We start from the raw sequence: 113,782 nt of genomic DNA, 5'->3' as shown, positions 1-113,782 counted from the left end.
TGGTGCATGAACAGCGGGGCGAAGTCGATCATTCCATGCGACAGTGGCCGTTCGAGTGAATGGATGTTTGATACCGCTTGCATGTCGTGGCTCCATCTGCCGTTGCGTGGCCTGGATTTGACCGAACGCTGATGACACCGGAATGCGAGAAGCGTAAGACTTGGTGCGATTGTGTAACAATCCGTAACAAGCGAAGAATGCTGGAATGACGAGCGGAATTGTCAGACGGACCCGCATACTTGTCGTGGACGACGATGTCCGGATCCAAAGAATGCTCGCGCAATATCTCGGCGAGGAGGGATTCGACGTCGACGTGGCAGGCAGCAGCTCGCAGATGCGCGCCAGAATGGCCGGGGCAAAATTCGACGCCGTTCTGCTTGACCTCGTCATGCCGGGAGACTGCGACGGGCTCCAGCTCGCAAGGGAAATCCGTTCAGGGTCGGACGTTCCCATTATCATGCTGTCCGGCCGCGACGATGTCATGGACCGCGTCGTCGGTCTGGAGGTCGGCGCGGACGACTACATTGGCAAGCCATTCCATCTCCGGGAGGTGCTCGCCCGCGTGAGGACGGTCCTGCGGAGACGCACAGTTTCCAACGAAGCCGCACCCCCGGAAGCAGGCGTGCTCTTTTTCGCTGGATGGCGGCTTGACGTGGAACGGAGAGCGGTGACGAACCCGGCCGGGGACGAAGTGGCGATGTCTACGGGGGAGTTCGACATGCTGCATGTATTCGCCACCCATGCAGGGCGTGTCATGACGCGTGACATGCTGATGGACTTGACGCACAAGCGCGGCCGCGACGGCTTCGACCGCACCATCGACGCACTGATCGTCAGGCTGCGGCGCAAGATAGAGACGGATGCGGCCAATCCTAGCCTGATCAAGTCTGTTCGTGGCGTCGGATATCTCTTCACAGCAAGGCCGGAGACGGCTTCCGGTCGATCCTGAACATCAGGCCATGATCCCACCGACGAAATCGGTCTTCGCTTTCCATCTCTGAGAAATCACCTGGAAACTGCGCCCAGAACCGCATGTAGTCGCATCCCGCCGATCGCCTTCGAAGCGAGGTGAACAGGAGGTCCGTGATGGTCATGTCGTCAATGACGCTCGCCACCGCGAAGATCGGAACGTCCATCAATCGTCCGGCGATCGGATGCGCGCCGATCCGGTAGGCGGCCAGCCCACGCACATAGCCTGCCGGATCCTTTAACGAGACGAGCGTCCACCGATCGGCGTTCGCCACCACTTGCGCCCAATCGTCGGCAGAAAAGCACGGAGCCGCCACCTGAATCAGGCTGTAGGCGATCAGCGCATCGTCCAAGTGGAGCAGGCGGACGCAATATCCCGATGTCATGGCGGCTTTCCTCCTCGATTGAGAGGAAATGTTCGCATGGTCCGACAGTTGGGGCCTTGTCCCAGGTCAATCCTCAGTCCGAGGAAACTCGAATGACAAAAGCCAGGGTGATTTGACGGTGATCAAAGACTGAGGATGCAATGGACTGTTCTATCTGCGCATCGCCGCCTGCGAACGACGGCATTCTTGAGAGAAGGAGAATGACAATGGCAGATTCTGCAACGAAACTTTCCGTAAAGACAGAAGCAAGGCCGGCGGCGCCAGTCGACCGCTGGTGGCCCCTCGACAGCCTGCGGTCCGAGATCGACCGCGTGTTCAGCGACTTCGGGAGCCCGTCGATCTTCGACCGGGCCTTCAGCAGGATGCCGGCTGCGTTCTCGCGCGGCATGCTCGCCGTCGATCTCGTTGAATCCGACAAAGCCTTCGAGCTGTCGGCCGAGCTTCCAGGCGTGGACGCCAAGGATCTTGACGTCACGCTCGCCGACGGGGTTCTCACCATCAAGGGCGAGAAGAACGAGGCCAAGGAGGAAAAGGAAAACGACTATTACCTTTCCGAACGGCGCTACGGATCATTCCACCGAAGCCTGGAATTGCCGCGCGGCGTGGACAGCGAGAAGATCGAGGCGAAGTTCTCCAACGGCGTTCTCAAGGTAACGCTGCCTAAGACGCCCGAGCGGCAGAAGAACGACAAGAAGATCACGGTCAAGGCGGCCTGACGGTCAACCCTCCGCTACGCCGAGGGGGTGGCGTACGGTGGGCGCGGAGAGAGGGAGGGGGCGGCGACCCCTCCCTCTTTTTCAGTTGATGCGGATGTGGTTCTCGACGGTGGCAACGCCTGGAACAGACCAGGCCGTCCGTTCGGCGACGCCGCGCTCGTGCCAGGCGCGCACGCCGCCTTCGAGAACGACCTTGTCGTCCTGAACCTTCACCGAAATGCCGCCGGCGTCGACTTCGGCACTCCGCTTCAGCGCGTCCTCGATCCGACGGCGGACGTCCGGCACCGATGGGCACGGCCGTATCGTCAGCAGATTGAGGACGCCGACCACGCCGCCGAGCTTCCTGACTGCACGTTCGGCGGCAGCCCTCTGGAACTGCCAGCGCACTTCGCCCGACAACGTCACCCAGCCCCTCTCGACCTTTACATGAACCGGTCCCTCCGGAAGCGCCGTGTTCCAGGCGATGATGTCGATCGCCCGCGATGCAATCTGGTCGTCCGCATGCTGCTTGTGACCTACGCACCGCACCTCGATCTCCACAGCCACCGCCCGGACGCCCTTCACCCGCGCTGCAACGTCTTCCGCTGTCAGCTTTTCGGTATAGGTCGACACGTGACCGGAGAGGATCGCAATGCCATCTTCCACCGAGACGCCGATATGCGCGGCGTCGATGCTGGGTTCGAACGCCAGCTCGTCGAGTATGTCCTGTTGGATTCCTAAGTCCGTCATTTCTACCTCCTGTTGGGGTCCGAAGCCCGTTGGCCTCGCGAGGTATGATGCGCCGTCCAAAATTTCTGGCGTTGCGCTTGGTCAATTGAACCTGGCGACGGCCTGCATTTCCCCAAAATTGCCCGTCAGGCGAGCCGCGAACACGTCTTTGACCTTCGTCAACGTGCGATCGTCCGGGGTGCCTTAAAGTGCCTGACAACACATAGGAGTTGTCATGGCCAATCCGATCCTTCACTTCCACGGCGCCGCGGGGTCGGTGACCGGATCGTGCTTCCTGCTGGAGACGGCCGGGGCGCGCATTCTCGTTGATTGCGGGATGTTTCAAGGATCCAAATCGGAAAAGGAGCTGAACTACAAGCTGCTCCCATTCGATCCAGCAAAAGTCGACGCAGTGCTGCTCACACATGCGCACATCGACCACTCGGGCCTGCTTCCGAAGCTCGCGAAGGCGGGATACGGTGGGCCAATCTTTGCATCGGCAGCAACGATCGACCTTTGCACGATCATGCTGCAGGATTCGGGTCACATCCAGGAGTCGGAGGTCCGGCAGCTTAATCGAAGGAACAGCAGAAGGGCGCGAGAGACGGTGGAGCCCATCTATACCGCCGACGACGCCCGCAGCATGCTGCCGCAGTTCATCGCGGTCGAGTACGGCGAGTGGCGGGAGACCGTTGGCGGCGTAAGGTTCCGTTACTGGAATGCAGGACATCTGATGGGTTCCGCATCGATCGAAGTCGAGACGCCCGGCGCAGACGGGGCGACGAGAATTTTGTTCTCCGGCGACGTCGGCGCGAGCAACAAACTGTTCGAAAATCTCCCTCGGGCGCCTTCCGGGGTCGATTACCTCATCTGCGAAAGCACATACGGAGACCGCGAAAGGGAAGAGTACGCTCTGAAGGATCGACGGGACCGGCTGCGCGAAGTGGTGGCGAGCTCGAACAGCCCCGGCGGGGTTCTTCTGATTCCTTCCTTCGCCGTCGAGAGAACGCAGGAAGTGCTGACCGATCTCGTCGCCCTCATGGACGAAGGACAGGTGCCCCGGTGCCCGATCATGATAGACTCGCCGCTCGCATCGCGTGCGACCGAGGCATTCAAGAAGCATGCGGCCGACCTCGGTCACGGCAAGGCGTTCCTTCGCGCGCTCAACGCGCCGAACGTCCGCTTCACCGAGACGGCCGAGCAGTCGAAGGCGCTCGATCTCGTCCGTGGCTTTCACGTCATCATCGCGGCAAGCGGAATGTGCGAGGCGGGACGGATCCGCCACCGCCTGAAGAACTGGCTCTGGCGGCCGGAGTGCACAGTGCTGTTCGTCGGGTTCCAGGCGGCGGGGACGCTTGGCCGTATCCTGCAGGAGGGCGCGACCGATATCCGCATCCAGGGCGAGGAGATTCACGTCTGCGCCAGGATGGCCACGCTCGACGCCTACAGCGGACACGCGGATGCAAGCGAACTGGATGCGTGGGTTGCCGAGCGGGAACCGATCCGGAACGCAGTCTTCCTTGTCCATGGAGAGGAGAGCGCTCGTGAAGCGATGTCCGCGCGTCTTTCGAAGCAAGTTTCCGCAAAGGTCGTCTGCCCGTCGCTGGACGACGCCTACGAGCTTTCACCGGCGGGTGCACGCCTCATCGAAGACACGACGCCCGCACGTATCAAGCCGGTCGTGCCCGGCAAGCCCGACTGGAACAACGACTATCAGCGGTTCGTTCTGGACCTGTCCGATCGTCTGAAATCCGTCGCCGACGAGAAGGGCCGTGCGGTCGTGCTGCGCAGGCTTCGACGCGCACTGGACCCGGACGATGTTTCGGCGGCCGAAGGGAGGAGAGACGGCAATGTTAATCATGGATCGTGACTGCAAGCGCGGCGGAGAACGCTTCGCGATACCGACCCAGGGTGAGGTGCAAGGCAAGCTTACCGTCCTGGAGGTCGTCGCTATAACCTGCCTGAGGGAGGTTCTCGCTTCGAAGAATGCCTTTGCGGTCGCTGCGTTAAAGAAGAAGGTCTTGCGGGCCATGAAGGAGCAGTGCGCGCCGTTCGGTCTGTCGTCGGAAGACGAGACGTCCGTCCTCGAGTACGCATGCGAGTTCTTCGAAGAGGCAAGCAAGGAGGCAGCCAGGCAGGCTGCAACGAAGGTGGCTGCGAAGTCTGCTGGGACGGCACGCTCCAGGGCTTCGGGCCATGGATAGGGTTGCCGTCACTTTCAACGCCGGGTCCTCCAGCCTCAAGGTCGGCGTCTTCAGGCTGAAGGACGGTCGGGCACTCCGGCTGGGAGGCGGTATTGCCACGCTCGGGGACCAGCCAAGGTTCACCTTCCGATTTTCTGACGGGGACGAGGCTGTCGATCTTCCATCCAGTACAGAGATCGACGCGCGGCTGGTATTGCAGGTCGTCGATTGCATTGTCCGCAGAGGATTCGACCCCGTGGTGGCCGGCCATCGCATCGTCCACGGCGGACAGGTCTTCGATGGCCCCGTTCTTCTGGAGCCAGACGTCGTCCTCAGAATGGAACACCTGACGCATCTCGCGCCGGTGCACCTCCCTCCGGCGCTTGCGATCGTTCGCGCCGTCCGGAGTGCATATCCGGACATACCGCAGACTGCGTCGTTCGATACCGCATTCCATTCGTCGCAGAGCAGTCTTGCCGCGCGGCTCGCCATTCCCAGAGAGCTGCACGACGCCGGGATCCGCAGATACGGCTTCCACGGACTTTCCTATAAGTACGTCTCCGGCGAGCTCAGGAAACACGATCCAGACCTGGCCGCCGGCCGTATCATCTGCGCGCATCTTGGAAGCGGCGCGAGCCTTTGCGGAATGGTCGACGGCGTGAGCATAGACACCAGCATGGGCTTCTCCCCGCTGGGCGGAGTTCCGATGTCGACCCGGCCGGGGTCGCTCGATCCCGGCGCTGTCGTCCACCTTCTGCGCAACATTTTCCACGACGCAGACAGCCTCGAGGATTTCCTCTACCACCGTTGCGGGCTACTCGGCGTCTCCGGGAAAAGCGGTGACGTCCGGGTCCTGCTGGAGGACTTCCATCCGGCGTCCAGGGAAGCCCTCGACCTCTTCTGCTTCAGGATCGCCGGCGAGATAGGAAGGCTTGCCGTCTCTCTACGCGGGGTGGACGCCGTCGTCTTCACCGCCGGCGTCGGCGAGCATCAACCGGAAATACGCAGTGGCGTCGCCCACCATCTGGGCTGGCTGGGTCTCTCGTTGAGCGAGCTCGCGAACAAGATGAACGCGACCGTGATCAGCGCGAGGGAAAGCGAAATCGTCGCCTTCGTCATTCCGGCCGACGAGGAACAGGTGATCGCCGAAGAAGCAATCGAAGTCATCAGCCGCCACAGGCTTTAAGGATCGAACATGTCTGAACATAGCAGCCCACCGCCGACCGAGCGCGAACTCGAACTCATCGACCGCTACTGGCGGGCCGCCAACTATCTGTCCATCGGCCAGATCTACCTCATGGACAATCCGCTTCTGCGTGAGCCGCTTCGGCCGGAACATATCAAGCCCCGCCTTCTCGGACATTGGGGAACGACGCCCGGCCTCAACTTCATCTACGCCCATCTCAACCGCATCATCAAGGCTCGTGGCGGACACGTCCTTTACGTGTGCGGGCCTGGCCACGGGGGGCCGGGAATGGTCGCGAACACCTATCTTGAGGGGACATACAGCGAGGTCTATCCCGACATCTCGCAGGATGCCGATGGCATGCGCAAGCTGTTCAGACAGTTTTCCTTTCCGGGAGGCATACCCAGCCACGTGGCCCCGGAGACCCCCGGTTCGATCCACGAAGGCGGCGAACTCGGATATGCGCTGGTCCACGCCTTCGGCGCCGCGTTCGACAATCCGGACCTCGTTGTAGCCTGCGTGGTCGGCGACGGTGAGGCTGAGACTGGCCCGCTTGCGGCGGCCTGGCATTCGACGAAGTTTCTCAATCCTGCTCGCGACGGCGCTGTGCTGCCGATCCTGCATCTCAACGGCTACAAGATCGCCAATCCGACGATCCTGTCGAGGACAAGCGACGAGGATCTCCGCAGCCTGTTCGTAGGATTTGGCTATGAGCCGATCTTCGTCGAGGGCCACGAGCCGGCGGACATGCATCGGCAGATGGCGGCCGCCTTCGACAGGGCCTTCGACATCATCGAATCCTTGCAGGCGTCGGCGAGGAACGGGTCGCCCGCGGCCGGCGTGCCGCGGTGGCCGATGATCGTGCTTCGCAGCCCCAAGGGGTGGACCGGGCCGAAGGAGGTTGACGGCAAGAAGGTGGAGGGATTCTGGCGCGCCCATCAGGTGCCTGTCGCCAATTGCCGCGGGGATGCCGGCCACCGAAAGATCCTCGAAGACTGGATGCGTAGCTATGATCCCGACGACCTGTTCGAAACGGACGGGCGGCTCAAGGACGAGTTGCGGGCCACGGCGCCGACCGGTGAGAAGCGCATGGGAGCGACGCCCTACGCAAACGGTGGACGGATGCGGCGGGAGCTGCAGTTACCGGACATTCGCGACCACGCGGTTGCGATTGACGTTCGTGGCGCTTCCCAGGTCCAGTCGACAGAGATTTTAGGACGGTATCTGCGGGACGTCATGCGGCTCAATGCCGAGGCCAAAAACTTCCGGATCTTCGGGCCGGACGAGACCGAGTCGAACCGGCTGGGTGCCGTCTTTGAGCAGACTGACCGCGTCTGGATGCAAGAAATTGAAGACTACGATGTCCATCTCGGCAGAGATGGACGGGTTATGGAGGTTCTCAGCGAGCATCTCTGCCAGGGCTGGCTGGAAGGATATCTTCTGACTGGCCGCCACGGGCTTTTCTCCTGCTACGAAGCCTTTATCCACATCATCGACTCGATGTTCAACCAGCACGCCAAGTGGCTCAAGGTGTCTCGGGGACTGGAATGGCGCGAGCCGGTGTCGTCGCTGAACTACCTCCTGACGTCGCATGTCTGGCGACAGGACCACAACGGTTTCTCGCATCAGGACCCCGGCTTCGTCGACCTAGTCGCCAACAAGAAGGCAGACGTAGTCCGCATCTATCTGCCGCCAGACGCCAATACGCTCCTGTGGGTCGGCGATCACTGCCTGAAGACTTACGACCGCGTTAACGTGATCGTTGCCGGCAAGCAGCCGGAGTCCCAGTACCTCACGATCGACGAGGCGGTGAAGCATTGCGAGGAGGGCATTGGCGTCTGGGACTGGGCTAGCTTCGAGTACGATACGATCGCGCCCGACGTCGTGATGGCATGTGCGGGCGACGTGCCGACCATGGAGACGCTCGCGGCCGTCATGCTGCTGCACGAGGCGATACCAGATCTCAAGATCAGGACGGTCAACGTCGTCGATCTGCTCGCGCTGCAGGATCCCAAGGAGCATCCCCATGGCCTCGACGATGCACGGTTCGATGGTATCTTTACGAAGGACAGGCCGGTCATCTTCGCCTACCACGGCTATCCCTATCTCATCCACCGGTTGACGTACCGGCGAACCAATCACGGCAACATCCACGTGCGCGGGTTCGTGGAGGAGGGAACGACGACGACGCCGTTCGATATGACCGTATTGAACGAGCTGGACAGGTATCATCTCGCTCTCGAGGCGATCGCGCGAGTGCCCGATCTCGCCGAAAAGGTGCCAGATGTGATGGCAGACCTGCATGCAAAGCTCGACGAACACCGGGCGTTCGTGCGGGAGCGGGGAGAAGACATGCCGGAAATCCAGAATTGGCGCTGGGCACGCTCCTCCTCGCGCGACTGATGACCGGAATTAGCTAGCAACTGCCACCAGCTATACTGCCACAGCCACGTCAGCACGTAGGAGAGAGGTTTCGAGTGCGAGGTGGCAACCTCGCCGTCGATGTGCCGCGCGAGGACGAAACCGAACCATAACGTCTTGATCCTGCAAAAGGTTGCAATGCCGGCGAGCCTGATGCCGCACTTCGTCGGCAGGCTCCGGAGACGACGACGCGCGAAGACGGCCTCCCGCGGCTTCGTGTCAGGCTTGATCCACGTCAATGCGCTCAACGTGTGTTGGCTCCGTAATTGTTTAATCAACAAGGAGACAGCGCGATGCTTGCTAGAGACATCATGACGACCCCCGTGACGACGCTCGACGAGGGACACAACGTCAGGGAAGCCGTCGAGATCGTCAACGCCAGCAAGATCGGCGCGGTGCCCGTCGTCGATGGCGAAGGGCGGCTCACGGGCATCGTTACCGAGGGGGACCTGCTGCGCCGGGTGGCGTCTTCTTGGGCGAGACGGGCGGTACCGCATACGCGCGACCGCGAAGATGCACTGGCGGACTATGTGAAGGCCCGAAGCTGGCGCGTCAAGGACGTGATGTCGACGCCTGTCGTCAGCGCCGCCCCGACCGCCACCGCGAGCCAGCTCGCAGAACTCCTGCAGGCCCACGACATCAAACACCTGCCCGTCGTCGAGAACGGCAGCCTCGCCGGAATAATCAGCCGTCGCGACTTGATGCGGGCGCTTCTCGATGTTCCACGGCAGTGCACCGCTTCCGGCGACGAGGCCCTAGGGACCGCCGTTCGTAGCCGCCTGGAAGCCGAGCTCGAAATTACGCCCCCCATGGTCAATGCCACCGTCTCCAACGGGGTAGTCACCCTGAGGGGGGAGGTCGAGACGGAGCTGGAACGCTCAGCGGCCAGGGTGGCGGCGGAAAGCGTCCGCGGCGTCGGCGGCGTGGTGAACAAGATCACCCTGGCTTCCGCATGGTGAGCCCCCTCAAACGATGAAATCGTCCCTGGAGTTTCCGTCATGATTGTCAGGGTCATCGCAGACGCCATCATGTCGAGGCTTCTCCTCGTCATCCTGATCCTCATGGTCGGGACGGTCGTGGGCGTCCTGCTGGTGAAACCATCCGACGACTCTCGAAGCGGGCGCGTCGAGCGCTCTCTTTCTGACCCGTGAGTGCGCAATGAACATTTGGCGCTCCAGGACTGAATTGCTTGGCCGCTTCTCGCAAAGGACCGGAAGTGCGACGGATTCGATGGCCTCCGACCTGTTCGGTTTCATCTGGCTGATGGGAAGGCGTCATCAGGCTTTGATCGCCGGGCTGTCCATGGTTCTGTTTGCTATAGGCGCGGCGCCTCTCGAACTCCAGCGTCGGATCATCAACGAGGCGACCCAGCAAGCTTCGTACGGGTCGCTTCTCTTTCTCGTTTCGCTCTATCTCGCGGTGGCAGTGGTGGAGGGCGCCATTAAATTCACCCTCAATCTCTACAGAAGCTGGGTGGGCGAGAGGGGCACGCTCTGGCTGCGGGCGCGTGTTCTGCATCAGGCCGAGACGCCGCCATCAGAATCCATGCTCGAGGGTGTCGAGCTGTCGATTGTTCTTGCGGAAGCCGAGCCGGTCGGCGGTTTCGTTGGAACCAGCATCTCCGAGCCGCTGCTGCAGGTCGGCATCCTTGTCACCGTCTGCAGCTACCTGATCTATCTCCAGCCGCTGATGATGCTGGCCGTCGCAGCGACCTTTGCCCCGCAGATTGCCTTCGTCCCGATGATGCAGGCCGCGATCAACCGCCGGGTCGAGGCGAAGGTCGCCATCATGCGCGACGTCAGCGAAGGCATGGTGCATGCGATCGAAGGTGGCCAGGGAGAGAATCCTCAAACTTCGCGCATCGGAGCGATCTTCTCCGCCAACATGGGGATCTACCGCTACAAGTACGCCATGAACTTTCTCATGAATCTCATGGCGCAATTGGGCTACGTTGGCATTTTCGTCCTGGGGGAATCTACGTTGTCACCGGCAAGACCGAGATGGGTACCGTGGTCGCATTTGTCTCGGGTCTGGCGAAGATCGTCGACCCTTGGGGGGCGATCGTGGACTGGTATCGTAACCTCGTTGCTTCCTCGAAGGAAGTGTTCCGGCTCCATCGACATCCGCGATGGCGAACACGAAATTCATCATGTGACTACGCGTCGCGTCGCCGCGCATTCCGCCCATCATGCCGGCTCGCCCCATCATCGCACCTGCCGTCATCTCCGATAAACCTCGACTGTAAATTCTGGTCCTCGGCCGGGGCCGTCTCCGCGAAGGCCATAATCATGGTGCCGGCTGAAAAAAAGTGTGGCAACAGTTGCCACGCGTGGCGTCTACAATGAGGCCCAGGGCGATATCAATCGCGTTGCATCCTTCGGTTTTCGAGCTCCGCAAAATTCAAAAAGCGCTGCAAATATGATATGAGATGGCTGCACCCTCGGACGTGTGTGCCTGTCGTCCGAGTGCCGGGAGGGATCTGTTTGGGGTGGCTTTTCAAAACGATCGCCAATCGATCGCATGCGAGCCGCTCGGCCCCGACGAGCGATTCTGTAGATAAGCTATTCCGGGAATCGGAGATTGAGGCGGAATATGCGATTGGATGGGTTCGAATCGCCGTGGGGCTCGCCCTCCTCGCGAGTGGTCTGGTCGTTTGGTCAGGGACAGCCGAACTCACCGATGAATACAGCCTGAGCCAGGTTCGTTTCACGGCTCAGTTCACGGTCGGGACCTTCCTGGCCCTCGGTATCGTATCGTTGCTCTTGGTTATCCGCCGCTGGTTCAGGCCATGGATGGCATTTGTCCTCGTCACCGGTGACGCGGCCATTCTCGGATACAGCCTGTTTCTCGGCCTAGAAGGTCTTGGCCTGGGCGGCAACTGGATCGCTGCAATACCGACCATCTGGCTCGTACCTCTCGGCCTCGCCGTTGGCGCCCTTCGGTATCGGCCACTCGTTCAAGTGTGGGCCACTATTGTTACAATGATCGCCTTGGTTGGCGTCGTCTGCGCGCTCGGTTTTCGCTCGTTCCTGAACGGCTTTGGAATCGCCGAAGTTCCTTCCGACCTAGAGGCAAACATCGGTCGCCTGTTCTCACTGCCGGCTTATCTCATGCGGGCCGTCATGCTGATGCTAATCGGCCTCACAACGGCACTCGCAATGCTGCGTTCTCGGCGCCTTCTCATGCGCGCTGTCAACGAGACAACCCGGCGGGCGAACCTTGCTCGATTCCTTCCAGCCGAGATCGCGCCATTGGCGGGGGAGAGTGATATCTCCACGTGGCGGCAAGGCCGACGCCAACAGGCCGCCATCCTGTTCGTCGATATACGAGGGTTTACTGCTTATGCAGAGGGCGTGGATCCGGCGCGGCTGTCCATCTTTATCTCTTCCTTTCGGCGACGGGTAACGCATGCCGCGGAGGCCTTCGGCGGCGTTGTCGACAAGTTCATTGGAGATGGCGCTCTGCTTGTATTTGGCGTCCCAGATCCCCAGAGTGATGACTGTACCCGCGCTATAGCATGTGCCCAAGAGCTTCTCGAACTCATGGATCAATGGAACGCTAAGCGCGGATTTGATCCACCGATCCGGGTGGGGATTGGCATTCACACGGGTGAAGTGTATTGCGGGCTTGTTGGCGACGACAAACGAATTGAATTCACAGTGCTTGGCGACGTCGTCAATGTGGCTGCTAAGATCGAACAGGCCACCAAGCGGTTTAATACAGCGCTCCTGGCTTCTGAGACCGTGGTGATGCGCTCGGGACAACTTCGCACATGGCGGGAGGTCGGTCGTGAGCCGCTAGCAGGGCGCGGCGAGCACCTTGCGATCTTCGCTTGCTCGGGGACAAAGTTGAGGGACTGAGTGTCCAGGCGATGATGTACATTCAGAAAATTGGTGCTTGGATCCTATATTTTTCTAGGCCCTACGCTCCTTTGAATGGAAGGACCAGAGTTGCCGCGAGCCCAGATCCCACATCCTGATGGCGGACGTGTTGAGTCTTCGATGCACGCCATTCGTTTCAACTCGCAAACCTGTCCTGATTGATTGCAACGATTATCAAGCAACCTTCTCTGCGTTCAGCCGTAGGCGATTTTCTAAGCATTTCATCGTCGGGAACGAGCCTAGCACCGTCATTTGCTACGACAGGGTTGGCTGATGAACTTTAAGCGGCTTCAGCTCAAACGCTCTCGGTCGAACCAGATACCAGGCGCTGCCCGTGGATGATGCGTAGAATATCCTGGCAGAGTGTTTCGGCGGGTTGCGTCGCATCGCCCGTCGAAGGCCGTAGTCAAGTCTTTGACCTCCTTTGCTGAAAAGACATGGCTTGTCGCAAAGGCAGCCGGCTGAACATCCTGCTAATCTTCCAACCAACACCGAGCCGAAAACGCCATCGATATCAGGCCGCTGGTCACCCTTGGACAGCCTTCGCTCGGAAGTCGACCGGATGTTTCAATCTCCATTTACCTCGATGGCTCTGACGGGAGGCGTGCTCCCACTCTTTTCATCTCATGTAATCGAGGTGCGCTTTCATCATAGGCTGTCGATAGGTGTGAACATTGATCGGCGTCAAATCGCGACCATCCGATCGGTGTATTCTAGCAAGCATCCTGGCACCATTTGCTTGCGCAAGACGGAAGCGGCCACGCTCGGTCAGAGCAAAAATCAGGATATCTTGAAAGGTAGATGCCCTATGAAGCCTCAATTTCACCTGCCGTTGACGACCTATCCGTTGAGCAGACTGCATTCGGAACATCACCTGGTCTCCCGCATCGGCTGGCTACGGGCTGCCGTCCTCGGCGCAAACGATGGAATCGTCTCGACGGCGAGCTTGATCATGGGCGTCGCTACCGCGTCCGCCGGACCCTCGCAGATCCTGGTAGCAGGCGTCGCTGGTCTGGTCGCGGGCGCGATGTCCATGGCGGCCGGCGAATACGTGTCGGTAAGCTCCCAAGCGGACACCGAGGAAGCCGATCTCGCGCGAGAACGGATCGAGTTGGAGACGCAACCCGAAGCTGAGCACGAGGAGCTGACGGAGATCTACGTCAAACGCGGTCTCACCGCCGAGCTGGCCAGGCAAGTCGCGATCCAACTGACCGCAAATGATGCTCTCGACGCGCACTCGCGCGACGAACTCGGTATCGTCGAACACATGGCGGCCCGGCCGGTTGAGGCAGCTTTGACGTCGGCCCTCACGTTTGCGGTGGGAGCCGCATTGCCCCTGCTCATGGTCGTACTTTCGCCCGCCTCGTTGCTGATCTATACCGTTGCAACCGCGTCCTTGGCCTTCCTCGCGCTGCTGGGCGCTATCGGCGCGAAAGCGGGCGGCGCCAACGTCTGGAGGGCCACCACTCGCGTCACTTTCTGGGGCGCTTTCGCTATGGCATTGACGGCGGGGATCGGTGCTTTGGTTGGCACCGCAGTTTGACGAGTAACTTTCTCCCCTTCCTGCACACCCTGCTTGAGGACGCGGTGAGTTCTAGGATGTTGCGGTTCCGGTCGCAACGAAAGAGGAGCGGACGCAATTTCGACTCCTCAAGGCTCGGGGGCCGGAACTCATAATCGTCAGATCTCGGCCACCACCTCGGCGAGCATCGATCGGACCTTGCTTGCTAGACTGTTCAGCACTTCGTTGTCGATCGCCTGCATGGAGGCAACCGGATCGATTGCGCTCACCATGACATCGCCGCCATCGACCCCGCGCAGGATGACATTGCACGGGAGCATGGCCCCCACCTTCGGTTCCAGTCTCATTGCCTCGAACGCCATGCGCGGATTGCAGGCTCCGAGGATGAGGTAGTCGTCGATGTCGGCGTCGATCTTCTTTTTCATGGTTGCCTTGACATCGATCTCCGTCAAAACTCCGAAACCGTGCTTGGAGAGAGCGGATTTCGTCCTGCCGACCGCATCGTCGAAACTGGTCGCCCAGAGGGTTCTATCCAGCGTATAGGTCATGAGATGTCTCCTTTGGGCTCCCATGCAACGGCCGGCAATGCCAGCGTCCAATCACATGTCTTGCATGAACGCCTGCATTTCTTCAGGTGTGACTTTGCCGTCATTGTTCGCGTCGACCGCGTTGAAGACGCGTTTGTGGATTGCGGTCAACTCTTCGAAAGAAATTGCACCGTCCCCATCGCTATCGGCGATGGCAAACATAATCTTCACCATATGACCGCGCATTGGCCCCATCATGCGCATTCCTGGGTACATGCCAGATGGCATCATGTTGCGGCCCATCATGCCTGGCATCATTTCCGATCCGTCGGCATCGGGTTTAGCCTCAGACTGGGCGGGGTCTGGACTTTTCGTCTGGGCGGAGGCGCTGCCCATGGCGCCGACGGCACCGAGCAAGGCCAGCATAGTGATCGTTGGCAGTCTGAAAATGGACATCCTGACTCTCCTCTTTGAGTATTGTCCTCCACGAGTTGGAGCGCCCTTTGAGGATACGATGCACACCGGTTTCAAACATTGCGCTGGATCAACCACTTGTATGGTTCGAGTCGTCGAGGACGGACCGATCGCGTTCGCGCCGTGCCATGACCGCGACGCCAGCCACCTGCCTCACCGAGGAACGATCGCGGCTGAAGCGACACGGAGGATCGAGCCGGCTAAGGCGAGAACAGGGTGATTTCAGAGTGCGATCGTGCCTGGCTTGATCGATATCAACGTCCACGCCGTTCGAACCGGGTATCCTGACGCCATCAGCCAGCGCCCGATCGTGGTCGGGCCTCGTGATGATGCCCCGCTCGCAGTCCGAAACCTTCAGGAGATCGAGGATGGCTCCCCAGAAGCAGATAGTACGAACCTGGTCGGAACCCGTTTTCGTCCAGGTGGGCATGAGCGTCCCTCAGGCTATCGGCGGAGCGAGCGAGGCGCTCGATTTTCTCGCCAACCGATGGAAAGGCTCGCGAAGAAAACACGCATTCGCGAGAGAGATCTGCGCCGCGGCCGTAAGCGGGCATGTCTCGCAGGAGACCGCGCGCCAGGCTTTCATTCAGGCCGCTGACGAAGCCAAGATGTCCACCTGCGCGCCCCGTGGTCGTTCGTAGACGCCAGGACGAGATCAGCTCGGTCAAGTGAGCAACAAGTCCTTAACCCAGGTGCCTTCCATGGCTTCAGGTCCTACCCGGCCGCGACGCCGATCCAGGTCAATCGGCTCGCTTCCTGCCGGTTACCATCGCTCGGACAAGGTTTTCCCTGTGCTCGATGCTTGCCAGGAGGACGCCTGCGACGTGAAGACCGACGAGGCCAAGCGTCACATCGACCAGCAGTTCATGCGTCCTTTCCACCCATTCCACTCCCCAGTAGGTGTCCGTCGTCATCATGTACCCGGTTGCGGCAATGCCCGAGATCGCGACGAGCAGCGCGAACACCATCGCGCCTCCGGCCGGATTGTGGCCGATGTAGCGCTTGGCGCGCATGGCCAGGCTGTCACGCACGAAGCCGAGGGTCGTGACCGGATCGTAGATGAAATTGGAAAAGCGCGCGTGGTGACTGCCGACGAAGCCCCAGATGATTCGCAAGAGCAGGAGGCCGACAATGGCGTAGCCCGACAGAATATGCGCCTGCTTCCACTCGTCACCGGTCAGATAGGAAAAGGCGAACAGACCCACCAGACCCCAGTGGAACATCCGCACCACCGGGTCCCAGACCCTGATCTTTGGCGGCGAGCAAGCGCCCGCCGCATCCATGTCCATCCTGCCCATGGTCATTCGCTTTCGTTGCCGACCGCTGCGCCGGTCTCCGGGTTGAACAGCGTTTCGACCTTTTTGCCCTTCGCATCGACGGCGTAGACCTCGTAGCAACTGCCCTCCATTTTGACCCGGCGCACGTCGAGGCCCGCGGCTTTGGCCTTTTCCTTGATGCCGTCCTCGCTCAGCCACTTGTCCTTGGGAGCCTGGGTGCAATTCTGACCCTCTTCGGCGCGGGCAACGCCGATCGACGCGGTGGCGAGCAGGAGGGTTGCGAACATGATCTTCTTCATTGGTTTTTCTCCATCATCCCAGGAGCGGTTTTGCTCGTCTGGTCGGCTTCGAACCTATGGGGCGCGACCTGACGGCGACCTGATCGCGATTGTCAGGTTATTGTCACCTTCGATAGGATATTCTCCGACGATGTACCCGCCCCGCACGCTCGCGTTCGTCTGCTTTGTCCTTCTGTGGTCGTCGCTTCCGGTATGGAGCGCACATGCCGACGATTTGCCTGCTCGTTCCCGCGAAGCGGATGACCTGCCGTCGCACGACGACCTGCCTAAACGGGTCCACGAAGGGAAGATTCTGCCTCTTGCCGTACTGAAGGCGAAAGTCCTCGCCAAGCTGCCCGGCGAATTGATCGATGTCAGTGTCGATCGGCATGACGATCGCATAATCTACGAGTTCCGGATTCTGAGGGGCGGCGGTCAGGTCACCGAGGTGGAAGTGGACGCCGCGTCAGGCAGGATCGCCGAAATCGAGAACGAATGATGCGCCTGTTGCTTGCCGAAGACGACCCGCTCATCGCCCGTGACGTGACCGCCCAGCTCACCAAGGCCGGTTTCAACGTCGTCCACGAATCCGATGGGGAAGCCACCCTGTTCGCTGGCGAGCATGACGACTTCGCCGCCGTCGTCCTTGATCTGGGGCTGCCGAAGATCGACGGCCTAACGATCCTCAAAAAGTGGCGGTCGAACGGTCGTGACATGCCGGTCATCATCTTGACGGCGCGCGGCAACTGGGAGGAGCGCGTCGAGGGCATCAATGCTGGCGCCGACGACTACCTTGGCAAGCCATTCCGCATTGCGGAGCTTCTCGCCAGACTGCACGCAGTCCTGCGCAGGTACTCCGGGCACGCCAGCGCGGTCCTATCGTCAGGTCCCGTTTCTATCGACCCTCGCCGACGCGCGGTCATGGTCGACGGGATGCCTGTCGACGTCACGCCAATGGAGTATAAATGCCTGTCGGTGCTGATGCAGAATCGAGGTCGCGCGATCTCCCAGCTCGAGCTTACCGAGCAGCTTTACACTCAGGACTTTGAACGGGAGAGCAATTCGGTGGAGGTCCTGATCGGACGGCTGAGAAAGAAGCTTGGAAGGGACGCGATCGTCACGCGTCGAGGCTTCGGATACCAGATAGCATCGGGCGAGGGGACATGAGGTCGCTTCACGGCCGTTTCATCATCACGTCGTTGATAGCTGTGTCGATATGCCTTGCTGCTGCATCCGTCGCTCTCGTCCAGATCTTTGCGGACAGCTACAGCAAGCGCGTGCAGAACGAGCTGACCGGACACATAAACCGTCTGGCGGCTGTGATCCGCTTCTTGCCCGGAGGCAGGCTGCAGGTGCCCGAGAACCCTCCGGACAATCGTTTCCTGATACCCTATGGGGGGCTCTACTGGCAGATCGACGATCCTGTGGGGAAGGCGGAGGTTCGATCTTCCTCGCTCTTCGACTATGTCCTGCCTCTGCCGGAGGAGTCGCATCCTGTCGGTATCATGCACCAATATCGTCTCTCCGGGCCGGAGGGGAAAGATGTCCTTGTTCAGGAACGCGTTCTGTCGTTGGCCGCGCCTGAGGGCAGGAGGCCCATTCGCATCGCGGTGGCGGTGAATGCCGACGAGGTCGACAGCGCCCGCCTTGGATTTGCTCTCGACATTCTGCCCTATGTCGCCGTTCTTGCCGCGCTACTCGTGTTGATGTCGATCGGGCAGCTTTGGATCGGATTGAGACCTCTCGACCGCATCGGTCGTGATCTTGAAGCCGTCCGCGACCGGAGGGCCAGCCGACTGGCTGGGGCCTACCCGCGCGAGGTCCAACCGCTCGTCAACCAACTGAACAAGCTGCTGCAAAGCCAGGCCGCGGCGATGGAGAAGGCCAGGAGTAGGGCCAGTGATCTCGCCCACGGGCTGAAGACGCCTTTGACCGTTCTCACAAACAACGCGTACTCACTCCGGGAGAAGGGCGAGGTTGAGATTGCCGATGAACTCGACCATCTTGCCGAGACTATGCTTTCGCACGTCGAGCACGAGCTCGCCCGAGCCCGTATCACCCCGAGCCCTGATCAGCGAAGTGGCGATGCCGACGTCGAGAAGATCATCAGCGAGACCGTTCGAATGCTCCGACACACTGAGGCAGGCGAACGCCTCGCATGGGAAACAGACGTGGCCGAGGACTTCAGCGTTCCCGTCGATCCGCACGACTTCCGCGAACTTGCGGGCAACTTGCTTGAGAACGCCTGCAAGTGGGCCAGGAGCAGGATCCATGTCACCGCGATTCGACAAAATGGGCAGAGCCGCCTCACGGTCGAGGACGACGGCCCAGGCGTCTTGCCAGAGAGATTGCCCGATCTTCCGCGTCGGGGTGTCCGTCTCGATCGTCTGAAAACCGGCTCTGGTCTAGGTCTTGCCATCGTGTCGGAGATTGCAGCGGTGTACGATCTGACGCTCACGTTGGAAAACCGTGTCGAAGGTGGCTTCCGTGCGGAAGTCGTCTTCCCTGACGTCATCGCCTCCCGAACGCTCCATCCCAGAGTAGCGACGACGACATAACATCTTCCGAGGGGATCGACGCCATATGTCCGCGTTTGACGACGCGCGGGTAGAAGGATGAGACCATCCTGTGATGCCGGGCCGTCGTGCATCTGCGATTCGAAGGCAGGTTCAGACCTAACGCGAAAAAAATGCAGGACCAAGGGCTGTGGGTGCAAACCTTCGCGGGCTTACCACTTACCAACAACCTGGTTCTGCCATAGCAGGCACAATCGAAGACGATGCATCCGACGAGACTTGAGCACTCGACCTCAACCTTCGGACGGCGGCCCGTTCCCGGATTCGCGCTGCCCGCAATTGCGGCGCCGTGTTCGTTAATCCGGCTCCTCCCTGCGAGCGATTGCTCACGTGGGACATCGATTCAGGTACTTTAAGGCCCTTTCCGGGGTGCAAAAGGACATTGTGGAGGAGCGGGGTCAATTACCAATAAAGGCGACTTGACGTCTTTCGCTCTTTGAGAAATGCTAAGATGTCAGACCAATTCCAAGGTCGGCTGACTGAGAAGAAAAATAGGGAACCATGAAGCCAAATAGCAGCGACAGGCCGGTGATCCGGCCGCTTCCGGCCATGGACCGCGCGCGTCAGGTGACTGATGCGCTGGCGGATTATGTCGAGGAAGCCAGGTTGAGGGCGGGTGACCGGCTGCCGGCCGAGCGCGAGCTGATGGCAGCCCTTGCCGTTGGCCGCTCGACCATTCGCGAAGCGATCCGCCACTTCCAGGCGCTCGGCGTCATCGAGACGCGCAAGGGCAGCGGCACCTATCTGCTGAAGCCGGTTTCCAGGGCGACGATCCACATGCCGCTGTCGTTCGACACGGTTCATCTGCGCGACGTGCTGCTGCAGACGCTGGAGGTTCGCCGCGGCATCGAATGCGAGGCGGGCATGGTTGCGGCGCGTCGGCGCACGAACACGGATCTCGTCGTTATCGAGGAAAAGTTGAACGAGATGGAGCGGGTGCATATCGAGAAAGGCACCTCCGGGCCGGAGGATCTGGCCTTTCATCTCGCTGTCTACGATGCCACCCACAATCCGCTGTTTCGCCAGCTTCTCGAGCAGATGCGCGAGACCTTCGAGCGCTTTTGGGAACATCCCTTCGACCGGCAGGATTTCGCGCGCCGGTCCTTCCCCTTTCACCGTACGCTTTTCGACGCGATCGCTGCCGGGGATCCCGAGGCGGCGCGCGCCGAAACATTGAAAATTCTCGATATCGTCGAGGAAGACATCAAGGAAATGTCCAAATGAGTAACGGCGCAGAACCGTTCGATCTTGCTTCCCTCATCACGGCTCACGACGAAGGCAACTTCGCAGACGCCGTCGTGCCGCCGATTTTCCAGACCTCGCTTTTCACCTTTTCCGATTACGACGACATGATTGCCTCTTATCGCGGCGAGAAGGTGAGGCCGATCTATACGCGCGGCCTGAACCCGACAGTGCGTGCCTTCGAAGAAATGCTCGCCAAGCTCGAAGGTGCCGAGGATGCGCTGGGTTTTGCGAGCGGCATGGCGGCGATCTCGTCGGCGGTGCTGAGCTTCGTCGAGCCGGGCGATCGCATCGTTGCCGTCAAACATGTCTATCCCGATGCCTTTCGCCTGTTCGGCACCATCCTGAAACGGATGAAGATCGAGGTGACCTATGTCGACGGGCGCGACGAGGAGGCGGTCGCCAAGGCGCTGCCCGGCGCCAAGGTCTTCTACATGGAGAGCCCGACGAGCTGGGTGATGGAAGCGCATGATGTCGGCGCGCTCACAGCACTCGCCAGACAACACGGCGTCGTCTCGATGATCGACAACAGCTGGGCAAGCCCGTTCTTCCAGCGGCCGCTGACGCTCGGCGTCGACCTCGTCATTCATTCGGCCTCGAAATATCTCGGTGGCCACAGCGATGTGGTGGCGGGCGTCATCGCCGGCTCGAAGGCGATGATTGCACGCGTCAAGGCCGAGGCCTATCCTTATCTCGGCGGCAAGCTTTCGCCGTTCGACGCCTGGCTCCTGATCCGCGGCCTGCGCACGCTGCCGCTGCGCATGCGGGCCCACGAGGCATCCGCTCTCGAAATCGCCAGGCGCCTGCAGAAGCTCGACGTGGTGGAGACGGTCTGCCATCCGGGGCTCGCCAACCGTCTGCCCGCCGGGCTCAACGGCACCTCGGGCCTGTTTTCGTTCATCTTCCGCGAGGGCGTCGATATCCGCGCCTTCGCCGATCACCTCAAGCTCTTCAAACTGGGCGTAAGCTGGGGTGGACATGAAAGCCTGATCGTACCGGGCGAGGTGGTGCTTCAGCAGAAGGCACAGCCAAATTCCGCACATGCCTTCGGCATCCATGCGCGATCCGTACGTCTCCATGTCGGCCTCGAAGGAACCGAGGCTCTGTGGAGAGACATCGAGGAGGCGCTCGCCGCCGCCTCACAATCCTGAAACCCGAGAGAAACCTAATAAGGGGGAACTGAGCCATGAAAAAACTAATAATCTCGACGCTCTTTGCTTCGATGATGGCGGGCACGGCCTTTGCCGATACCACGCTCAAACTTGTCGAAGTCATCACCAGCCCGGAGCGCACCGAAACGCTGAAATCGATCGTCGGCAAGTTCGAAGCCGCCAATCCCGGCACCAAGGTCGACATCATCTCGCTGCCCTGGAACGAAGCGTTCCAGAAGTTCGCGACAATGGTGTCCGCCGGCGACGTGCCCGATGTGATGGAAATGCCCGATACCTGGCTGTCGCTCTATGCCAATAACGGCATGCTCGAGAGCTTGGAGCCCTACCTTGAAAAGTGGGAACACACCAAGGAGCTGACGCCGCGCGCGCTCGAACTCGGCCGCGACGTCAAGAACACCGCCTATATGCTGCCCTACGGCTTCTATCTCAGGGCGATGTTCTACAACAAGAAGCTGCTTTCGGAAGCCGGCGTCGCCGCGCCGCCGAAGACGATGGAAGAGTTCACCGCCGCTTCGGAAAAGGTTTCCAAACTGTCCGGCAAATACGGCTACTGCATGCGCGGCGGACCGGGCGGCCTCAACGGCTGGATGATCTTTGCCGCCTCGATGGCCGGCTCGAACAAGTACTTCAACGACGACGGCACCTCGACGATGAACAGCCCCGGCTGGGCCAAGGGCATCGAATGGATGGTCGATCTCTACAAGAAGGGCTATGCGCCAAAGGATAGCGTCAACTGGGGCTTCAACGAAGTCGTCGCCGGCTTTTATTCCGGCACCTGCGCTTTCCTCGACCAGGATCCGGATGCGCTGATCGCCATCGCCGAACGCATGAACAAGGACGATTTCGGCGTTATGCCGCTGCCGAAGGGCCCCGACGGCAAGTCCTTCCCGACGATCGGCTATGGCGGCTGGTCGATGTTCACCACGAGCGGCAACAAGGATCTCTCCTGGAAGCTGATCGCTACCCTCGAAGGGCCGGAAGGCAATATCGAGTGGAACAAGCGTATCGGCGCCCTGCCGGCCTATACGGCGGCCGAGAAGGATCCCTTCTATGCCGGTGACCAGTTCAAGGGCTGGTTCGAGGAGCTGGCGGACCCGAACACGGTACCAACAGTCATGCCGACCTATCTCGAGGAATTCGCCTTCTTCAAGGATTCGCTGGCGATCAAGACCTCGCAGCAGGCATTGCTCGGCGATATCTCGGCAAAGGATCTGGCCGACCAGTGGGCGGAATATCTCACCAAGGCGCAGCAGAAGTTCCTCGCCAAGAAATAAGCAACGGACTGACGGCGGCGGCCTTTCGAGACGGGGCCGCCGTCGCTTCTTTGATGACACAGACGGCGCATGAACGCCGCGAATGGGAACTGCTGGCTGATGACCATTTCCGCCGATACGCTCGACATGCGCCGCGACCGCAGGCCATGGCTGCGTCGCGTTGCCGATGCTTCTGAGCCCTATCTCTACAGCGCACCGTCACTGATCCTGATCATCGCGGTGATGCTGGTGCCGCTGACGGTCGGCATTTCCTACGCCTTCCGCGATATCCAGCTGCTCAATCCGTTTTCCGGCGGCTTCATCGGGCTCGATCATTTCCGCGAGCTTGCCGGCGATGCCGCCTTCTACGGCGCGCTGCGGAACACGCTCTGGTGGACCGGCGCCTCCGTCGTCCTGCAGTTCGTCTTCGGGCTCATTCTGGCGCTGCTGCTCGACAAGCCGTTCAAGGGCAGGGCAATCGCGCAGGCGCTGGTTTTCCTGCCTTGGGCCGTGCCGTCCTTTCTCGCCGGCCTCAACTGGGCCTGGCTGTTCAACCCGGTCATCGGGCCGATCCCGCACTGGCTCTTCGCCCTCGGGCTGATGCATGAGCCGGGCAATATCCTTTCTGATCCCAATTATGCGATGTGGGGGCCGATCGTTGCCAATGTCTGGTGGGGCATTCCGTTCTTCGCCATTACGCTGCTTGCCGCCTTACAGGCGATCCCGCGCGATCTCTATGAGGCGGCATCGATCGACGGCGCCGGCTGGTTCCAGCGCTTCCGCTCGATCACGCTGCCGTTTCTGGCGCCAACGATCGCCATCACCGTGCTGCTGCGTACCGTGTGGATTTCCAATTTCGCCGATCTCATCGTCGTCATGACCAATGGCGGGCCGGCTGACCGGACGCAGATCGTCGCCAGCTACATCTTCACGACAGCCTTCAGGCGGCTCGACTTCGGCTATGCCTCGGCGATCGCGCTGGTGCTGCTCGTGCTGCTGCTTGCCTATTCGATGCTGATCATCCTGCTCCGGCAGACGCTGCTGAACAAGGATTGAGGCCATGAGACGATCCGTCATTCCTACCATCGCACACCGTGCGGCGATCCTCTGCTACATCGCCTTTGCACTCTTTCCGCTGTTCTGGCTGCTCAAGGTCTCGGTGACGCCGAACGACCTGCTCTATAGCGAAGGCGTGCGGATGTGGCCGTCACGCACGACATGGGATCACTATGCCTTCGTGCTGCGCCACAGCGCCTTTCCGACCTTCTTCAAGAACAGCCTGATCGTCTCGGCGTCGACGGCCGTCACTGTGACGATCTGCGCCTCGCTGTCCGGCTACGCGCTGTCGCGGTTCAATTTCCGGGCAAAATACGGGATCGTCGCTCTGATGCTGCTGACCCAGATGTTTCCGCTGGTCATGCTGGTCGCGCCGATCTTCAAGATCCTGTCGCCTCTGCATCTGACCAACAGCCTGACCGGGCTCGTCATCGTCTACACCGCCTTCAACGTGCCTTTCGCCACCTTCCTGATGCAGTCCTTCTTCGACGGCATCCCGAGGGATCTCGAAGAGGCGGCGAAGATCGACGGGGCGACGCAGTTCACGGCGTTTCGCCAGATCATCCTGCCGCTGACGCTGCCGGGGATCGCCGCCACCCTCGGCTTCGTTTTCACTGCCGCCTGGAGCGAGTTGCTCTTCGCGCTGATGCTGATCAACGGCAATGACGCGGCGACCTTCCCCGTCGGCCTTCTCACCTTCGTTTCGAAATTCTCGGTGGATTTCGGGCAGATGATGGCGGCGGGCGTCATGGCGCTCATTCCGGCCGGCCTCTTCTTCCTGCTCATCCAGCGCTATCTCGTCCAGGGCCTGACGGCCGGCGCGGTCAAGGGTTAAACACATGGCATCGATCGATATCCAGAATATCCGCAAAGCCTATGGCCATGTGCAGGTGCTGCACGGCGTCGACCTCGAAATCCATGACGGCGAATTCGTCGTGCTCGTTGGCCCGTCCGGCTGCGGCAAGTCCACACTGCTGCGCATGATCGCCGGGTTGGAGGAGGTCACATCAGGTGAGATCCGCATCGCCGGGGTCAGGGTCAATGAGCTGCATCCCAAGGACCGCGATATCGCCATGGTGTTCCAGTCCTATGCGCTTTACCCGCATATGAACGTCGCCGGCAACATGAGCTACAGCCTCAGGCTCCGGAAGGTGGCGAAGGAGAAGATTGCAAGCGCGGTCGCCGCGGCCGCCGCCAAGCTCGGCCTCGATCCACTGCTCGAACGAAGGCCGAAGGCGCTTTCCGGCGGCCAGCGCCAGCGCGTCGCCATGGGCCGCGCCATCGTGCGCCAGCCGAAGGCCTTCCTGTTCGACGAACCGCTGTCGAACCTCGATGCGCGCCTGCGCGAACAGATGCGCGCCGAAATCAAGAAACTGCATGGCGACCTGAAGGCGACCTCCATCTACGTGACCCACGACCAGATCGAGGCAATGACGCTGGCGGACCGGATCGTTGCCATGCATGGCGGCGTGGTCCAGCAGGTCGGCAGTCCCCTGGAACTCTACGACCGCCCCGCCAATCTCTTCGTTGCCGGCTTCATCGGCTCGCCCGGGATGAATTTCCTCGAGGCCAGCTATGATGCCGGCGGCGTGAGGCTGAAGGACGGCACGATCGTGCCGCTTGCAAAGCCTCTGCCGCTTGTCGACGGCGCAAAGGTGACGCTCGGCATCCGGCCGGAGCATGTGCTGATGAGCGACGGCGGGGCGGGGCTTGCCGCCGACGTGGAACTCGTCGAACCGACAGGCTTCGGCATCATCCTGCACCTTGCCCTGCATGGTCTGCCGTTCAAGATCTTCACGCTGACCCGCGACGCGCTGAAGGCAGGTCCGAAGGTCAATGTCGCCTTCCCGGCCCAATATCTGCATGTGTTCGACGCCGAGGGAAAACGCGTCGATTGAACAGCAGAGCCGGTGGCCCGTTGCTGTCGGTTTTGGCATACTCTCTTCGGCGGGGGCGGGGAGGCATAACATGCTCGTTGCGCAGATATCCGATATCCATGCCGGGCCGGACCTTTCGTCGCTCCAGACGCTGGAGCTGGCGATAGGCTGGCTGAAGACGTTCCGCCCGGATGCGCTTGTTCTCACGGGAGATCTGGTGGACGACGGATGGCGGCAAGGCTATCGCCTGGTCGCCGAAAGCCTGCGGTCGCTGGACTGCCCTGTCCACCTGTTGCCGGGCAACGGTGACGATGTGCAATTGATGCGCTCCGAACTTGCCGCCGTCGGCACATGGATCAATGCGACGGGACCGATGCATTTCCGGACAGCCGTCGATGGGCTGACCCTCCTCGGTGTCGATGTGACCGTCGCCGGTCAGAGCTACGGTGACGTCCTGCCGCATCTGCCGTGGCTGATGAGCGCGCTTGCCGACCTGACGACGCCCGCCCTTCTGTTCATGCATCAGCCGCCATTCAGGATCGGCATCGAGGCGCTGGACCAGGTCGGATGCCGGAACGACAGTGCGCTTCTCAGTACCCTGGAGACGATGCATAGGCTGCCGTTGGCGATTCTCTGCGGCCATGTCCACCGACCTGCATTTGGTCGGCTGGGAATGATCCCTGTCCAGACCTGCGGCTCCCTCTGCCCACCCAATCCGCTTCTGTTAGAAGGACGGGCCGATCTTCCGGTGATCGACGCTCCGTCCTTCCTCGTGCACCAAGTTAGCGACGGCGGCCTGGTTTCCCATGTCGTATCGATTCCGGCATCGGATGGCGGCGCATGAAATGGATTGAATGGGAAACCCTCCCGAACTGCGAGCGGAAAAATCTTTTGTCGCATCGCCCATGAGGGCTATATCCTCTGCGTGATCTTGCTGCTGGAATGGATGCTATGACCGACACTGTTCTCGACCGCTTTCTCCGTTATGTCGTTATCGATACGCAATCCGACCCCGCCTCGTCGACGCAACCGACCACCGGCAAGCAGAAGGATCTCGGACGGGTTCTGGTCGATGAACTGCGGAAAATCGGTCTTGCGGACGCGCGTCTCGATGAACACGGCTATGTCTACGCGACCATTCCGGCCAATAGCGACAAGACGGTGCCGGTCATCTGTTTCTGCTCGCACATGGATACGGCGCCCGATTTCAGCGGCACGAATGTGAAGCCGCAGATCGTCAGGAATTATGCCGGCGGGGATATCAATCTTCCCGGCGACACGGGCCGGGTGATCCGCGTCAGCGATCATCCTGAACTGCAGAACCAGATCGGCAACGACATCGTCACGACCGATGGAACGACATTGCTCGGCGCCGACGACAAGGCGGGACTGGCTGAGATCATGACCGCGGCCCAAATCCTCGTCGACAATCCTGATATCAGGCACGGGACGATCAAGATCCTGTTCACGCCCGATGAGGAAGTCGGGCGCGGCGTCAACAAGGTCGACCTGAAGAAACTCGGTGCCGACTTCGCCTATACGATGGACGGCGAGACGGCCGGCCATATCGAGGACGAGACTTTCTCGGCCGACGGCGTCGAGATCAGCATTTCAGGTGTGGCAATCCATCCTGGCTTCGCCAAGGACCGCATGGAAAACGCCATCAAGATCGCAGGCGCCATCATCGACCGGCTGCCGAGGGATATTGCCCCCGAGACCACGGAAGGCCAGCAGGGTTTCATCCATCCCACCGGCGTGACCGGCTCGATGGAGAAGGCGTCGCTGAGCTTCATCATCCGTGACTTCACCGAAAAGGGGCTCACGGAAAAGGAGATCATGCTCGAAGCCATCGTCAAGGACGTGATGGCTGCCTATCCTGGCTCGACCTATCATTTCCAGGTGAAGGAACAGTATCGCAACATGAAGGTGGTGCTCGATCGTCACCCGGAGATCGTCGAGAACGCTATCGAGGCGGTGCGCCGGGCCGGCATGACGCCGGTGCGCGGCAGCATCCGCGGCGGCACGGATGGCTCGCGCCTTTCCTTCATGGGACTGCCGTGTCCGAACATCTTCGCCGGCGGCCATGCCTTCCACTCGCCGCTCGAATGGGTGAGCCGCCAGGACATGGAAAAGGCGGTCAAAACGATCGTGGAACTGGCAAAGGTCTGGGAAGAGCGCGCCTAGGCGCGCTTCCACCTAACTCTTAAACCGAAAGTGCGGTTTAACCGCCGTTCGCCGGAAGGCTTTCACGCAGCATCACGCTGTCATAGGCGGGGCGGGGAATAGGGATCGCAATGGGCATTCCCGGCTCGGGCTCGACCGATGTTACCGGCAATGTTTCCGGCGCGGTCACCGGCGCAGTTATCCGCATCTGCCCCGTGCTCGCCGTCGCCATGGGGTCCGGCGCCGGCAGAGGAACGGGAACCGCCGAGGGGATCAGTGCCTCGAACTGCGGCGGCAGCATGCTTTCGCCGGGCACATAGTTCATCGCCACCTCGTAGGAGGGCAGCGGCGGCGGCGTTTCAAGCGTGCCGTTGGCGTCGCGCTTCTCGTAGAAGGCGTTGCCGCCGGCGACCGTCACATAGTGCATGTTGTCGTAAGGGAATTTCAGCCCATCGGTGTGGAAGAACATCGCGTCCTTCACCGCGGGATGGCGTGCGCCCTTAATAAGGATCGCATCGGCTGCGGTAGCAAGCTCAGTTTCCGCCTGCGGCTTGACTTCGCGCGTCATCACGCCGGGCGCGAACTGCCTTTTCTGGGCCACCACGCCGCAGATGGAAGGGGGATAGGCGCCGGAGGTGAGCCGGTTCATGACAACGGTCCCGACCGCCATGTAACCGTCCTCGTCCGAATGCTGCGATTCGAAATACATCGCGCGCTGCAGGCATTCACGATCCTTGGCGGTGTAGTTGAAGGTGACCTTCGCCGCTTGGCCCTGCTTCGTTTTGGTGTTCGCCGCCGTTGCCGCCGGTTTCGATGTCGTCGTGCAGCTTGCAGCTGCCAGTCCTACGAACAAAATCCCGATCAGGGATTTTCCAAAGGAAATCTCCGCCCTCAACGCCAGGTGCCTCCTATGGGATTAGTCCAGCCCTTAATGATTAAGCGAAAACGTTTTACTCGTCATATGACTGAAATACAAACAACCTTAGATAACAAAAACCTTAAGGGACTCTCGCCAAATACGATTCCGGCGATAAGCTATTGCGTAATTCCTGAGATCGGAACCGATTCCAGCATAAAATTATGAAGAAATTCAATGTGTTGCAGAGTCGCGCGTTTGAAAAGACGCACGACTCTGTGGGCGACAGGCCCCCAATCTCCATCAGCTGCGGAACAGTTTCCAGCGGGTCGGCTTGAAGGCTACCCGGTTGCGGTCAAGCCTGTCGGCCTCGCTCGGCGGCAATTCGATCTCGATATGCGGGCGATCATTGCCGATATCCAACTCGATATGGCGGGTGCCGGCCACGCGGCGGCTGGAGACCGGATGGCCGGCGATGCAGTTTTCGGCTGATTCGCAGAGCCTGACGTCGTGCGGGCGGAAATAGAGCTGCGCCGTGCCATCAGGCTCGCCCTCGGCATTGAGGCCGAGCGAGCGGCCTTCGAAGCGAATGTCGCCGTCAGTAATCTCGACCTGCAGGCAGTTCGACTGGCCGATGAAGCCGAAGACGAAGGGAGAATTCGGATTGTCGTAGACCTGGTCGGGCGTGCCGACCTGTTCGATCGCGCCCTGGCTCATGACCACGACGCGGTCGGCAAGCTCCAGCGCTTCATCCTGGTCGTGGGTGACGAAGACGGTGGTATGTCCTGTGCGATCGTGGATATCGCGCAGCCACTTGCGCAGGTCCTTGCGCACCTGGGCGTCGAGCGCGCCGAAGGGTTCGTCGAGCAGCAGCACGTTCGGCTCGACGGCCATCGCACGGGCGAGCGCCACACGCTGGCGCTGACCGCCCGAAAGCTGGGCCGGGTAGCGTTTTTCGAGACCGGAAAGCTGGACGAGTTCGAGCAGTTCGAGCGCCCGCCTGCGGATGTCGGCCTTGGGCGGCCGCCGCGCGCTGTTTCTGACCTTGAGGCCGAAGGAGACGTTTTCGAGCACCGTCATGTAGCGGAAGAGAGCATAGTGCTGGAAGACGAAGCCGATATTGCGCTGCTGCACTGATTTCTTCGAGGCATCCTCGTCGCCGAAGAAGATCAGCCCCTCCGTCGGGCTTTCGAGGCCGGCGATCAGGCGCAGCAATGTCGTCTTGCCGGAGCCCGAAGGGCCCAGCAGTGCGATCAGCTCGCCGGAGCGGATGTCGAGCGAGACATCGTGCAGTGCCGGAAAACGATCGAATTCCTTGCGAATGTTTTGAACGCGTACTTCCATTCCAAATCCTTCAGTGCCGCCGGCTGGCGGCGATTTCCGCGCTATAGCGCATTTCCAGCAGCGTCTTCAAAACAAGAGTCACGAGCGCGAGCAAGGCCAAAAGTGTAGCGACGGCAAAAGCGCCGGTGAAATTATACTCGTTATAGAGAATTTCTACCTGCAGCGGCATGGTGTTCGTCTGGCCGCGGATGTGGCCAGAGACCACCGAGACGGCGCCGAATTCACCCATGGCGCGAGCGTTGCAGAGCAGCACACCGTAGAGCAGACCCCATTTGATGTTCGGCAGCGTCACGTACCAGAAGGTCTGCCAGCCGCTGGCGCCGAGCGAAAGGGCTGCCTCCTCGTCGGCGGTTCCCTGTTCCTGCATCAGCGGGATCAGCTCGCGGGCGACGAAGGGGAAGGTGACGAACATGGTGGCGAGGATCAACCCCGGCACGGCGAACAGGATCTTGATCTCGTGAGCGCTGAACCACTGGCCGAGCCAGGTACTGGAGCCGAACAGCAGAACGAAGACCAGGCCCGATATGACGGGTGAGACCGAGAAGGGCAGGTCGATCAGTGTCGTCAGGAAGGCCTTGCCCTTGAACTCGAACTTGGCGATCGCCCAGGCGGCGGCGACCCCGAAGACGAGGTTGAGAGGCACGCTGACGCCGGCGACGATCAGCGTCAGGCGGATCGCCGACAAGGTCTCGGCGTCGGCGAGCGCCACGAAGAAGGGGGCGGGACCTTTGCGGAAAGCCTCGACGAAAACTGCTGCGAGCGGCAGAAGCAGGATCAGCAGCAGGAAGACGAGCGAAAGAATGATCAGCGTGAAGCGCGCGATCCTGTTTTCGGTGGTCACCGAACGCAGCTTCACCGGTTGAACGGTCGCATCAAGCGCCATAGCCGTACCTCCGCCTGCTCCAGCTCTGGATGAGATTGATAACGAGCAACATGGCGAACGAGATGACCAGCATGATCGCCGCAATACCGGTCGCTGCCGCGTAATTATACTCTTCGAGTTTGATGATGATCAGCAGCGGCGCGATCTCCGATTTGAACGGCAGGTTGCCGGCGATGAAGATGACCGAGCCGTATTCGCCGACGCCGCGGGCAAAGGCGAGCGCAAAGCCGGTGAGCACGGCGGGCGCCAGCCCTGGCAGCAGCACGCGGAAAATCGTCTGGAAGCGATTGGCGCCGAGCGTTGCCGCAGCCTCCTCCACTTCCTTGTCGATTTCCTCCATGACGGGCTGCACGGTGCGCACCACGAAGGGCAGGCCGACGAAGATCAGCGCCACGACGATACCGGCTGGCGTAAAGGCGATCTTGATGCCGAGCGGCGTCAGGAACTGGCCGATCCAGCCGTTCGGCGCGTAGAGCGTCGTCAGCGCGATGCCGGCAACGGCAGTCGGCAGCGCGAAAGGCAGGTCGACCATGGCATCGATGACACGCTTGCCGGGAAAGCGGTAACGCACCAGTACCCAGGCGAGGATGATGCCGAAGACAGCATTGACGATCGCAGCGATGAAGGCGCTGCCGAAGCTGATGCGCAGCGCGTTCAGCGTGCGCGGATCGAGTGCGATCGACCAGAATGTTTCCCAGCCGAGCGCGCTCGACCGGACGGCGAGGCCCGAGAGCGGGATGAGGATCAGAAGGGTGAGCCAGGTCAAGGTAAGGCCGAGCGCCATTCCGAAACCCGGAATGACGCTCGGCCGCTTGAACCGCCACCGCGTGGGGCTATGTGCTTTCATGAAGTCTATTATTGGGCCGGCTTGTAGATTTGGTCAAATACCCCGCCGTCGCCGAAGAATTTCGGCTGTGCGTCTTTCCAGCCGCCGAAATCGTCGATGGTCGCGAGCGTCAGCTTCGGGAAGCGGGCGATGTCAGCCGGATCGGCGGCTTCCGGCTTGATCGGGCGGTAGAAGTGCTTGGCGGCGATCTTCTGGCCTTCGTCCGAATAGAGGTAGTTGAGATAGGCTTCGGCGACCTTGCGCGTTCCCTTCTTGTCGACATTGCCGTCGACGATGGCGACTGGCGGGTCGGCACGGATGGAGAAGGCCGGCGTCACGATCTCGAACTGATCGGGACCGAGCTCTTCAAGTGAAAGATAGGCTTCGTTTTCCCAGGCAAGCAGCACGTCGCCGAGGCCGCGCTGGACGAAGGTGGTCGTGGCGCCGCGCGCGCCTGTATCGAGAACCGGAACGTGCTGCAGCAGTTTCGTCACGTAATCCTGCGCCTTGGCTTCGTCGCCGCCATTCGCCTGCTTGGCCCATGCCCAGGCGGCCAGGAAGTTCCAGCGGGCGCCGCCCGAGGTCTTCGGGTTTGGGGTGATGACCTGCACGTCGTCCTTGACCAGGTCGCCCCAATCCTTGATGCCCTTCGGGTTGCCCTTACGGACCAGGAAGACGATCGTCGACGTATAGGGTGTCGAATTGTTGGGGAACTTGGTCTTCCAGTCGGCCGGGATCTTGCCGGTCTTCTTGGCGATGGCGTCGATATCACCTTCGAGCGCCAGCGTGACGACGTCGGCGTCGAGACCGTCGATGACGGAGCGCGCCTGCGCACCGGAGCCGCCATGCGACGCCTGGATCGTTACGGTTTCACCGGTGTCCTTCTGCCACTTGGCGGCAAAAGCAGCATTGAAATCCTTATACAATTCGCGAGTCGGATCGTAGGAAACGTTAAGAAGCGTCTGATCCGCGAATGCAGGAGCGATGCTCCCGATCGCGAAGCTGCCTGCCATGACCGCGGCTGCGATGAGCCGGGTGAGCCGTTGTGTCTGCATTGGGGAACCCTCCGTGTTTGTGCCTAAACACTATCAAGTCAGTCGTATAATGAAACAAAGGTTCTTCCGGTTCCGGCGCTACCCTTAGAATGTCATTCCATTTAAGGGGTAATTTGGAAATCGAAGTTGGCCGCGGCCAATTGGTCGCCCGGCGCTGCCTGCCGCAGGGCCGTGTTTTTTCGGCCACAGTTCCTCCACGAAAACGACATGGTGATGCAGATTTTTGCCAAGATTTTGCCGCGATGGCGCTTGCGGATTCCTATATGGCCTCCGTTGCGGCCGTATTCGCCGACCGCAACGCGGGGGCTACCCTTGAAGTGCGCCTCGCATTCCAAACCTCTTTAGGGCCATTCAAAATGAATATCAGAACTGTCCTTTTTGCCTCCGTTGCCGCCCTTGCCGCGGCCTCCGGAGCCCGCGCAGCCGACGCCATCGTGGCGGCGGAACCCGAGCCCGTGGAATATGTTCGCGTTTGCGACGCCTACGGTACCGGCTATTTTTATATTCCGGGGACGGAAACATGCCTTTCGATCGGCGGTTACATCCGTACCGAAGTGCGTTTCGGTGACCATATTTCGGGCGACTCCGACGTAGACTTCTGGACTCGCGGTCAGGTCACCTTCCAGGCCAAGAATGACACCGAGTACGGCACGCTCACCGGCGTCATCACGCTGCGTTACAATGTCGACAACGCTTCTGACCAGGAAGCATTGCTCGATGAAGGCTACATCGACATTGCCGGTTTCCGCGTCGGTAAGCTGTATAGCTGGTGGGATGACGACATGAGCGGCGAGACCGATACCCTTGCCAGCAACGAGACGACCCACAACTCGATCCGTTATCAGTACGAGAATGGCGCTTTCGCGGCCGGCATTTCGGTCGACGAGCTGGAAGAAGACTACGCCACCAAGCCGGGCGACGGCCCGAACAACTTCGGTGTCGCAGGCCAGGTTTCCTACAAGGCCGGCGCCATCAGCGCTTACCTGCTTGCCGGTTATGACACCGACACCAGCGAAGTCGCGGTCCGCGGCATCGTCTATGCCGACATCGGCCCGGGCACGCTCGGCATTGCCGGCGTATGGGCAAGCGGCGCCAACTACTACTACGAAGAGTCCGAATGGACGATCGCAGCAGAGTATGCCTTGAAGATCAACGACAAGTGGTCGGTCACCCCCGGCTTCCAGTACTTCGAAAACATCGCTCTCGAGGCTGACGGTAACGGCTTCACCGGCGGCAGCGCCTACACGACCGGTGTCACCATCGACTACCGCATCGTCGAGGATCTGCGTACGAAGCTCAGCGTGCAATATCACGATGAGGACGAAGGCGACGACGAAGTGTTCGGCTTCCTGCGCTTCCAGCGCGATTTCTAAGATCGTCTCTTTGCAGACGAGTGGGCGCGACCTTCAGGCCGCGCCTTTTTTAATTTAGAACAATGTCATCACACCCGTGAATCGGCGATGAAATCGGAATAAAATTCGTCGACCGTTCTTGCCTTGCGCATCGCGGCGAGCGCGCCGTCCGTTTGCAGCCGCCTGGCAATGGCCGATAGCACGTTCAGATATTCGCCACGATTATTTTCTCCGAAGAGCAGCACGAAGGCGATGTCAGTCGGGATATCGTCGATCGCCTCGAAATCCAATGGTTGGGCGAAGCGGAGGAGAAGGCCGCGCGGGCTGGTCATGCCGTCGATCGCCGCATGCGGGATGGCGATACCATTGCCGATGCCGGTGGAGCCGAGCTTCTCACGCGCTTCGAGCGCCTTCAGGATGGTCTGGCCATCGACGGAGAAAGCCTTGGCGGCCTTGTCGGCTATGGTCTGCAGCGCGCGCCATTTGGTCGGCGCCGACACGCCGATGAAGGTGTGTTCCGGCCGGATGATGTTGGGAAGGTTCATGTCATTCTCGATACTGTTCGGGCAGCGGGGGGGAAGGGAGGTCAATCCGGTTCCCTGAGCCGGTAGCCAACGCCGGTCTCCGTGGTGATATAGTGCGGCTGGTCCGGAATCTGTTCGACCTTTTGCCGCAGTTGCCGGACGTAGACGCGCAGATACTGCACATCCGCCGCCGGCCCCCATACCTGCTTTAGAAGAAACTGGTGTGTCAGCACCTTGCCGGCATGCTGGGCGAGCACGCGCAGGATGTCATATTCCTTCGGCGACAGTTTTATTTCCTGGCCGTCGACCTTGACGATGCGCTTGACGAGATCGATCGACAGCCCGCCGGTCTGGAAGATCGCCTTTTCGCCCTGTTGCTGCAGGCGGTGGCGCAGCGCCACGCGGATGCGGGCGCCGAGCTCGTTGATGCCGAAGGGCTTGGTGACGTAATCGTCGGCGCCGCTTTCCAGCGCCTTGACGATACCGGCCTCGTCGGTGCGGCTGGACAGAATGACCACCGGCATGGAAAGCCCTTCGTCGCGCCACGCCTGTAGCAGGTCATGGCCGGGGGTGTCGGGAAGGCCGAGGTCGAGCACGATGAGATCGGGCATGTCATCGGCGACCGACTGCCGGGCGGCGCTGGCGTTTGGCGCCTCACGCACCTCGTAGCCCTGCGCGGTCAGGCCGACGCGGAGCAGCTTGCGGATCGGAGGCTCGTCGTCGACGACGAGGATTTTAACGGCTGAACCGGTCATCGGAGTTCATCCAGTTTCGGAATGTCGTTGGGTTTCGGCAGGCGGATGGTGAAGACGGCGCCCGGACGGCCCGTCCGGTTGCCGGCGGTGATCGTGCCACCCATCGCCTCGATGAAGCCGCGGCAGATGGAAAGGCCAAGCCCGGTGCCGGCGCGCACCTGATCGCCCTTGCGCACGCGGTAGAAGGTATCGAAGACGCGGTTAAGATCGGCCGGCGGAATGCCTGGGCCTTCGTCCGAAATCTGCACGACGACGTTGTCGGCATCGGCCCAGCCCTCGATATGGATCACCGATCCCTCGGGCGCGTATTTCGCGGCATTGTCGAGCAGGTTGAAGATCACCTGCTCGAACAGGACAGGATCGACGCGCACCATCGGCAGGTCGGCGGGAATGTTCATCTCGGTCTTGTGGCCGTCGAGGATCTTGGCGGCACGGCGCAGCGCGCTGCCGACGATATCGCCGGCATAATGCAGCGCATAGTTCGGCTCCATCGCACCGGATTCGATCTTGGTCATGTCGAGCAGGTTGGCGATGAAGCGGTTGAGGCGTTCGGATTCGTCGACGACGGTCGACAGCAGGTCGCTGCGGTCCTCCTCCGGCATCGAGGCGAAATAGTCGCGCAGCGTGCCGGCGGCGCCGAGGATGGCGGCAAGCGGTGTCTTCAGGTCGTGCGAGATCGAAGTCAGTAGGGCCGAGCGCAGCCGGTCTGCTTCGGCCCCAAGTCTTGCCCGGTCGACATCAGCGACGAGCTGGACGCGTTCGATGGCAAGGGCCGCCTGGTCGGCCAGCGCATCGAGCAGCCGCTGCTGTTCGGGCGTCAGCAACGGTCCGTCGCGGCGGTCACTGTCGAGGCCGATGACACCAACGGCGGTGCGCCCGGTTCTCAGCGGCACATAGAGGCGCTTGGCGCCGGGCAGGGTGTCGGCGCCGCGGCCGGCGGCGTGATTGTGCTCCCAGGCCCAGCGGGCGGCAGCGATATCGGCATCGTCGAGCGTATCATCAGGCGGATAACCGGCCTTGACGGCGATGGTACCGTCTTCCGGCAGCAGTAGCACGACGCGGACCTTCAGCATCGAGGCGAGCTGGAAGGCGGTCGCCCAGAGCACGTCGTCGAGCGTGCCGGTGCCGGCGAGCTTTTTCGAGAAGAGATAGAGATCTTCCGTCGTCCGCGCCCGCTGGCGGGCAGCGGCGGCTTGGCGCTGGACGGTCGCGGTCAGGTTGCTGGCGATGATGGCGACGCCCAGGAAGAAGAAGAGCGCAAGCACGCTTTCCGGATCGCTGATCGTCAGCGTGTAGCGCGGCGGCAGGAAGAAGAAGTTGAAAGACAGCGCGCTGAGGATGCAGCTGTAAAGGGCCGGCCGCAGGCCGTGGAGGACGGCTGAGGTCAGCACGGCCATCAGGAAGACGAGGGCGAGGTTGCGTACGTCGAGCACCTGGTCGAGCACGACGCTGACGCCGAGCGCGATGGCAACATAAAAGGTTGCCAGCAGGTAGGCCCTGAAATCCAGTTGCGGCGCGGTGGCCGCCGCCCTGACGCCGCGCGCGGTAGTGCCGTCCTTCTCACTGCCTGAAATCACATGGACGCTGATCTCGCCGGTCTTGCGGATCAGCTCGTCGGTGATCGAGCGGCTCCACCAGTCGCGCCATGTCGGCTTCTTCGGGGCGCCGATGACGATATGGGTGACGTTGTTGGCGGTGGCGTGGCGGACAAGTTCTTCGGCGACTTCGCGGCCGGGAAGGGTGATCGCTTCGCCGCCGAGCTGCTCGGCAAGTCGCAGCGTGGCGGCGACGGTATCGCGCTCGGCTTCGTTCAGATTGATCGATCGGTTGGTCTCGATATAGACGGCAGCCCAGGGCGCGCGCAGCCGCGAGGCCATACGGGCAGCATAACGCACCAGCGAGGCGGAGCGCGGATGGTGGTCAACCGAGACGAGAACGCGTTCGCCCGCCGCCCAGGGGCCGGATATGGCATGGGCCTGCATATGCGTGAGCAACTGGTCGTCGACGCGCTGTGCGGTCTTACGCAGCGCAAGTTCTCTGAGCGCCGTCAGGTTGCCCGGGGTGAAGTAGTTGGTCAGCGCCCGCTCGGCCGTCCGCGGCATGTAGACCTTGCCGTCATGCAGGCGCTTGATCAGATCATCCGGCGTCAGGTCGATGATCTCGATGTCGTCAGCGAGGTCGATGATCGAGTCCGGCACTGTCTCGCGCACACGGATGCGGGTGATCTGCGAGACGACGTCGTTCAGGCTCTCGACATGCTGGATGTTCAGCGTCGTATAGACATCGATGCCGCGATCGAGCAATTCCTTGACGTCGAGATAGCGCTTCGGATGACGGCTGCCCTCGGCATTGGTATGGGCGAGTTCGTCGACCAGCACGAGATCAGGCCGGCGGGCGAGGATGCCGTCGAGATCCATTTCCTCGAGCGGCCGGCCCTTGTAGCTGATTTCGACGCGAGGGATGATCTCGAAGCCGGCAAGGAGCGCCTCGGTCTCCTTGCGGCCGTGGGTCTCGACGACGCCGATGACGACATCGAGACCGTCGGCGATCTTGGCACGGCCGGAGACGAGCATCTCGTAGGTCTTGCCGACGCCGGGCGCGGCACCCAGAAAGATCTTCAGACGGCCGCGTGTCTCCGCCCGGGCTTTTTCGAGAAGCGCATCGGGCGAGGGCCTGCCGGCCTGATCGCGATTGTCGTCTGGCATGCGTATGGTCTTTCTGCAGATGGCTGGCGAGGACGGGCTACATCACCCTATCCCTCGCCCCTGTGACGAGCGCAGGGATGAGGGAAGGAAAGGGGCGCCCAGCCTGCCAGGGTCACTGAGTCATAGAAGCATCAAGGCTCTGGTTCAACGCCAGAACATTGACTGTAGGTTCGCCGAGAATGCCGAGTTCGCGGCCTTGAACGGCACCGTCGACCAACGCCTTGACCTTGGCCTCGTCGATAGCACGCGCTTTGGCGACGCGCTGCACCTGGAAGTAAGCGGCCTCCGGGGAGATATGGGGATCGAGGCCGCTGCCCGAAGCGGTGACCAGGTCGGCGGGCACCTCCGCATTCGGGTTTGCCGCCTTGGCCGCGTCGTAGTCGCCCTTGACGCGGTCGATCAGCTTCTGGCTGGTCGGGCCGAGGTTCGAGCCGCTCGAGGCGGCCGCATTGTAGCCGTCGCCGGCGGCCGAGGGACGGCCGTGGAAATACTTGTCGCTGGTGAAGGCCTGGCCGATCAGCGTCGAGCCGATCACCTGGCCGTTCTTCTCGATCAGGCTGCCGTTCGCCTGAGCCGGGAAGAGGGCCTGGGCAGCACCCGTCATGGCGAGCGGATAAAGCAGGCCGGTGATGGCGGTGGTGGCGACGATCATGACGACCGCCGGACGAAGTTCTCTCAACATTGTCTTACTCCTTCGAGTGTTCAGACGGGATCCGTTAGGCGAGGCCGAGGGCGGCGACAGCCATGTCGATCGCCTTGATGCCGATGAAGGGAACGATGATGCCGCCGGCACCGTAGATCAGCAGGTTGCGCGACAGCAGCGCGCCGGCGCCGATCGGACGGTAGCGGACGCCCTTCAGCGACAGCGGGATCAGCGCGATGATGATCAGCGCGTTGAAGATGATTGCCGAGAGGATGGCGCTTTGCGGCGTCGAAAGCCCCATGACGTTCAGGACGCCGAGCTGCGGGTAAAAGGTCAGGAACATCGCCGGGATGATGGCGAAGTACTTGGCGATGTCGTTGGCGATCGAGAAGGTCGTCAGCGCGCCGCGCGTCATCAACAGCTGTTTGCCGATCTCGACGATCTCGATGAGCTTCGTCGGGTCGCTGTCGAGGTCGACCATGTTGCCGGCCTCGCGGGCAGCGACAGTGCCGGTGTTCATGGCGACGCCGACATCGGCCTGGGCGAGCGCCGGCGCATCGTTGGTGCCGTCGCCGCACATGGCGACGAGCTTGCCCTTCGACTGTTCCTCGCGCATCAGCGCCAGCTTCATCTCCGGCGTTGCCTGGGCGAGGAAGTCGTCGACACCGGCTTCGGCGGCGATGGCCGCTGCCGTCAGCGGGTTGTCGCCAGTGATCATCACGGTGCGGATGCCCATGCGGCGCAGCTCGGTGAAGCGTTCGCGGATGCCGCCCTTGACGATGTCCTTCAGCTGGATGACGCCAAGCAGCTTGCCGTCGCGGGCAACGGCGAGCGGCGTGCCGCCAGCCTTGGCGACCTCGTCTGATATCGACTGCAGTTCGCGCACGACCTCGCTGCCGTTTTTCGAGGATGCGTCGCCGTTGACATAGGCCAGCACGGCATCGACTGCGCCTTTGCGGATCGAAGCGCCTTCGAGATCGACGCCGCTCATGCGGGTCTGGGCGGTGAAGGGCACGAAGGTCGCCTTGAGGCTCGCCATGTCGCGGCCGCGAATCGCATATTTTTCCTTGGCGAGCACGACGATGGAGCGGCCTTCCGGGGTTTCGTCGGCAAGCGAGGCGAGCTGGGCGGCGTCGGCGAGATCCTGCTCGGAAACGCCGCGAACCGGGCGGAAGGTCGTCGCCTGACGATTGCCGAGGGTGATCGTGCCGGTCTTGTCGAGCAGCAGCGTATCGACGTCGCCGGCGGCTTCGACCGCACGGCCGGACATGGCGAGCACGTTGAAGCGGACGAGGCGGTCCATGCCGGCAATGCCGATCGCCGACAGCAGCGCACCGATCGTCGTCGGGATCAGCGTCACGAAGAGGGCGACGAGCACGATGATCGGGATCGAGCCGCCGGCATAGATGGCAAAGCTCGGGATCGTCGCGGTGGCGAGCACGAAGATCAACGTCATACCGGCAAGCAGGATGTTGAGCGCAATCTCGTTCGGAGTCTTCTGGCGTTCGGCACCTTCGACGAGCGCGATCATCCGGTCGAGGAAGGTTGAGCCGGCAGCGGCGGTGATGCGGACGCGGATCCAGTCGGACAGCACCTGCGTGCCGCCTGTTACCGCCGAGCGGTCGCCGCCGGATTCGCGGATGACCGGCGCGGATTCGCCTGTGATCGCCGCTTCGTTGACGGAGGCCACACCTTCGATGACTTCACCGTCCGACGGGATGATGTCGCCGGCCTCGACGAGCACGAGGTCGCCGACCTTGAGGCTGGTGCCCGGCACCATGCGGTAGCCGCTGCCATTATTGGCGGTGAGCAGCTTCGCCTGGGTTTCGGTGCGCGCCTTGCGCAGCGAATCCGCCTGCGCCTTGCCGCGACCTTCGGCAACGGCCTCGGCGAAATTGGCAAACAGCACGGTGAACCAGAGCCAAAGATTGATCTGGAACGAGAAGCCGAGGTTGCCGTTGCCCGCCACGAGATCGCGCAGGAAGAGGATGGTGGTCAGCACCGAGACCGTGGCCACGACGAACATGACCGGGTTTCTGGCGAGTGCCCGGGGGTTGAGCTTCTTGAAAGCGGCACCCACGGCCGGAATGAGGATGCGAGAATCCATGATGCTCGCGGATTTGGCCTGGCTCATAAGAGACTCCAGCTTTGAAACGAGGATGGCGAACCGGAAGCCGGTCAGCCCTGTAAGATTTTGCATATGGCGGCGATGACGAGGAGGCCCGCCATCATCACCAGGATGATGTCGGAGGCTTGGGGTCTCGGGCCATTCCCACGTCCCGGCGCGCCAGGACGTGAGTGGAAGGCGTTGCGAAGCCTGTGACGGAGGATCATGGCATAACCTCAAAAGGTCTGGCCGGCGATCATGACCAGGTGCTCGACGACGGGGCCAAGGGCCAACGCCGGGAAGAAGGTCAGGCCGCCGACGATCAGGATCGTGCCGACGAGCAGGCCGACGAAGAGCGGACCGTCCGTCGGGAAGGTGCCCGCCGAGGCCGGAACCGACTTCTTGGCGATCAGCGAACCGGCGATTGCAAGCGCCGGGATGATGACCAGAAAGCGGCCCATCAGCATACCGAGGCCAAGGGTTATGTTGTACCAAGGCGTATTGCCCGTCAGGCCGCCGAAAGCCGAGCCGTTGTTCGCTGCCGCTGATGTATAGGCATAGAGGATTTCGGAGAAGCCGTGCGGGCCGGCGGTCCCGACCGATGCAACCGCACTCGGAAGGACGCTTGCGATTGCGGTGAAGACCAGCATGGCGAGCGGCAGGCAGAGAATGGCGAGAACGGCCATCTTCATTTCCTTCGCCTCGATCTTCTTGCCGAGATATTCCGGCGTGCGGCCGACCATCAGGCCGGCGACGAAGACGGCGACGATGATGAAGAGCAGGATGCCGTAAAAGCCAGCGCCGACACCGCCGACAATGACTTCGCCGAGCTGCATGTTGATCAGCGGAACGAGGCCACCGAGTGCCGTGAAGCTGCCATGCATGGCATTGACCGCGCCGCAGGAGGCCGCCGTGGTGATGACCGCAAAGAGCGAGGATAGGGCGACGCCGAAGCGGACTTCCTTGCCTTCCATGTTGCCGCCGCCAAGACCGAAGGCATGCATCAGCGGATTGCCGGCGGCTTCCGCCCAATAGGTGACGATGACGCCGGCGACGAACAGGACGCCCATCGTGGCGAGGATCGCCCAGCCCTGGCGCTGATTGCCGACCATGCGGCCGAAGACGTTGGTCAGTGCCGCGCCGATCGCGAAGATCGACACCATCTGGATGAGGTTGGAGATCGCATCGGGGTTTTCGAACGGATGGGCGGAGTTGGCGTTGAAGAAGCCGCCGCCGTTGGTGCCAAGCATCTTGATGGCCAGCTGCGAGGCGACCGGGCCGACGGCGATCGTCTGCTGTGCGCCTTCGAGCGTCGTCGCATTGACGTAGGAGCCGAGCGTCTGCGGCACGCCGAGATAGACAAAGACCAGCGTCAGCACGATGCAGATCGGCAAGAGCACATAGAAAGTGGCCCTCGTCATATCGATCCAGAAATTGCCGATCGCCTTGCCTGAGGCGCGCGAGAAGGCGCGGATGAAGGCGAGCGCGATGGCAATGCCGGTCGCCGCCGAGACGAAGTTCTGGACGGTGAAACCGGCCATCTGCGTCAGATACGACATCGTGCTTTCGCCGCCGTAGTTCTGCCAGTTGGTGTTGCTGACGAAGCTGACGGCCGTGTTGAAGGAAAGCTCCGGCGGGATGGCCGCCATGCCGGCCGGATTATAGGGAAGACCGGCCTGCAGGCGCTGCAGCGCGTAAAGCACGATGACGCCGAGCAGGTTGAACATTAGCATGGCGAAGGCATAGGAGGTCCAATGCTGTTCCTCGCGTTCGCTGGTGCCGGCAATGCGGTAAAGTCCCCGTTCGATCGGAACGAGGACCGGTGACAGGAAAGTGCGCTCGCCGCTGAAGACACGCGTCATATAGCCGCCGAGCGGTTTGACGAGCACGAGGACGATCCCGCAGTAAAGCAGGATCTGAAGCCATCCGTTGAGGGTCATGGAGGTAAACTTTCAATACCCGGCTGCTTCTCGGTCGCGCATGCGCGACCTCAGAAGCGCCAGTTCTCTTTAAAAGCGTTCTGGGCGAAGGAGAGCGTAGGTGAGGTAAACGGTGAGAAACACGGTTACGGCACCGCTCAAGACATAATCGAGGGTCATCGTCGCTTCTCCTGTCAAAGCCTGTCGCAGGCTCGGGTGTAGGCAAAGCACAGCGCGAAGAATATGATCGCGGTGCCGAGTAGAATGATATCCATCATGATCGTGACTCCTGTTGTTCTTCTTGGAGTCAGACAAGACAAAGGGCGCTGGGAGGCCGCCTTTCATGCTTTCTGGCGTGGAGATGATCTTTTCGATCTCTCGGCATCAATATGGAGCCGAAGCGCATAAAGGTTCGAGACGGACGACGGGCCATCTATATAAAAATCTTATAAATGCCCTTCCGAGGCCGCTCGCCATCGGACCAGGCTGGCGCAGTTTCCCGACGGGCCGCAGCCGGTACTGAGCCTCGGAAGGTCTGAGTGAGCATTTTTTCATTTGTTGAGCAAAAGCCTTCGCAATCTGGTTGAATTGGGAAGGCTTCGGGCCTTATAGTCGCCTTCGACGCTGCCCGATGGAGTCATGGGCAAGCCATTAGGGAAGGAAACCGACGATGACCAAAGTCCGCGCGCTTGTCCTCGAGCGCCAGCATGAGCTTGCGCTTCGCGATATCGATCTGCCGCTTGAAACTAGCCCCGGCGAGGTGAAGATCAGGATCCACACCGTCGGCGTCTGCGGTTCGGACGTGCATTATTACACCCATGGCAAGATCGGCCCCTTCGTCGTCAACGCGCCGATGGTGCTCGGCCATGAGGCGGCGGGCACGGTGGTCGAGGTCGGCGCGGGCGTCACGCATCTGAAAGTCGGCGACCGCGTCTGCATGGAGCCCGGCATCCCCGATCCGAATTCCAAGGCAAGCCGGCTTGGCCTGTACAATATCGACCCGGCCGTGACCTTCTGGGCGACCCCGCCGATCCACGGCGTGCTGACGCCAGAGGTCGTGCATCCCGCCAATTACACCTTCAAGCTACCCGACAATGTCAGCTTTGCCGAAGGCGCCATGGTCGAGCCCTTCGCCGTCGGCATGCAGGCGGCTGCCAAGGCGAAGATCACGCCGGGCGACACTGCCGTCGTCCTCGGCGCCGGGCCGATCGGCACGATGGTGGCGATCGCGGCCCTTGCCGGCGGCTGCGCCCGCGCGATCGTCGCCGATCTCGCCCAGCCGAAGCTCGATATCGCCGCGCAGTACCAGGGTGTCATTCCGGTCAATATTCGCGAGAAGAACCTGGTCGAAGAGGTCGGCCGGCTGACCGACGGCTGGGGCGCCGATGTCGTCTTCGAATGCTCCGGTTCGCCGAAGGCCTGGGAGACGATCATGGCGCTGCCGCGCCCGGGTGGCGTCATTGTCGTCGTCGGCCTACCGGTCAACCCGATCGGCTTCGACGTCTCGACGGCATCCACCAAGGAAATCCGCATCGAGACGGTGTTCCGCTACGCGCACCAGTATGAGCGGTCGATCGCGCTGCTCGGCTCGGGTCGCGTCGATCTGAAGCCGCTGATATCAGAGACCTTCACATTCGAAGATTCGATCAAGGCGTTTGATCGCGCCGTCGAGGCGCGGCCCAGCGACGTGAAGCTGCAAATCGTGATGGGATAGGGCGCAACAGCGCTTCTATGAGTGCCTGGCGCTCAGTTTCATCCTGCGAAAGGCAAGAGCCGCGCCTGCAACGACAGCCGCGGCTCCGACTGCGATCAGCAGGTGGCGATGAAGCGGAAGGTGGCCCAACGTCTGTTGGATGCCGTGCCCGAACACGTAACCGAGCGCCGTGAAAAGCTGCCCCCACACCAGCGCGGCCACAGCATTCAGGATGATGAATTTACCGGTCGCTATGCGTGTTGTCCCGATGACGATCGGGCTGATTGTCCGCAACCCCACCAGAAAACGAAACGCAAGGATGAAGCCGGTCGGATATCTTTCCAGAAGTCGGGTTGCGCGCGCCAGCGCCGGTCTTTCCATCAGCCGGCGGACGAGACCCCATCGAGCCGCATAACGGCCGGCGAAGAACCAGAACTGATCGCCGGCGAAGGATCCTGCCGTTGCCGCTAGCGACGCCGACCAATAGGTCAGCAGCCCGCGGTGGGAAATGACGCCGCCGAGGAAGGCGGCTGTTTCGCCCTCGAAGGCTGCACCCAGAAATATCGCCAATAGTCCGTAGTGCTCGATCAGCAGTTCGATAGACACTCAGCTGTCCTCGGCCCGGGGTTTCGATAGCTAAACCGGCTTCAAATCCCCAAGCACCGTCGGGATCAGCTCCGACACCGTCGGATGGATCGGCACCGACCATTGCAATGCGGGATAGGTCGTTCCTGCATTCATCGCGTCTATGATGCCGTGGATCACCTCGTCACCTTCGATGCCCAGGATCGCCGCGCCGAGAATTTTTTTGGTCTCGGCGTCGGCGATCACCTTCATGAAGCCCTTGGTCTCGCCGCGCTCGTTGGCGCGGCCGACGCGGCTCATCGGCCGGGTCGAGATCATGATCTTGCGTCCCGAGGCGCGCGCCTGCTTTTCCGTCATGCCGACACGGCCGAGCGGCGGGTCGATATAAAGCGCATAGGCCAGGATGCGGCTCGAGAGCTTGCGATCGGCGCCGTCGAGAAGATTGGCGGCGGCGATCTCGAAATCATTGTAGGAGGTGTGGGTGAAGGCGCCGTGGCCGTTGCAATCGCCGAGCGCCCAGATGCCGTCGACATTGGTGGCAAGCCTGTCGTCGACGGTGATGTAGCCGTGCTTGTCGCTGATGACGCCGGCGGCATCGAGGCCGAGATCGTCTGTGTTCGGCTTGCGGCCGGTGGCGATCAGCACATGGCTCGCATCGATCCTCGCTGAATCGGTGGCGACCGTTATTCCGTCGCTGCTCCTGGCGAAGGCGATGTCGCTGACACCGGTATGAATGTCGATGCCCTCCGAGCGCAGGACATCGGCGATCGCGTCGGATATATCCTCGTCCTCGCGCGACGCGAGCTTCGGGCCATGCTCGATGACGCTGACTTCGGCGCCGAAGCGGCGATACATCTGCGCGAATTCCAGCCCGATATAACTGCCGCCGATCACAGCCAGATGCCGTGGCAGCGTGTCGAGATGGATGATCGAGGTGCTGGTGAGATAGTCGATATCGTTGATGCCGGGCAGGTCGGGGATGACGGGGCGCGCGCCGACGTTGAGGAAGATGCGCGGTGCGGTCAGCGTCTCGCCGTTGACGCTGACGGTCTTCGGGTCCTCGAAACGGGCATGGCCGTAGATCACGGTCATGCCGTCCATCCCGGCGAACCAGCCGATCAGGCCGTTGCGGGCATTCATGGTCACGGTTTCGGCACGGGCCCTGACCACCTTCATGTCGATGGCGATCTCGCCCGGAATATTGACGCCGTAAACGGCGCTATTTCTCGCGACATAGGCGGCGCGGGCGCTGGCGACAAGCGTCTTCGTCGGCATGCAGCCGGCATTGACGCAGGTGCCGCCGAGGAATTTGCGCTCGATCAGCGCCACCTTCATGCCCTTTTCGACCATGCGGGCGGCGAGGAAGGGGCCGGCCTGGCCGCCCCCGATGACGATGGCGTCGAAGCTCTTCATGACACGACCACGATCAGCAGCGCGCCGATGACGGCGACGGCATCTTCGATGAGAGCGGCCGGCAGATCCTTACCGAAGGAGGCGGCAAGCCTGCCGCGGACGGCGGCGCCACCATATGTGCCGATGACGGCGCCGATCACCCCGGCAATCAGCCCGCCGAAGAGCAGGCCGCTGGCGGCACCGATCGTGGCGCCGGCCAGCGCGCCCATGACGATGCGGGCGCCGAATTGCACCGGCACCTTGCGCGACGGCGTGGACGGCAGCTGGTCGGTGATCAGTTCGACTATGGCGAGAAGCGTGAAGATCCACGGCGTCCACTGGTAACCCATGAAGGCAAGCGGCGTCTGCGAGACATCGAACCAGCCGAGTGCTGCGCCCCAGGCGACGGCGGCCGGCGCGGTCATGGCGCGAAGCCCTGATATGACACCAATCAGCAATGCAAGAAGCAGAAACATGCATGATCCCCCTTTTTGCCGGCTCTTGCCGTCGTCAGGGAAGGTTGCACATTGTCAGGCGCGTGGCAATTCGTCGTGGTGCGCCAGCGGCCTTGAGGACGTGGGTGCGCGTCGATGCTTCGAAACGTAGTCGATGAACCGCAGCAGAAGGGGATTGCTGTCGGCGCTCCGCCAGCAAATTCCAACGGCCCACTTTGACGCCGAACCCGATAAGGGCTTTTGGTGCGTGCGATCGCCGAGCGCCTCAACGCCGTGCCACGGCAGGAATGCGGCCCCCAACCCGGCAGCAACAACGGCATGAACGGTCAAGATGTCGTCAGCGTGCTGGACGATGCGCGGCTTGAAGCGGGCCGATGTGCACCATTGGCTGATCTGCGCATCCAGTCCCGGCCCGCGCGATGACGAAAGGGCGACAAAGCCCAGACGGTTCAATGTCGACAATCGGTTCATGGGCGGAATCTCCATGCCGGAGGGAAGTACCAGCGCCAGCCGCTCCTCGATGACTGGCATGAAGGATAGCTCATCGGTCTCCTCAGGCGCCCGGCAAAAGCCGACATCGAGCCGGCCGCCAAGCAGTCGTTGGTGCTGCTCTCTTGATGGCAGGTCGTTAAGCGTAATCTGGCTATCGGGAGTCGTCACCCGGAAGGTCGCGACTATTTGGGGCGCGGTGATGAGCGCCGAGATGCCAAATCCGATGTCGAGCTGACCGGTCAGGCCGGCATTTGCACGATGCATCTTGACGTCGATTTCATCGCTCAGCCGCAAGAGCACGCGTGCTTCCTGCTGCAGCAGATTCCCCAGCGGCGTCAGCCTTGCTCCATGTCGGCCACGTTCAAATAGCGGTCCGCCGACCATCGCCTCCAACGCCTGAATTTGCTTGGACAGGGTCGACTGGGTGACGAACAACTTTGACGCGGCCTTGCCGTAATGGCCAGTGTCGGTCAGCTCGACAAAGGAGCGCAGCAACCTGATTTCCATTCAAAATCCGACTTATTTTCATCAAAAATGTCATTTTACGAAATAATGCTCGCATGTCAAATTGTTCAAGGCATCAGGAGCAATAGTCATGGCGTTCAAGGTTTCCTCCGTACAGTTTCAGCATCGGGCAAACGACAAAGCCTATAATCTTGGGCGCATCGAATCCCTCACACTGCAAGCCGTCCAGGCCGGCAGCCAACTTGTGGCCTTCCCTGAGATGTGCCTCTGCGGCTACTGGCACGTCCCGAAGCTGGACGGTGCAGCGCTGCACGCTCTTGCCGAGCCCTTGTCAGGCCCATCCGTCTCGTATGTTGCCCGGCTGGCGCGGGAGCATAGCATTGCCATCGGCGCCGGATTTCTGGAGCTCGCGGAAAACGGCGCCCTCTATAACTCCTACGCCGTGTGCATGCCGGACGGACAGGTTCATTGCCATCGCAAGCTGCATGCGTGGGAACATCGCCTCATCTCCAGCGGGGATAGTTTTACGGTCTTCGATACGCCTTGGGGAATCCGCGCAGGCATTTTGATCTGCTGGGACAACAACCTGATCGAAAACGCGCGGGCAACCGCCTTGTTGGGCGCGGAAATCCTGATCGCCCCCCATCAGGCGGGAGGAGGGGCGTCCGTCAGCCCAAATGGAATGAAGCGGATACCTGTCGAAAAATGGATCCGCCGCCATGAAGATCCTGAGGCTATTAAAGCCGAAATCAGAGGTCCCAATGGTCGCGAATGGTTTCTGCGTTGGCTGCCGTCTCGCGCGCATGACAATGGCATGTTTCTGGTATTCAGCAACGGCGTCGGTCAGGACGAGGATGAAGTGCGCACCGGCAACGCAATGATTCTCGACCCCTATGGCCGGATTCTGGTGGAGACCTGGCAGGCTGCCGACGCAATCGTCAGCACAGAACTCGATCTGGCATTGCTCGACAAATGTACGGGCCAACGCTGGATTCGTGGCCGTCGCCCGGAACTCTACGGCTGCTTGACAGAACCCAATCCGCACGGCTTGTCGCCGATGGAAGCACGTTTCTCCGATGCCCCGACCCGCAACCCTGCGCCCGCAGAAAAAACGTTATGAGCGGAGCTTCCTTGACGAGATACCCGGATTAGTTGGAGGTCCTATTGTAGATCTTGTCGCGTGGCCTTTTCCATCCTCGCTGCTCTGCCATCTGCTCTGCGCGCTTCCGGGCATTGAAAGGATCGATGTAGCCTTCAATCATGAACGTTCGGCCTTTCCACAAGAGGATGCCAGTCTTCTGTTCATCGTCCCAGTGAAATTCCATCGCGCGATTGTATATCATTCGAAACACGGTTTGCTGACACGGTCTAGAAGTGTGAGCTAATCGTGAAGCTTAAGAAGCGTCTTTGCAAGCCTATGGACGGTGTGGATCACGCATGACCGCCTTGGACAGAACCTAATTCGCAAAGGCGGCGATGCCGGTGATCGCCCGGCCGATGATCAACGCGTGGATGTCGTGTGTGCCCTCATAGGTGTTGACCACTTCGAGGTTGACGAGATGACGGGCGATGCCGAATTCGTCGGAGATGCCGTTACCGCCGAGCATGTCGCGGGCCGCCCGCGCAATCTCCAGCGCCTTGCCGCAGCTGTTGCGCTTGAGGATCGAGGTCAGCTCCACCGGCGGATGGCCTTCCTCCTTCATGCGGCCAAGTCGCAGGCAACCCTGAAGACCGAGCGAGATTTCCGCCGTCATGTCGGCGAGCTTCTTCTGGATCAGCTGGTTGGCAGCAAGCGGCCGTCTGAACTGCTTGCGCTCGAGCGTATATTGCCGTGCTCTCGCATAACAATCCTCGGCAGCACCGAGCGCGCCCCAGGCGATGCCGAAGCGGGCCGAGTTGAGGCAGGTGAACGGTCCCTTGAGGCCGGTCACATCGGGCAGAAGGTTTTCCTCAGGCACGAAGACCCCGTCCATCACCACTTCGCCGGTGATCGAGGCGCGCAGTCCCACCTTGCCGTGGATGGGGGGAGCCGAAAGCCCTTTCCAGCCCTTTTCGAGGATGAAGCCGCGGATGAGGCCATCCTCGGTCTTTGCCCAGACGACGAAGACATCGGCGATCGGCGCGTTGGAGATCCAGGTCTTCGAGCCGGTGAGGCTGTAGCCGCCGTCGACCTTCTTGGCGCGTGTCGCCATCGAGCCGGGGTCGGAGCCGTGATCCGGTTCGGTCAGGCCGAAGCAGCCGATCCATTCGCCGATGGCGAGTTTCGGCAGGTATTTCAGCTTCTGCGCCTCGGAGCCGAAGGTTTCAATCGGCACCATCACCAGCGAAGACTGGACGCTCATCATCGAACGATAGCCACTGTCGACCCGTTCGACTTCGCGGGCGATCAGGCCGTAGGCGACGTAACCGAGGCCGGCGCCGCCATAATCCGGCGAGATCGTCGGGCCGAGCAGGCCGAGTTCGCCCATTTCGCGAAAGATCTCGGGATCGGTCTTTTCATTGCGGAAGGCGTCGAGAACACGGGGAGCAAGCTTTTCCTGCGCATAGGCATGGGCGGTGTCCTGCACCATGCGCTCTTCGCTGGTCAGTTGCTCCACCAGCCGGAACGGATCGGCCCAGTCGAAAACCTCGCGCGTATGCTGCATGGCCGCGTCTCCTCATCCCGGTTCTGGCTTGCCTCGCTTAAGTTGGCCATAGACCCGCCAGCCGACCGCGTCAACAGAAGGCGGCAGTCTCGAAAAGACAGGGTGCGCCATCTTTTCAAAAGCGTCGGGATGATCCACTTTGCCCGCGATCGATTCTGGAACGAGGAGGCGGAAATGTCGTCAAGCGAGCTGTTCGTATCGGCCGAAGGCGCCGAATGGATCAATCCCGAGCCCGGCGTTGTCAGGCGCATCATGACCTATCTGCCCGAGATGATGATGGTGGAAGTGGCTTTCGAAAGCGGCGCCGTGGGTGCGGCCCATTCGCATCCGCACATCCAGGCCAGCTACGTCGCCGAAGGCAGTTTCGAAGTGACGATCGACGGCCGGACCGAGGTGCTCAAGCAGGGCGGCAGTTTCATCGTGCCCCCCAATCTGATCCACGGCGTTAAGGCGCTGGAAAAGGGCCGGCTGATCGATGCATTCACCCCGCACCGCGCCGAATTCCTGAAGTAACCAGAGCATGATGCCGAAAACTGTCAGCGGTTTTCGGACGACATCATGCTCTAATCAAACATCCGCCCTTGTCCGGCGCGCCGGGCCGGCGGCGGTGACATAGGGCGGCACGAAACGAGCATCCTCGCCGCGCACCGCCTCGCGCAGGAAATCGATGACGGCGCGCACGCGCGGCGCCTGTTTCAGGTCGCGATGACAGGTGATCCAGTAATGGCGCTTGAGGTCGATCTCCTCGGGCAGCACGCGCACGAGTTCGGGATAACGGCTGGCGAAGAAATAGGGCAGGATGCAGAGGCCGAGGCCGTTTCTCGTGGCGGTCAGCTGCGCGAAGATGCTGGAGCTCTGGAACTGCGGCTTGATGCGCGGGTGCACATCGCCCAGATAGTCCAAGCCCGGCGCAAAGATCATTTCCTCGATATAGCTGACGAAGGGATGCTCAAGCAGGTCTTCACGGCAGGTGATGGCAGGCGCCTTTGCCAGATAGTCGCGCGAGCCATAGATCTGCAGATGGTAGTCGGTCAGCTTCTCGGCGAAATACGGGCCGCCCTTCGGTTCATCGAGCACGACGGAGAGATCGGCCTCCTTGCGCGACAGCGACATGATCTGCTGGATCGTCACGAGTTCGAGCGCCAGATGCGGATGCTGGGCGGCGAACTGCGGCAGCACGGTCGCGAAGAAGAAATTGGCAAAACCCTCCGGCGCGCTGAGCCGCACGAGGCCGCGTTGCGCCATCGAGCCGTCGGCGAGGTCGGCTCGCAGCCGCTCGGTCTCCTGCTCCATCCTTTCGGCGGTCTCGACGAAGCGCGTGCCCATGGCAGTCAGCACGTAGCCGCGCGGATTGCGCTCGAACAGCTTGACCTTGAGGGTGAACTCCAGCCGGTCGATGCGGCGCGAGACGGTGGCATGGCTCGAGCGCATCTGGCGCGCTGCCGTCGACAGCTGTCCAGTGCGGGCGACGGCTAGAAAAAACTGCAGATCGTCCCAAGTAAACTGCGGTGGATTGTTCATCGCGATCCCCTCTGTTCAAAAACGAACAGATACTGTTTGGAATTAGTTGTAAATCACCCGTTGCCTCAGGGCGGAATTTCCGTGATCGTAAGGTGAGGGTCCGTCGTTCTGAGGAGTGCGGCTGGCCAAATTTGAACAGATCCGCAATCTGGCCAATCTCTGGGAGGAGATCATATGCGAAAGAATCTCATTGCATCAGTTGCATTTCTGCTTGCAAGCAGCACAGCGGTGCTCGCGCAGAGCGCGACCGACGGCAAGGTCAAGATCGGCATCCTGAACGACCAGTCGGGTGTCTATGCCGATTTTGGCGGCAAGTCCTCCGTCGAAGCTGCCAAGATGGCGGTCGAGGATTTCGGCGGCAAGGTCCTGGGTGTTCCAGTCGAGATCGTCGATGCCGACCACCAGAACAAGCCTGATATCGCCTCCAACATCGCTCGCCAGTGGTATGACACCGAGCAGGTGGATGCGATCATGGAACTGACGACCTCGTCGGTGGCGCTCGCCGTGCAGGCGATCGGCAAGGAAAAGAAGAAGATCGACATCGTCACCGGTGCGGCGACGACGGATCTCACCGGCAAGGCCTGCTCGCCCTACGGCTTCCATTGGGCCTATGACACACATGCACTGGCCGTCGGCACCGGCGGCGCACTCGTCAAGCAGGGCGGCGACAGCTGGTTCTTCCTCACCGCTGACTATGCCTTCGGCTATTCGCTGGAACAGCAGACCAGCGATTATGTCAAGGCAAGCGGCGGCAAGGTCGTCGGCGCTGTCCGCCATCCGCTCTCGACCCAGGATTTCTCGTCCTTCCTGCTGCAGGCGCAATCATCCGGCGCCAAGGTGATCGGCCTTGCCAATGCCGGCCTCGACACCTCGAATGCCATCAAGCAGGCGGCCGAATTCGGGATCACCCAGGGCGGCCAGCATCTGGCTGCGCTGCTCTTCACGCTCGCCGAAGTCCACGGCCTCGGCCTCGAAGCGGCTCAAGGGTTGACCCTGACGGAAGGTTTTTACTGGAATCGCGACGACGAAAGCCGCGCCTTCGCCAAGAAGTTCTTCGCTCGCACCGGCAAGATGCCGAACATGATCCACACCGGCACCTATTCGGCAGTGACGCAATATCTGAAGTCGGTGGAGAAGGCCGGCACCGACGAGACGGAAGCCGTCGCCAAGCAGCTGCATGAAATGCCGGTCGATGACGTCTTCGGCCGCGGCGGCACGGTCGGCGCCAATGGCCGCATGATCCATGACATGTACCTGCTGCAGGTCAAGAAGCCTTCCGAAAGCAAGGAGCCGTGGGATTACTTCAATGTGCTCGCCACCATTCCCGGCAAGGAAGCCTATATCGATCCCGCCAAGAGCGGCTGCGATCTGGTGAAGTAAGCACGATGGCGGTTTCCGCAATTGAAACTCAGGAAAAGCCGCGGGTGGTATTGTCCGCCCGCGGACTGCGTCGCGATTTCGGCGGCTTCACCGCCGTCAAGAACGTCGATCTCGATGTGCATGACGCAAGCGTGCATGCACTGATCGGCCCGAACGGCGCCGGCAAGACGACAGTCTTCAACCTGCTGACCAAGTTCCTGCAGCCGACGGCGGGCACGATCACCCTGATGGGCGTTGACATCACGAAGACGCCGCCCGACAAGGTGGCGCGCATGGGACTGGTGCGCTCTTTCCAGATCTCCGCGGTCTTCCCGCACCTGAGCGTTCTCGACAATGTGCGTGTGGCGCTGCAGCGGCCGAACAATCTTTCCACGCAGTTCTGGCGGCCGCTCTCGGCGCTCGACCGGCTGAACGAGCGCGCCGAGCAACTGCTGGCCAGCGTCGGGCTTTCCAAGGAGCGCGATCATATCGCCGCCGATCTTTCCTATGGCCGCAAGCGCGTGCTGGAGATCGCCACCACACTGGCGCTGGATCCGAAGGTGCTCCTACTGGACGAACCGATGGCCGGCATGGGGCTGGAGGATGTCGGCGTCGTCTCATCGATCATCCGCGAGGTCGCCCGCGAGCGGGCGGTGCTGATGGTCGAGCACAATCTCTCCGTCGTCGCCAATATCTGCCAGCATGTCACGGTGCTGCAGCGTGGCGAGATCCTCGCCGAGGGCGATTATGCCACCGTCAGCCAGGACGAGCGCGTACGCGTGGCCTATATGGGTACGGAGGAGCATTGATGGCCGCTCTCCTCGAGGTCCAGGGGCTCAATGCCTGGTACGGCGAAAGCCATGTCCTGCACGGCGTCGATATGCGCGTCGGTGAAGGCGAGACGATCACCATTCTCGGCCGCAATGGCGTCGGCAAGACGACGACGCTACGCACCATCACCGGCATCGTGCGGTCCCGGAAGGGCAAGATCAGCTTTGCCGGCAGCGACATGATGCAGGTGCCGCTGCACAAGACGGCGCATCGTGGCATCGGCTTCGTCCCGGAGGAGCGCGGCATCTTCTCGACGCTCACGGTTTCGGAAAACCTGCTGCTGCCGCCGGTCGTGGCAGGAGGTGGGATGACTCTCGACGAGATCTACGAGCTCTTCCCCAATCTCTACGAGCGCCGCGGTAGCCCGGGCATCAAGCTTTCCGGCGGCGAGCAGCAGATGCTGGCGATCGCCCGAATCCTGCGCACCGGCGTCAGGCTGCTCATTCTCGACGAACCGACGGAAGGGCTTGCCCCCGTGATCGTCCAGCGCATCGGCGAGGTGCTGAAGACACTGAAGGAGCGCGGCATGACAATCCTGCTCGTCGAGCAGAATTTCCGTTTCGCCAGCCGTATTGCCGATCGCTTCTATCTGATGGATCATGGGCAGATGGTGTCGGAATTCCCGGTCGGTGAACTGCCGCAGCGCATGGATACGCTGCACAAAGTTCTGGGAGTGTGACCAGATGACGATGATCTTCGGCATTCCCCTGCAGGCGCTGTTCGGCCAGCTGCTGATCGGCCTGATCAACGGTTCGTTCTATGCGCTGCTCAGCCTCGGCCTCGCCATCATCTTCGGCCTGCTCCGGGTGATCAACTTCGCCCATGGCGCGCAATATATGCTCGGCGCCTTCGTCGCCTACCTGCTGCTGACCTATGCCGGCATCGGCTACTGGCCGACGCTGATCCTGGCGCCCGTGATCGTCGGCCTTGCCGGCGCTATCATCGAGCGGCTGTTCCTGCGCCGGCTCTACGATCTCGATCCGCTCTACGGCCTGCTCTTCACCTTCGGCCTGGCGCTCGCGGTCGAGGGCACCTTCCGCTATCTCTACGGCTCTTCCGGCCAGCCCTATGCGACGCCGGCTGCGCTTGCCGGCGGCGCCAACCTCGGCTTCATGTTCCTGCCGATCTATCGCGGCTGGGTGGTCGTCGTGTCGCTCGTCGTCTGCCTCGGCACCTGGCTGCTGATCGAGAAGACCAAGCTCGGCGCTTATCTGCGCGCTGCCACGGAAAACGCCGTGCTGGTGCAGGTCTTCGGCGTCAACGTGCCGGTGCTCTTGACGCTCACTTACGCGCTCGGGGCGGGTCTCGCCGCCTTTGCCGGTGTGCTGGCGGCGCCGATCTACCAGGTCTCGCCGCTGATGGGCTCGAACATGATCATCGTCGTCTTCGCCGTGGTCGTCGTCGGCGGCATGGGATCGATCATGGGCGCGATCATCACCGGTTATGTGCTCGGCATCGCCGAGGGCCTGACCAAGGTCTTCTATCCCGAGGCTTCCAACATCGTGATCTTCGTCATCATGGCGATCGTGCTTCTTATCAGGCCCGCGGGCCTCTTCGGACGGGATGCGTGACATGGCTGACATCACCGAAACCATCCAAACGGAAAAAAGCCGAACCGCCCTTTCGGTGCAGGCGGGTTTTCTGCTGGCGGGGCTGCTGCTCCTGCTGCTGGCGCCGTTTTTCTTCTATCCAATCTTCCTGATGAAGCTGCTCTGCTTCGCGCTCTTTGCCTGCGCCTTCAACCTGCTGCTCGGCTATACCGGCTTGCTTTCCTTCGGCCATGCCACCTTCTTCGGTGGAGCGGCCTATTTCACCGCCTACACGGTGAAGGCATGGGGCCTGCCGCCGGAACTCGGCATCCTGATTGGGGTGGTGGGCGCGGCGTTTCTCGGCCTCGTCATGGGTTTCTTCGCCATCCGCCGTCAGGGCATCTATTTCGCGATGATCACGCTGGCGCTGTCGCAGATGTTCTTCTTCTTCTGCCTGCAGGCGGAGTTCACCGAAGGCGAGGACGGCATCCAGTCGGTGCCGCGCGGCCATCTCTTCGGCTTTATCGATCTGAACAGCTCGACCAACATGTATTATTTCGTGCTGGCTGTTTTCATCATCGGCGTGCTGATCATCTGGCGCTTCATCAATTCGCCCTTCGGCATGATCCTGAAATCGATCCGCGAAAATGAGCAGCGGGCAATCTCGCTCGGTTATTCCGTAGCCCGCTACAAGCTCGGCGCTTTCGTCATGTCGGCCGCGCTTGCCGGGCTCGCGGGTGCTGTGAAATCGATCGTTTTCCAGTTTGCGACGCTGACCGACGTCGCCTGGCAGATGTCGGGCGAAGTGATCCTGATGACGCTGCTCGGCGGCATCGGCACGCTGATCGGCCCGCTCTTCGGAGCCGGGCTGGTGGTGGCGCTGGAAAACTACCTCGCCACCTCGGAATTCCCGGTGACGATCATCACCGGCATCGTCTTCATGGTCTGCGTGCTGATCTTCCGCCGGGGCATCATCGGCGAATTCTACGCCTCGCGGCTGGGGCGGAAACTGGGCTTCGTCTATCGCCGCTGAACGGGCGGACCTCTCTCTTTCCGGAAAGAATCCCTCTTTCCCGGGAAAAGAGACGGGCGGCGGCGCTGCGACTCTTCCTCTCCCCGTGCTGCGGGGAGAGGGAAGCGGCAAGCATCTGGAGTCTCGTGCGGGGCATGGATCGTTACGACTACATCATCATCGGGGCAGGCAGCGCCGGCTGCGTGCTTGCCAACCGGCTGTCCGCCGATGGCAGGAGCCGCGTGCTGCTGCTCGAGGCTGGCGGCAGCGACAATTATCACTGGATCCATATTCCGGTCGGTTATCTCTATTGCATCAACAATCCGCGCACCGACTGGTGCTTCACCACAGCGCCGGAAGCGGGATTGAACGGCCGGGCGTTGAGCTATCCGCGCGGCAAGGTGCTTGGCGGCTGTTCGTCGATCAACGGCATGATCTACATGCGCGGCCAGGCGCGCGATTACGACCTCTGGCGGCAGATGGGCTGCACCGGCTGGGGTTGGGACGATGTTCTGCCCTTCTTCCGCAAGTCCGAGGATTTTTATCGCGGCGAAGACGAGATGCATGGTGCCGGCGGCGAATGGCGCATTGAGAAGGCGCGTGTGCGCTGGGCCGTGCTCGATGCCTTTCAGCAGGCGGCCAGGGAAGCAGGCATCCCTGAGACCGCGGATTTCAACCGCGGCAGCAACGAAGGTTCCGGCTATTTCGACGTCAACCAGCGTTCCGGCATTCGCTGGAACACCTCGAAGGCCTTCCTGCGCCCGGCGATGAAGCGCTCCAACCTGACCGTCCTGACCAAAGCGCAGGTCCGGCGGCTGCTGGTGGAGGAGGGCGCCGTTGCCGGCGTCGAATTCCAGCATGGTGGCGTGGCGAAACGCGCCTATGCTGCGAAAGAAACCGTCCTTTCGGCCGGTTCGATCGGCTCGCCGCATATCCTGGAACTGTCAGGCATCGGCAGGGGCGAGGTTCTCCAGCGGGCGGGTGTCGATGTCGTCACCGAGGTGAAGGGTGTCGGCGAGAACCTGCAGGACCATCTGCAGCTGCGTCTGGCCTATAAGGTCACAGGCGTTCCGACGCTGAACGAGAAGGCGACGAAGCTGATCGGCAAGGCGGCGATCGGGCTCGAATATCTCGTCCGCCGCTCCGGGCCGATGGCAATGGCGCCGAGCCAGCTCGGCATCTTCACCCGCTCAGGCCCGGACCGGGAAACGCCTGATCTGCAATATCACGTGCAACCGGTATCGCTGGAGAAGTTCGGCGATCCCGTCCATCCTTTCCCGGCGATCACGGCGAGCGTCTGCAATCTCAGGCCGGAAAGCCGGGGTTCGGTGCACCTGTCGAGCCCGGATTTTGCCGCCCAGCCGACGATCAGCCCGAAATACCTCTCGACGCAGCGCGATCGTGACATAGCTGTCCGTTCAATACGATTGACGCGCAAGATCGTCGCGCAGCCTTCCTTTGCCCGTTTCAAGCCGGAGGAATTCAAGCCGGGACCCGCCTATCAGACGGAGGCCGATCTGGAGCGGGTGGCGGGCGATATCGGCACGACGATCTTCCATCCCGTCGGCACCTGCCGCATGGGCGCCGACAGGGACAGCGTCGTCGATCCCAGGCTGAGATTCCGGGCGCTCGGCAAGCTGAGGATCGCCGACGCCTCGGTGATGCCGTTGATCACCTCGGGCAACACCAATTCGCCGACGATCATGATCGCCGAAAAGGCGGCAGCAATGATCCTCGAAGACAATCGATAGGAGAAGACCATGGCAAGGATCGCATTCATCGGGCTTGGCAATATGGGCGGGCCGATGGCGGCCAATCTGGTCAAATCAGGTCATGAAGTCTTTGGCTTCGATCTTGCGGCTTCGGTGCTGAAGGCGGCCGAGGAGAGCGGCGTCAAACCGGCAAGTCATGCCAGCCAGGCGGTCAAGGACGCGGAGATCATCATTACCATGCTGCCGCAGGGCAGGCACGTGCTGACGGCCTGGACCGATATCCTGCAGTCGGCCGCGCAAGGCACGCTGGTCATCGATTGTTCGACCATCGATGTCGACAGCAGCCGCAAGGCGCATGAGATGGCCAAGGCCGCGAGCTGCCTGTCGCTCGACGCCCCCGTCTCCGGCGGCACGGGCGGGGCAACCGCGGGCACGCTGACCTTCATGGCCGGCGGCTCGGAAGAGGCCTTCGCCAAGGCAAAACCGATCCTCGAGGCGATGGGAAAGAAGATCGTCCATTGCGGCGAGGCCGGCGCCGGCCAGGCGGCGAAGATCTGCAACAACATGATCCTCGGCATTTCGATGATCGGCGTCTGCGAGGCCTTCGTACTCGCCGAGAAACTTGGGCTCTCGCATCAGGCGCTGTTCGACGTTGCCTCGACCTCGTCGGGCCAGTGCTGGTCGATCAATACCTATTGCCCGGTGCCCGGACCAGTGCCGACTTCGCCTGCGAATAATGACTACAGGCCGGGCTTTGCCGCAGCCCTGATGCTGAAGGATCTCAGGCTTTCGCAGGAGGCGGCGCTGGCGAGTGGCGCGTCCACGCCGCTCGGCGCGGAAGCAGCGCAGCTTTTCGCGCTCTTCGAGAAGCAGGGTAATGGCGGAAGGGACTTTTCCGCCATCATCGAGATGTTCCGCGAGAAGGCTTAAGCGCCACGGGGTCAAGTCAACCCTTCGATACCGAGAAGCTGAGCCTGCTATTGCCGAGTTCGATGTCGATCTCGCCGGGTTCGGTCAGTTCGATCGCGCCGCTCAACGTGCCTGTGGTGATGAGCGCACCCGTCTTCAGCGATGTCTCGGGGCGCAAGCCATCATTGGCGTAATCGACGAGCCAGGTGAGAACGTCGCCCTTCGGATGCTGTGCCGGACCATCATAGATCGTGCGGCCGGCATGAGTGACCTTGAGCGGCGTTCCCCCGACGGTGTCGACAACGCTTTTTTCGAGCTTCGGACCGAGCACATAGCCGCTATTGCCGAGGCGGTCGGCGACGAACAGTAGAAAGGAAACGCTGCCGCTTTCCCTAACCGCGCTCACCAGCAGCTCGGCGCCGAGATGGACAGCGGAGATCGCCTTGACCACGTCGGCGCGGCTGTAGGGAACGCCTGTGCGGACCGGCAGATCACTGCCGAGACGGACGGCGATCTCGGTTTCGAATTTCAGGCCCGGATACCAGGGAATGTCAGCGCCCGAGACGGCTTCGGCATAGGGATGCAGCGGAGCGGTGACCGCCTGGCCCTGCGGCGAGACCGTCACCTTCCAGGCGTTGCTTGAAATACTGTCTGCAGCGGTGAGCAACTTCTGCGCCTCCATCGCCTGATGGAGATCGGCTGGCAGCGGGAAAGTGTCCGTTGCCTCCTGCCTGCCGGCCTGGCGCAGGCTGTGAAGCGTGGCTGCAACCGTGCGCGGATCGAATGTCTCTGTCATGCTATCTCCTCGACCTGATTTTCGAGGTGCCACACTAGAGCATGATGCCGAAAAGTGTGAGCGGTTTTCGGACGACATCATGCTCTAACTATATAATGTAGAACAGGATTCAGATTTTAGGCCGACCCGGCCTAAAATCATCCTGTTCTAGCGAGAAGGCAGGGACGAACAAGGCCGCTTTTGGAAAGACTCCTATTCCATCGCCGCGTACCAGCGGGTGCGATAGGCGGCCAGCCCCGGGATATCAGTCGGCGGAACATGCGTCTCGGCACCCGACACCGGCCGGATGCCGGTGAGAAGAGCGGCCCCCTGGCTGGTGCCGGTTGTGCCAGGAAGGGCCATGACCTCGCGGCCGGTTAGGGCGGCCAGCAGCGTGAGATAGGTCCCATTCAGGGCAAATGGGCCTTCGACGATAACAGGGCCTTTGGCGCCGATCAGTCCGAGGCAGGCATCGGTCATCAAGGCGAGATAGAGGCAGGCAGCGGCAGAGCGCTCCTCGCGGCTTGCCTCTTCAGCACCGATCCAGCGGCTTACCTTTCCGGGAAAAGGCCCGGAACCCGGCGCGATATTCGGCAGGAGCATCATGCCTTTGTCGATGACCGGGCCGATTGCCGCCTCGACGGCTTTTTCGTCGATAGGGCCGATCTCGGCAGAAAGAATTTCGAATTCCCGCCCGCCCATGAAACGCGAGGAGGGGACGGCCCGGCCATAGGCATCGACATTGGCGAGCGCATCGCGTTTCGGGTCGAGATGATCGAGATCGCCGCCGACGCCGAAATTGATGACCCATGTGCCGGTGGAGACGACCGCAAAGGGCGCTTCGCGACGCACCAGATGCGGCAGCAGCGAGGCATTGGAATCGTGAATGCCGCAATAGACCGGCACGGGTGCGGTAAGGCCGAGCTCTGCGGCGATGTCGGGAAGAACCGGGCCAAGCGCATCGAAGGCGGATCGGATCGGCGCCATGAGGTCGCGAATGCCAAGCCTGTCGACGAGCGAGGAATAGCTGCCGGCCCTCGGGTTCCAGAGGTCGGTATGACAGCCGAGCGAGGTCAGCTCATTGGCGGCAACACCCGTCAGCCGCGCCGTCCAATATTGCGCATATGTGAGGATGGTCGCAACCTCGGCGAATTCCTCGGGAAAGGCGGTCTTCTGGTAGTGCAGCTGCGCGCCGACGTTGAGGCCCATCGCGAGGTGCGGCGAGAAGGTTTCGTCGAAGGAGGGGCGCAGCCGCGTATAGGCGTCGCGGATTTCCTGCGGATATTCATGTTCATAGTCGATGACAGGCATGGCAAGCGTGCCGTCCCGGGCAAGGAGTGCTGCGGAGGCGCCATGGGTGGTGATCGAAATGGCGTCGAAGCCGGGCTCGCGCGCAAGGCTCTTCAGCGCATCGCGCGCAAAGGACCAGAGGGCCTCTACGTCGTAATGCGGATAGAGACCGGTTTTGATCGCGATATTCGGCCGTTTCAGGACGGCGACCTCGGCGCCCGTCTCGCTGTCGAGCACGACCACCTTGGCATTGGTCTTGCCGATGTCGAGGACGGCGATGCGGCGATAAGAGGTGGCGTTCATGGCATATGGAAGACGGTGACCAGGTCGCTCTGGACCGGCGAATTATCGGGATTGGTCGCCATGATATCGGCCATGTGCGCCCACCATTTTTTCATGACCGGATGGTCCGGCAGGCTTGCCATCGTATGGTCGGCGGGCCGCGTCAACACGCCGAACAGCGTGTTGGTCTCGCGGTCGAGATGAATGGAATAGTCGCTGGCGCCTGACTTGTGCAGGAGATCGACCAGTTCCGGCCAGATCTCGTCATGCCGCTTGCGGTATTCGGCTTCCATGCCCGGATTGAGCTGCATTTTGAAGGCGTGTTTTTCTAAAGTCATCGGGAGCTCATGACCTTGATGCGGCGGGCGATGATCGGGATGGCGATGGTGATGATCAGAAGCAGGCCGATGAAGATCGACATGACGATGCCTGGCACGTTCAGCAGGCCGAGGCCGAAGGTGACGAGACCCATGACGAAGGCGGCGATGACGACGCCGACGATGGTGCCGGAGCCGCCGAGGATCGAGATGCCGCCGAGCACGACCATGGTGACGACCTCAAGTTCCCAGCCCTGGGCGATTGACGGCCGGGTCGAGCCGAGGCGTGAGGTCAAGCAGACGGCGGCAACGCCGCTCATGACGCCGGTCAACAGGAAGAGGATGAATTTGACGCGCTCGACCGGAATGCCGGAGAAGCGGGCGGCGAAGTCGTTGTTGCCGATCGCATAGACCTGCCGGCCGAAATTCGTCGCATGCAGGAGGATGGCGAAGAGGATCGCCAGCACGATGAAGAGCACGAATTCGAAGGAGAATACCCAGACGACATAGCCCTGGCCGAAATAGGCGAAATCAGCCGGGTATTTGCCATAGGCCTGATCACCGAGGACGATATAGGAAATGCCGCGGAAAAGGCTCATCGTGCCGATGGTGACGACGATCGACGGCAGTTTCAGCACCGAGACCAGAACGCCGTTGAAGATGCCGCAGGCAAGGCCGGTGCCGATGCCGATCGCGACCAGGCCCGGTGTGCCGATGCCGACCTGCGCTGCCGCGCCCATTGCCGTCGAGGCGAGCGCGATGATCGCAGCGACCGAGAGGTCGATCTCGCCTGATATGACGAGCAGCGCCATGGCAAAGGCGATCATTGCCTTTTCGGTGAAGTTAAAGGTGGCGTCCGAGAGATTCCAGGCATCGAGGAAATAGGGCGAGGCGAGCGAATTGAAGATGAAGATCAGCACGGCGACGGCAAAGAGCAGCACTTCCCAGCTCGCGAGGATGCGGCGGAAGGGTGTGCCGAGGCGGTCGGGAATGACCCGCTTTTCGTGTGTGGACACGGTGCTCATGCTGCGGCCTCCGTTCTGATCTCGGCCGCGGCGCGGTCGCGCAGGATGATGCGGCCGCGGTTGCGCTCGCGCCTGGCGTTGAAGGCGACGGCGAGAATGATGACGGTTCCGGAGATCGCCATCTGCGTGAAGGGTGAAATGCCGATCACCGGCAATGCATTCTTGATGACGCCGAGGAAGAGCGCGCCGAGCACGGTGCCGGCGACCGAGCCGACGCCGCCGGCAATCGAGATGCCGCCGATAACGCAGGCCGCGACGCTGTCGAGCTCGAAGCCGTTGGCGATATCGACATAGGCAACAGCATAACGCGACACCCAGAGATAACTCGCAAGACCGGCCAGCGCGCCCGACAGAACGAAGGCCAGGAATTTCGTCCAGCCCGTATCGATGCCGGCATAGACGGCCGCGGTCGGATTGCCGCCGGTGGCATAGGCCGAGCGGCCGAACTGGGTGTATCGGAGCAGGACATACATCAGCAGCACGATAACGATCCCCACCCAGCCGAGAACGGGCAGGCCGAGGATCGGCGTGCGCGGCACCGACAGGAAGATCGGCGTCATCTGGTGGGCGTTGACCCACGCCCCGCCCGACAGTACGAAGGCCATGCCGCGATAGATGGTGAGCGTGCCGAGTGTCACGACGATCGGCGGAATTTCGAGCGCCCAGACGAGAAGGCCGTTGATGGCGCCGAGGCAGGCGCCGATGACGATCGCGGCAAGGATGAGCACGACGAGCGGCAGATCGGGATAGGCGGCATTCATCATCGCGATCGCCATGCCGGTGAAGGCGAGATTGGCGGCAACCGACAGGTCGATCGATTTCGTCAGGATGACCGTCATCTGCGCGAGCGCCAGGATGATCAGGATGGAGGTATCGTTGAAAATGCCGGCGAGATTCTCCGGCGTTGCGAAATCGGCAGCGCGCGTCGAAAAGATCGCGATCATCACGACGATGATGAGGAACAGCAGGGTTTCGCGTTTTCTGATCAGTCTTGCCATGCTCTTACCTTATGAATTGCTGGGCCTTATGCATTGCGGGCCTCATGCATTGCCGGTGGCGGCGCGCACCAGCGCTTCCGGCGACAGGTCGGCGCGGTCGAAAATTCCGGCGGCGAGACCTTCCTTCATCACCAGGACGCGATCCGACATGCCGATGATTTCGGGCAGTTCGGACGAGACCATGATGATCGACAGGCCCTCGGCGGCGAGTTCGCTGATGAAGCCGTGCACGGCCGCCTTCGAACCGATGTCGATGCCCTTTGTGGGTTCATCGAGGATGATGACCTTCGGCGCCGTCGCCAGCCATTTGCCGATGACGACCTTCTGCTGGTTGCCGCCGGAGAGCGTGCCGACCGGGACGGAAAGGGCAGCGGCGCGTAAGTCCAGCCGCTCGGCATATTTGCGGGCGAGCGCGAATTCGTTGGCCGCCCTGAGGAAGCCCCGGCGCGAGGTGCGGGCGAGCGAGGGCAGCGTCATGTTCTGGAAGATCGGCATCGGCAGCGCCAGCCCGTGGCGGCCACGTTCCTCCGGCACATAGACGATGCCGGCCCGGATCGCATCCTGCGGCGAATGGATGGTGATCTCGCGGCCTTCGAGCATCATGGTGCCCGAGAGCGGCCTGGTGATGCCGAAGAGCGATTGGGACAGTTCCGAACGGCCGGCGCCGATCAGCCCGTAAATGCCGAGAATTTCGCCCTGGCGCAGGGTGAAGGAGATGTCGCGGAATTCGGTGCGGTGGCTATAGTTGCGGATCTCGAGCACCGGGCCGCCGATGGCGACATCGACCTTCGGAAAGGCATTCTCGACGTCGCGACCGACCATCATGCGGACGATCTCGTCCTGCGGCGTTTCCTTGAGCCGGCCCTGGCCGACGGCGCGGCCGTCGCGGAAGACGACGAAATCGTCGGCGATCTCGTACACCTCGTCGAACTTGTGGCTGATGAAGAGGATCGCCTTGCCCTTTTCCTTCAGGCCCCGGACGATGCGGAAGAGATCGTCGATCTCCTTGCGGGAAAGGGCTGCCGTCGGTTCGTCCATGATGACGATGCGGGCCTCGATCGACAGAGCGCGCGCAATCGCCACCAGATGGCGCTGCGCGATCGAGAGGTCCTTCAGCCGGATCGTCGGATCGATATTGCTTTCGAGCGCGGTCAGCAGCGCCTTCGCGCGGCTGTTCATCGCCTGCCAGTCGATGGTGCGCAAACGCGTGCGCGGCGCATGGCCGAGGAAAATGTTTTCGGCAACCGTCAGCTCGTCGAACAGCACGGTTTCCTGATGGATGGCGGTAACGCCGGCATCGATTGCGGCCTGGGCGCTGGCAAAGGTCACCGGCTGGCCATCGACGAGGATCTCGCCTTCATTCGGCCTGTAGATGCCGGTCAGGATCTTGACCAGCGTCGATTTGCCGGCGCCGTTTTCGCCGATCAGCGCGGTCACCGTGCCCGGATGCAGCGCGATGCTGACATTGTCGAGCGCCTTCACGCCCGGGAAGATCTGGGAGATGCCGCGCATTTCCAGAATGGCGGGCGCATCACCGGTTTTGCTGTCCGTGGCGGTTTGTTGAAAGGCAGCGTTCATCGAGCTTCTACCAGTGTCGAATGAGAATCCCGGCGGCCATCAGACCGCCGGGCTTTTATGCGTCGGCTTGGATCAGAAGACCTTGGAGAACTGGTCGATGTTCGTAGCGTTGTAGACGAAGGGATCGGCCATGGCGGCTTCGCCGTTGTCGCCGACCTTGATCTTGCCCATGCGGCCGGCCTCGATCTCGCTGCCCGGCTTGCCGTCGGTCTCGCCCTTGACGAGGCGATAGGCGATCTGCGTTGCGGAGTAGCCGAGATCGATCGGGTTCCAGATGGCGAATTCCTTCGTCGCGCCCGACTTGATCGCGCCGGCCATTTCGGACGGCAGGCCAAGACCGGTGACGTAGACCTTGCCGACAAGGCCCTTGTCTTCGACGACCTTCGACGCGGCGAGAACGCCGACCGTCGTCGGAGCGACGATGACCTTGATGTTCGGGTTCGCCTTCAGCAGGCCCTCGGCTTCACGGTAGGACTTGTCCGAGAGGTCGTCGCCATAGACCGTGGTGACGAGGTTGAGGCCCGGGAAATCCTTGAGCTGCTTCTTCATCTGGTCGATCCAGATGTTCTGGTTGGTCGAGGTGGTCGTTGCCGACAGGATCGCGAAGTCACCCTTGCCGCCGTCGAGATGGTCCTTGACGAGGGTCAGGCACATTTTGCCGATCAACTCGTTGGACGACGGGTTGAGCTGAAGGATACGGCCTTCAGGCGCGACGCCGGAATCCCAGGAGATGACCTTGATGCCGCGCTGTGTAGCCTTCTTCAGCGCCGGAACGAGCGCGTCGGGATCGTTGGCCGAAACGGCGATGGCGCTGACGCCCTGGGCGATCAGCGAGTTGATGACTTCGATCTGGCCTTCGGCCGTCGTCGTCGTCGGACCCGTATAGATGACCTCGACGCCGCCGAGTTCCTTGGCCGCTTCCTGCGCGCCCTTGTTGGCAGCATCGAAGAAGCCGTTGCCGAGCGACTTGACGACGAGACCGATCTTGATGTCGGCGGCACTTGCCGTGCCGGCCATCATGGCGACGGCAAATGCCACGCCGATTGCGAGTTTCTTTGCGAGTTTCATGCTTTCATCCTCCCACTTGATTGACACTCTTCACACCTGGCCGGCGCCTTATGCGACCGACGAGGAATCCTCCTTGATTGCCTGGGCGACCGGGCTCGCGACAATGAGCCTGATGCCGGCATTCTCGATCATCCTGACGGCTTCCTCTGGAATGCCGTCATCGGTGATGATCGTAGACACACGCTCGAGCGGGCACAGAATGAGGCTCGAGCGGCGATGGAACTTGCTGGAATCGGCCATGACGACCAGTTCGTCGGCCTGATGCATCAGCTTCTGCTCGCTCTGGATGATCAGCGCGTCGGCTTCCATGATGCCGAGCGGGCCGACGCCCTGCGCACCGATGAAGAAACGGCGGGCGTAGAAATTGCGGATCGCGTCGTTGTCGAAGGGGGAGAGGATCAGGCTCTGCTCGCGATAGATCGCGCCGCCCGGCACCGTCACCGTGTTCTTCGAATGCTTGACCAGATGTTCGGCAATCGCGAAGGAATTGGTCATCACCTGCAGGCGGTGGGCCGCCATGAAATGCACCATCTGGAAGGTGGTCGTGCCACCGTTGATGATGATCGCGTCGCCGGGATCGCAAAGCTCGACTGCCTGGCGGGCGATTGCGCGTTTCTTGTCGATATTGACCGATTCCGACACCCGGAAGGGACGCCCGGCGAGATTGCCGAGCTGCGGCGGATGCACCGCCTCGGCGCCGCCGCGCACGCGCCGGATCTTGCCCTGAACATGAAGAGCCGCGATGTCGCGCCGGATCGTCGCCTCGGAAGCCTCGGTCAGTTCGGAAATATCCTGAACCGTCACGACGGACTTTTCCTGAACGGCGCTCAGAATGATGCGATGGCGTTCGCGTTCGTGCATGGGGCTCCTCCTTTAATCGTTTATTTCGCACATATGACAATGTGTCAATCAAAAACGATCATAAATTTTCATATTGCGCTGCACAATAATCGAATTTGATCGTTTTCGATTGACAAGCTGCGTTTTGATGAGCGATACCGTCAGCGAAAAGGGCGCGAACTTTGCGTCCCGATGAAGATTTCATATGGGAGGATGACATGGCGGCGAACGTCCGGCTTCTGGAAAACCGGTGGGATGATGCTTACGCGGCAGGCCTCGATGAGCCTGGCAAGCTGCTCTATCGCTCCAACCTGCTCGGCGCCGACAAGCGCATCACCAATTACGGCGGCGGCAACACCTCGGCGAAGGTGCTGGAAACCGATCCTCTGACCGGCGGCAAGGTCAAGGTACTCTGGGTCAAGGGATCGGGCGGCGATGTCGGCACGATCAAGCTCGACGGTTTCGCGACGCTCTACCAGGACAAGCTGGAATCGCTGAAGAGCATCTACAAGGGCGTCGAGGACGAGGACCGCATGGTCGGCTTCCTGCCGCACTGCACCTTCAACCTGAACGCCCGTGCCGCCTCGATCGACACGCCGCTGCATGGTTTCGTGCCTTTCACCCATGTCGACCACATGCATCCTGACGCGATCATCGCGATCGCCGCGTCGAAGAATTCGAGGGAATTGACGCAGCAGATCTTCGGGGACGAGATCGGTTGGCTGCCCTGGCGTCGTCCTGGCTTCCAGCTCGGCCTCGACCTTGGCGCATTCGTCGCCGCCAATCCGAATGCCAAGGGTGTCGTGCTCGAAAGCCACGGCCTCTTTACCTGGGCTGATGACGCCAAGGCCTGCTACGAGCTGACGCTCGACATCATCAACAAGGCGATCGTCTGGTTTGCCGAAAAGACCGAGGGCAAGACGATTTTCGGCGGTGCGCTCACTGAGAGCCTGGCCGTCGCCGAACGCCGCGCCATCGCCGCCCGGCTGATGCCGGAGATCCGTGGCCGCATCGGCAAGCAGGAGCGCAAGCTCGGACATTTCGACGATCAGGACGCTGTGCTCGAATTCGTCAACTCCCGGGATCTACGCCCGCTCGGCGCACTCGGCACCAGCTGCCCGGATCATTTCCTGCGCACCAAGATCCGCCCACTGATCGTCGATTTCGACCCGGCCAAGCCGGATGTCGACGCGATCGTTGCCGGTCTCGACAAGGCGCTGGAGGATTACCGCGCCGACTACGCCCGCTATTACAACGACTGCAAGCATGACAATTCGCCCGCCATCCGCGATGCCAATCCCGTCATCTTCCTCGTTCCTGGCGTCGGCATGCTGTCCTTTGCCCGAGACAAGGCGACGGCTCGTATTGCCAGCGAATTCTACGTCAACGCCATCAACGTCATGCGCGGCGCCTCGACGGTCTCGGAATATCAGGGCCTGCCGGAGCAGGAGGCCTTCGATATCGAATACTGGCTGCTCGAAGAGGCCAAGCTGCAGCGCATGCCGAAGCCGAAGAGCCTTGCCGGCCGCGTCGCCTTCGTCACCGGCGGCGCCGGCGGCATCGGCCGGGCGACGGCCGCGCGCCTCGTCGGCGAAGGTGCCTGTGTGGTGCTTGCCGATATCGACCAGGCAGCACTCGAGGGCACCGAAGCCGATTTCGTCAAGAGTTATGGCGCTGACGCCGTGCGCAGCGTTCGGCTTGACGTCACCAAGGAAGATGCGGTGATCGCCTCCTTCGCGGAAGCCTGCGTTGAATTCGGCGGCATCGATATCCTCGTCTCGAATGCCGGCATTGCCTCGTCCGCGCCAATCGAAGCCACCGAGCTGTCGACGTGGAACCGCAATATCGATATTCTGGCGACCGGCTATTTCCTCGTCTCGCGCGAAGCGTTCCGCCTGTACCGCCGTCAGGCGCTCGGCGGCAACGTTATCTTTGTCGCTTCGAAGAATGGTCTTGCCGCCTCGCCGAATGCATCTGCCTATTGCACCGCAAAGGCTGCCGAAATCCATCTCGCCCGCTGCCTGGCGCTGGAAGGCGCGGATGCCGGCATCCGCGTCAACACCGTCAATCCGGATGCTGTCCTGCGCGGCTCGAAGATCTGGAGCGGCGAATGGCGCGAGCAGCGCGCTGCCTCGTCCAAGATCGAGGTGGACGATCTCGAGGAACATTACCGCAAGCGTTCGATGCTGAAACTCAACGTGTTTCCGGAAGATATCGCCGAGGCGATCTATTTCCTCGCATCGGACCTTTCGGCAAAATCGACCGGCAACATTATCAATGTCGATGCCGGCAATGTGCAGAGTTTTACGCGGTAAGAGGGTCGCTCTTCTCCCCGGCGGGGAGAAGATGCCGGCAGGCAGATGAGGGGACGCAGAGCGAAGCGATGCGTGTTCTGGGCGGGGCAGCGAAGGACCATTAATGTCCTACCCGGCCGCCCCCTCATCCGACCCTTCGGGCCACCTTCTCCCCGCTGGGGAGAAGGGAAGAAAGAAACAATCGGGAGGAAGAAATGGCCGAATTCAGGATCGCGCAGGATCTGGTTGCGACGGATAACGACAAGCGGGCAACAGCGCTGAAAGCCGATTACGAGGCACTGGGCGCGACGCTTGCCCGTCGCGGCGTCGATATCGAAGCAGTCACCCGGAAGGTTGCGGAATTCTTCGTCGCCGTTCCCTCTTGGGGCGTCGGCACCGGCGGCACGCGTTTTGCCCGTTTCCCCGGCACCGGCGAGCCGCGCGGCATCTTCGACAAGCTCGACGATTGCGCCGTCATCAACCAACTGACGCAGGCGACGCCGAATGTCTCGCTGCATATTCCCTGGGACAAGGCCGACGCCAGGGAGTTGAAGGCCAAGGGTGATGCGCTCGGCCTCGGCTTCGATGCGATGAATTCCAACACCTTTTCCGATGCGCCCGGCCAGGCCCATTCCTATAAATACGGCTCGCTCAGCCACACCGATGCGGCAACACGGGCGCAAGCGGTCGAGCACAATCTCGAATGCATCGAAACCGGCAAGGCGCTCGGCTCCAAGGCACTGACGGTCTGGATCGGCGACGGCTCGAACTTCCCCGGCCAGAGCCATTTCACCAAGGCTTTCGAGCGTTACCTCGCCTCGATGGCGGACATCTACAAGGCACTGCCTGATGATTGGAAGCTGTTCTCCGAGCACAAGATGTACGAGCCGGCCTTCTATTCCACCATCGTGCAGGATTGGGGCACCAACTACCTGATCGCTCAGACGCTCGGCCCCAAGGCCTATTGCCTCGTCGATCTCGGTCACCATGCGCCGAACACCAATATCGAGATGATCGTCGCCCGCCTGATCCAGTTCGGCAAGCTCGGCGGTTTCCACTTCAATGATTCGAAATATGGCGACGACGATCTCGACGCCGGCGCGATCGATCCCTACCGGCTGTTCCTCGTCTTCAACGAACTGGTCGATGCCGAGCAGCGCGGCGTCAATGACTTCAACCCGGCCCATATGATCGACCAGTCGCACAATGTCACCGACCCGATCGAAAGCCTGATCAACAGCGCCAACGAAATCCGCCGCGCCTATGCACAGGCGCTGCTCGTCGACCGCAAGGCGCTCTCCGGTTACCAGGACGACAACGACGCGCTGATGGCATCGGAAACGTTGAAGCGCGCCTATCGCGCCGATGTCGAGCCGATCCTCGCCGAAGCCCGACGCAGGGCCAGCGGCGCGATCGACCCGATCGCCGTCTATCGCGCCAGCGGCTATCGCAAAAAGGTGGCGGCCGAGCGCCCGGCATCCGCTGCCGGCGGCGGCGGCATCATCTGAACGACCGATTGTTTCGCATGGCCTGAAGCCATGCTGATTAGGGATGATGGTTGCCGGCAGCGCAGGGGTGACGCGCTGCCGGCGTCCCGCCGTTTACGGCTTCCAGGCTCCGGCGATCTGGCGGGTGGCGATGTTCAGCCGGTTCCAGACATTGATATTGGCGATGGCGATGACGAGTGCCGCAAGGCTCCTACCGTCATAATGCCGGGTCGCTTCGTCCCAGACATCGTCCGGCACAGGGTCGGCGCGGTCGCTGACACGGGTGACTGCCTCGGTCAGCGCAAGGGCTGCCCGCTCGGCATCCGTGAAATAGGGCGAGTCACGCCAGGCGCCGATGGCGAAGAGCCTTTCGTCGGTTTCGCCGAGCTTCTTTGCAATACGAGGATGCCCGTCGACACAGACGCTGCAGCCGTTGATCTGGCTGGCGCGCAGGTTGACGAGTTCGAGCAGCTTCGGCGAAAGGCCGGTTTCGACCGGCACCTTGCTGAGCGCATTGAGCGCCTGCATGGCCGCGGGAAGGACGAGGGCGGGGTTTCCCATTCTCTCCTGCATGGTATGTCTCCTTGATGCGTTTACTGTTGTTCGACGATCCGCCGGCGCTGTCACATCGGCCGGGTTTCCTTCGTCATGGCTTTGACGGAACGCAGCGGAGGAATGTGACAAATGGACGAGAAAAAATGGCTGGCCGATGAGTTCGAGGCGAACAGAGCGCATCTGAGGGCCGCAGCCTATCGCATGCTCGGCTCACGCAGCGAGGCTGATGATGCCGTTCAGGAGGCCTGGCTGCGGCTCAGCCGCACGGATACGACAGGGGTCGGCAATCTCGGCGGCTGGCTGACGACGGTGGTGGCGCGCATCTGCCTCGACATGCTGCGCGCCCGCAAGACCCGGCGCGAGGAACCGCTGGAGGTGCCCGCCCATGGCGGGATCGCCGATCCTACGGAGGATCCCGAGCGCGAAGCCGCCTTTGCCGATTCGGTCGGTCTGGCACTGCTCGTCGTGCTGCAGACGCTGGCGCCCGCCGAACGCGTCGCCTTCGTGCTGCACGACATGTTCGACCTGCCCTTCGACGAGATCGCGCCGATCATCGGCCGCTCGTCCGCGGCCGCCCGCCAGCTCGCGAGCCGCGCCCGCCGCCGGGTGCAGGGTTTGGACGAGGCACCTGATGTCGATCTCGGCCGCAAGCGGACGATCGCCGAGGCCTTTCTGACGGCGTCGCGCAACGGCGATCTGGAGGCGTTAATCGCGGTGCTTGCCCCTGACGTCGTCTTCCGGCCCGATGCGACGGCGGCCCGCTTCGGCACCATTGGCGAAATGCGCGGCGCAGCTCACGTGGCCGAAGCCTTCAAGGGTCGGGCGCAGGCGGCAGAAATCGCCGTCGTCGACGGTGAGCTCGGATTCGTCGTCGAGATCGGGGGCCAACTCCGCGTGGTGGTGGCGCTGACGATCGCCGATGGCAGGATCGCCGCGATCGACGCCATCGCCGATCCGGATCACCTGGAACGGCTTGACTATTCGATCCTTCGAGATTGAAAACAAACGCGAATTTATCGGATCTTCGAAACGGGCGCGCTTCGGAAGGAACGCACCGCTTACGTTTCCTCAGTGGTGACGGCCACGTCATTTTTCTTGACAGCGGCGTCCTCAGCTTTATTCTATTATAAAGACTTATATAGCATAATTATGGAATTATGGTGACCCGGTGCCCTGAGGCGCCATCTCTAGCTTCCTCATTACTCTTCCAGAGCAACCCGCAGACGGATGACCGAGAAGCGATCCCGGTCCGAGACTTCGAAAGGAATGCATGTCATGCCCGGCGACCAGGCGAAGAAGCCGCTTCTCCTCACCAATGTCAAACCGATCGCTTTCGGTGCGGGCACATCCGAGGGGGCAATCGATATTCTCGTCAATGCAGGCGGCAGGATCGCCGAGATCGGTCCGTCCCTTTCAGTCTCGCAGGATGTGACGCGCATCGACGGCAAGGGCGCCTTCATTTCGCCGGGCTGGGTCGACCTGCACGTGCATATCTGGCACGGCGGCACTGATATTTCCATCCGTCCCTCCGAATGCGGCGTCGAGCGCGGCGTCACCACGCTGGTCGATGCCGGTTCGGCCGGTGAGGCGAATTTTCATGGCTTCCGCGAATATATCATCGAGCCCTCGCGCGAGCGCATCAAGGCCTTCCTCAATCTCGGCTCGATCGGTCTTGTGGCCTGCAACCGCGTCGCGGAATTGCGGGATATCCGCGATATCGATCTCGACCGCATCCTCGAAGTTTATGCCGAAAACAGCGAGCACATCGTCGGCATCAAGGTGCGCGCCAGCCATGTCATCACCGGGTCCTGGGGCGTCACGCCGGTCAAGCTTGGCAAGAAGATCGCCAAGATTTTGAAAGTGCCGATGATGGTGCATGTCGGCGAGCCGCCGGCGCTTTATGACGAAGTGCTCGAGATCCTCGGCCCCGGCGACGTCGTCACCCACTGCTTCAACGGCAAGGCCGGGTCGAGCATCATGGAAGACGAGGACCTCTTCAATCTCGCCGAGCGCTGCGCCTCCGAGGGCATCCGTCTCGACATCGGCCATGGCGGCGCCTCCTTTTCCTTCAAGGTCGCCGAGGCGGCGATTGCGCGCGGGCTTCTGCCGTTCTCGATCTCGACCGACCTGCACGGCCATTCGATGAACTTCCCGGTCTGGGACCTGGCGACGACGATGTCGAAGCTGCTCAGCGTCGGCATGCCTTTCGACAAGGTGGTGGAAGCCGTCACCCATGCGCCGGCATCCGTCATCAAGCTGTCGATGGAAAACCGGCTTTCGGTCGGCTCGCAAGCGGAATTCACCGTTTTCGATCTGGTCGATTCCGATCTCGAGGCGACGGATTCCAACGGCGACGTCTCGGTCCTCAACAAGCTGTTCGAGCCGCGCTATGCCGTGATGGGCGCCGATGCCTTTGCCGCCAGCCGCTATGTGCCGCGGGCGCGCAAGCTGGTGCGCCACAGCCACGGCTATTCCTACAGGTAGGATCCGCTGAAAAGCGCAATGCTCAGCGGTTGCGCCAGCCCATCAGCTTTTCGATCCGTTCCGCTGAACTACGCACATGGGCCGTATAGTGGTTCTCGTCGGAAAAGGCCTTCTGTTCCGGCAGCACGATGGAAATGGTGGCGACGCACTGGCCATCGCGATCGCAGATCGGCGAGGCGATGCAGGCAACCGCATAATCGGATTCCCCCGCCTGGATCGACAAGCGCGACTCGAAGGCTTTGCCGGCGGCTTCCGACAGCGTACCCGGATCGATCTCGGCGCGGCCGGTCGGTGAAGAGCGGGCGCAGCGCTTGAACAGTTCGATGCGCTCCTGCTCGGGCAGGTGGCCGACGAGCAGGCGGCCGGAGGCCGTCCAGTTGAGCGGCACCCGGGTGCCAACGCGGGACGCGACCTGGAAGTGGCTCGGGCCGTCGGCCATGGCGAGCACCAGCATATAGTCGCCGTCGCGACCGCAGACCTGCACGGTTTCGCCGGCCTGGCGGCAGAGATCGTGCATTTCGTGGGTGGCGATGCTCATGAAATCCAATGACCGTGCATAGGCAAGGCCGTAGTGGTAGAGCCGCGCGCCGAGCCAGATCGAGCCGTCCGTCTGACGCGTCAGCATGTTCTTCTCGACGAGATCATCGACGATGACGTAAACGGTCGAAAGTGGCGCCTTCACCGCCTTGGCGATCGCATAGACGCCGGCGGGCGATCCGGTCTCATAAAGATGATCGATCACCTGAAGCGCCCGGTCGATGCCGCTGACACGCGCGCGGCGTGCCCCCTTGCCATCGGCCTCGCTGGCAACGCCTTCATCTTCGGAGTAAACTGCGGATGATGTTTTTCCGTCCAATTCCACGCACCTCATGAAAACTGCGATCATGTTACATTACTATGGCATAGCGGTCGCTATGGCAAATCGCAATATTTCGTGGGTTGATCGCATGGGAGGCTGAGTGATACCCACGATATCGTCCACTTCATAACAGCCGATAATGCGCACCTACGATGCTGCAAGCTTTTGCCAGCCCCTTGTCCAGCGTGACGAGCGTGGCGTCGCTGCCGATCGCGACAGCGAGATGCAGAGCATCACCGGCGCGAAGACCGATATTAAATTGATCGGTCATTCGTGCCGCTTCGATGAAGTGCGACCGCGATATGGGCAGGAGCTCGAAGGACGTCGAACATAGCTCCTTGAACAGCGCCAAAGCCTTGCTGCGATCGTCCGGATCGAGTTGTCCGTTTCTCGCCTTAAGCGCGATGGCGCTCGAAAATTCGGTGATCGTCCAGCCGCTGACCGCGATCTCCTCGAATTGACGCGCTGCCAGCCATTGCTGCACGTCGTCCGTGCGGGTTTCGATCGTCCAGGCGGCGACGAGGACTGATGTGTCGATATAAAGCATCAGTAGCGATCATTGTCGCGCATGTCGCGGATGAAGGTCGCGGAATCGACCGGCTTGGCCGGCGGCTTCATCGAGGCGGTCAATGCCTTCAGCCGCGCGACATCGACCGGCTTTTTGCGCGTCTTGACGGGCACGAGCTGCGCCACCGGCTTGCCATGGCGCAAAATCTCGACGGTTTCGCCAGCTTCGACGCGATTGAGCAATTCGCTGAGATGGGCCTTGGCTTCCGCTAAATTAACACTCGCCATGACACCCTCTTGATGACCAATTTTCTAGTCATTTTAGTCCGAAAACAAAACTGCCGCAAGACCGCTGGAACAACAAGTCTTAGCCTGAGTTTGCCCCCTGAACACAGGAGGTCATGATGCCAAATTACCCGACACCCCCTTTTCCATCCCAGAAACAGCCGATGCCTGGTTTTACCGCGCAGATGGATCCTATTCCCGATCACGGCGAGGAGAGTTATCGCGGCGCCGACAGGTTGAAAGGCAAGCGGGCGATCATCACCGGCGGCGATAGCGGCATCGGCCGGGCGGTGGCAATCGCTTACGCCAGGGAAGGTGCCGATCTGGTGATCTCCTATCTCGACGAGGATGAGGATGCCGATGAGACGAAACGGCTCGTCGAGCAGGCTGGACGCAAGGCTATTCTCTTCAGCGGCGACATCCAGGATCCGGCCCACTGCCGGCAGATCGTCGAGACGGCGGTCAAGGAACTTGGCGGTATCGACATTCTGGTCAACAACGCCGCGCATCAGGCAAGCTTCAAGAGCATTGACGAGATCAGCGACGAGGAATGGGAGCTGACCTTCAAGGTCAACATCCATTCGATGTTCTACCTGACCAAGGCAGCCGTCGCCCATATGAAACCCGGCAGCGCCATCATCAACACGGCCTCGATCAATTCGGACAGTCCGAACCCGACGCTGCTTGCCTATGCGACGACCAAGGGCGCGATCCAGAATTTCACCGCCGGCCTTGCCCAGCTTCTGGCCGAGAAAGGCATTCGCGCCAATGCGGTGGCGCCGGGGCCGATCTGGACGCCGCTCATCCCTTCGACACTGCCCGAAGAAAGCGTCAGCAATTTCGGCAAGCAGGTGCCGATGAAACGGCCCGGCCAGCCGGCCGAGCTGGCGACGGCTTATGTGATGCTGGCCGATCCCTTGTCGAGCTACGTCTCCGGCACGACAATCGCGGTCACCGGCGGCAAGCCGATCCTCTAAAGCGGCAAGGGCCGCCGTCTGGTTGTGACGGCAGCCCTTGACGGGGGCAGGGAGAGATCCCCAAGCTATTCAGGCGGCTTGTCAGCCGAAGCAGGGCATGGCCGGCAGATTGGCGCGGTTTGCGAGTGCTCCGATCATATTGCCCACCAAAGTCGAGCGCGGTTCGCGCTTGCGGGCGGCCGTTTCCAGGAGTTGCTTGAAGTCTTCAAGCTTCACGCCGTCGGCGCGCAACACCATGGCAATCAGGGGGTCGCGAAGGGCTTCGGATATCGTCAGGTCATCTCTGGTCTTTGTCATGGTTGTCCTCCTTTCGTGGGCGGTCGCCCGTGTTCCACTTTCCGCTGCCATGCCCTCGGCATTGACTTTCGCGTTTCGTGGTGTTACCGGTAAGTAACAATGCATTTGTTACCGATCGGTCACATTGATGTCAAGGACTACGTCCGCAAAAAAATCAGAAACTTCGAATGAAATCTCCGCAGCCGTTCCAGAAGATCGCATCCCGCCGCGGGAGCGTATCGTCTCGACCGCCTCGGAGCTTTTCCGCGAGCGCGGCATCCGCGGCATCGGCGTCGACGCCATTGCCGACGCGGCTCTGACCAACAAGATGACGCTGTATCGGCATTTCGGCTCTAAGGACGAACTGGTCTGCGAAACGCTGCGCCGCGCCTCCGAAAAGGCGGGTACCATCTGGCGCGATCTGGAAGCGGCCTATCCCGGCAATCCGCGCGCCCAACTGGACGCCTGGGTGGAACTGCGGGCGCAGTGTCTGAACGGCGAGCCCGCCGGCTGCGATCTCGCCAATGCCGCCATCGAGCTGAAGGGCGAGGGCCATCCCGCCCACGAAATGATCGAGCGGCACAAGGCCGAACAGCGTGATCGCTTGGCCGCGCTCTGTTCGGCGGCCGGCGCGCGCGAACCCCAGCTTCTTGCCGATACGTTGACGCTGCTGCTCGAGGGTGCCCGCGTCAGCCGCCAGGCCATGGGCGCTGCCGGCTGCTGCGGTCATTTCGCCAAGGCCTGCCACGCGGCGATCGCTTCTTTCGCCTGACCGCCCTCTCTACAGCGCCGCGCGTCTTTTCAGACGCGCAAAGGACGCAGTAGCACTTTCAATCGCTGAATTATCAGCGGGGGGAACCTTACCGCTTCCATGCCGTTTTCCCCTCACCGGGGCGATGTGGAGGCAGGGAGATGAACTACGTCTATCTCAAGCGCCTATATGACAAACGCGCCGAGCTTGAAGCCAAGCTGGAGCTTCATGATGCGCGCTATTGCTTCGGCGAGGAAGAGGTCGATGATGGCACCGACATCGATCTACGTCAGCGGTTGAGCGAGATCTCCGAGGAGATTGCTACGCTGGAGAGCAGGCCGGGCCGTTAATCCGCGCCAAGGATCTCTATCGTCCGCTCGTCGAATTTTCCCTGATAGAAATGCTCGATCGCCCGGTGGAAGGGCGAACCATGGTCGCTGATCGCGGCAAACAAGGTCATCGACGAGCGTAGCTTGAGGTCGTCGGGTGAGCCCAGAATTTCATGCGCCGAGCGGCCGCCGACGGACAGAATCGCCTCGACACAGCGCAGCAGCCGGCTTGAGAGAATGGGATCGGCGAGATAGGCGCCGGCTTCCTCGGCCGAGCGGATCGCATATTTTTCGGCCATCGCCGACGTGCCGAGGCCGGCGATTTGCGGGAAGATGAACCACATCCAATGGGAGGTCTTGCGCCCGGCTTTCAGCTCTGAAAGCGCCTGTTCATAGACGCCATTCTGAGCATCGATGAAGCGATCGAGATTATAATCGACATCACCGGCCATGGTTCTTTTCCCTTCCCGCTGTCAATGCAGCCTGGGCTCAAGGTCTCCATGCCCGGCGATCTACAGCGCCGTGCGTCTTTTGAGACGCGCAAAGGACGCTGTAGCACTTTAAATTACCGCATAATTTTATCCTTAAATCGATTCCGATTTAAGGAATTATGCGGTGGCTTTCCTGTTAGCAGACCCTCTCAGCGTAGGGGCTGCTGTCGCGGCAATGGCCGTAGGCCGGATGCTGCGGCATGTTATCGCCGGCCGGGGCGGCAATGGCCGATGTCGTCATCGAGTCTGTATTGCCGGAAGAATATGCGGCAAAACCCGCAAAGCTCAAGAGAACCAGCGCTCCGACCACGACAATGCGTTCGAAGGCCGAAAGTTTCTGTGCGCGGACATGTTCCACATAATCGCGCTCGCCTAAACCGGCGGTTTCGTCCTCTTTTACATGAAGGGTCACCATATCCTGGCGACGGCTTAAAGTTTCACAATCTGTCATTTTAATTACTCCTGCAACACATGCGGCGCCGGTCTCTCTAGAGCAAACTCTCACCCTCGTGCCGAACCGCTTCCGCATGCGTGCAGCATGTGTGTCTTCGATCGTGGCAATTGAAGGGGCGATATTCAAACGCAGTGTTCAAAAAATCGTACCAATAAACGCAAAATATCGTGAAGCTCTGGTTCACCGGAATGATCCGGGGTAGTCCAGAGAGGAACATCTTTCTTCTGGATAGTCCCATGAGCAAATCCTTCGGCGCCATGTCGGTCGCGCAACTTTCGGTCCTCATTCAAGGTGGCGCGGCCGATCCGGTCGAGGTGGCCGAGGCGGTTTTCGATTCCATCGCGAACCATGCCGACAAGGCGGTTTTCACCACTCTGCTCGAAAGCCGGGGGATGGAGGAGGCGCGCGCTTCTTCGCGACGTCTGCGGGAAGGGCGCTCGCTTGGATTGCTGGACGGCATTCCGATCGCCTGGAAAGATCTTTTCGACATCGAAGGCTTGCCGACGACGGCGGGTTCCGTCGTTCTGGCAAAGGACATGCCGGCCAAGCGCGATGCGGCTGTTGTCGCTTTGCTCAAGCAGGCGGGCATGGTCGCCGTCGGGCGCACCAATATGAGCGAATTCGCCTTTTCCGGCCTCGGCATCAATCCGCATTACGGCACGCCGGTAAATCCGCGCGGCACCGATCTCCCACGGATTCCCGGCGGCTCGTCCTCGGGTGCCGGCGTCGTCGTCGCGGCCGGGTTGGTTCCGGTCGCCATGGGCACCGATACCGGCGGCTCGGTGCGTATTCCCGCCGCCTTCAACGGCATCGTCGGCTATAAGGCGCCACGCGGCCGCCACGCGATGGCAGGCGTCTATCCGCTGGCAAAGAGCCTGGATTCGTTGGGGCCGCTCTGCCGCAGCGTCAGGGACGCGGTCTGGATCGATGCGGCGATGCGCGGATTGACGGCGCCCGCGGTCATTGAACGCCCGTTGCAAGGGCTGGAACTCATCGTGCCCGAAAACGTCGTCTTCGACGGCGCCGAACCCGGCGTCGTCGCCGCGTTCGAGGCCGCTTTGGAACGTCTTCAAAAGGCCGGCGCCCATGTTGCCCGCACCGTCATTCCCGCCTTTGACGAGATATTCGATCTGATGACGAGATATGGTCCGCTGGTCACGGCGGAGGCTTTCGCACTTCACCGCGAACGCTTGGCCGGACCGGACGCTGACAAGATGGATCATCGTGTCGTCATGCGTACCCGTCTCGGAAGCAAGACGACGCTGCCGGATTACCTGGCGATCCTCGAGGCGCGCCGCCGCCTGATCGCCGATGTCGAGCGCCTGGTCGGCGATCGGCTGCTCGCCTTTCCCACTGTTGCCCATGTCGCTCCACCGATCGGACCGCTGGAGCAGGATGACGAGCTGTTCTTCGCGACGAACAACAAGACGTTGCGCAACACTGCGCTCGGCAATTTCCTCGACTGGTGCGGCGTTTCCATTCCCTGCGGCACCGGCGAGGCTGGCATGCCGGTCGGCCTGCTGCTTTCGGCCACCGCCCATCGCGATGAAGCGCTGCTGGGGATTGCTCTTGCCGCCGAGCCGGTCATCCGCGACGATTTTGCCTGAATTGGCAATTGAACCTGCCGGATTTAGTTGCCATTGATGGCATGAGGAGATCCCGGAGGAAAGCAAGTGCAGGTTTTGCAAAACGGACGTTTCGCGGTTTCGACATGGTCGCTGCATCGGCTGCTCGGCGCCGTTTATGCCTATAGCCCAGATCCTGACAAAAGTGCTGCGGCGAAAGAACCCTATGGCCCCGGCGCCGCGGCACTGATCGACGTGCCGGCGGCGCTCTCGGCGCGCGGCGTCAACCGGTTGGAGATCTGTTCCTTTCATCTGACGAGCCTCGATACCGCCTATATAGGCGAATTGCGTGACGCAATGGCGGCCTCGAACGTGCTCTTCCAGACGCTGCTGGTCGAGGACGGTGATCCAAGCCATCCGGAGACGGCCGAACGCGATGTCAAATGGATGGCGGAGTGGATTGACATCGCCGCAGCCCTCGGGGCGCAGAGGATGCGCGTCATTGCCGGCAAGCAGAAGCCGACGGAGGAAAACCTTACCCGCGCCGCCCATCATCTGAACTGGCTGGCCGGAAAGGCGGAAGGCAGCGGCGTGCGCGTCGTCGTCGAGAACTGGTTCGATCTGCTGCCGTCGCCGATCGAAATGAACTGGCTGCTGGACCGGCTGGACGGCAAGGTCGGCCTCAACGGCGACCTCGGCAACTGGCCGGCGCCGGTCAAATATGAAGGCCTTGCCGACATCATGGGCCGGGCAGAAATCTGCCATGCCAAGGCCGATTACGGCGCTACCGGCCTCGATGCCGAGGATTACCGCACGTGCCTGGATATGTGCGAGAGGGCCGGTTACGCCGGTCCCTTCACGCTGATCTACGACTCGCCCTTCTTCCCGGATGAATGGGATGGCATCCTGCTGCAGAAGGCGTTCATCGAGGATTTCCTGCGCAAGGCGCCGGCGCGCAAGACGGCTTAAATCAGAAGCGCTTCTTGCTCATTCCTGGCGAGGGAACCTTTGGTTTTCCTCCAGCACGTTCAGATCCATGTGGTTGCGCATATAGCGCTCCGAGGCCTTCTGCAGCGGCTGATAGTCCCACGGATAATAGGCTCCATTGCGCAGCGCCGCATAGACCACCCAGCGGCGCGCCTGGCTTTCGCGCACGGCTGCGTCGAAATCGGAAAGGTTCCAGCGTCGCCCGGCCTGTTCGACAAGCCTTGCCAAGGTCTCGGCATGCGCCGGGTCTGCCGCCAGATTGTCGAATTCCCTAGGATCGGTCTCGAGATCGAACAACATCGGTGGGTCCTTCTCGCAGAGCGAGAGCTTGTATCGTCCGTCCCGGATACAGACGAGCGGCGCTTCGGAACCCTCCGCGGCATATTCCATCGGCACAGGGCTGCGGCTGCCGGTGCCTTCGGCAAGCGCTGCGAGATCCTCGCCCTCGGTCCATGGCTTCAGCGAGGCGATATCGATCCCGGCAAGACCCGCCAGCGTCGGGGTCACGTCGAGGGTGGAGACGGGCTGGTCGATCCGTTTGGGCTTCCAGCCGGGTGCCGCGATCATCAGCGGAACGCGGGCCGATCCTTCGAAGAAGTTCATTTTGAACCAGAGGCCGCGATCGCCGAGCATGTCGCCATGGTCGGACGCGAACAGGATGATCGTGTTTTCGGCCATGCGGGTCCGTTCCAGGACGCCGAGAATGTCGCCGATCTTCTCGTCGACATAGGAGATATTGGCGAAATAGCCGCGCCTTGCCCGCCTGATTTGCTCATCGCTGATGTCGAAAGCGTCGTGATCGCAGGCTTTCATCAGACGCTGCGAGTGCGGGTCCTGCTGCTCGAAGGCAATCGGCGCAACCGCCGGGTCAAGTGCCGGGCAATCCTCATAGAGGTCCCAGAATTTGCGGCGCGCGACATAAGGGTCATGCGGATGGGTGAAGCTGACGGTCAGGCACCAGGGACGCTCGTCGTGTCCGCGCGAGAGATCGAACAGCTTGCGGGCGGCGTGGTAGGCGACCTCGTCGTCATACTCCATCTGGTTGGTGATCTCGGCAATCCCGGCGCCGGTGACTGAACCCAGATTGTGATACCACCAGTCTATGCGTTCGCCGGGCTTGCTATAGTCGGGCGTCCAGCCGAAATCGGCGGGGTAGATGTCGGTCGTCAGGCGCTCCTCGAAGCCATGCAACTGGTCGGGGCCGACGAAATGCATCTTGCCGGAAAGCGCCGTCTGGTATCCGGCAGCGCGCAGATGATGCGCATAGGTCGGAATGTCAGAGGCGAATTCCGCCGCATTGTCATAGACGCGGGTTCGGCTCGGCAATTGTCCGGACATGAAGGAGGCCCGCGCCGGTGCGCAGAGCGGGCTTGCCGTATAGGCGTTGGTGAAACGCACGGAACGCTCGGCCAATGATTTCAGATGCGGTGCATGAAGAAAATCGGCCGGGCCATCGGGAAAGAAAGTGCCATTCAACTGATCGACCATCAGGATGAGGATATTCGGACGCGCCATGTGACATTGTCTCCTCAAAGGCCGTCCTGCTGAGGGGTGCCCCTTGCTATTTGCGGATCTTATCAAAGCCAGTATCATCATGCTTGTAAAGCTGGCTTTTTTCGATCGTTGCCTAAAGGAATTTTTATGTCAGACCGCCGGCCTGAGCTTGGGTGGATGCGCATCTTCGCGGAGGTCGCAAGGCTCGGCAGCTTTTCGGCCGCGGCAGCAGCTCTCGGCCTTACGCAGCCTGCCGTCAGCTATCAGATCCGGCGGCTGGAAGAGCAGTTCGGCGTCAACCTGCTGCGCCGCCAGCATCGCGGCGTCGAGTTGACCGCGGAGGGCGAGCGGCTTTTCCAGGTCGCCGCCAAGGCGGTCGGCGACATCGATGCCCTGGCGCGCAGCTTCCGCACTGAGGCTCAAAGGCCGGTCGTCAGACTGAGAACCGACTATGCTTTTTCAGCGCTTTGGCTGATTCCGCGCATGCATGGCTTTCGCCAGCTTCATCCGGAAACGGATATACAGATCGTCGCGACCCAGAGGCTTGAGCCCGGCTTTCGTGACGATGGAGATGTGGTGGTGGTTTTCGGTACGCGGGCCGAATTCAGCGCCATCGGATCGCTTCTGCTGCAGGAAAAGGTCGTGCCCGTCTGCACGCAGGGATTTCTCGATCGTAACGGCCCGTTCGATAATCCGAAACAGCTTGCCGAGGCGATCCTTATCCATCTCGACACGCCGATGCCATCTCCCTGGTTCGACTGGCAAAGCTATTTTACCGAATTCTCGGTCATCCGCGACGCTCATGCCGACCGCGGCGATATCACCTTCAATACCTACTCGTTGGTCGTCCAGGCCGCTTTGAGCGAGCAGGGCGTGGCGATCGGCTGGATGGGGCTGGTCGATACGCTTCTCCAGGCGCGGATGCTGGTGGAAGCCAGCCCGCCGCTGGAGGCGGCCGACCGCGGTTACTGGCTGGTACCGCCGCGATCATCAAGCGCCCACAGCGAGAAGCTCAGCACCTGGCTGATGAACGAGGCGGGGAAGGTCGGCTAGCTCGAGCCGCGCCGCATGGCGGAAGGGCTCTGACGGCGGTTATCCCGGATAACCATCTCCACATCCGCATGCTCACCAGACGCCTCGCAAGATATGGGTATAGTTGAAGCCTTTTCGAGTCCGACTCTTAGCCGATTTTTCTCGTCACAAAGAAACTCATCGCAACTTTTTCGTCACCATTTGGCATTGACGTGAACGGCGTTCGAAATTCCTTCCGTCCTAGTCCGTCCGTACGGATGTACTGGAGTTCCGCAAGGATTTCGAAGCCGCTCTCCTGCATCAGATTGATGTGATGGCTGCGCCACTTCCGATTTATCAGGTAGGGTCGTCGTCCACGCATCATCGTCCACGTGGGCGCGCTCAAAATCCAGTGCCCATTCCAGTCGCTTGACAGACCGTGAGATTGGAAGTCGATCAGGTGCGTCGCAAACCCTCCTGGCTTCAGCCACCGGGCAATAGCGATATAGGTATCAACGAGGTTGTCCACGTGCTCCATGACTGAATGCGTCATCAGCCAGTCAGCCACACCCGCCTGCAGTACGTTGAAATCGGTCCATGGTGCGACGAACTTTAATCGTTCGCTGCCATTCACGAGGTCCGCCTTCAGCGCGTCGATTGCCTCCCCACTGAGGCGCTGTTGCACGATCCCATCTATCCGATCCCAGGCGAAGTTTGTCGGTGACGGCGGAAAAAAGATGTCGCCCGATACGGTGTTATCCCAAAATGCGGCCCGCTCGCCGAAGAGTTCAATCAAACCGTTCAGCACTTCAAGATCGTGCTCGATGCTCCGGTGGTCTTGCAAATCCAGCCCGATGTACGTGTCGACGCCCGCAAGCAGTGCGGCAAGCCCAACGCCAAGCGAACTTCCGGGGCCGACCTCGACCAATACTTCAGGTCTTTTGCCGTTCAGCCAAGGCGCTAGGTGACCGTAGTGGCGAAAGAAAAGGTCATAACAGTGGCGCGCAGAAGCAGTGCCCCCTTCTACGTGCGTATTTCGCAGTTGCGGAAGGACAAAGGAACCCAGTCCCTTGGCTAGGGAGCGAAGTGCAATATGGGTCATGGCGCCACCTTTTTCATCCAAACTCCAGCACGGCAATGTCCGGCGTGCTCTACCCAGCAGAATTCGCGTGAAACATCATCAGAGACCAAAGAAAAGCCAAGCAATATGGTTCGGCCTTGGACTCGTTAGTTGGGATCGTACGCGACTCATAGTGATTGATATTTTCACGAATCTAAAGTCATTCATTGGGCGTACAGCAATAATCACTATGACCATGGCTGTGTTGCTGAAGCGCATGAGAGGCTGCCTCAAAAAGAATTGAGTGATTTCAGCGAGTTGTGATTCCTTCGGATTTGCGAGATTCGATGGAGTTCTTCCTCCCGTACTGGATCGTGGCTTGCTAGCGATCTATGCAACATGAGCAATAGAGAGGGCATTCGGTAAGTGGGCGGGTGTATCTCGTTCTCCTGGTCTGTATCGGGATTTCAAAAGCGCCACATGGATGCACCGCCGATCTGGGTGGCTAGCAGCAGCCTTGCGGCTCACCACGCCTCAACGCCGACGTTTGTGCCCAGGAGAAGCCTTGTCATGAACGACGCCGGTCGCCATTGTGGGATCGAATCGATAGGGAAGGCGGCTGAAGCATGTGGCGAACGATCGGATATGTTCTCGGAGTGCTTATGATCATCTTCGGACTGATCTGGATCGGCCAGGGAAGTGGCTATTTTCCCTATCCGTCGTCCAGCTTCATGATCAGGCAAACGATCTGGATCCTTTGGGGAGCCATCCTGGCGGGACTGGGAGTCGTGATCATGATCGTCCTTTCGCGGCTACACCGGAGAGGATGAGGCCGTGAACCCTTCTGATCGAGCCAATGAACTGAGGAGAATGGCATGAGCGCAGCGGAAATCGACGGTTTCGCGGCACGGATCAGGAACCACCAGGGCGGCATGATCTCCGCCTGGATCGGTATTCCCGACGCCACGCTCGCCAATCACCTGGCGCAGGAGGCCTTCGACACCATCGTGCTGGATATGCAGCACGGCATGTGGGACATGCCCTCGGCAGCGAACGCCGTCGCCCAGGTGCGGCTTGCCGGCAAGCCGGCGCTGGCACGCATACCGGTCGGTGATTTCGCTTCCGCCTCGCGCCTGCTCGATGCCGGAGCCTCCGGCATCATCGCACCGATGATCAATTCGGCCGAAGACGCGCAAGCCTTCGTCAAGACCACGAAATACCCGCCACTTGGTGACCGCAGCTGGGGACCGTCGCTGGCGCTGAACCATACCGGCCTGTCGGCCGATGATTATCTGAAAAACGCCAACGCGCTCACAGTCGCCATCGCCATGGTCGAGACCCGGGCAGCACTCGAGGCGATCGACGACATTCTCGGCGTTGCCGGCATCGATGGCATCTTCATCGGTCCCTCCGATCTTTCGATTGCCCTATCGAACGGCGACCAGGTGGCACCGAACGCCGCCGAGATCGACAGCGCCATGCAGCATGCGGTTTCGCGCTGCCGCGCCCACGGCAAATTCGCCTGCGCCTTCGCCGGGGACGGCGAGCGGGCCGGCGAGCTGCTGAAATTCGGCTTCGATCTGGTCATTGCCGGTGCCGAGACAGCGCAGCTGCGCTCCGGCGCTCGCCGTGCCATCGATGCCGCCCGGAGGATTGCTTCTGCTTGAACGTCATTTCGCCGGCTTGACCGCCAGCCAGATGACGTGGCGGGCGCCGCCGCGTTTGCCGTTGGCGCGTGTGTTGACCGCATCGACGGAAAAACCGCTGTCCTTGAGACGCCGCGTGAAATCGGGGTCCGGACCGGACGACCAGACGGCGAGCACGCCGCCGGCGCGCAACGCCTCGCGGGCGGCGCGAAGGCCGGCGAAATCGTAAAGCCGGTCGTTGGATTTGCGGGTCAGGCCATCAGGGCCGTTGTCGACATCGAGCAGGATCGCATCATAGGCGCCTTTACCGGAACGGATCGCCTCGCCGACATCGCCCTGATGGATGCCGACGCGCGGGTCGTCGAGGCAGCCCTGGAAAACCTCGGCCATCGGCCCGCGTGCCCAGGCGATCACGGCAGGCACCAGTTCGGCGACGATGACGCCGGCATCTTCGGGAAGGACGGCAAGAGCAGCGCGCAGGGTAAAGCCCATGCCGAGCCCGCCGATCAAGATCCTTGGCTTCGGGTGCGCCTTGATTCGTTCCCAGGAAAGTGTTGCCAGCGCTTCCTCCGAGCCGCTGAGACGGCTGTTCATCAGCTCATTGGCGCCGAGCATGATCGAAAATTCGCTGCCGCGCTGCTTCAGCCGCAATTCGCCGCCTTCACCGGGAATGGTCGCGGAATCGAGCTGGATCCAGGGCAGCATGACGGTTTTGCCTCATATGAAAGAGACCGTCCCCTAGCATAGGGCACTAGATGAGGCCAGCAAGCCGGCCTCAGATCATCCGCATGAAATGATCCTGCTCGAATTCGACGATGTTGTCCTGCGGCACGGCCGAGCGGCGGCGGATGTCCTCCACCTCGTCGGGCCTCAGCCGGGCCTTCGGGTCGTCGAAGCGGACATCCGGATCGGGTACGGCCGAGAGCAGCAGACGGGTATAGGGATGCAGCGGATTGTCGATCACCTTGGCGACGCTGCCCCATTCGACGATCTGGCCGGCATACATCACGGCGATGTCCTCGGCGACGTAACGGGCGGTGGCGATATCATGGGTGATGTAGAGCAGGCCGAGATTCATCTCCTGCTTCATCTCGTTCAATAGGTTCAGCACGCCGAGGCGCACCGAGACGTCGAGCATCGAGGTCGGTTCGTCGGCGACGATTACCTCCGGCTTGACGGCCAAGGCGCGAGCGATGTTGACGCGCTGGCGCTGGCCGCCGGAGAGTTCATGCGGATATTTTGGCGCGACGAGATCGGGATCGAGCCTGACGCGCTGCAGCAGTTCGCGGACCGCGACGTCGATCTCGGCCCCCTTGATCTCCGGACGATGCAGCTTCAGTGGCCGCCGAAGATGATGGGCGATGGTGTGGGCAGGGTTCAGCGAGGCGAAGGGGTCCTGGAAGATCATCTGCACCGACCGGCGGTAACGGGCGATCTCAGCGGATTTCGCCGCCTCGACAGGCCGGCCCTTGTAGAGAATCCGGCCGGATGTCGGCAGATATTCGCGCATCGCCATGCGGGCGCAGGTGGTCTTGCCGCTGCCGGATTCGCCGACGAGCGCCAGCGCCCGCCCGGCATGCAGCGAAAACGAGATGGCGCGTGCCGCATGCACGGCTCCGGAACCATGGCCGAAGGTCTTCGTCACCTGGTCGAGTGCGAGAATGGCGTCTGTCATAGCAGCACTCCTCCATGCAGCGAGGGGAAGGAGGCCCAGAGCTTTTTCGTGTAGTCATGCTTGGGCGTCCTGTAGATCGCCTCGGCCGTGTTCTGCTCCACCAGCTTGCCGGCGAGCATGATACCGATGCGGTCGCAGAACTGCACCATCAGCCCGAGATCATGGGTGATGAACAGCACGGAAAAGCCGAAGCTGCGACGCAGTTCGTTGATGCGCTGCAGGATTTCGCGCTGGACGACGACGTCGAGCGCCGTCGTCGGCTCATCCATGACGACGAGCTTCGGATCGAGCGCCATGCAGATGGCGATGACGATGCGCTGGCGCATGCCGCCGGAAAACTGGTGCGGATAGTCGCGCATGCGATCCGGCGCGATATCGACGAGCGTCAGCATCTCGGCGGTGCGCTCGCGGGCTTCCACGCGGCTCATGTTCTTGTGAGTGCGTAGCATGTCGTAGAATTGCGTCTCGATGCGCAGCACCGGGTTCAGCGAGTTCATGGCGCTCTGGAAGACCATGGCGACCTCGCGCCAGCGGAACGCACTGAGCGCCTGCCGGTCGAGGCTGAGCACGTCGCGGCCATCGAGCAGGATGCGGCTTTCCTTGCGGATCAGCGCCGGTGGCTTGTGCAGGCGGCTGATGGCAAAAGCGATGGTGCTCTTGCCGCAGCCGGATTCGCCGGCGAGGCCGAAGACCTCGCCGGGTGCGATATCGAAGCTGACATCCTTGACGGCGCGGAAATCCTTTTCCTCGCCGATATAATCGATTGTCAGATTCCTCACCGAGAGCAGCGGCTGCGTCACAGGCGGCCCTCCCCGGAACGGACGAGCAGGGACCAGCGCTTCAGATGATTGCCGGTGCGCAGCCGTGGATTGGCGATCTCGTCGACGGCGAAGTTCAGCAATGACATGCCGATGCCGAGGAAGGCGAGCGCGAAGCAGGGGGTGAGAATATCCCACCAGGCGCCGACCGAAAGGGCCGAGGCCTTCTGCGCGTTGTAGAGCATGGTGCCCCAGGAGATCGCTCTCGGATCGCCGAGGCCGAGGAATTCCAGCGTCGCTTCGGTGATGATCGCGAAGATGACGCTGCCGATGAAATTGATGCCGACGATAGAAATCACGTTGGGAAAGATCTCGAATGTCATGATGCGCCATTGCGGCTCACCCATCATCTCGGCCGATTTGACGAAATCCTTCTGCTTGACGGAGAGCGTTTCGGCACGGGTGACGCGTGCGCCCCAGGCCCAGGAGGTGGCGCCGAGGATGAGGGCGATGACGAGGGGGCTTGCCTGGCCGATGAAGGCGGCAAGCACCAAGAGCAGCGGCAGGTTCGGAACGACCAGCACCATATTGGTGAAGAAGCTGATGATCTCGTCGGTCTTGCCGCCGCGATAGCCGGAGATGATGCCGAGTGCCGTGCCGACGAGAGTGATCAGCAGGCCGGCGCCGAAGCCGACGGCAAGCGAGGTGCGGGCACCGTAGATCAGCCGGGCGAAGACATCCTGGCCGATGCGGGTGGTGCCGAGAATATGGTCGAGTGACGGCGCCTGGTGCGGTCGTCCGGTGCGGGCGGCCGGGTCGTATTGCGTCAGGAGGGGCGCTGCGATCGCGACGAAGACGATGAAAGCGATGATGACGAGGCCGATCAGCGCCTTGCGGTTTTGAAGCAGGTTCTTCATCTCATGCTCCCTTCAGCCGCGGGTCGAGCAGCACATAGCTGACGTCGACGATAAAATTGGCGATCAGCATGGTCGCGGTCATGATGAGGAGCTGGCCCTGGATGACGGGATAGTCGCGGGCGAGGATCGCCTGATAGAGAATATTGCCGAGGCCGGGATAGTTATAGACGACCTCCGTCACCAGCGAACCGCCGAGGATGGTGCCGATGGCGATGGCAAGGCTGGAGACGGTCGGCAGCAGGGCGTTGCGCGCCGCATACCAGAGCATCACATGCCGGTCGGAAAGGCCCTTGGCGCGGGCCATGACGATATAGTCCTCGCCGAGCAGGTTGATCATGTTGTTGCGCATGGTGACGGTGAAGCCGCCGATCAGCACGGTGCAGAGCGTCACCATCGGCAGGATGCCATGATAGGCGAGGCTGCCGATATATTGCAGGCTGAAGGCCGGATCGAGTGATGGGTCGGCGGCATAACCGTTCGGAAACCAGCCGAGCGTGAAGCCGAAGATGAAGAGCACGATCAGCGAGGTGACGACGGCCGGCACCGAGGTGGCAAAAATCGCGCCGACGGAGACGACGACATCGAACTTGCTGCCGCGACGCCAGGCGGCGACGATGCCGAGGAAGGTGCCGAGCGCGAAGCTCACGATGGTGGCCGTGCCCATCAGCCCGACCGTCCAGATGAGCGCATGGCCGAGCACCGAGGTGACGGGCAGCGGGAAATACTTGATCGAGCGGCCGAGATCGCCGGTGAAGATGCTGCCGAGATAGGTGAGATATTGTTGCCAGAGCGGACCGTCGACGAAGCCGAAGGTGAGCTTCAACGCCTGCAGGCTTTCCGGCGGCAATTCGGTGCCGGCGCTCGAGAACATGATCTGCACCGGATCGCCCGGCATCAGCCGCGGCAGGAAAAAATTGATCGTCGCTGCCGCGATGAAGGCTGCCATGTAGAAGACGAGGCGGCGAAGCAGGAAAGCCATGGGGACTCCGTCGTGACGGAAGCGGCGCTTTCTACGCCGCTTCCGGAGATCGTGATGCTTACTTGACCGGCTCGAGAGCGAGCAGATTCAGCAGGCGTGCCGGATTGGTCCGCGAGATCGACGGATTGACGAAGGGGTTTTCCTTGGTCGACCAGCCGGTGAAGCGCTTGGTGTTGTACTGATACCAGTTCGGATTGTTGAACACCGGAATCATCGGCATGTTTTCGGCGACGATGCGCTGCGCCTTGTTCATCGCGTCCTTCTGCTTGGCAAGATCGGCGGTCTGGGTGAACTCGGTGACGAGTTTCTCGACCTCCGGGTAGAACCAGCGCTGCGCGGTGAAGCGGGTCTTGCCCTTATCCGAAGCGCTGAAAGCGCGCTTGTAGGGGTAATAGGGCGAAGCCGATGCCGGCAGGCTGTTGATCGCCGCATCGAAGGTGCCGTTGATGAGGTTGCCGGTCCAGACGGCTTCCTCCGGCGTTTCGATCTTGGCGTCGATGCCGACCGCCTGCATGCCTTCGACGGCGAGGTTGACGGTGTCGATCCAGTCGGTCCAGGCGCTGGGGACGATGATCGAGAAGGAGATCTTGGTGCCGTCGGGATTGTCGCGGAAACCGTCGCCGTCCTTGTCCTTGTAGCCCGCCTCGTCGAGCAGGGCCTTGGCGGCGTCGGCATCATAGGCTGCGAACTTGCCGAAGTCGGCCTTGACGGATGGGTCCGCCCAGCTCTTGTAGAGCTCGCCCATCAGGCCGGGGTCTTCGTTCAGCGTCGGATAGCCGTAGCCGGCGACGTCGATCATCGTCTTGCGGTCGAGCGCCATCGAGACGGCGCGGCGGAACTTCAGGTCGTTGAAGGCCTTCTTGTTGTTCTCGTTCGCCGTTTCCAAGTTGAACAGGAAGGCGACCATGCTGCTTGGCGAATACCAGTAGTGGAAATGCGCCGGATCCTTGGACACGTAGACATTGTCGATATCGGGAATGAAGGAGACACCCCAGTCGAGCGTGCCGTCGGCCGTTGCGGTCAGCATCTGGTTGTTGTCGGCAAGCTGCGGGAAGCGCATGCAATCGACCTTCAGATGCTCGTTATCCCAATAGTTCGGGTTGCGGCACTGATCGTAGGTCTGGCCGGTGAAACGCGGCACTTCCGTCAGCGGGCCGCTGCCAACAGGGGTCTCGTTGGCGAAGGTGACCGGATCGGCGACGTCCTTCCAGACATGTTCCGGAACGATCGGCAGCTGCGAGATCTGCTCGGCGGCGAGCGAGCTCGGATTGGCAAGCGTGAAGCGCACCGTCTGGGCGTCGACCGCCTGGATATCGGTGATGAAGGTCCAGATGCTGACGAAGTCGAGCGCCGGGAACTTCTTCAGGTAATCATAGGTGAACTTGACGTCGGCTGCGGTCAACGGCTTGCCGTCCGACCATTTCAGGTTCGGGCGCAGCTTGAAATCGATGCTCTTCAGGTCGTCGGAGAGTTTGAAGCTTTCGGCCAGGCGATAGACCGGCTTGTTGCTGTCGAAGCGGTTGAAGATGACCAACGGCTCGTAGATGAAGTCGAGCGTGGACTGGCGCGACGAGGTCTGGTTGAACGGATTGAAGTTGCGAACCCAGGTCGTCGCCGGCTCGATATTCGCCGTCAGGATCGTCTGCGCCACGGCAGATCCCGAAAGCAGCGTCAGGGCGGCGGCTGCGAGAAGATATTTTTTCATGTGTTATTCCCCTTTTCTTATGCGGTGAGAGATGACGTGCCGGTCAGGAGACCAGCGCGCTTGCAAACATGTCTTCGACTTGCGCATGGGCGGCGCGGACATCGATCTTGAGATTGCCGAGGCGGGCCTTGCCGGCGGCGATCCGCTGCAGGGCAGCTTCCGTCAGCGGACGGGCGGCTTTGGCGGCGGCTTCGCTTTCCGGGATGTCGCCGTGGCTGTGGAGCGCGATGTCGAAGCCTGCGTCGAGCACCTGTTTGACGCGTTCCGGCAGGGTGCCGGAGAGCGACTCCATGAAGATGCAGTCTGATATCAGCACGCCGTCATAGCCCATCTCCTTGCGGATCACGTCGTGCATAACAGGCGAGACGGACGCTGGCAGCTCCGCGTCATAGGCCGAGTAGACGACATGAGCGACCATCGCCCAGGGCGTATCCTTCAGCGCGACGAAGGGCCTGAAATCGGTCGCGGTGAGCGTCTCGCGGCTGGCGTCGACCACCGGACGCTCCTTGTGGGAGTCGAGCGTCGCGCGGCCATGGCCGGGAATGTGCTTGATGACGGGCATGTTGCCGGTCTCGAGCAGGCCATCGACCACCTCGCGGCCGAGGGCAGCGATGAAATCGGGATCTGGGCCGAAGGAGCGGGCGCCGATGACCGCACTCGTCGTCTCGAAGACGAGGTCGAGAACGGGCGAGCAGCCGCTGGAAAGGCCGAGTTCCGTCATCATCGCGCCCATGGCCTGGGAGGAAAGGCGCAGTGCTTTTTTGCCGAGATCGAAATCGCGGCGCGCAAGTTCGGCAAACTGGCCGAAACTGCGGAAGAGCGGCCAGGGGCCGGCATCGAGATGCTGAACGCGGCCGCCTTCCTGGTCGGTGAAGACAGGCGCGTCGTCGCGGCCGACGGCCTCGCGGAAGCGGTCGATCAGCCGCTTCGTCTGTTCCGGCTCGCGCTGATTGCGCCGGCCGACGAACAGGCCGAGCGGATTGGTTTCGCGAAAGAGGGCGAATTCATCATCCGAAATAGTGGGATTCGGGAGGCCGACGAAAAGGGCGAGCGGGGTCGAGGACAATTCTGTAACTCCGGATCAGATGGTCATTTCGGCGTGCTTCTCAGCATGCCTTCGTAGATGCCCTTGTCGGGGGCGGGGATGACGATTGCGCCTGCGGTCTTGGCGTAGAAATCGACCGGGCCGGCGTCGCCGATGAAGGCATAGGCGTGACCGAGCGTCTTCATGGCCTGAAGGCAGGCGGAAAAGAGGGCGAGCCCGATGCCCCTGCCACGCGCTTCGGGGTCGACGCCGGTCGGGCCGAAGAAGCCGCGCGCCGTCGTGTCATAGCAGGCAAAGCCCAGCAGCTTGCCGCCGTCGACGGCGATCAGGCAGGCAACGGGCTGACGGGAGAAGGCGACTGTGACTTCGCTTGCCCAGTTCTCGCTGAACTGTTCGCGAACCCAGCTGACGATAAGATGCAGTTCCGGGGGGAGGGCCGGGCGGATGGAGACGCCGACATCGCCGGCCTTCTGTCTCAGGTCGGCGAGCTCAGTGGAATACAAGCTCACAAGCAGGTCTGGCACCTGTCATTCCTCCAGTTATTCCGTTATTGCGGAATGTATCCCCTTTTAGTGTCATAGATTTGGCCATCTGGCAGGGCTTGTCAACAAGGTTTTTCAACGAGAGAAAGGGACGCCCCGCCGCAGTCGCCGCGGTTTCAACGCAAAGTAGGTGCCGAACGAAAAAACGGCCCGGGAGGCCGGGCCGTTTTCAATTGGCGGCTTGTTCGCTGAGCGAGTGCTTATATATCGTCTTTCCAGAGCGCATGAAAATGCTGCACCGGACCGTGGCCGGAGCCAACGGTGAGACTTCCGGCAGCCGCGACCGCGCCGGCAAGGTATTCCTTCGCGATGGCGACCGCCTCCCGCGCCGAGGCGCCCTTGGCGAGCTCGGCCGCCAGGGCGCTGGAGAGCGTGCAGCCGGTGCCGTGGGTGTTCTTGGTCGGCACGCGCCTGGCTTCGAACCAGTGCAGGCCGGCGGCGGTGGCAAGCACGTCAGGGCTCTCGTCGCTGTCGAGATGGCCGCCCTTGACCAGCACTGCGGCCGGGCCAAGCGCGCGCAGGCGTTCGGCCTGCGCCGCCATGTCAGCGCGATTTGTCGCGACCGGCTGGTGCAGCAGCGCGGCGGCTTCGGGCAGGTTCGGGGTCAGCAGCGTGGCAAGCGGCAGCAGCCGATGGGTCAGCACGTCGACCGCTTCAGGCGCGAGCAGGGCGGCTCCACCCTTGGCGATCATGACAGGATCGATGACGATCGGAATGTCGCGGTGGTCAGTCAGCGCACCGGCAACGGCGTCGGCGATGCCGGCATTGGCGATCATGCCGACCTTGACGGCATCGACGCGGACATCGGCAAAGACGGCATTGATCTGGTCGGCGACGAATTGCGGCGGCACCAGATGCACACCGCTGACACCTTGCGTGTTCTGCGCCGTCAACGCGGTCAGCACCGCCATGCCGTAGACGCCGCGGGCGGAAAAGGCCTTGAGATCGGCCTGGATGCCGGCGCCACCGGAGGGATCGGAGCCGGCGATCGAGAGAACGTTGCGGATCATGCACGGGCCTTTCGGATTTCTGCGGCGATGTGGCGCGTGGCCGCTTCAGGATCTGGCGTGCCGCAGATGGCGGAAACGACGGCAACCCCTTTCGCGCCCGCGGCGAACACTTGGGCGACATGATCCGCCTTGAGCCCGCCGATCGCGACCGATGGCACCGGCGAGGCCTTCACCAGCTTGGCAAGACCGTCAAAACCGATCGGCTGCTTGTGGTCGGCCTTGGTCGGTGTCGCAAACACCGGTCCGACGCCGGTATAATCGACCAGACCAGGATCAACGGCGGCGGCGAGCGGCGCGGTCTCGACCGAGAGGCCAAGGATCATGTCGGGGCCGATCATCGTCCGCGCTTTGTGTGCATCCATGTCTTCCTGGCCGATATGCAGACCGTCGGCGCCGATGGCGATTGCCGCCTCGACATCATCGTTGACGATGAGGAGGGCGCCGGTCCCCTCCAATGCCTGTTTCAAGGCGCGGCCGGTCTCGATCATCCCGATGGTGGCGGCATGTTTGTCACGCAGTTGCACCATGGTCGCGCCGCCGGCAACGGCAAGTCGCGCCGTTTCGACCATGCCGATCCCGGCGCACAGATCGGGGTCGAGGACGAGATAGAGCGAAAGGTCGAAAGCCTTCATGCCGCCGATATCCTCGCCCTGGCGTCAAGCGTTTCGGGGTCGAGCGCAGCTAACGCATCGAGGAAACGCCATGAGAAGGAACCGGGGCCGGCCGCCCCAAGTGCGGCCTCTTCGCCGGCGATGGCGAAGGTTGCAAGTGCCGCAACCGTCGCGCCGAAGGTGTCTTCGGGTGCCGTCGCGGCAAAGGCGCCGACGAGGCAGGTGAGCGAGCAACCGAGCGCGGTGACTTGCGGCATCAGCGCCGATCCGCCTTCGATGCGCACGGCCTTCTCGCCGTCGGTGACGAAATCCACCGCACCGGTGACGGCGACGACCGCCCGCTGACGTTCAGCCAGCCATCGCGCCGAACCTTCCGCCTGTTCGACCGGGTCGCGGCTGTCGACGCCCTGGCCGCGGCTCTCTCCGCCGGCCAGCGCGATGATTTCGGAGGCGTTGCCGCGGATGATGGTCGGACGCAGCGCCAGGAGGTCGGCGACCGCGTTGCGGCGGAAAGCCGTCGCATAATGGGCGACCGGATCGAGCACCCAGGGTTTGCCGGCTGATGTCGCTGCCTTCGCCGCTGCCTGCATGCCGTCGATCCATTGCGTCGACAGCGTGCCGATATTGATTGTCAGCGCATTGGCGATCCCGGCGAATTCCCCGGCTTCCTCAGCGGCATACACCATGGCAGGCGAGGCGCCGGATGCAAGCAGCACATTTGCGGCGATGTTCATGGCGACGTAATTGGTGATGCACTGAACGAGCGGCGGCTTCTCGCGCATCGCCTTCAGCATCGCTCCTGGTGTGGTCCTGGTCTGCATATGGCCCCTTTCAGGCGGGGGCGGGCACGGGGCGGTTCGTGCGGGCTAAGCCGCGACCCCGAGCGACTCCCTCCGCCGGCATTATCCGGTTCAGGTTCGAAGGGTGCTTCTCAGCCCGTCTGTCGACGAACGCCCCTGTCTCTCATCGCGCTCTTTTTCGCAGAGAACGGGGCTGATGTCATCCTGAAAATGACAATTCTGCGACCGACGCGGCGCGACGATGGCTATGGATGATTTATGGGTCTGGATCGCCCTTCATGAAGGACGAGAGATCGCCGCCGATTCGTGTCTTGACCAGGTTTTCCAGAATGTCGTCTGCGGGTTCTGTTCCGGGCTGCCCTCGTCGTTGCCGTTTTGCCATGCGGCTGTCCTCTCCTTTTCGAGAAGAATAACAGTAGCAACCGTGGGTGCAATGAATTTCTAAAATACATCTCTGTATTTGTGAGGAGCATCGAGAAAAACACAGATGCCGGAGCGGCTCTTTTCTTCGAAGGAACGAGGCTCATCTTTTCAAGACTTCGCAGCAGTGCGGATAGTGCGGAATTATTCATCCTATCCGTTCATCTGTCGAATTTTCAATGCAAGCGGGCAGGTGGACAGCTTCGCGTAAGTTGCGCGTCGTCTCATGGTCCTCGCCAATCGGTTTTATTCGAGCGTTGAAATCTCTTGGCGAATTCGTTGAGGGCGAGTCTCAGCCAAGGCAAGACTTAATCTCCCAGAACGTGAAGTAAATATCTAACGGAAACTTTACCGTGCTGACACGCTTAGGTTGACTAAATGATGGATTGTAGCGATAGGGCTTTACACCCGAATAAAATCTTCCTGAAGTTGTATTTTCAATGAGAAAATTTTTGAGAATCGGCATGAAGCGGACTCGTCCGACTATCGCCCCTGTTTTGATATTCATTGCTTGTGCCAACCCGGCTTTTTCGCAATCACCTGTTCCGACCGATCAAGGACCGGAACAGGTGCAGGCGCCCGCTCAACCGGCGCCGGCCATGAAATCCCAGAAATTCGACGACTGGTATTATCGCTGCACCGGTTCGGCAGGCACTGAGGCCTGCGAAGTCGCCCAGGTCGCGCAAGTCGCCAAAGACGGCAAACCCGTCAATATCCTGACGTTGGCGATCGCAGCTTCGCCGGCCGGTTCCCAGGGCAAGGGCGACAAGGGCAAGCCGCGGCTGATGCTGACCGCCCTTCTGCCGCTCAACGTCTTCCTGCCCTCCGGCCTGTCGATCAATGCCGATGGTAAGCCGGTCGCCAAACTCGACTATCGCAATTGCAACCAGTCCGGATGCTGGGCGCAGCAGGCGCTGGATACGAAGACGGCCGCGGCGCTGAAGAAAGGCTCGAGTGCTGAAGGGCTGGTGCGGCTGATGAACGGCCAGGACGTCAATATCCGCTTCTCGCTGAAAGGGCTGAAGCCGGCCCTCGACGAACTCCAGCCCACTGCCGTGAAGTAGCCGAATTTCAAAATGACGACAGACATTCGATCTTCCCTGGTTGTCGGCGCCGTCCTCATGATCGGTGTCGCTTCCGCCCACGCACAGTCGCCGGCCGACGATTTTAACCGCCGCCAGGAAGAGCAGACGCAGTCGCAGCGGCTGGATGCGCTTCGCCGTGCCACACCGGGCGGCAGCGCGGATGGGGAAAACGGATCTTTGCCCGCAGGCCCCGGAAATGGCGCCTGTTTCGACATCACGCGTGTCGAGATCGATGGGGCAAACCTGCTATCGGCACAGGAGATCGGCAAGGTGACCGCACCTTACGGCAACCGATGCGTCGGCCTTGCGGAGATCAATGCGGTGCTGCGCGATGTCACGCACCTCTATATCGATCATGGATATGTGACCTCGCGGGCTTACGTGCCGCAGCAGGATATCGCCAAGACCAGAATCCTTCGCCTGCTCGTCGTCGAAGGCACGCTCTCGGACATCTATCTCAATGGCCAGAAAGTCGCCGGCAGCGGTTCGCTTGCGACAGCCTTTCCGGGCCTGATCGGCCGGGTCGTCAATATCCGCGATATTGAGCAGGGGCTCGACCAGATGAACCGGCTGCAGGCCAACGACGCCAAATCCGCCATGCTGCCCGGTCCCAAGGACGGAACGTCGATCCTCAATATCGAAAACCGCCCGGGCCGACCCTGGCATGCCTCCCTCGGCAACAACAATATGGGGCAGGAAAGCACCGGTTTTTCCCGGAGCTCGGCATCGCTGGGCTTGGACGATCTGCTTGATATCAACGATCAGTGGTCCTTCTCCTACGAGCATAGTGGTCCGGACTATCCGTGGCGCAATGACGGAAAGGGATATGGCAACAGCTATTCCGGCAGCGTCAGCGTCCCCTACGGTTACTCCACTGTCTCGCTGAACGGCTCCTGGTACCAATATGAAAGTGCGGTCGAAGGAAATTTCTCATCGCTCGAAACCTCGGGCAATTCCGGGCAGGCAGGTCTCGGCATTGATCGCGTCGTCTTGCGCGACAAGGATTCGATCACGACTGTCCGCAGCAGCCTGACCTATAAACAGACGAACAACTTCCTGCTCGGTAATCTGATCGAGGTCGGCAGCCGCCGCTATACGGTCGGCGAGATCGGTATTTCCCATTCCCGCCGCATGTTCGGCGGCATCTGGGTATTCGATGCCAGCTACGACAAGGGGCTCGGCCTCTTCGATGCCGTGGAACCAGGCGATCCCGGCGCCGGCAACGCCGATCCGCGATTTTCAAAGTTCAACGCTACGATCAGCGTGACGCAGCCGTTCACGCTGGCCGGTAGGCAGCTCGAGCTGACCTCGCTGCTCAGCGGTCAATATTCCCCCGACAATCTCCTTGGCGCGGAGCAGATCTCGCTTGGCAGCTACAGCAATGTCCGCGGCACGCGCGAAAGCGTGCTCTTCGGCAATAACGGCATGTTCAGCCACAACGAGATCGTCTGGAGAACGAAATCCAACGAAAGCGGCGATGCAGTCGCGAAGGTCCTCGGCGAGCTGCGCCCTTACCTCGGCCTGGACTACGGCCATGTCTATTCGCAAAAGCGCTTCGACATGACGGGGGGCGATCTCGCCAGCTGGACGGCCGGTATCCGCGCTGTCGGCGGCAATATCAGCGCCGACCTCGGCTATTCCGACATCGTTGCAAGCAGCCTCGACCAGGTCGACGGCGGGCTCTTTTATTTCAGCGCATCCACTCATTGGTAACGGAAGCAAAAATGACCACCGGCAATATTTCGAAGAATAAACTCACTCAGACCTTTTCGACATCGACAGCGCTGATCCTTGCCCTTTCCATCTCGCTTGCCGGCTGCGCCGGCCGGGAGGCCCGGCCGGTCGCTTCGACCAACCCGACCGACAGCGCGTTCGATTGCGCCGGCATCGCGCGTGAATTCGAGGCGAACGAACGGCAGATCACGTCGACAGTGAAGGAGCGGACGGACGCGCAAGGCAAGAATATCGTCCTCGGCGCGACCGGCGTCCTCCTGTTTCTTCCTGCGCTGTTTTTCATGGATCCGAAATCCCCCGAAAAGGTCGAGATCGATGCGTTGCGCAACAGAAACAATGTCCTGACCAGCATTGCCAAATCGAAAGGGTGCCCCGCGCCCAAGTCCCAGTTGACCGAGCTCTACAAGCATCTCGACGCCAAGGCCAAGCCTGCATCGTCGTCGGACAACAGGAACTGAATTTCGCTGACACTCGAACCCTATGCCTGAATCCCGGAGTTTCTCTATGCGTATCGTGCGTTTTCTAACCCTTCTCCTTCTGGCGGCGACACTTGCGTCCTGCGTCACGACGACCGATCCCCGGCTAATTGCGGCCCTTCAACGAACCTCGGTGCGCGAAATCCGGATTGAGTTGGCCCCCGACGTCAAGACATTCGGTTTCGGCGACAAGCCGGACCAGCAGGTCCAGGAGGCGGTTCGCACGCTTCAGGCGACGATGGCCAAGGAATTGATCGGCGTGCCCGGCGGATCCACGCGCGGCAGGCTGGTCGTGACGCTGCACGTCTTCGATGTCACCACCAAGCAGGCGCGGATCATCGGCGGGCATGACAGCATGATCGATGGGACCGTCCGGCTGGAAGACGCCAAGACCAGGCAACTGATCGCCGAAGCGCAAAACATCCATGGCGAAGATCTCTCCATGCGCGGGAGCGGCTACGGCGTGATCGTCGCTGTTGCGATCAACGCAGCGACGACGTCAGGGGCGCCTGACATCATGGCGCAGCGGTTGTCGAAATCCTTCACACGCAATGTGAAGTCGTGGCTCACCCAGAAATAGTCCTGCGATGCAGCAGTCATATTGTCGAACCCGAAAGAGGATGGCGACGGGGCCTCGGCAGGGTTTGAATCCCCTGTCCCAATCGAAATGGAGAAATTTCGTATGAACAAAAGGCTTTTTGCGGCTGCGGGATTGAGCGTCATAGCGGTGCTGCTGGCTTCATGCGGCGGGGCAAAAGATCCCGCGATGGTCGCCAGCGAAAGAGTGGCAAAATCCACTGAGATTCTGAACGAAAGAAAACAAAAAGGCGCGTTGATCCTGGCGCGCTTTATCTATCCCGGCTTGTTCGGCCCAATGCAATGTGCCGGCCAAATTCGTCTCCGCAAGCTCGTCGACGGCGAACCTGACAAGGTGGCTGCTCCTGAAGATGTCTGGAGCGGTTTCAAATGGCTACTGCCCGAGCAAAGCAAGCCGGCGGATATAAACGGCAATCTCCTGAACCCTGTCGGCAACGCGAAGGAGTACGAACGCGTTTTGCATCCGATCGCGCCCGGTACTTATGTCGTGACCTACGCCTCCTGTCAGATGTCTTCGCCGAACGGAACGATGACGCTCGAGGCTGGCGGCGATCATGGCGGACTGTTCAGCTACATCAGCGCCTTGGAAGGTGCGAGCAAGATTACGATTGGCGAGGGCCAGATCGTCGATGCCGGATACTTCCGTGTGCAGGGGACGAAGACTCACCCCGTCGTGGTTGGGCAGGAAGCAAGCCAGGCCGAGCGCGAGGTCATGAGGGAAGTTCTTCCGGGAGCCTATTCCTCCATCACGTTCAAGAAGTTCGGGGACTAGGCACGCCGGACGCCCACGGGGACGCGCCAAATCGCGTCCATTTTGTTCGGATTGCATTTACCTCAAGCACAGGCAGAAGTTGACCGTCATCAACGGCTATGGTTTCGGTCAACTAAGAAATTGCAACTAATGCGGGATTTATCCGCCGCATGGATTTAGGTCGCGGAAGGCAGTGATGAGCGAAGAGCGGTGCAAGTCGACGACAGCAACATGTGGCGTCGCCGGAGCAAATGGAAGACCTGGTCGCAGGCTGGCACGTCTCGCCCGGCAATCGCTCGCGCTCCTGCTGAGCAGTTTGCTCGTGTTTCAGCCGATGCTTGCCAATGCCCAATCTGTGTCGGCAAGCGGCGCCGCGCCCGCCGCCAACCMGCCGGGCGTCGGCGCCGCCCCGAACGGCGTGCCGCTGATCGACATCGTCACCCCGAATGCGACCGGCCTGTCACATAACAAATACGACAATTTCAACGTCGGCACGCCGGGCCTCATCCTCAACAACTACAAGGGCGAGATCGGCAATTCCAATCTCGGCGGCGTCACGCCGGGCAATCCTAATCTGAATAATTCTAGCCCGGCATCGGTCATCCTCAACGAGGTGACCAGCGGCAATCGCTCGGCTTTGAACGGCCCGACCGAGGTGTTCGGCGGCCGGGCGGATGTCGTCATCGCCAATCCGAACGGCATCACCTGCGACGGCTGCGGCTTCATCAACACGCCGCATGCAACGCTGACCACAGGCGCGCCGCAGATTGGGGCCGATGGCAAGCTCAACGGCTTTATCGTCAATGGCGGGGATGTCACCATTGGACCGAACGGCGGCAACTTCGCTGCCGGGCCCGGCGCGGTCGATCTCTTCGACATCGTCTCGCGCGCGGTCCACGTCAACGGCCCGGTCTATGGCAAGGACCTGCGCGTGACGGCGGGTGCATCCAACTTCGACTACGCGACGGGCAATTCCCAGGCGCTCGCTCCGATCTCCGGCACACCGGAATATGCGATCGACGGCACAGCACTTGGCGCCATGCAGGCCGACCGCATCAAGATCGTCGTCACCGAAAAGGGCGCCGGCGTGCGCATGAGCGGCAATCTTGCGGCCAACACCAACGAATTGTCGCTGTCGGCCGACGGCAAGATCTCGCTCGGCAACGTCTCCGGCCAGCAGGGCGTTTCGATCTCCTCGAAGGCGAAGGTGACGGCCGCCAAAGTAGCCTCGAAAGCAAAGGTCGCCGTTCAGGCGGATCAGGGAATTACCCTCGATACGGTCGCCGCCGACGGCGACATCCTGCTTTCGAGCGGCAGCGGCCTGTTGAGTGTCGGCGGAGAGGCCAACAGCGCCGCCAACGTCCTGATGTCGTCGAACGCCGGGATCGCTGCCGGCAGCGTCGTGGCCGGCAATGCGCTTACCTTGTCCAGCACGTCGGGCGACATCCAGGTCGGTGGCGCCGCAAAGGGTGGCGGTGCGCTGACAATCACCGCGACATCAGGCTCGATCGCCGCAGCCTCGCTTGTCAGCGGCAATGACATCACCCTTGCCGCCGGCGCCGATATCGGCATCTCCGGCGATATGCTGGCGCAGGGAAACGTCACGGCTTCAGGCCGTTCGATCTCGGCCGATACGGTCGTCTCGGGCCTCGACATCGCTGCGACGAATGCGGCGGCAAATGGCAGCACGGTTCTATCAGGGGCCGGCGACATCCAGCTTGCCGCCGGCAGCGGCGCCGTCGATGTCGACGCGCTCCTGTCGGCCGGCGATACCTCGGTCACATCAGCGGCGCTGACGGCCCAGAGCGTCATCGCGCATGGCGCTATTTCGATCAACGCGGCCGCTGACATCAGCGGTCAGATCCTCAGTGGCGGCAACATCGACCTCACTGGCTCCGCCATCACAGCCGACGCGATCATCGCCGGCATCGACTTTGCTGCGACCGATGCGGCCGGCGGCAATATCGTGCTGACGCAGAGCGGCGATCTCTCCCTTGCCGCGAGCGGCGACATCGATACCGGCACCCTGCTTGCGGCAGGCAATCTCTCGGCTTCCGCCACCAATATCGGTGCAACGGCCATCACCGGTCATGGCGCGATCACGCTTTCCGGCAACACTGACATCACCGGCCAGCTCCTCGGCGCCGGCGATGTATCGATCAGCGGCGGCTCGATTGCGGCGGACACGATTGTCGCCGGCATGGACTTTGCCGCCACCGCCGCCTCGCCGGGCGGCGCCATCGCCGTCGGCACGGCCGGCGACCTGAAGCTTGATGCCGGCAGCAGCGGGAGCGTCGATATAGACACACTGCTTGCCGCAGGCGCGCTCCTCATCGATGCCGGTCGTTTCCAGGCCGACAATGTCAGCGGCCACGGAGCCGTTACCATCACCGCCGATACATCGGTCACCGGCCAGCTCCTTGGCGCGGGCGACGTCTCGGTCACGGGTCCGGCCATTCAGGCCGGCGCCATCGTCTCCGGCGTCGATTTTGCCGCCACCGCCCAGTCGGCCAATGGCGACATCGCGCTGGGGCAGACCGGCGATCTCACGCTCAAGGCGACGGCCACCGATATCAGCGCCGGCAACCTGCTTGCCGCCGGAAGTGTCGATGCTAGCGCAGCGGGTGATGTCAGCGCCAATGTCGTTGCCCATCAGGACATGACGATCGTTGCTGGCGGCACGATCGATCTTACCGGCCAGTCGCTTGCCGCCGGCAACGCCAGCCTCTCGGCGCGGGATATCACCGTCGATACTCTCGTTTCCGGCCTCGACTTCGCGGCCACCGCTGCATCCGCCGGCACGCTTAAGCTCCAGCAGACCGGCAGCATGAGCCTTGCGGCCACAAGCGGTTCGATCACCGCCGGCAACGCCCTACTGAGCAGCGGCGCTCTTTCGGCCAGCGCCAGCCAGAATATTGCCTATAACAAGCTCCAGAGCCTCAGCAGCGCTGCGCTCACGGCGTCGGGCGGCCAGATCAGCTACGGCAATCCCACCCGCACCGCCGGCAACCTGACGCTCACCACGACCAATATCGATCTCTCCAATGGCCGGGCGAGCAACATTGCCACCGGCGGTACGCTGACCCTGAACGCCGCAAGCGCCAACCTTGCCAACAGCAGCCTCACTCTCGGCGGCCTGGCTCTCGATCTCTCCGGCACGGCCGATCTCAGTGGCGCCCGGGTCAATGCCATTACCACCGCCGGCGGTTCGGGCGATATCGCCATCGATGCGACCGGTCTTACGACGACGGCCGGCACCGCGCTGCTCGCCGCCAACGACCTGACGCTGACGCTGCCGTCGCTGATCAATGCCGGGCAACTGGCAGCCGGCAACGATCTCACATTCAACATTGCCGATAACTTCACCAACAGCGCCACGGGCCTCGCCTATGCCGGCAACGACGCCAGCCTCTTCGTCGGCGGCGTGCTCACCAACAATCAGGGCGCCATCCTCGCCAACCATGACCTTCAGATCGCCGGGGTGGCGGCCGGGCTGAGAAACACTGAGTTCACCAATATTTCCGGTCTCATCCAGGCCGGAAACGACATGTCGATCCTGACCAGCGCCCTGACCAACCAGCGGGCCGCCACGCCGCAATGGACGACCGGGACGCTGGTGTCTTCAGGCGTCGTCAGCGGTTTCACGCTGAATCCCGTTGCCGCCGGCCTGCCGTTCGGTTACCTCGAGACCGCAGATCAGAACATGTACCAGCTCTATGCGGGCGTGGATCCGGGGCTGTGGCAGGATTATCAGCCGCTGCTCTGGTCGAAGGCGACGCTTGCCGACGGCACGACTTACCGCGCCTGGACCTGGATCTCAGCCGACGGACCGGAGAAGGTCGGGCCGATCATCGACTGGATCAGGGACCGGGTGCCGAGGGACGCGAACGGCAATCCGGTTGTCGATCCCAACAATCCGTCGCGCTATTTCATCGTCGACGAGGTGAATTTCAGCGGCTCGGACGAAAGCACCACCTACACATGGGATTGGTCGTCCCATCTCAGCCAGTCAGTCTACGAGGACCGCTTGGTTGGCACGCTCAGCCCGGAAGCGACGATCCGGGCGAGCCGCAACCTTTCGATCGACGCCACGAATCTCACCAATGCCTACAGCTCGATCGAGGCCGGCGGCAACGCGACGCTGAAGGGCTCAACGCTGACCAATACCGGCGTCAGCCTGTTTCGCACGACGACGACGACCTGCCAGGCGCAGGGCGCCTGCACGGCCTATGATGCCAACGGCAACGCCAATCCCTCGAAGAACATCGCCAACGGCACGACGATCGTCAGCTCTGTCCAGGCGATCGGCGGCGTCTCGGCCAACATCAAGGCCGGCGGTGCGCTCTCCGTCAATTTCGGCAGCGTCAACAACACGTCAGCAGCCGGCTCGGTTGCCGGCGGCGCCAGCCTGGCGGCATCAAGCAATCCCCGCGATCCGCTTTCAGCGCTCACCGGCCTGACCGCCGGCGGTGCGTTGTTCAATGTCAACTCGGCGCTCGGCGGCGTCACCGCCAATGGCGGCAGCCTGCTTACCGGGCTCGGCAATATCGCCGACCGCATCCGCGTCGACGGCAAAGCCCTTGAGGCCGCCGCCAAACCGCAATCGGGTGGCGTCGACGGGAACATACCCCACCAGATATTCCTGTTCGAAACCCGCGGCGACTTCCTCGATGTCAGCAAGTTCTACGGCTCCGGCTATTTCATGCGCGAGATCGGCTACGTGCCGGAGACGACGGTTCCGTTTCTGGGCGATGCCTATTTCGAGAACCAACTGATCGACACGCAGTTGCGGCAGCTCGTCGGCGAAGGCCTCGGCAGAAGCACCTTCATTGCCGGCAACAGCGCCATCGAGCAGATGAAGACGCTGCTCGACAACGGTGCCGACTATGCCCAGGATAACGGCCTGGCTGTCGGCCAAGGGCTCACGCCTGAGCAGGCGGCGGCCCTCACCAAGTCGATCGTCCTCTACCAGTGGCAGACTGTCGACGGCGTCCAGGTGCTTGCTCCTGTCGTCTACGTCGCCGCCGCCGACCGGCAGAAGCTTAGCGGCGCCGGCGCCGTCATGGCGGGCGGCTCGGTCGATATGAATGTCGGCAATCTCGACAATTCCGGCCTGATCGCATCCGCTGGCGGGCTTGCCATCGCCGGCAAGACCATTCAGGGCAGCGGAACGTTCCTGTCGCGCGGCGACACGACGCTCAATGCTACCAACGGCATCACGCTGGCGGCCCAGACGATGACGATCGGCGGCCAGAACCTCGTCAATGCCAATGCAGGCGTGACGGCAGGCGGCAATCTACTGCTTGCCGGCGGCAGCGGCGATCTGGCGCTGAAGGGCGTCAAGGCCAATGCCACGCGCAACGCCTCGCTCACCGGCAACAACGTGACGCTGGCTGCAGCCAAGGTTGACAATGCAGGCCAGCAGAACGCCACCGCCAGCCAGGTCGCCAGCGGCGGCAGCCTGACGATCAAGGCAACCGACAATGTCAACGTCATCGGCAGTTCCGCCAAGGCGGGAACGACGCTCGAGGTGACTGCCGACAATGGTTCGGTGGCCGTGGTGTCGACCGATGTCGCCCGCAACAACCAATCCGGCTACACCAGGACCCTCTCCACCGACCAGCAGCAATCGCAGCTATCCGCCGGCACGAATGCGACGATCAAATCAGGCGGCGACATCCTGCTCTCCGGTTCCTCCGTCAAGGCCGGCGACAATGTCGCGCTCAGCGCCGGCGACGATATCAACATCACCGCCGCACAGGAGCATTCCGCATCCACCTTCGGCAAGAAGGCCTCCTCGTCGATCACCCATGTCGGCTCTGAGATATCGGCCGGCGGCGATCTCTCGGTGACGGCAGGCAACGGCAGCGGCGATCACGACCTCAACATCGTCGGCAGCAAGCTCGCCGCCGACGGCAAGGTCGCTCTCAAGGCCGATGGTGACGTGACGATCGCCGAAGCCACCGACACCGCAACCCTCGACACCAAGCTCAGCACCAAGGGCGGTTTCCTCGGCAGCAGCGAGAAGACGACTACGCATCTGGAAACGACGACGGCCGTCGGTTCCGCCATCACAGGCGGTGGCGGCGTCGACATTGAATCCGGCAAGGACACGGTCATCTCCGCCTCGAAGATCGAGGCCGGCAACGAGGCCGCCGCCGCAGACCTGAACATCACCGCCGGCGGCGACCTCGTCATTGCATCAGGCAAGGACACCAGCGCCAAGGATGACAAGGGCTCGCGCAGCGGCTTCCTGTCGAAAGGCTCATCCAGCTACAAGAGCTACGACGAGACGACCGTCGGCTCGCAGCTGAGCGCCAGCGGTGACATCAATCTCGACGCGGGCAAGGCAGCAGTCATTGCCGGTTCAAAGGTCGATGCCGACGGCTCGATCAATGTCGCGGCCGACAATGTCTCTATCATCGGGGCTCAGGAGACGCACGAGCTTGAGGAGCAGCGCAAGAAGTCCGGCATCGGCGTCGGTTCCGGCGGCGGGTTTATTTCGATCTACGGCAGTCAACAGAACAAGGGCGCACAGGCCTCGACGCTGAATGTCGGCTCGGCGCTTTCCGCCGGCGAGGACGTCAACCTGACAGCCCAGGCAACCGACCTGAACATCATGGGCTCTTCGGTCGATGCCGAGCGCGACATCAACCTGTCGGCCGCGCGCGACGTCAACGTCACGCCAGGGGCGGAAAGCTTCTCGCAGTCCGAAGAGGAGAAGAAGTCCGGCTTCGGACTGTCCTTCTCGGCCGGCAATGGCGGCTTCTCCGTCGGCATCGGCGCGCAGAAAACCAAGGACGGCTCGGCGCAGCAGTCCGCCACCAACGCGGCGTCGGTGCTGTCCGCCGGTCGCGACCTCAACATCTCCGCCGGCAACAACGTCAACCTGCAGGCCGCACAGGCCTCGGCCGAGCGTGACGTCACTCTCTTCGCCGCTAATGACATTAATCTTCTCTCGGCCAACGACGTCAGCAATTACCAGGAGGTGCATGAGAAGACATTCGCTGGCGTGACGCTCAGCGTCTCGAGCCAGGTGGGCAGTGCGGCCCAGAGCATCATGAACGGGGCTGAGCGTCTTTCGGATCCCGGCGGCGTCAATGGGCTGACCAACAGCGCAATCGCCGGCCTGAGCTTTTATGAGGGTATCAAGGGCCTGAAGGGCGTCTCTGACAACCTCGCCGACGGCAAGGGGCTTTCCTTCAACATCGGTTTGAATGCGGGTATCAGCCAACAGGAAAGCAGCTCATCCTCGTCATCCTCGACGCCCGCCGTGACCGGTATCCGTGCTGGCCGCTCCATCACCTTAGACGCGCAGAACGGCTCCATTACCAGCGACGGCGCCCAGATCGCGGCCGGTTACGACAAGTTCGGCCTGCCGACCATCTCCGATGATCCGCTGGTGGGCGATATCTTCCTGTCGGCGAAGAACGGCAACATCAACTTGAACGCCGCCACCGGCACATCGGACTCAAGTAGTTCCAACAGTTCCCGGAGCGCCGGCGTCGGCGTTAATTTCGGCTGCAGTACGGCGAAGAAAAACTGCGAGACCAGTGTCGGCGTCAGCGGCTCCTATGGCAAGGGTGGCTCCAGCACTACCGGTACCAGCCACACCAACACCCATGTCAATGGAAGCGGCGACGTCACGATCGTCACCAATGATCTCGCCTTGAAAGGTGCAACTGTCGCAGGCAATACCATCGCGGCCGACGTCCGGAACCTGACGGTCGAGAGCCTAGTGGATACTTCCAAGGCGAAGGCAGACCAACTCAGTCTCTCGGGGCAGATCGGCCTCGGCTCCTCCGGCATTTCCGGCGTCACGCAGAAGGCCAAGGGTGATGCCGTCGTCGTCTCGGAGCAATCTGGCATCCATGCCGGCACCGGCGGTCTTAATCTCAATGTCGAGAAGCAGACGACGCTGGTGGGCGGACTGATCACCAGCGAGGCGACCGCCGACCGCAACACGTTCGATACCGGCACGCTGACAGTAACCGATATCGACACGCATTCGTCCTGGAAGGCCGACACTTATGGCGGCTCAATCGGCACCAGTGGTCTCTCATTTGCACCACCAATCAACGCCGGCGAGAAGGAGACTGGCAAGGCCTACTCGGCCATCGGTCCGAACATCGGTATCACCATCACCGATCCGGAGCATCAGACGCAGGATCTCGGCACGATCCGCCGCGACACTGAAAACACGAACACCTCGCTGCCCGGATTGCCGGACCTCGAGAACATCCTGCGCAATCAGTACCGGACACAGGCTGACCTCCAAGCCGCTCAGAAGACCATGGCGGGATTGGTCGCGACGATCGCCAACGAACTCGCCGATCAGGCTGATACCCCGGGAGAACTTGCCATTTGGGGTGAGAGCGGACCCGGGCGAGCATTGCTGCATGCCATTGGCGCCGGCATCCTGGGTGGGGTCAATGGCTGGGAAGGTGCCCTGAGAGGCGCGCTTGGCGGCGGCACTTCGACATTGCTTTCTTCGGCGATCGACAAGCTCGTTAGCGGCATGCTCAAGGGCACAAAATACGAAGGAACGCTTGAGGGTCAGCAACTCGCCACGCTGATCGGCCAAAGCTTGGCCGCTGTGGCGGGAGCTGCTGGGGGCGGGGAAGGCGCGGCTTATGGCGCCGCCAACTATCAGTTCAACTACCTGAACGATAAGCAGTACTTCAAGCTGAAGAGCATGGAGATGGCCTGCAAGGTCGGCGTTGCCGGGGCTTGTGACATCGCGCAGGATCTGCAGACCCTCGACCAAATCACCACTGGAGAATTGGTGAGCGCTTGCAGTGAGGATATTGGTTCTGACGCTTGCATCGCAGCAAGACAAGACCTTGGCGCGGCCATTCACTCAATTGGTCAGCAAGGACTGGGTCTATCAGAAACGGAACGAAGACTGCTCGAGAGTTACTATGCTGAGCTGCAGTCGCTTCAGAGAGATCCCACAGGCACAAAACAGCTTCTTGACGCTATCGCCGGAATCGTTCTGAGCTCTCCACGCGGAACCGCGGCTTTGGCGGAACTAAACGGCGGTGGCGGGATCCAACGTGGAACCAATACAGAGTCGGTAGCCGGCTGCTCGTTCGATGGTTCGACACTGGTCAAGACGATCGACGGCTTCACCGCGATCCGCAACATTAACCCCGGCAAGTCATTGGTGTGGTCACGCGACGAACAGGGACACGAGGGATATAAGCTTGTCCAGAAGCGTTTCCTCGATAAGCACCCGGAAACAGTCTATCTGATGCTGCAATCCGAGAATGGCCGGGTTAAGCAGACGATCATCACGACGCTGTTACACCGCGTTTTCGCTGTCCTGCCAGAAGGCGCATCGAAAGCAGCGCAGATAGCGATTGACGGAGAGTTCTATTCCGGTCCGATTCACAACGGTGTGTGGATTGCGGTCAAGGATCTCAAGCCTGGCGACCGGATGTTGAATGATGACGAATCTTGGTCCGATGTCGTGTCCGTACGCATCGAAGCCAAACCGCTCGATGCCTATAATCTTACAGTGGCTGATTTTCATACGTATTTCGTAAAGCAGGCGGCGAACCGCGACGCCAAATCGGTCTGGGTGCATAATGTCAACTGCACGGTATCAACAAAGACGTATGCCGACGGGGGCCAGACAATCGAAGTCACTGGCAAAGGCAGTAAGGCTTACGCCTCAGGTGACCTGCATGCTACCTACACTTCAGGCAACCTGCATATCAATTTCTACACAAATGGTGGCGTGGCAGGCGAAAACATGGGCACGTCCATGATAAAACAAGCGATAGGGGCGGTAACAACCGGTGAGGTGAAAACCGTTTCTGGAACCTTGGGCAAGGACAACCTTGCAGCATACAATAAGTTGATGTCAACCGCGGGAACAACCGCGGAAGAAGCGGTGATGGGCACGCCACTTGGGAAGTCAATGCAAAGCCTAGGCTACGGAAAAGTTACGATCTCGAGTGGCAGTAGTGGAACTCCAGCGGTGAAGTTTAGTAGATAAGGTGAGAGAATGTCAGAAGAATCCCTGGTAGATCGTGCTTTGGAGCTTGGCTTGACCAAGGAGTTGCTGGCTGTCCTGGAGGGAAACTCGACATATTCAGACGCACATTCTATAGATAGTTTAGATCGGCATTCGCGACGACTGCGGGCGATGGCGATGATCCATCTGCAATTCATGCTTAGATTTGGATCTTCAGAGTCGGAAGACAAGCAGATTGAGGTCGACGGAAAAGTATACAGCAGTTATCCGGAGTATTTTAGCGCCTGGAAGCTGGCAGGAATTCCGGGGATATTGCCGTATCGTTTGGACGCGATGATCAAAGAAGCCGAACGGCTCAAACAATCTGATTGAGTTACTCTGCAGCGCCGAAAGCGCAGTCTCCTCTCAGTGGTCAGTGTCGTCGATATCCGCGCAATATCGCGCCTTGCAGGAAACGAGCCGAGGCCGTCAGAAATCCCCAGGAGCAATAGGCATGATTGAAGACTCTCCCGAATTGTGGAATTGCACAACGGTATGCTTCGTGCAGGCATTGCTCGGAGCAATTTCTCCGAGCTTTCGGCTTGTGGCCCTTGGCGCAAACCACCGTTCCCAGCCTTGAACAACTCGAAGATGCAGTCGATATTGCCGATGTTAAAATGCACTGTCAGGTACCTTGGACGTCCCGAAATAAACTTCTAACCGCTTTCTGTGCGGCCGTTGCGTTGCCGGCGACCGCGTTCGCTATGGATTCGGCGCAACTGATATCTGCACTCGAACGGTTTAACGACGGCAACGGCGCTCAGCAGATAGCAATCAAACTGGCAGGGCTGGTTGAAAAGGCCGATAAGATCGGCCTGAATACACTTAGTAAGCAAATCCAAGCCGAAGATGGGCTCCTACTTTCTGACCTGGCGGGCGTGGCAGAGCTCGGAGGGGCAGAACAACGGAAGGTTGCGCTGGCCATGCGGCCATGCCAAACCGCGAATGTGTTGATCAAAGCAATCGCCATCGCGATTGGAGACGGGCGGGCCCAGCCCATGGTCAGAGGCGGGACGGTCATGATTGACGGCACTGAAATGGGATTCCAGTTTCGCGGAACACATGTGGAGGTGCGAGATCCTCAGCCAATTGCCGCATAAAACATCAATCGGCTCCAAATGTGTGATGACTGGAGATTGCAAGAACGATCCCGACCTTTGAAGCCTCTTGACCGTGTTTAGTTTTGGATGTGCCAGATCGCACGAGAGTGGCGCGGATAAAGAGTATGGAAAATAAAAGAAAATTTCATATAGACGGAGAGAAGATCCGGGACTTGGATGGTTTTTTTCGCGAAGTTGCGCGGCAACTTTTTCCGGATATGCCTGACAGGGACTACAATTTCGATGGTCTTGATGACATGCTTGGAGGCGCCTTCGGAACCCCGGAGGGTAATCCCCCCATTCTTAACGGGGCTCAGCAGTAGAAATCACGCGGCCATTTTCAGTTTCTGTGCGGGCGTTATGCCGCCGATGCCCATATTGGGCCGTTCGTTGTTGTAGGTCCATAGCCACTGTGTGGCGAATTCCTGCGCCTCC

The 113,782-nt window shown here is 61.3% G+C and carries 108 protein-coding genes and 1 riboswitch (1 of these 109 cut by a window edge); of the genes, 55 read left to right on the top strand and 53 right to left on the bottom strand.

The window, feature by feature from the left end; all coding sequences use genetic code 11:
• On the bottom strand, positions 1–32 hold the beginning of the coding sequence (locus AC1D2N_RS15220; RefSeq protein ID WP_245268291.1) for a helix-turn-helix domain-containing protein. The gene continues 652 nt to the left of window position 1, outside the view; only the first 32 of its 684 coding nucleotides appear in the window; its start codon is at positions 30–32; the stop codon falls past the left edge of the window.
• A gap of 173 nt (positions 33–205) precedes the next feature.
• Here AC1D2N_RS15220 and AC1D2N_RS15215 point away from each other — a divergent pair, with 173 nt between their 5' ends.
• A complete protein-coding gene (locus AC1D2N_RS15215) occupies positions 206–949 on the top strand; it encodes a response regulator (protein ID WP_018246469.1) in 744 nt (247 codons plus the stop codon).
• Here the strand turns inward: AC1D2N_RS15215 and AC1D2N_RS15210 are convergent.
• On the bottom strand, positions 912–1,355 hold the full coding sequence (locus tag AC1D2N_RS15210) for a hypothetical protein (protein WP_018246470.1): 444 nt from the start codon (positions 1,353–1,355) through the stop codon (positions 912–914). The genes AC1D2N_RS15215 and AC1D2N_RS15210 overlap by 38 nt on opposite strands.
• A gap of 206 nt (positions 1,356–1,561) precedes the next feature.
• Between AC1D2N_RS15210 and AC1D2N_RS15205 the strand changes: the two genes are divergently transcribed.
• Positions 1,562–2,071 carry an Hsp20/alpha crystallin family protein gene (locus AC1D2N_RS15205; RefSeq protein WP_026188771.1) on the top strand — a complete coding sequence of 170 codons (510 nt, stop codon included), beginning with the start codon at positions 1,562–1,564 and terminating at the stop codon, positions 2,069–2,071.
• An 81-nt stretch (positions 2,072–2,152) separates the two neighbouring features.
• On the opposite strand, the gene AC1D2N_RS15200 is transcribed toward AC1D2N_RS15205, so the two are convergent.
• Positions 2,153–2,800 carry a BON domain-containing protein gene (locus AC1D2N_RS15200; protein ID WP_018246472.1) on the bottom strand — a complete coding sequence of 216 codons (648 nt, stop codon included), beginning with the start codon at positions 2,798–2,800 and terminating at the stop codon, positions 2,153–2,155.
• Between the two features lie 214 nt (positions 2,801–3,014).
• Here AC1D2N_RS15200 and AC1D2N_RS15195 point away from each other — a divergent pair, with 214 nt between their 5' ends.
• From AC1D2N_RS15195 to AC1D2N_RS15155, 9 genes are all read left to right on the top strand, one after another.
• Entirely contained in the window at positions 3,015–4,649 is a 1,635-nt protein-coding gene (locus tag AC1D2N_RS15195) for an MBL fold metallo-hydrolase (RefSeq protein WP_130653937.1), read from the top strand.
• A complete protein-coding gene (locus AC1D2N_RS15190) occupies positions 4,630–4,983 on the top strand; it encodes a hypothetical protein (RefSeq protein ID WP_018246474.1) in 354 nt (117 codons plus the stop codon). The genes AC1D2N_RS15195 and AC1D2N_RS15190 overlap by 20 nt, the downstream gene beginning before the upstream one ends.
• On the top strand, positions 4,976–6,148 hold the full coding sequence (locus AC1D2N_RS15185) for an acetate/propionate family kinase (protein ID WP_130653936.1): 1,173 nt from the start codon (positions 4,976–4,978) through the stop codon (positions 6,146–6,148). Before AC1D2N_RS15190 ends, AC1D2N_RS15185 begins: the two co-directional genes overlap by 8 nt.
• Before the next feature lie 9 nt (positions 6,149–6,157).
• Positions 6,158–8,551, top strand: coding sequence for a phosphoketolase family protein (locus AC1D2N_RS15180; protein ID WP_018246476.1), 2,394 nt, complete (start codon positions 6,158–6,160; stop codon positions 8,549–8,551).
• A 329-nt stretch (positions 8,552–8,880) separates the two neighbouring features.
• Positions 8,881–9,528 carry a CBS domain-containing protein gene (locus tag AC1D2N_RS15175; RefSeq protein ID WP_245268292.1) on the top strand — a complete coding sequence of 216 codons (648 nt, stop codon included), beginning with the start codon at positions 8,881–8,883 and terminating at the stop codon, positions 9,526–9,528.
• Positions 9,529–9,567: 39 nt separating this feature from the next.
• Positions 9,568–9,720, top strand: coding sequence for a hypothetical protein (locus tag AC1D2N_RS15170; protein ID WP_018246478.1), 153 nt, complete (start codon positions 9,568–9,570; stop codon positions 9,718–9,720).
• A 7-nt stretch (positions 9,721–9,727) separates the two neighbouring features.
• Positions 9,728–10,801 carry a 6TM ABC transporter family protein gene (locus AC1D2N_RS15165; RefSeq protein WP_327209787.1) on the top strand — a complete coding sequence of 358 codons (1,074 nt, stop codon included), beginning with the start codon at positions 9,728–9,730 and terminating at the stop codon, positions 10,799–10,801.
• Between the two features lie 251 nt (positions 10,802–11,052).
• Positions 11,053–12,429 (top strand): adenylate/guanylate cyclase domain-containing protein, encoded by a 1,377-nt coding sequence (locus tag AC1D2N_RS15160; protein WP_018246480.1) that lies wholly within the window; start codon positions 11,053–11,055, stop codon positions 12,427–12,429.
• An 868-nt stretch (positions 12,430–13,297) separates the two neighbouring features.
• Positions 13,298–13,993: a VIT1/CCC1 transporter family protein gene (locus AC1D2N_RS15155; RefSeq protein ID WP_026188772.1), complete on the top strand. Its 696-nt coding sequence runs from the start codon at positions 13,298–13,300 to the stop codon at positions 13,991–13,993.
• A 137-nt stretch (positions 13,994–14,130) separates the two neighbouring features.
• Here the strand turns inward: AC1D2N_RS15155 and AC1D2N_RS15150 are convergent, their stop codons facing one another.
• Both AC1D2N_RS15150 and AC1D2N_RS15145 read right to left on the bottom strand, forming a co-directional pair.
• A complete protein-coding gene (locus tag AC1D2N_RS15150; RefSeq protein WP_050566338.1) occupies positions 14,131–14,520 on the bottom strand; it encodes a DUF302 domain-containing protein in 390 nt (129 codons plus the stop codon).
• A 51-nt stretch (positions 14,521–14,571) separates the two neighbouring features.
• Complete coding sequence (locus AC1D2N_RS15145; protein WP_018246483.1) at positions 14,572–15,030, bottom strand: EF-hand domain-containing protein; 459 nt, start codon at positions 15,028–15,030, stop codon at positions 14,572–14,574.
• Positions 15,031–15,341: 311 nt separating this feature from the next.
• Between AC1D2N_RS15145 and AC1D2N_RS15140 the strand changes: the two genes are divergently transcribed.
• The gene (locus AC1D2N_RS15140) at positions 15,342–15,614 is read left to right on the top strand and encodes a DUF982 domain-containing protein (RefSeq protein WP_130653935.1); all 273 of its coding nucleotides are present in this window, start codon (positions 15,342–15,344) and stop codon (positions 15,612–15,614) included.
• Between the two features lie 99 nt (positions 15,615–15,713).
• Here AC1D2N_RS15140 and AC1D2N_RS15135 read toward each other — a convergent pair whose 3' ends face one another.
• The gene (locus AC1D2N_RS15135; RefSeq protein WP_018246485.1) at positions 15,714–16,277 is read right to left on the bottom strand and encodes a cytochrome b/b6 domain-containing protein; all 564 of its coding nucleotides are present in this window, start codon (positions 16,275–16,277) and stop codon (positions 15,714–15,716) included.
• The gene (locus AC1D2N_RS15130; protein ID WP_018246486.1) at positions 16,274–16,549 is read right to left on the bottom strand and encodes a PepSY domain-containing protein; all 276 of its coding nucleotides are present in this window, start codon (positions 16,547–16,549) and stop codon (positions 16,274–16,276) included. The genes AC1D2N_RS15135 and AC1D2N_RS15130 overlap by 4 nt, the downstream gene beginning before the upstream one ends.
• Between AC1D2N_RS15130 and AC1D2N_RS15125 the strand changes: the two genes are divergently transcribed.
• The 11 genes from AC1D2N_RS15125 (at position 16,536) to pepT (ending at position 27,888) form a co-directional block, all read left to right on the top strand.
• Complete coding sequence (locus AC1D2N_RS15125) at positions 16,536–17,027, top strand: PepSY domain-containing protein (protein ID WP_245268293.1); 492 nt, start codon at positions 16,536–16,538, stop codon at positions 17,025–17,027. The genes AC1D2N_RS15130 and AC1D2N_RS15125 overlap by 14 nt on opposite strands.
• Complete coding sequence (locus AC1D2N_RS15120; RefSeq protein WP_018246488.1) at positions 17,024–17,695, top strand: response regulator transcription factor; 672 nt, start codon at positions 17,024–17,026, stop codon at positions 17,693–17,695. Before AC1D2N_RS15125 ends, AC1D2N_RS15120 begins: the two co-directional genes overlap by 4 nt.
• A complete protein-coding gene (locus tag AC1D2N_RS15115; RefSeq protein ID WP_018246489.1) occupies positions 17,692–19,086 on the top strand; it encodes a sensor histidine kinase in 1,395 nt (464 codons plus the stop codon). Before AC1D2N_RS15120 ends, AC1D2N_RS15115 begins: the two co-directional genes overlap by 4 nt.
• A gap of 519 nt (positions 19,087–19,605) precedes the next feature.
• Positions 19,606–20,328 carry a FadR/GntR family transcriptional regulator gene (locus tag AC1D2N_RS15110; RefSeq protein ID WP_018246490.1) on the top strand — a complete coding sequence of 241 codons (723 nt, stop codon included), beginning with the start codon at positions 19,606–19,608 and terminating at the stop codon, positions 20,326–20,328.
• Positions 20,325–21,497: a PLP-dependent transferase gene (locus AC1D2N_RS15105; RefSeq protein WP_018246491.1), complete on the top strand. Its 1,173-nt coding sequence runs from the start codon at positions 20,325–20,327 to the stop codon at positions 21,495–21,497. Before AC1D2N_RS15110 ends, AC1D2N_RS15105 begins: the two co-directional genes overlap by 4 nt.
• Positions 21,498–21,532: 35 nt before the next feature.
• A complete protein-coding gene (locus tag AC1D2N_RS15100) occupies positions 21,533–22,792 on the top strand; it encodes an ABC transporter substrate-binding protein (RefSeq protein ID WP_018246492.1) in 1,260 nt (419 codons plus the stop codon).
• Between the two features lie 99 nt (positions 22,793–22,891).
• Positions 22,892–23,827: a carbohydrate ABC transporter permease gene (locus tag AC1D2N_RS15095; RefSeq protein ID WP_011655107.1), complete on the top strand. Its 936-nt coding sequence runs from the start codon at positions 22,892–22,894 to the stop codon at positions 23,825–23,827.
• A gap of 4 nt (positions 23,828–23,831) precedes the next feature.
• On the top strand, positions 23,832–24,662 hold the full coding sequence (locus AC1D2N_RS15090) for a carbohydrate ABC transporter permease (RefSeq protein WP_018246493.1): 831 nt from the start codon (positions 23,832–23,834) through the stop codon (positions 24,660–24,662).
• A 4-nt stretch (positions 24,663–24,666) separates the two neighbouring features.
• Entirely contained in the window at positions 24,667–25,725 is a 1,059-nt protein-coding gene (locus tag AC1D2N_RS15085) for an ABC transporter ATP-binding protein (protein WP_018246494.1), read from the top strand.
• A gap of 70 nt (positions 25,726–25,795) precedes the next feature.
• Positions 25,796–26,548: a metallophosphoesterase gene (locus tag AC1D2N_RS15080; protein ID WP_018246495.1), complete on the top strand. Its 753-nt coding sequence runs from the start codon at positions 25,796–25,798 to the stop codon at positions 26,546–26,548.
• A gap of 107 nt (positions 26,549–26,655) precedes the next feature.
• Positions 26,656–27,888 (top strand): peptidase T, encoded by a 1,233-nt coding sequence (gene pepT, locus AC1D2N_RS15075; RefSeq protein WP_018246496.1) that lies wholly within the window; start codon positions 26,656–26,658, stop codon positions 27,886–27,888.
• 37 nt (positions 27,889–27,925) lie between these two features.
• Here pepT and AC1D2N_RS15070 read toward each other — a convergent pair whose 3' ends face one another.
• From AC1D2N_RS15070 to AC1D2N_RS15050, 5 genes are all read right to left on the bottom strand, one after another.
• Positions 27,926–28,762: a cell wall hydrolase gene (locus AC1D2N_RS15070; RefSeq protein WP_018246497.1), complete on the bottom strand. Its 837-nt coding sequence runs from the start codon at positions 28,760–28,762 to the stop codon at positions 27,926–27,928.
• Between the two features lie 264 nt (positions 28,763–29,026).
• Complete coding sequence (locus AC1D2N_RS15065) at positions 29,027–30,067, bottom strand: sulfate/molybdate ABC transporter ATP-binding protein (protein WP_018246498.1); 1,041 nt, start codon at positions 30,065–30,067, stop codon at positions 29,027–29,029.
• 10 nt (positions 30,068–30,077) lie between these two features.
• Positions 30,078–30,950, bottom strand: a complete 873-nt coding sequence (gene cysW / locus AC1D2N_RS15060) for a sulfate ABC transporter permease subunit CysW (RefSeq protein ID WP_130653934.1) — start codon at positions 30,948–30,950, stop codon at positions 30,078–30,080.
• Positions 30,940–31,797: a sulfate ABC transporter permease subunit CysT gene (gene cysT, locus AC1D2N_RS15055; RefSeq protein ID WP_018246500.1), complete on the bottom strand. Its 858-nt coding sequence runs from the start codon at positions 31,795–31,797 to the stop codon at positions 30,940–30,942. The genes cysW and cysT overlap by 11 nt, the downstream gene beginning before the upstream one ends.
• An 8-nt stretch (positions 31,798–31,805) precedes the next feature.
• On the bottom strand, positions 31,806–32,831 hold the full coding sequence (locus AC1D2N_RS15050) for a sulfate ABC transporter substrate-binding protein (RefSeq protein WP_018246501.1): 1,026 nt from the start codon (positions 32,829–32,831) through the stop codon (positions 31,806–31,808).
• A 356-nt stretch (positions 32,832–33,187) separates the two neighbouring features.
• Here AC1D2N_RS15050 and AC1D2N_RS15045 point away from each other — a divergent pair, with 356 nt between their 5' ends.
• The gene (locus tag AC1D2N_RS15045; protein WP_130653933.1) at positions 33,188–34,204 is read left to right on the top strand and encodes a porin; all 1,017 of its coding nucleotides are present in this window, start codon (positions 33,188–33,190) and stop codon (positions 34,202–34,204) included.
• Positions 34,205–34,272: 68 nt separating this feature from the next.
• Here the strand turns inward: AC1D2N_RS15045 and AC1D2N_RS15040 are convergent, their stop codons facing one another.
• The 7 genes from AC1D2N_RS15040 to AC1D2N_RS15010 form a co-directional block, all read right to left on the bottom strand.
• Positions 34,273–34,728 carry a PTS sugar transporter subunit IIA gene (locus AC1D2N_RS15040; RefSeq protein WP_018246503.1) on the bottom strand — a complete coding sequence of 152 codons (456 nt, stop codon included), beginning with the start codon at positions 34,726–34,728 and terminating at the stop codon, positions 34,273–34,275.
• Positions 34,729–34,769: 41 nt separating this feature from the next.
• Positions 34,770–35,462 (bottom strand): response regulator transcription factor, encoded by a 693-nt coding sequence (locus AC1D2N_RS15035; RefSeq protein ID WP_018246504.1) that lies wholly within the window; start codon positions 35,460–35,462, stop codon positions 34,770–34,772.
• Positions 35,459–38,167 (bottom strand): sensor histidine kinase, encoded by a 2,709-nt coding sequence (locus AC1D2N_RS15030; protein ID WP_018246505.1) that lies wholly within the window; start codon positions 38,165–38,167, stop codon positions 35,459–35,461. Before AC1D2N_RS15030 ends, AC1D2N_RS15035 begins: the two co-directional genes overlap by 4 nt.
• A gap of 112 nt (positions 38,168–38,279) precedes the next feature.
• Positions 38,280–38,849: a potassium-transporting ATPase subunit KdpC gene (gene kdpC, locus AC1D2N_RS15025; protein ID WP_130653932.1), complete on the bottom strand. Its 570-nt coding sequence runs from the start codon at positions 38,847–38,849 to the stop codon at positions 38,280–38,282.
• A 34-nt stretch (positions 38,850–38,883) separates the two neighbouring features.
• Positions 38,884–40,944 carry a potassium-transporting ATPase subunit KdpB gene (gene kdpB, locus AC1D2N_RS15020; RefSeq protein ID WP_018246507.1) on the bottom strand — a complete coding sequence of 687 codons (2,061 nt, stop codon included), beginning with the start codon at positions 40,942–40,944 and terminating at the stop codon, positions 38,884–38,886.
• A gap of 209 nt (positions 40,945–41,153) precedes the next feature.
• The gene (gene kdpA, locus AC1D2N_RS15015; protein WP_018246509.1) at positions 41,154–42,857 is read right to left on the bottom strand and encodes a potassium-transporting ATPase subunit KdpA; all 1,704 of its coding nucleotides are present in this window, start codon (positions 42,855–42,857) and stop codon (positions 41,154–41,156) included.
• Positions 42,858–42,926: 69 nt separating this feature from the next.
• On the bottom strand, positions 42,927–43,016 hold the full coding sequence (locus AC1D2N_RS15010) for a K(+)-transporting ATPase subunit F (protein WP_003547774.1): 90 nt from the start codon (positions 43,014–43,016) through the stop codon (positions 42,927–42,929).
• A 490-nt stretch (positions 43,017–43,506) separates the two neighbouring features.
• Between AC1D2N_RS15010 and AC1D2N_RS15005 the strand changes: the two genes are divergently transcribed.
• Positions 43,507–44,550, top strand: a complete 1,044-nt coding sequence (locus AC1D2N_RS15005; protein WP_018246510.1) for an NAD(P)-dependent alcohol dehydrogenase — start codon at positions 43,507–43,509, stop codon at positions 44,548–44,550.
• A 15-nt stretch (positions 44,551–44,565) separates the two neighbouring features.
• On the opposite strand, the gene AC1D2N_RS15000 is transcribed toward AC1D2N_RS15005, so the two are convergent.
• Genes AC1D2N_RS15000 through AC1D2N_RS14985 form a run of 4 tightly spaced genes read right to left on the bottom strand, consistent with a single transcriptional unit; the run spans position 44,566 to position 47,960 of the window.
• Complete coding sequence (locus AC1D2N_RS15000; RefSeq protein ID WP_018246511.1) at positions 44,566–45,135, bottom strand: DedA family protein; 570 nt, start codon at positions 45,133–45,135, stop codon at positions 44,566–44,568.
• A gap of 30 nt (positions 45,136–45,165) precedes the next feature.
• The gene (locus tag AC1D2N_RS14995; protein WP_018246512.1) at positions 45,166–46,527 is read right to left on the bottom strand and encodes an FAD-containing oxidoreductase; all 1,362 of its coding nucleotides are present in this window, start codon (positions 46,525–46,527) and stop codon (positions 45,166–45,168) included.
• Positions 46,524–46,982, bottom strand: a complete 459-nt coding sequence (locus tag AC1D2N_RS14990; RefSeq protein WP_018246513.1) for a DUF4126 family protein — start codon at positions 46,980–46,982, stop codon at positions 46,524–46,526. The genes AC1D2N_RS14995 and AC1D2N_RS14990 overlap by 4 nt, the downstream gene beginning before the upstream one ends.
• 54 nt (positions 46,983–47,036) lie before the next feature.
• Complete coding sequence (locus AC1D2N_RS14985) at positions 47,037–47,960, bottom strand: LysR substrate-binding domain-containing protein (RefSeq protein ID WP_018246514.1); 924 nt, start codon at positions 47,958–47,960, stop codon at positions 47,037–47,039.
• Between the two features lie 88 nt (positions 47,961–48,048).
• On the opposite strand from AC1D2N_RS14985, the gene AC1D2N_RS14980 reads away from it, so the two are divergent.
• Positions 48,049–49,038, top strand: coding sequence for a nitrilase family protein (locus AC1D2N_RS14980; protein WP_018246515.1), 990 nt, complete (start codon positions 48,049–48,051; stop codon positions 49,036–49,038).
• Positions 49,039–49,375: 337 nt separating this feature from the next.
• Here the strand turns inward: AC1D2N_RS14980 and AC1D2N_RS14975 are convergent, their stop codons facing one another.
• On the bottom strand, positions 49,376–50,563 hold the full coding sequence (locus AC1D2N_RS14975) for an acyl-CoA dehydrogenase (RefSeq protein ID WP_018246517.1): 1,188 nt from the start codon (positions 50,561–50,563) through the stop codon (positions 49,376–49,378).
• A 174-nt stretch (positions 50,564–50,737) separates the two neighbouring features.
• Here AC1D2N_RS14975 and AC1D2N_RS14970 point away from each other — a divergent pair, with 174 nt between their 5' ends.
• Positions 50,738–51,076, top strand: a complete 339-nt coding sequence (locus tag AC1D2N_RS14970; protein ID WP_026188775.1) for a cupin domain-containing protein — start codon at positions 50,738–50,740, stop codon at positions 51,074–51,076.
• 54 nt (positions 51,077–51,130) lie between these two features.
• Here AC1D2N_RS14970 and AC1D2N_RS14965 read toward each other — a convergent pair whose 3' ends face one another.
• Positions 51,131–52,084, bottom strand: a complete 954-nt coding sequence (locus AC1D2N_RS14965) for a LysR family transcriptional regulator (RefSeq protein ID WP_018246519.1) — start codon at positions 52,082–52,084, stop codon at positions 51,131–51,133.
• 174 nt (positions 52,085–52,258) lie between these two features.
• Here AC1D2N_RS14965 and AC1D2N_RS14960 point away from each other — a divergent pair, with 174 nt between their 5' ends.
• The 7 genes from AC1D2N_RS14960 (at position 52,259) to mmsB (ending at position 59,457) form a co-directional block, all read left to right on the top strand.
• Positions 52,259–53,464: an ABC transporter substrate-binding protein gene (locus tag AC1D2N_RS14960; protein ID WP_130653930.1), complete on the top strand. Its 1,206-nt coding sequence runs from the start codon at positions 52,259–52,261 to the stop codon at positions 53,462–53,464.
• A gap of 5 nt (positions 53,465–53,469) precedes the next feature.
• Positions 53,470–54,252, top strand: a complete 783-nt coding sequence (locus AC1D2N_RS14955; RefSeq protein ID WP_018246521.1) for an ABC transporter ATP-binding protein — start codon at positions 53,470–53,472, stop codon at positions 54,250–54,252.
• Entirely contained in the window at positions 54,252–54,953 is a 702-nt protein-coding gene (locus tag AC1D2N_RS14950; RefSeq protein ID WP_130653929.1) for an ABC transporter ATP-binding protein, read from the top strand. The genes AC1D2N_RS14955 and AC1D2N_RS14950 overlap by 1 nt, the downstream gene beginning before the upstream one ends.
• Before the next feature lie 4 nt (positions 54,954–54,957).
• Positions 54,958–55,845 (top strand): branched-chain amino acid ABC transporter permease, encoded by an 888-nt coding sequence (locus tag AC1D2N_RS14945; protein ID WP_018246523.1) that lies wholly within the window; start codon positions 54,958–54,960, stop codon positions 55,843–55,845.
• A gap of 1 nt (position 55,846) precedes the next feature.
• Positions 55,847–56,836: a branched-chain amino acid ABC transporter permease gene (locus AC1D2N_RS14940; protein WP_018246524.1), complete on the top strand. Its 990-nt coding sequence runs from the start codon at positions 55,847–55,849 to the stop codon at positions 56,834–56,836.
• Positions 56,837–56,970: 134 nt separating this feature from the next.
• A complete protein-coding gene (locus AC1D2N_RS14935; protein WP_026188776.1) occupies positions 56,971–58,566 on the top strand; it encodes a GMC family oxidoreductase in 1,596 nt (531 codons plus the stop codon).
• A gap of 9 nt (positions 58,567–58,575) precedes the next feature.
• The gene (gene mmsB / locus AC1D2N_RS14930; protein ID WP_018246526.1) at positions 58,576–59,457 is read left to right on the top strand and encodes a 3-hydroxyisobutyrate dehydrogenase; all 882 of its coding nucleotides are present in this window, start codon (positions 58,576–58,578) and stop codon (positions 59,455–59,457) included.
• 16 nt (positions 59,458–59,473) lie between these two features.
• On the opposite strand, the gene AC1D2N_RS14925 is transcribed toward mmsB, so the two are convergent.
• The 8 genes from AC1D2N_RS14925 to AC1D2N_RS14890 all read right to left on the bottom strand — a co-directional run bounded on the left by AC1D2N_RS14925 (position 59,474) and on the right by AC1D2N_RS14890 (position 67,630).
• Positions 59,474–60,232, bottom strand: coding sequence for a fumarylacetoacetate hydrolase family protein (locus AC1D2N_RS14925; protein ID WP_018246527.1), 759 nt, complete (start codon positions 60,230–60,232; stop codon positions 59,474–59,476).
• 192 nt (positions 60,233–60,424) lie between these two features.
• A complete protein-coding gene (locus tag AC1D2N_RS14920; protein WP_018246528.1) occupies positions 60,425–61,804 on the bottom strand; it encodes an FGGY-family carbohydrate kinase in 1,380 nt (459 codons plus the stop codon).
• Entirely contained in the window at positions 61,801–62,121 is a 321-nt protein-coding gene (gene rhaM, locus AC1D2N_RS14915) for an L-rhamnose mutarotase (protein WP_018448546.1), read from the bottom strand. The genes AC1D2N_RS14920 and rhaM overlap by 4 nt, the downstream gene beginning before the upstream one ends.
• Positions 62,118–63,125, bottom strand: a complete 1,008-nt coding sequence (locus AC1D2N_RS14910; RefSeq protein ID WP_018246530.1) for an ABC transporter permease — start codon at positions 63,123–63,125, stop codon at positions 62,118–62,120. Before AC1D2N_RS14910 ends, rhaM begins: the two co-directional genes overlap by 4 nt.
• The gene (locus AC1D2N_RS14905) at positions 63,122–64,123 is read right to left on the bottom strand and encodes an ABC transporter permease (protein WP_018448547.1); all 1,002 of its coding nucleotides are present in this window, start codon (positions 64,121–64,123) and stop codon (positions 63,122–63,124) included. The genes AC1D2N_RS14910 and AC1D2N_RS14905 overlap by 4 nt, the downstream gene beginning before the upstream one ends.
• A 42-nt stretch (positions 64,124–64,165) precedes the next feature.
• Positions 64,166–65,701, bottom strand: a complete 1,536-nt coding sequence (locus AC1D2N_RS14900) for a sugar ABC transporter ATP-binding protein (RefSeq protein WP_115156777.1) — start codon at positions 65,699–65,701, stop codon at positions 64,166–64,168.
• 72 nt (positions 65,702–65,773) lie between these two features.
• Complete coding sequence (gene rhaS / locus AC1D2N_RS14895) at positions 65,774–66,769, bottom strand: rhamnose ABC transporter substrate-binding protein (protein WP_018448549.1); 996 nt, start codon at positions 66,767–66,769, stop codon at positions 65,774–65,776.
• A 48-nt stretch (positions 66,770–66,817) separates the two neighbouring features.
• Positions 66,818–67,630 (bottom strand): DeoR/GlpR family DNA-binding transcription regulator, encoded by an 813-nt coding sequence (locus AC1D2N_RS14890; protein ID WP_018246533.1) that lies wholly within the window; start codon positions 67,628–67,630, stop codon positions 66,818–66,820.
• A 197-nt stretch (positions 67,631–67,827) separates the two neighbouring features.
• On the opposite strand from AC1D2N_RS14890, the gene AC1D2N_RS14885 reads away from it, so the two are divergent.
• Both AC1D2N_RS14885 and rhaI read left to right on the top strand, forming a co-directional pair.
• Positions 67,828–69,924, top strand: coding sequence for a bifunctional rhamnulose-1-phosphate aldolase/short-chain dehydrogenase (locus tag AC1D2N_RS14885; RefSeq protein WP_018448550.1), 2,097 nt, complete (start codon positions 67,828–67,830; stop codon positions 69,922–69,924).
• A 194-nt stretch (positions 69,925–70,118) separates the two neighbouring features.
• On the top strand, positions 70,119–71,411 hold the full coding sequence (rhaI, locus tag AC1D2N_RS14880) for an L-rhamnose catabolism isomerase (protein ID WP_130653928.1): 1,293 nt from the start codon (positions 70,119–70,121) through the stop codon (positions 71,409–71,411).
• Between the two features lie 93 nt (positions 71,412–71,504).
• Here the strand turns inward: rhaI and AC1D2N_RS14875 are convergent, their stop codons facing one another.
• A complete protein-coding gene (locus tag AC1D2N_RS14875; protein ID WP_018448552.1) occupies positions 71,505–71,963 on the bottom strand; it encodes a carboxymuconolactone decarboxylase family protein in 459 nt (152 codons plus the stop codon).
• Between the two features lie 111 nt (positions 71,964–72,074).
• Between AC1D2N_RS14875 and AC1D2N_RS14870 the strand changes: the two genes are divergently transcribed.
• Positions 72,075–72,944 (top strand): sigma-70 family RNA polymerase sigma factor, encoded by an 870-nt coding sequence (locus AC1D2N_RS14870; protein WP_130653927.1) that lies wholly within the window; start codon positions 72,075–72,077, stop codon positions 72,942–72,944.
• Between the two features lie 276 nt (positions 72,945–73,220).
• Complete coding sequence (locus AC1D2N_RS14865) at positions 73,221–74,429, top strand: amidohydrolase/deacetylase family metallohydrolase (RefSeq protein ID WP_130653926.1); 1,209 nt, start codon at positions 73,221–73,223, stop codon at positions 74,427–74,429.
• 22 nt (positions 74,430–74,451) lie between these two features.
• Here the strand turns inward: AC1D2N_RS14865 and AC1D2N_RS14860 are convergent, their stop codons facing one another.
• From AC1D2N_RS14860 to AC1D2N_RS14850, 3 genes are all read right to left on the bottom strand, one after another.
• Positions 74,452–75,300: an IclR family transcriptional regulator gene (locus AC1D2N_RS14860; RefSeq protein WP_032994886.1), complete on the bottom strand. Its 849-nt coding sequence runs from the start codon at positions 75,298–75,300 to the stop codon at positions 74,452–74,454.
• Positions 75,301–75,412: 112 nt separating this feature from the next.
• Positions 75,413–75,835 carry a type II toxin-antitoxin system VapC family toxin gene (locus tag AC1D2N_RS14855; RefSeq protein WP_018448556.1) on the bottom strand — a complete coding sequence of 141 codons (423 nt, stop codon included), beginning with the start codon at positions 75,833–75,835 and terminating at the stop codon, positions 75,413–75,415.
• Positions 75,835–76,083, bottom strand: coding sequence for a type II toxin-antitoxin system Phd/YefM family antitoxin (locus AC1D2N_RS14850; RefSeq protein ID WP_018246541.1), 249 nt, complete (start codon positions 76,081–76,083; stop codon positions 75,835–75,837). Before AC1D2N_RS14850 ends, AC1D2N_RS14855 begins: the two co-directional genes overlap by 1 nt.
• Before the next feature lie 116 nt (positions 76,084–76,199).
• Between AC1D2N_RS14850 and AC1D2N_RS14845 the strand changes: the two genes are divergently transcribed.
• A complete protein-coding gene (locus tag AC1D2N_RS14845; protein WP_130653925.1) occupies positions 76,200–77,057 on the top strand; it encodes an SDR family oxidoreductase in 858 nt (285 codons plus the stop codon).
• A gap of 81 nt (positions 77,058–77,138) precedes the next feature.
• Here AC1D2N_RS14845 and AC1D2N_RS14840 read toward each other — a convergent pair whose 3' ends face one another.
• Entirely contained in the window at positions 77,139–77,354 is a 216-nt protein-coding gene (locus tag AC1D2N_RS14840; protein WP_047617902.1) for a hypothetical protein, read from the bottom strand.
• A 127-nt stretch (positions 77,355–77,481) separates the two neighbouring features.
• On the opposite strand from AC1D2N_RS14840, the gene AC1D2N_RS14835 reads away from it, so the two are divergent.
• Together AC1D2N_RS14835 and AC1D2N_RS14830 are read left to right on the top strand one after the other, a co-directional pair.
• Positions 77,482–78,105: a TetR/AcrR family transcriptional regulator gene (locus AC1D2N_RS14835; RefSeq protein WP_017968388.1), complete on the top strand. Its 624-nt coding sequence runs from the start codon at positions 77,482–77,484 to the stop codon at positions 78,103–78,105.
• Between the two features lie 140 nt (positions 78,106–78,245).
• On the top strand, positions 78,246–78,434 hold the full coding sequence (locus tag AC1D2N_RS14830) for a hypothetical protein (RefSeq protein ID WP_018246545.1): 189 nt from the start codon (positions 78,246–78,248) through the stop codon (positions 78,432–78,434).
• Here the strand turns inward: AC1D2N_RS14830 and AC1D2N_RS14825 are convergent.
• Positions 78,431–78,865, bottom strand: a complete 435-nt coding sequence (locus tag AC1D2N_RS14825; protein ID WP_018246546.1) for a DUF1810 domain-containing protein — start codon at positions 78,863–78,865, stop codon at positions 78,431–78,433. The two genes, AC1D2N_RS14830 and AC1D2N_RS14825, sit on opposite strands and share 4 nt — an antisense overlap.
• A gap of 175 nt (positions 78,866–79,040) precedes the next feature.
• Positions 79,041–79,319 carry a hypothetical protein gene (locus AC1D2N_RS14820; protein ID WP_130653963.1) on the bottom strand — a complete coding sequence of 93 codons (279 nt, stop codon included), beginning with the start codon at positions 79,317–79,319 and terminating at the stop codon, positions 79,041–79,043.
• Positions 79,320–79,594: 275 nt separating this feature from the next.
• Here AC1D2N_RS14820 and AC1D2N_RS14815 point away from each other — a divergent pair, with 275 nt between their 5' ends.
• The gene (locus AC1D2N_RS14815) at positions 79,595–80,965 is read left to right on the top strand and encodes an amidase (RefSeq protein ID WP_130653924.1); all 1,371 of its coding nucleotides are present in this window, start codon (positions 79,595–79,597) and stop codon (positions 80,963–80,965) included.
• A gap of 66 nt (positions 80,966–81,031) precedes the next feature.
• Entirely contained in the window at positions 81,032–81,892 is an 861-nt protein-coding gene (locus tag AC1D2N_RS14810; RefSeq protein ID WP_130653923.1) for a sugar phosphate isomerase/epimerase family protein, read from the top strand.
• An 18-nt stretch (positions 81,893–81,910) separates the two neighbouring features.
• Here the strand turns inward: AC1D2N_RS14810 and betC are convergent, their stop codons facing one another.
• Positions 81,911–83,425, bottom strand: coding sequence for a choline-sulfatase (gene betC / locus AC1D2N_RS14805; protein WP_130653922.1), 1,515 nt, complete (start codon positions 83,423–83,425; stop codon positions 81,911–81,913).
• A 126-nt stretch (positions 83,426–83,551) separates the two neighbouring features.
• On the opposite strand from betC, the gene AC1D2N_RS14800 reads away from it, so the two are divergent.
• On the top strand, positions 83,552–84,457 hold the full coding sequence (locus AC1D2N_RS14800; RefSeq protein ID WP_130653921.1) for a choline sulfate utilization transcriptional regulator: 906 nt from the start codon (positions 83,552–83,554) through the stop codon (positions 84,455–84,457).
• 127 nt (positions 84,458–84,584) lie between these two features.
• On the opposite strand, the gene AC1D2N_RS14795 is transcribed toward AC1D2N_RS14800, so the two are convergent.
• On the bottom strand, positions 84,585–85,517 hold the full coding sequence (locus tag AC1D2N_RS14795) for a hypothetical protein (RefSeq protein ID WP_047617913.1): 933 nt from the start codon (positions 85,515–85,517) through the stop codon (positions 84,585–84,587).
• Between the two features lie 584 nt (positions 85,518–86,101).
• On the opposite strand from AC1D2N_RS14795, the gene AC1D2N_RS14790 reads away from it, so the two are divergent.
• Together AC1D2N_RS14790 and AC1D2N_RS14785 are read left to right on the top strand one after the other, a co-directional pair.
• The gene (locus tag AC1D2N_RS14790; protein ID WP_130653920.1) at positions 86,102–86,305 is read left to right on the top strand and encodes a hypothetical protein; all 204 of its coding nucleotides are present in this window, start codon (positions 86,102–86,104) and stop codon (positions 86,303–86,305) included.
• Between the two features lie 45 nt (positions 86,306–86,350).
• The gene (locus AC1D2N_RS14785) at positions 86,351–87,142 is read left to right on the top strand and encodes an HpcH/HpaI aldolase family protein (protein WP_047617918.1); all 792 of its coding nucleotides are present in this window, start codon (positions 86,351–86,353) and stop codon (positions 87,140–87,142) included.
• Positions 87,143–87,145: 3 nt separating this feature from the next.
• Here the strand turns inward: AC1D2N_RS14785 and AC1D2N_RS14780 are convergent, their stop codons facing one another.
• From AC1D2N_RS14780 to thiM, 11 genes are all read right to left on the bottom strand, one after another.
• Positions 87,146–87,826: a spermidine synthase gene (locus AC1D2N_RS14780; RefSeq protein ID WP_047617920.1), complete on the bottom strand. Its 681-nt coding sequence runs from the start codon at positions 87,824–87,826 to the stop codon at positions 87,146–87,148.
• Positions 87,827–87,896: 70 nt separating this feature from the next.
• Positions 87,897–88,796 (bottom strand): ABC transporter ATP-binding protein, encoded by a 900-nt coding sequence (locus AC1D2N_RS14775; RefSeq protein WP_047617922.1) that lies wholly within the window; start codon positions 88,794–88,796, stop codon positions 87,897–87,899.
• Positions 88,793–89,596: an ABC transporter ATP-binding protein gene (locus AC1D2N_RS14770; protein ID WP_047617924.1), complete on the bottom strand. Its 804-nt coding sequence runs from the start codon at positions 89,594–89,596 to the stop codon at positions 88,793–88,795. The genes AC1D2N_RS14775 and AC1D2N_RS14770 overlap by 4 nt, the downstream gene beginning before the upstream one ends.
• Positions 89,593–90,471 (bottom strand): ABC transporter permease, encoded by an 879-nt coding sequence (locus AC1D2N_RS14765; protein WP_018448569.1) that lies wholly within the window; start codon positions 90,469–90,471, stop codon positions 89,593–89,595. The genes AC1D2N_RS14770 and AC1D2N_RS14765 overlap by 4 nt, the downstream gene beginning before the upstream one ends.
• A 1-nt stretch (position 90,472) precedes the next feature.
• A complete protein-coding gene (locus AC1D2N_RS14760; RefSeq protein ID WP_018246558.1) occupies positions 90,473–91,450 on the bottom strand; it encodes an ABC transporter permease in 978 nt (325 codons plus the stop codon).
• A 58-nt stretch (positions 91,451–91,508) separates the two neighbouring features.
• Positions 91,509–93,155, bottom strand: coding sequence for an ABC transporter substrate-binding protein (locus AC1D2N_RS14755; RefSeq protein ID WP_130653919.1), 1,647 nt, complete (start codon positions 93,153–93,155; stop codon positions 91,509–91,511).
• A 43-nt stretch (positions 93,156–93,198) separates the two neighbouring features.
• On the bottom strand, positions 93,199–94,221 hold the full coding sequence (locus AC1D2N_RS14750; protein WP_018448571.1) for a glycoside hydrolase family 3 N-terminal domain-containing protein: 1,023 nt from the start codon (positions 94,219–94,221) through the stop codon (positions 93,199–93,201).
• Between the two features lie 23 nt (positions 94,222–94,244).
• Complete coding sequence (locus tag AC1D2N_RS14745) at positions 94,245–94,724, bottom strand: GNAT family N-acetyltransferase (protein WP_026231012.1); 480 nt, start codon at positions 94,722–94,724, stop codon at positions 94,245–94,247.
• A gap of 218 nt (positions 94,725–94,942) precedes the next feature.
• Positions 94,943–95,752 (bottom strand): bifunctional hydroxymethylpyrimidine kinase/phosphomethylpyrimidine kinase, encoded by an 810-nt coding sequence (gene thiD, locus AC1D2N_RS14740; RefSeq protein WP_130653918.1) that lies wholly within the window; start codon positions 95,750–95,752, stop codon positions 94,943–94,945.
• Positions 95,749–96,384, bottom strand: a complete 636-nt coding sequence (gene thiE / locus AC1D2N_RS14735; protein ID WP_018448574.1) for a thiamine phosphate synthase — start codon at positions 96,382–96,384, stop codon at positions 95,749–95,751. The genes thiD and thiE overlap by 4 nt, the downstream gene beginning before the upstream one ends.
• Entirely contained in the window at positions 96,381–97,184 is an 804-nt protein-coding gene (gene thiM / locus AC1D2N_RS14730; protein ID WP_026231013.1) for a hydroxyethylthiazole kinase, read from the bottom strand. The genes thiE and thiM overlap by 4 nt, the downstream gene beginning before the upstream one ends.
• A gap of 50 nt (positions 97,185–97,234) precedes the next feature.
• Positions 97,235–97,331: riboswitch (TPP riboswitch) on the bottom strand.
• Positions 97,332–98,023: 692 nt separating this feature from the next.
• Here thiM and AC1D2N_RS14725 point away from each other — a divergent pair.
• The 9 genes from AC1D2N_RS14725 (at position 98,024) to AC1D2N_RS14685 (ending at position 113,670) form a co-directional block, all read left to right on the top strand.
• Complete coding sequence (locus AC1D2N_RS14725; protein WP_026231014.1) at positions 98,024–98,647, top strand: invasion associated locus B family protein; 624 nt, start codon at positions 98,024–98,026, stop codon at positions 98,645–98,647.
• 12 nt (positions 98,648–98,659) lie between these two features.
• Positions 98,660–100,381, top strand: coding sequence for a ShlB/FhaC/HecB family hemolysin secretion/activation protein (locus AC1D2N_RS14720; protein WP_018448577.1), 1,722 nt, complete (start codon positions 98,660–98,662; stop codon positions 100,379–100,381).
• 11 nt (positions 100,382–100,392) lie between these two features.
• Positions 100,393–100,860: a hypothetical protein gene (locus AC1D2N_RS14715; RefSeq protein WP_018448578.1), complete on the top strand. Its 468-nt coding sequence runs from the start codon at positions 100,393–100,395 to the stop codon at positions 100,858–100,860.
• A gap of 46 nt (positions 100,861–100,906) precedes the next feature.
• The gene (locus AC1D2N_RS14710) at positions 100,907–101,458 is read left to right on the top strand and encodes a hypothetical protein (RefSeq protein WP_130653917.1); all 552 of its coding nucleotides are present in this window, start codon (positions 100,907–100,909) and stop codon (positions 101,456–101,458) included.
• Between the two features lie 102 nt (positions 101,459–101,560).
• Entirely contained in the window at positions 101,561–102,247 is a 687-nt protein-coding gene (locus tag AC1D2N_RS14705; RefSeq protein WP_018448580.1) for a hypothetical protein, read from the top strand.
• Positions 102,248–102,422: 175 nt separating this feature from the next.
• The gene (locus tag AC1D2N_RS14700; protein ID WP_477981494.1) at positions 102,423–112,229 is read left to right on the top strand and encodes a hemagglutinin repeat-containing protein; all 9,807 of its coding nucleotides are present in this window, start codon (positions 102,423–102,425) and stop codon (positions 112,227–112,229) included.
• A gap of 9 nt (positions 112,230–112,238) precedes the next feature.
• On the top strand, positions 112,239–112,580 hold the full coding sequence (locus AC1D2N_RS14695) for a hypothetical protein (protein WP_018448582.1): 342 nt from the start codon (positions 112,239–112,241) through the stop codon (positions 112,578–112,580).
• Positions 112,581–112,798: 218 nt separating this feature from the next.
• Positions 112,799–113,347 (top strand): hypothetical protein, encoded by a 549-nt coding sequence (locus AC1D2N_RS14690; protein ID WP_245484510.1) that lies wholly within the window; start codon positions 112,799–112,801, stop codon positions 113,345–113,347.
• 125 nt (positions 113,348–113,472) lie between these two features.
• Positions 113,473–113,670 carry a barstar family protein gene (locus tag AC1D2N_RS14685; protein ID WP_477981491.1) on the top strand — a complete coding sequence of 66 codons (198 nt, stop codon included), beginning with the start codon at positions 113,473–113,475 and terminating at the stop codon, positions 113,668–113,670.
• Positions 113,671–113,782: the final 112 nt, after the last annotated feature.

This window comes from Rhizobium sp. P1_B8, from assembly GCF_056406515.1.
Note: the sequence above shows the minus strand (reverse complement) of the source record. Positions and strands in the feature narration are given on the sequence as shown.

Bases quoted from the DNA above. Each gene is read 5' to 3' on its own strand.
- AC1D2N_RS15215 (WP_018246469.1), top strand. From the start codon at position 206: ATGACGAGCGGAATTGTCAGACGGACCCGCATACTTGTCGTGGACGAC.
- AC1D2N_RS15210 (WP_018246470.1), bottom strand. From the start codon at position 1,355: ATGACATCGGGATATTGCGTCCGCCTGCTCCACTTGGACGATGCGCTG.
- AC1D2N_RS15205 (WP_026188771.1), top strand. From the start codon at position 1,562: ATGGCAGATTCTGCAACGAAACTTTCCGTAAAGACAGAAGCAAGGCCG.
- AC1D2N_RS15200 (WP_018246472.1), bottom strand. From the start codon at position 2,800: ATGACGGACTTAGGAATCCAACAGGACATACTCGACGAGCTGGCGTTC.
- AC1D2N_RS15195 (WP_130653937.1), top strand. From the start codon at position 3,015: ATGGCCAATCCGATCCTTCACTTCCACGGCGCCGCGGGGTCGGTGACC.
- AC1D2N_RS15190 (WP_018246474.1), top strand. From the start codon at position 4,630: ATGTTAATCATGGATCGTGACTGCAAGCGCGGCGGAGAACGCTTCGCG.
- AC1D2N_RS15185 (WP_130653936.1), top strand. From the start codon at position 4,976: ATGGATAGGGTTGCCGTCACTTTCAACGCCGGGTCCTCCAGCCTCAAG.
- AC1D2N_RS15180 (WP_018246476.1), top strand. From the start codon at position 6,158: ATGTCTGAACATAGCAGCCCACCGCCGACCGAGCGCGAACTCGAACTC.
- AC1D2N_RS15175 (WP_245268292.1), top strand. From the start codon at position 8,881: ATGACGACCCCCGTGACGACGCTCGACGAGGGACACAACGTCAGGGAA.
- AC1D2N_RS15170 (WP_018246478.1), top strand. From the start codon at position 9,568: ATGATTGTCAGGGTCATCGCAGACGCCATCATGTCGAGGCTTCTCCTC.
- AC1D2N_RS15165 (WP_327209787.1), top strand. From the start codon at position 9,728: ATGAACATTTGGCGCTCCAGGACTGAATTGCTTGGCCGCTTCTCGCAA.
- AC1D2N_RS15150 (WP_050566338.1), bottom strand. From the start codon at position 14,520: ATGACCTATACGCTGGATAGAACCCTCTGGGCGACCAGTTTCGACGAT.
- AC1D2N_RS15140 (WP_130653935.1), top strand. From the start codon at position 15,342: ATGGCTCCCCAGAAGCAGATAGTACGAACCTGGTCGGAACCCGTTTTC.
- AC1D2N_RS15135 (WP_018246485.1), bottom strand. From the start codon at position 16,277: ATGACCATGGGCAGGATGGACATGGATGCGGCGGGCGCTTGCTCGCCG.
- AC1D2N_RS15125 (WP_245268293.1), top strand. From the start codon at position 16,536: ATGATCTTCTTCATTGGTTTTTCTCCATCATCCCAGGAGCGGTTTTGC.
- AC1D2N_RS15130 (WP_018246486.1), bottom strand. From the start codon at position 16,549: ATGAAGAAGATCATGTTCGCAACCCTCCTGCTCGCCACCGCGTCGATC.
- AC1D2N_RS15120 (WP_018246488.1), top strand. From the start codon at position 17,024: ATGATGCGCCTGTTGCTTGCCGAAGACGACCCGCTCATCGCCCGTGAC.
- AC1D2N_RS15115 (WP_018246489.1), top strand. From the start codon at position 17,692: ATGAGGTCGCTTCACGGCCGTTTCATCATCACGTCGTTGATAGCTGTG.
- AC1D2N_RS15110 (WP_018246490.1), top strand. From the start codon at position 19,606: ATGAAGCCAAATAGCAGCGACAGGCCGGTGATCCGGCCGCTTCCGGCC.
- AC1D2N_RS15105 (WP_018246491.1), top strand. From the start codon at position 20,325: ATGAGTAACGGCGCAGAACCGTTCGATCTTGCTTCCCTCATCACGGCT.
- AC1D2N_RS15100 (WP_018246492.1), top strand. From the start codon at position 21,533: ATGAAAAAACTAATAATCTCGACGCTCTTTGCTTCGATGATGGCGGGC.
- AC1D2N_RS15095 (WP_011655107.1), top strand. From the start codon at position 22,892: ATGACCATTTCCGCCGATACGCTCGACATGCGCCGCGACCGCAGGCCA.
- AC1D2N_RS15090 (WP_018246493.1), top strand. From the start codon at position 23,832: ATGAGACGATCCGTCATTCCTACCATCGCACACCGTGCGGCGATCCTC.
- AC1D2N_RS15085 (WP_018246494.1), top strand. From the start codon at position 24,667: ATGGCATCGATCGATATCCAGAATATCCGCAAAGCCTATGGCCATGTG.
- AC1D2N_RS15080 (WP_018246495.1), top strand. From the start codon at position 25,796: ATGCTCGTTGCGCAGATATCCGATATCCATGCCGGGCCGGACCTTTCG.
- pepT (WP_018246496.1), top strand. From the start codon at position 26,656: ATGACCGACACTGTTCTCGACCGCTTTCTCCGTTATGTCGTTATCGAT.
- AC1D2N_RS15065 (WP_018246498.1), bottom strand. From the start codon at position 30,067: ATGGAAGTACGCGTTCAAAACATTCGCAAGGAATTCGATCGTTTTCCG.
- cysW (WP_130653934.1), bottom strand. From the start codon at position 30,950: ATGGCGCTTGATGCGACCGTTCAACCGGTGAAGCTGCGTTCGGTGACC.
- cysT (WP_018246500.1), bottom strand. From the start codon at position 31,797: ATGAAAGCACATAGCCCCACGCGGTGGCGGTTCAAGCGGCCGAGCGTC.
- AC1D2N_RS15050 (WP_018246501.1), bottom strand. From the start codon at position 32,831: ATGCAGACACAACGGCTCACCCGGCTCATCGCAGCCGCGGTCATGGCA.
- AC1D2N_RS15045 (WP_130653933.1), top strand. From the start codon at position 33,188: ATGAATATCAGAACTGTCCTTTTTGCCTCCGTTGCCGCCCTTGCCGCG.
- AC1D2N_RS15040 (WP_018246503.1), bottom strand. From the start codon at position 34,728: ATGAACCTTCCCAACATCATCCGGCCGGAACACACCTTCATCGGCGTG.
- AC1D2N_RS15035 (WP_018246504.1), bottom strand. From the start codon at position 35,462: ATGACCGGTTCAGCCGTTAAAATCCTCGTCGTCGACGACGAGCCTCCG.
- AC1D2N_RS15030 (WP_018246505.1), bottom strand. From the start codon at position 38,167: ATGCCAGACGACAATCGCGATCAGGCCGGCAGGCCCTCGCCCGATGCG.
- kdpC (WP_130653932.1), bottom strand. From the start codon at position 38,849: ATGTTGAGAGAACTTCGTCCGGCGGTCGTCATGATCGTCGCCACCACC.
- kdpB (WP_018246507.1), bottom strand. From the start codon at position 40,944: ATGAGCCAGGCCAAATCCGCGAGCATCATGGATTCTCGCATCCTCATT.
- kdpA (WP_018246509.1), bottom strand. From the start codon at position 42,857: ATGACCCTCAACGGATGGCTTCAGATCCTGCTTTACTGCGGGATCGTC.
- AC1D2N_RS15010 (WP_003547774.1), bottom strand. From the start codon at position 43,016: ATGACCCTCGATTATGTCTTGAGCGGTGCCGTAACCGTGTTTCTCACC.
- AC1D2N_RS15005 (WP_018246510.1), top strand. From the start codon at position 43,507: ATGACCAAAGTCCGCGCGCTTGTCCTCGAGCGCCAGCATGAGCTTGCG.
- AC1D2N_RS14995 (WP_018246512.1), bottom strand. From the start codon at position 46,527: ATGAAGAGCTTCGACGCCATCGTCATCGGGGGCGGCCAGGCCGGCCCC.
- AC1D2N_RS14990 (WP_018246513.1), bottom strand. From the start codon at position 46,982: ATGTTTCTGCTTCTTGCATTGCTGATTGGTGTCATATCAGGGCTTCGC.
- AC1D2N_RS14985 (WP_018246514.1), bottom strand. From the start codon at position 47,960: ATGGAAATCAGGTTGCTGCGCTCCTTTGTCGAGCTGACCGACACTGGC.
- AC1D2N_RS14980 (WP_018246515.1), top strand. From the start codon at position 48,049: ATGGCGTTCAAGGTTTCCTCCGTACAGTTTCAGCATCGGGCAAACGAC.
- AC1D2N_RS14975 (WP_018246517.1), bottom strand. From the start codon at position 50,563: ATGCAGCATACGCGCGAGGTTTTCGACTGGGCCGATCCGTTCCGGCTG.
- AC1D2N_RS14970 (WP_026188775.1), top strand. From the start codon at position 50,738: ATGTCGTCAAGCGAGCTGTTCGTATCGGCCGAAGGCGCCGAATGGATC.
- AC1D2N_RS14965 (WP_018246519.1), bottom strand. From the start codon at position 52,084: ATGAACAATCCACCGCAGTTTACTTGGGACGATCTGCAGTTTTTTCTA.
- AC1D2N_RS14960 (WP_130653930.1), top strand. From the start codon at position 52,259: ATGCGAAAGAATCTCATTGCATCAGTTGCATTTCTGCTTGCAAGCAGC.
- AC1D2N_RS14955 (WP_018246521.1), top strand. From the start codon at position 53,470: ATGGCGGTTTCCGCAATTGAAACTCAGGAAAAGCCGCGGGTGGTATTG.
- AC1D2N_RS14950 (WP_130653929.1), top strand. From the start codon at position 54,252: ATGGCCGCTCTCCTCGAGGTCCAGGGGCTCAATGCCTGGTACGGCGAA.
- AC1D2N_RS14945 (WP_018246523.1), top strand. From the start codon at position 54,958: ATGACGATGATCTTCGGCATTCCCCTGCAGGCGCTGTTCGGCCAGCTG.
- AC1D2N_RS14940 (WP_018246524.1), top strand. From the start codon at position 55,847: ATGGCTGACATCACCGAAACCATCCAAACGGAAAAAAGCCGAACCGCC.
- AC1D2N_RS14935 (WP_026188776.1), top strand. From the start codon at position 56,971: ATGGATCGTTACGACTACATCATCATCGGGGCAGGCAGCGCCGGCTGC.
- mmsB (WP_018246526.1), top strand. From the start codon at position 58,576: ATGGCAAGGATCGCATTCATCGGGCTTGGCAATATGGGCGGGCCGATG.
- AC1D2N_RS14925 (WP_018246527.1), bottom strand. From the start codon at position 60,232: ATGACAGAGACATTCGATCCGCGCACGGTTGCAGCCACGCTTCACAGC.
- AC1D2N_RS14920 (WP_018246528.1), bottom strand. From the start codon at position 61,804: ATGAACGCCACCTCTTATCGCCGCATCGCCGTCCTCGACATCGGCAAG.
- rhaM (WP_018448546.1), bottom strand. From the start codon at position 62,121: ATGACTTTAGAAAAACACGCCTTCAAAATGCAGCTCAATCCGGGCATG.
- AC1D2N_RS14910 (WP_018246530.1), bottom strand. From the start codon at position 63,125: ATGAGCACCGTGTCCACACACGAAAAGCGGGTCATTCCCGACCGCCTC.
- AC1D2N_RS14905 (WP_018448547.1), bottom strand. From the start codon at position 64,123: ATGGCAAGACTGATCAGAAAACGCGAAACCCTGCTGTTCCTCATCATC.
- AC1D2N_RS14900 (WP_115156777.1), bottom strand. From the start codon at position 65,701: ATGAACGCTGCCTTTCAACAAACCGCCACGGACAGCAAAACCGGTGAT.
- rhaS (WP_018448549.1), bottom strand. From the start codon at position 66,769: ATGAAACTCGCAAAGAAACTCGCAATCGGCGTGGCATTTGCCGTCGCC.
- AC1D2N_RS14890 (WP_018246533.1), bottom strand. From the start codon at position 67,630: ATGCACGAACGCGAACGCCATCGCATCATTCTGAGCGCCGTTCAGGAA.
- AC1D2N_RS14885 (WP_018448550.1), top strand. From the start codon at position 67,828: ATGGCGGCGAACGTCCGGCTTCTGGAAAACCGGTGGGATGATGCTTAC.
- rhaI (WP_130653928.1), top strand. From the start codon at position 70,119: ATGGCCGAATTCAGGATCGCGCAGGATCTGGTTGCGACGGATAACGAC.
- AC1D2N_RS14875 (WP_018448552.1), bottom strand. From the start codon at position 71,963: ATGCAGGAGAGAATGGGAAACCCCGCCCTCGTCCTTCCCGCGGCCATG.
- AC1D2N_RS14870 (WP_130653927.1), top strand. From the start codon at position 72,075: ATGGACGAGAAAAAATGGCTGGCCGATGAGTTCGAGGCGAACAGAGCG.
- AC1D2N_RS14865 (WP_130653926.1), top strand. From the start codon at position 73,221: ATGCCCGGCGACCAGGCGAAGAAGCCGCTTCTCCTCACCAATGTCAAA.
- AC1D2N_RS14860 (WP_032994886.1), bottom strand. From the start codon at position 75,300: ATGAGGTGCGTGGAATTGGACGGAAAAACATCATCCGCAGTTTACTCC.
- AC1D2N_RS14855 (WP_018448556.1), bottom strand. From the start codon at position 75,835: ATGCTTTATATCGACACATCAGTCCTCGTCGCCGCCTGGACGATCGAA.
- AC1D2N_RS14850 (WP_018246541.1), bottom strand. From the start codon at position 76,083: ATGGCGAGTGTTAATTTAGCGGAAGCCAAGGCCCATCTCAGCGAATTG.
- AC1D2N_RS14845 (WP_130653925.1), top strand. From the start codon at position 76,200: ATGCCAAATTACCCGACACCCCCTTTTCCATCCCAGAAACAGCCGATG.
- AC1D2N_RS14840 (WP_047617902.1), bottom strand. From the start codon at position 77,354: ATGACAAAGACCAGAGATGACCTGACGATATCCGAAGCCCTTCGCGAC.
- AC1D2N_RS14835 (WP_017968388.1), top strand. From the start codon at position 77,482: ATGTCAAGGACTACGTCCGCAAAAAAATCAGAAACTTCGAATGAAATC.
- AC1D2N_RS14830 (WP_018246545.1), top strand. From the start codon at position 78,246: ATGAACTACGTCTATCTCAAGCGCCTATATGACAAACGCGCCGAGCTT.
- AC1D2N_RS14825 (WP_018246546.1), bottom strand. From the start codon at position 78,865: ATGGCCGGTGATGTCGATTATAATCTCGATCGCTTCATCGATGCTCAG.
- AC1D2N_RS14820 (WP_130653963.1), bottom strand. From the start codon at position 79,319: ATGGTGACCCTTCATGTAAAAGAGGACGAAACCGCCGGTTTAGGCGAG.
- AC1D2N_RS14815 (WP_130653924.1), top strand. From the start codon at position 79,595: ATGAGCAAATCCTTCGGCGCCATGTCGGTCGCGCAACTTTCGGTCCTC.
- betC (WP_130653922.1), bottom strand. From the start codon at position 83,425: ATGGCGCGTCCGAATATCCTCATCCTGATGGTCGATCAGTTGAATGGC.
- AC1D2N_RS14800 (WP_130653921.1), top strand. From the start codon at position 83,552: ATGTCAGACCGCCGGCCTGAGCTTGGGTGGATGCGCATCTTCGCGGAG.
- AC1D2N_RS14795 (WP_047617913.1), bottom strand. From the start codon at position 85,517: ATGACCCATATTGCACTTCGCTCCCTAGCCAAGGGACTGGGTTCCTTT.
- AC1D2N_RS14790 (WP_130653920.1), top strand. From the start codon at position 86,102: ATGTGGCGAACGATCGGATATGTTCTCGGAGTGCTTATGATCATCTTC.
- AC1D2N_RS14785 (WP_047617918.1), top strand. From the start codon at position 86,351: ATGAGCGCAGCGGAAATCGACGGTTTCGCGGCACGGATCAGGAACCAC.
- AC1D2N_RS14780 (WP_047617920.1), bottom strand. From the start codon at position 87,826: ATGCTGCCCTGGATCCAGCTCGATTCCGCGACCATTCCCGGTGAAGGC.
- AC1D2N_RS14775 (WP_047617922.1), bottom strand. From the start codon at position 88,796: ATGACAGACGCCATTCTCGCACTCGACCAGGTGACGAAGACCTTCGGC.
- AC1D2N_RS14765 (WP_018448569.1), bottom strand. From the start codon at position 90,471: ATGAAGAACCTGCTTCAAAACCGCAAGGCGCTGATCGGCCTCGTCATC.
- AC1D2N_RS14760 (WP_018246558.1), bottom strand. From the start codon at position 91,450: ATGGCTTTCCTGCTTCGCCGCCTCGTCTTCTACATGGCAGCCTTCATC.
- AC1D2N_RS14755 (WP_130653919.1), bottom strand. From the start codon at position 93,155: ATGAAAAAATATCTTCTCGCAGCCGCCGCCCTGACGCTGCTTTCGGGA.
- thiD (WP_130653918.1), bottom strand. From the start codon at position 95,752: ATGATCCGCAACGTTCTCTCGATCGCCGGCTCCGATCCCTCCGGTGGC.
- thiE (WP_018448574.1), bottom strand. From the start codon at position 96,384: ATGAAGGCTTTCGACCTTTCGCTCTATCTCGTCCTCGACCCCGATCTG.
- thiM (WP_026231013.1), bottom strand. From the start codon at position 97,184: ATGCAGACCAGGACCACACCAGGAGCGATGCTGAAGGCGATGCGCGAG.
- AC1D2N_RS14725 (WP_026231014.1), top strand. From the start codon at position 98,024: ATGAGAAAATTTTTGAGAATCGGCATGAAGCGGACTCGTCCGACTATC.
- AC1D2N_RS14720 (WP_018448577.1), top strand. From the start codon at position 98,660: ATGACGACAGACATTCGATCTTCCCTGGTTGTCGGCGCCGTCCTCATG.
- AC1D2N_RS14715 (WP_018448578.1), top strand. From the start codon at position 100,393: ATGACCACCGGCAATATTTCGAAGAATAAACTCACTCAGACCTTTTCG.
- AC1D2N_RS14710 (WP_130653917.1), top strand. From the start codon at position 100,907: ATGCGTATCGTGCGTTTTCTAACCCTTCTCCTTCTGGCGGCGACACTT.
- AC1D2N_RS14705 (WP_018448580.1), top strand. From the start codon at position 101,561: ATGAACAAAAGGCTTTTTGCGGCTGCGGGATTGAGCGTCATAGCGGTG.
- AC1D2N_RS14695 (WP_018448582.1), top strand. From the start codon at position 112,239: ATGTCAGAAGAATCCCTGGTAGATCGTGCTTTGGAGCTTGGCTTGACC.
- AC1D2N_RS14685 (WP_477981491.1), top strand. From the start codon at position 113,473: ATGGAAAATAAAAGAAAATTTCATATAGACGGAGAGAAGATCCGGGAC.